The following is a 114,797-nucleotide window of genomic DNA, read 5'->3' on the forward strand; positions in this document are numbered from 1 at the left end:
CGGCCACCGGCCCCCACCGCGCTAGCCTGAGACGTCCTGAGACGTATGGTCTCCAGCCAGCCAGCAGCAAAGTGAGGGGCGACAGCATCCCGTGCGCATCGCCAGATTCTCCATCGACGGCAATGTCGCCTTCGGCGCGGTCGAGGAGGACGGCACCGGCGGTACGGCCGCCGGCCTCGTCCTCGACATCATCAAGGGCATTCCGTACGCCGACTTCGAGCTCTCCGGCACCAAGGTCCCGCTGAGCAAGGTCCGCCTGCTCCCGCCCGTGCTCCCCAACAAGGTCGTGGGCGTCGGCCGCAACTACGCGGCCCACGCGGCGGAGCTCGGCAACGAGGTGCCCGAATCGCCGGTCGTCTTCTTCAAGCCGACCACCTCGGTCATCGGCTCCGGCGACGACGTCGAGTACCCCTCGTTCTCCGAGGACCTTCACTACGAGGCCGAACTGGCCGTGGTCATCGGCCGGATGTGCCGCGAGGTGCCCCGCGAGCGCGTCAAGGACGTCATCCTCGGGTTCACCTGCGCCAACGACGTCACCGCGCGCGACACCCAGAAGCGTGAGAACCAGTGGGCCCGCGCCAAGGGCTTCGACACCTCCTGCCCGCTCGGCCCCTGGGTGGAGACCTCCATCGGCCTGCCGGCCGTCGCCGACGGCCTCGCCGTCCAGTGCACCGTCAACGGCGAACAGCGCCAGCTCGGCAGCACGAGTGACATGGTCCGCTCCGTGGAGGACCTCGTCGTCCACATCACCGAGGCCATGACGCTGCTGCCCGGCGACGTCATCCTCACGGGCACCCCCGCGGGGGTCGGCCCCCTCAGCGTCGGCGACGAGGTCGCCGTCACCATCGAAGGCATCGGCACTCTCACCAACAAGGTGATCAAGCGTGGCTAACGCGACCGTCCGCGTACGTTTCTGTCCCTCGCCGACCGGCAACCCCCACGTGGGCCTGGTCCGCACCGCCCTCTTCAACTGGGCGTTCGCCCGCCACCACGGCGGCACCCTGGTCCTGCGCATCGAGGACACCGACGCCGCGCGCGACTCCGAGGAGTCGTACGAGCAGCTCCTCGACTCGCTGCGCTGGCTCGGCCTCGACTGGGACGAGGGCCCCGAGGTGGGCGGCGCGCACGCGCCGTACCGCCAGTCCCAGCGGATGGACATCTACCGGGACGTCGCCGAGCAGCTGCTCGCCGCCGGCCACGCGTACCACTGCTACTGCACCACCGAGGAGCTGGAGGTCCGCCGCGACGCCGCGCGCGCCGCCGGCCGCCCCTCCGGGTACGACGGCCACTGCCGCGACCTCAGCGCCGCGCAGAAGGCGGCGTACGAGACGGAGGGCCGCACCTCCATCGTCCGCTTCCGGATGCCCGACGGGCCGATCACCTTCACCGACCTGGTCCGCGGCGAGCTGACCTTCACGCCGGAGAACGTGCCCGACTACGGCATCGTCCGCGCCAACGGGGCGCCGCTCTACACGCTCGTCAACCCGGTCGACGACGCGCTGATGGAGATCACCCACGTCCTGCGCGGCGAGGACCTGCTCTCCTCGACCCCCCGTCAGATCGCGCTCTACCAGGCGCTGATGGGCCTCGGCGTGGCCCACTTCGTGCCGCAGTTCGGGCACCTGCCGTATGTGATGGGCGAGGGCAACAAGAAGCTCTCCAAGCGAGACCCGCAGGCCTCGCTGAACCTCTACCGCGAGCGCGGCTTCCTGCCCGACGGTCTGCTCAACTACCTGTCCCTGCTGGGCTGGTCGTTCTCCGCTGACCAGGACGTCTTCTCCCGCGCGGAGATGGTCGGGGCCTTCGAGATCACGGATGTCAACGCCAACCCGGCGCGCTTCGACCTGAAGAAGGCCGAGGCGATCAACGCCGACCACATCCGGCAGCTGGATGTGAAGACCTTCATGGAGGCGTGCGCCCCCTGGCTGCGGGCCCCGTACGCCAGCTGGGCTCCGGAGGACTTCGACCAGGCGGCCTTCGAGGCGATCGCCCCGTACGCGCAGACCCGTGTGACGGTCCTGTCGGACATCACGGCCAACGTGGACTTCCTGTTCCTCGCCGAGCCCGTCGAGGACGAGGCGTCCTGGGCGAAGGCGATGAAGGGCGAACCGGCGGCCCTGCTCACCACGGCCCGCGCGAAGCTCGCGGACGCGGACTGGTCGAGCGCCGAGTCGCTGAAGAACGCGGTCCTCGCGGCCGGCGAGGAGCACGGGCTCAAGCTCGGCAAGGCCCAGGCCCCGGTCCGCGTCGCTGTCACCGGCCGCACCGTGGGCCTGCCGCTCTTCGAGTCCCTGGAGATCCTGGGCAAGGAGCGCACGCTGCGGCGCATCGACGCCGCGCTCGCCAAGCTCGCGGCCTGACGGGTCGACGCGCCGACGCGCGAACTCCGCCCGATCGGTACGACACGTGGGCCCGGCGACCGGACGCCGCCGGGCCCACATCCACGCTTCACAGGAACAACGGGGGACAACGGTGCGGAAGTTGATACGAAGAGGCCTCCCGGCGATGCTGCTGGTCGCCCTGGTGACCGGGTGCTCGTCCGACTCGGACCCCGGCTCGGACTCGGGCCCCGGGTCCGGCTCCGACCGCAAGGGCGCCGACGGCGCGGACGCCGCCGCGTCGCCCGCCCACGACGCCTCGAAGACCGCCGAGAAGGGCGAGACGATCGGCGCCGCCAGATCCCCCTGCGCCCTGCCGGTGAGCTTCGCGCTGGCCGCGAAGTGGACGGCGGAAGCGGTCGAGAGCGACGCCGCAGCCGACGCCGCGCTCGCGGAGCTGGCCCGGCAGGGCCCGGTGGAGATGGCCTGTGAGATCGACGCGAAGCCGGCCGGCAACATCGGCTACCTCCGTGTCTGGACCGCGGACACCACCGACTCCACCCCGCGCGAGGTACTCGAAGCGTTCGTGGCGGCGGACAAGACGGCCGGCGACGCCGAGTACCAGGAGACGAAGGCCGGCTCCCTGCCCGCGGCGGAGGTGGGCTACACCACCACCAGCGAGGTGCTCGACGAGTCGAAGAAGGAACGGGCCCTGGCGGTCACCACCCCCAAGGGCGTGGCACTGATCCACCTCGGCGGCCTGGACAGCGGGGAACACGACGCCATGCTCCCGGCCTTCGAGCTGGCCAGGAAGACCCTGCGCGCGAACTGATCCCCCGAGGCCCTCGGCGGAGCCGATACCGTGACCGACATGCCGATCCGCGCCGTCGTCTGGGACATCGACGACACCCTCTTCGACTACACCACCGCCGACCGCGCCGGTATGCGGCTGCATCTCGCGGCCGAAGGGCTCGCCGGCCGCTTCGGCACCGTCGAGCGGGCCCTGGCGCACTGGCGTGAGATCACCGATGTCCACTGGCTTCGGTTCGCCGACGGGGAGACGACCTTCCAAGGACAGCGACGGGACCGCGTCAGGCAGTTCCTCGGTACGGAGGCGCTCGACGACACCGACGCCGACGCCTGGTTCGACCGCTACGTCGCACACTACGAGTCCGCCTGGAAGCTCTTTCCCGACGCCCTTCCCGTGCTGGACTCGCTGGCCCCCGACTACCGTCAGGCCGCGCTCTCCAATTCGAGCCTCCACAACCAGGACCGCAAGCTCCGTGCCCTCGGCGTACGGGACTACTTCGAGACGGTCCTGTGCGCCGCCGAACTCGGTGTCTCCAAGCCCGCCGCCGCCGCCTTCCACGCGGCCTGCGACGCCCTGGAACTCGACCCGGCCGAGGTCGTCTACGTGGGGAACGAACCGGACATCGACGCCGGCGGCGCCACTGCCGCCGGACTGGCCGGAGTCTGGCTCGACCGGGGGCGGCTCGGCGGGCGCCCCGAGCTCGTGACGATCAACGATCTGAACCGCCTGCCCGCCCTGCTGCGCGGTGATACTCGTTTTGGAGCGCCGTCCCCCATCGGGTAATGTTCTTCCTGCGCCGCCCGAGAGATCGCAAGATCTGGCCGGAGGGCGCAAACCCAAACAAAACCCCCCATGCAGGGGGTTGAGTTTTGGTGGGCTATGGTGTAATTGGCAGCACGACGGTTTCTGGTTCCGTTAGTCTAGGTTCGAGTCCTGGTAGCCCAGCGCAGAGTTCTTCTGCAACGCCCCCGTTGTGTAGCGGCCTAGCACGCCGCCCTCTCAAGGCGGTAGCGCCGGTTCGAATCCGGTCGGGGGTACAGATCCTTCTCTCCGATTTCTTCGGGTCGCACCCGGACACGTCGATGCAGGATCGCTAGGGCCCCCGTTGTGTAGCGGCCTAGCACGCCGCCCTCTCAAGGCGGTAGCGCCGGTTCGAATCCGGTCGGGGGTACGCAGTAAGAAAGTCCGAACCACCCTTGGGCTATGGTGTAATTGGCAACACGACGGTTTCTGGTTCCGTTGTTCTAGGTTCGAGTCCTGGTAGCCCAGCTTCAACGCTCCATCCGCTGGCCCCCGTTGTGTAGCGGCCTAGCACGCCGCCCTCTCAAGGCGGTAGCGCCGGTTCGAATCCGGTCGGGGGTACGTGACGAAGAGGCCCTCCGCGATCGCGGAGGGCCTCTTCGTCTGTCCCGAGCCGCTCGCCCCGCTCGGCGCGCTCAATTCCCCGGACTGTAGCGCCGGTTGGACTCCTCGGCCTCCGCCAGTCGGCGCAGGCTGAGCAGCACCGGTTCGTACAGCACGGTGAGCGCGACCGCTGCCTCCACCTGCTCGTACGGGTCCCCGTACCGCTCCACCATGTCGATGTCGGTGACGCCGAGCCGGTCGGCGAGCCGCCCGTACGGCAGCAGGTCCGCGAGCTCGCACGGATAACCGGTCCTGGACAGCCCGGCGATCGCGCCGACCAGGACGCGGTACGCCGCCTCCGAGGCCCCGACCTCGGCTGCCTGCGTCCAGCCCAGCTCGGCGAACAGCTCCTCGGCCCGGCGCCGCGCGGACTCCGTCTCCTCGTCCAGTTCGCCGGCGTCGAACGCGGCCTCCGGTGCCCCGTCGCCCGGTAGCGCCCTGATCGCGGCGCCCAGGCGCCTGTGGTGGTCGATGGACTCGTCCTCGATGGCGGTCAGCACCTCACGCGCCGTGGCGACCGACATCCGGCCCACCTGGATCAGCGCACGCACGAGGCGTAGCCGGCGCAGATGCCCGTCGTCGTACGTGGACTGCGTCGCGGTGACCCGGTGGCCCGGCCTGAGCAGCCCCTCCCGCAGGTAGTACTTGATCGTGGCGGTGGGTATCCCACTGCGTTCGCTCAGCTCCGCCATGCGCATAGCGCTTGCACCTTCCTTTGGAGAGTGCCACTATCCAATCATGGATAGTGGCACTCTCCAACGAGAGATGCCGCCGTACCGCCGCCGCCGTGCGGCCGGAAGCAGGGGGAACGTCATGGGTGCGAAGGTGATCGAAGGGCGGCTGACCGCGGACGCCGAGGGCGACGTCGTCGTCTTCGTCATCGGGATGCGGATCAACAACTTCCGCGCCCTGCGCAGCTGGTGGCCGGTGTTCACGGCCATGCCGAGAATGCTCAAGGAGCTGTCGCGGGACAAGGAGAGCGGACTCATCGGCTTCCAGCCGCTGCTGGGCTTCCCCCGGGTGCTCTACGTCGTCCAGTACTGGGACTCGAAGGAGAAGCTGCTCGCGTACGCCTCCGCGCCGGACGGCGAGCACCGCCCCGCGTGGGCGGCGTTCAATCGCCGCCTCCGCGCCGGCAAGGGCAAGGTGGGCTTCTGGCACGAGACGTACGTGGTCCCGGCCGGCTCGTACGAGAACGTCTACATCAACATGCCGGCCTTCGGCCTCGCCGCGGCCACGGCGGCGGTCCCGGTCGGCCGCCGCGGCGAGCGCGCGGCCGACCGCCTCGCCTCGTGACTCCGAGAGCTCCGCGCACGTCCGGAACTTGGCGCACGCTCCGTAGGCCCGCGCTCCACGAGACCCCGCGAGAGCGTGAACTCCGCCCCGTACGGGGCGGAGTTCACGCTCTCGCGGGGTACGGCGGCGGCCACGGGCGGCGCCGGGTCACCGTGTGCGACGGTGCGTGACGGCGCGGACTCAGCTGCTGCGGCGCAGTGCCTCCGACAGCCGCCCCGCCGCGTCGATGATCGCCTGGGCGTGCATCCGGCCCGGGTGCCGGCTCAGCCGCTCGATCGGGCCGGAGACCGAGACCGCCGCGACGACCCGGTTGGACGGCCCGCGCACCGGCGCCGAGACCGAGGCCACGCCCGGCTCGCGCTCACCGATCGACTGGGCCCAGCCCCGCCGCCGTACGCCCGAGAGTGCCGTCGCCGTGAACCGCGCCCCCTGGAGGCCGCGGTGCAGCCGCTCCGGCTCCTCCCAGGCCATCAGGATCTGCGCGGACGAGCCCGCCTTCATCGTGAGCGTGGAGCCCACGGGCACCGTGTCCCGCAGACCGGAAAGTCGCTCGGCGGCGGCCACGCAGATCCGCATGTCACCCTGGCGCCGGTAGAGCTGGGCGCTCTCCCCGGTCACGTCGCGCAGATGTGTGAGCACCGGTCCGGCCGTCGCCAGCAGGCGGTCCTCACCGGCCGCCGCCGCCAGCTCGGCGAGCCGCGGGCCGAGGATGAACCGGCCCTGCATGTCCCTCGCCACCATCCGGTGGTGTTCCAGGGCCACGGCCAGCCGGTGTGCCGTGGGCCGTGCGAGCCCGGTCGCAGCGACCAGCCCGGCGAGGGTGGCCGGACCGGACTCCAGGGCGCTCAGTACCAGAGCCGCCTTGTCGAGAACGCCGACGCCGCTAGAGTTGTCCATGCAACGATACTCGCGTCTCACTCTGTGAAACGCAAGTTCAATTTTCCGGGGAACTTGCCAACCTGTAGGGACGGGCCCGTACACGAACCGGGTTCGCAGCCGACGCAGGCGCGTGGGACACCGGCGTGGGCCCCACATATCTCCAGGACTGCCGGCGGCGCTGCCGGCCGAAGGGAAAGCGATGGGTAGGACACTCGCGGAGAAGGTCTGGGAGGACCATGTCGTCCGGCGCGCCGAGGGCGAGCCCGACCTTCTCTTCATCGATCTGCACCTGCTGCACGAGGTGACGAGCCCGCAGGCCTTCGACGGTCTGCGTCAGAACGGCCGACAGGTGCGGCGGCTCGACCTCACCATCGCGACCGAGGACCACAACACCCCGACGCTCGACATCGACAAGCCGATCGCCGACCCCGTCTCGCGCGTCCAGTTGGAGACGCTGCGCAAGAACTGCGCGGACTTCGGCGTACGGCTGCACCCGCTGGGCGACGTCGAGCAGGGCGTCGTCCATGTCGTCGGCCCCCAGCTGGGACTGACTCAGCCCGGCACCACCGTCGTGTGCGGCGACAGCCACACCTCCACCCACGGCGCCTTCGGCGCGCTGGCCTTCGGCATCGGCACCAGCCAGGTCGAGCATGTCCTGGCCACCCAGACGCTGCCGCTGGCCCGCCCCCGCACCATGGCCATCACCGTCGAGGGCGAACTGCCCGCCGACGTCACGGCCAAGGACCTGATCCTCGCCGTCATCGCCCGCATCGGCACCGGGGGCGGCCAGGGTTACATCCTCGAATACCGCGGCTCCGCCATCGAGAAGCTCTCGATGGAGGCCCGCATGACCATTTGCAACATGTCCATCGAGGCCGGCGCCAGGGCGGGCATGATCGCCCCCGACCAGATCACCTTCGACTACCTCGGGGGCCGCGACCACGCCCCCGAGGGCGCCGACTGGAACGCCGCGGTCGAGTACTGGCGGACGCTGCGCACCGACGACGACGCCGTCTTCGACGCCGAGGTCTTCATCGACGCCACGGAACTGGCCCCGTTCGTCACCTGGGGCACCAACCCCGGCCAGGGCGCGCCGCTGTCGACGCACGTCCCCGACCCCGCTTCGTACGAGGACGCTTCGGAGCGCCTCGCCGCCGAAAAGGCCCTGGAGTACATGGGGTTGACCGCCGGGCAGGCGCTGCGCGACATCACGGTGGACACCGTCTTCGTAGGTTCGTGCACCAACGGGCGTATCGAGGACCTGCGCTCGGCCGCCTCGATCCTGGACGGCCGCAAAGTCGCCGACGGCGTACGGATGCTGGTGGTCCCGGGCTCCGTACGGGTCGCGCTCCAGGCCGTCGAGGAGGGCCTGGACAAGGTCTTCACCGGCGCGGGTGCCGAGTGGCGGCACGCGGGCTGTTCGATGTGTCTGGGCATGAACCCCGACCAACTTGCGCCCGGCGAGCGCTCCGCGTCGACCTCGAACCGCAACTTCGAGGGCAGGCAGGGCAAGGGCGGCCGGACCCACCTCGTCTCACCGCAGGTGGCCGCGGCCACCGCCGTGCTGGGCCGTCTGGCCTCGCCCGCCGACCTGTCCGACACCCGCACCCCCGTGGAGGCCTGAGCGCCATGGACGCTTTCACCACACACACCGGCCGGGCCGTCCCGCTGCGCCGCAGCAACGTCGACACCGACCAGATCATTCCGGCCCACTGGCTGAAGAAGGTCACGCGCGACGGCTTCGAGGACGGGCTGTTCGAGGCCTGGCGCAAGGACCCGGACTTCGTTCTCAACCGGCCCGAGCGGCAGGGCGCCTCGGTCCTGGTCGCCGGATCCGACTTCGGCACCGGCTCGTCGCGCGAACACGCCGTGTGGGCGCTGCAGAACTTCGGTTTCCGTGCCGTCATCTCCTCGCGGTTCGCCGACATCTTCCGCGGCAACTCCCTCAAGAACGGTCTGCTGACAGTCGTTCTGGAGCAGCGCGTCGTCGACCACCTCTGGGAGCTGACCGAGGCCCACCCCTCCGCGGCCGTGACGGTGGACCTCGAAGCGCGTCAGGTGCGTGCCGAGGGCCCCGACGGAGCAACGGTGACCGCCGATTTCGAGCTGGACGAGAACGCCCGATGGAGACTCCTCAACGGCCTCGACGACATCGGTCTCACCCTGAAGAACGAAGCGGACATCGCTGCGTACGAAGCCTCCCGGCCGTCCTTCAAACCCCGCACAATTGCCGTCTGATCAGCGCTTTTCTCCACCTGCGCCCTCTGCCTCCGGGTAGGGGGCGCAGTGCCTTGTTGAGACCCCGCCGGGCGACAACTCGCCCCAGATGGCACAATCGGTGCATGGAACGCGACAGCCAACTCGAGCTTTACGGAGTGGTCGCCGACCGACTCAAGGAAGCGCACACAAGGGTGCGCGCACTGCAAGTCCCGGAGGGCGTACGGATGGCGCTGACCCGGAAGCTGCTGGTCGTCACGGCCGCGGCCAAACACGATCTCTTAGGCGCGGCACGTCGCCTGGACCGCTTGATGAAGGACCTCGACGAGGGTCGATTCCCGCAAGGCGACTGAAGCCGCGGAACTCCGCGGGGTCGACTTCGTTGCGGCACTAGGGTGATTAGCCCGTTTCGTGTTTGATTTGCGGTATATATCTGCCTAACGTGCGGAAAAGCTTGAACACTTTCGTTCTGGCAATGTCTCCGAAGGGGAAGACGTGAACAAGGCGCAGCTCGTAGAAGCAATTGCGGACAAGGTCGGCGGTCGCCAGCAGGCGGCCGACGCCGTCGACGCGGTACTGGACGCGGTTGTCCGCGCCGTCGTCGCTGGTGAGCGGGTCTCCGTCACCGGCTTCGGTTCGTTCGAGAAGGTCGACCGTCCGGCCCGTTACGCGCGTAACCCGCAGACGGGTGAGCGGGTCCGGGTCAAGAAGACGTCGGTGCCGCGTTTCCGCGCCGGACAGGGCTTCAAGGACCTGGTGAGCGGCTCGAAGAAGCTTCCCAAGAACGACGTGGCCGTCAAGAAGGCCCCCAAGGGCAGCCTCTCGGGCGGTTCTTCCACCCGTACGACCGCCAAGGCCGCGGCCAAGAAGGCCACCGCCAAGAAGGCGACGGCGAAGAAGACCGCGGCGAGGAAGACGGCGGTCGCGGGCACCGCCAAGAGGGCCGCCAAGAAGACCTCCACCGCCAAGAAGACGGCCACGAAGAAGACGACGGCCGCCAAGAAGGCCACCGCCAAGAAGACGAGCGCGGCGAAGAAGGCCACGGCGAAGAAGACCTCACCGGCCAAGAAGGCGACCGCCAAGAAGGCGCCGGCCCGAAAGGTGGCATCGCGCACGACCACCGCCAAGAAGGCCACCGCGAGGAACAGGTAAGCGGCACAAGGCCGTAGGGCCACTCACGCGCCGGGCCGGGCTCCCTTCGGGGGAGCCCGGCCCGCGGCGTTGTGCGCGCGCCGCCCGTGACGGCCCTCAGAGCGTCTGGAGCGTCACCAGGGTGATGTTCCCGCTGTTCCCGCCCGCGCGTTCGATACGGACGCGCTGACCCGGCCGCAGCAGCCGCAGACCGCCCGCGTCGAACGCCGCGGCGTCGAAGTCCACCGGGGTCCCGTCGTCGAGCAGCACGCTGCCGCTGCGGGTCTCGGAATCAAAGGTGTACGCGGTCGCCTGCATGCCCGCCAGCGTATCGGTCAGCAGCCCGGCCGCGCCCCGCAGACCGGGTCCGGGACCGGAGCGGGCCCAGGGCCCCCGACGGGGCCCGACGCGGGGCCTGGAACGGGGTCCGGGACCGGACGCGGGCCCGCGTGACGCCGCGCCGTGTACGGGCCGAGCCCCAGGGCCGCGGCTGCCAGCAGATCCTCGCCGGTATCGACGTCCCGCCGTACGGAATCCACCTCTGTCAGGACAATTTCCACGGCTCCCGTGGACAAATGCCGATGCCGCGAAGCGCCTCCGAATGCCGGATTCAATTCCGATCCCGCCCGCGCGGCCAGCAATGTCGTTCCGATTTCGGCGGCGTCGGCGAGAAATGCGCGCGGAAAATCCCCGGCGGCGGTGAGCACCCGCGCCAGCTCGGCCGGTCGCAGCGCCGGCAGATCGGCGTTCAGCGCCGCGACCGCGGCCCCTGGCCTGCCCGCCCTGACGGCCCGCGCGCCGTGCGCCAGCGCGGCGTTGAGCCCGGCCGCCGGAGCGTCGGGGACGGCGCGCGCGCCCAGCGCGGTGAGTTCGGCCGCGGCCAGTGGATCGTCGGTGACGACCACCACGTCGCGTACGACGGGGCAGGCCAGCGCGGCGGCGACGGTGTCCTGGGCGAACGCCAGCGCCAGCCGGGGCCGCAGCAGATCGCCCGTCGAACCGGCGAGCCTGCTCTTGGCCACGACGAGCGGCTTGAGCGGAACGACCAGGGACCAGCCGGCGATCGGGTCGGTGTTCGTGGCGAGCTCTCCGTCCTTGCGCGTTCGGCCCTCTATTGTGGCCCGGTCGCGGCGTGCGGCGCGGTACAGGGCCCGCGACGCCCCGGGAATGGCGAACTGTGCCCGCAGGTCCGGTCCGCGGGCCGGGGCGTACGGTGTTCTCGACAGAGCAGAGGCTCGGGGCGACACTTGACCCCCGGCAGCCAGGGCCGGCCCAAGCCAGGCCACAGAGAAAGGTGTCCGAGTGTCCCGCCCCAGAATCGGCTTCTGGTACCGCCTGGCAGCGGTCATCGCGAAACCGCCGTTGATCGTTCTGTTCAAGCGGGAGTGGCGGGGAATGGAACACATTCCGGCCCAGGGCGGATTCCTGACCGCCGTGAACCACAACTCGGCTCTGGACCCTCTCTCCTACGGACACTTCCAGTACAACAGCGGCCGGGTGCCGCGACTGCTCGCCAAGGCCACCCTCTTCGACCTGCCTTTCGTCGGCATGATGCTCCGCGGCACCGGACAGATTCCCGTCTATCGCGAGAGCACCAACGCCCTGGACGCATTCCGGGCCGCCGTGAACGCCATCGAGCGCGGGGAATGCGTCGCGTTCTACCCCGAAGGCACCCTCACCCGCGACCCCGACATGTGGCCGATGACCGGCAAGACCGGTGCGGCACGCGTCGCCCTCCTTACGAAGGCACCGGTCATTCCCGTCGCCCAGTGGGGCGCCAATCTGGTGATACCGCCGTACGCCAAGGCGAACAGGGTCAGACTCTTTCCGCGCCAGACCCTGCGGGTGCAGGCGGGCCCGGCGGTCGACCTCTCCCGTTTCTACGGGCAGGAACCGACGCCCGAACTCCTCCGCGAGGTCACCGAGGTCATCATGGCCGCCATCACCGAATTGCTCGCCGACGTACGCGGCGAACCGGCGCCCGCCGCACCGTACGACCACCGCAAGGTTCTGGAAGAGAAGCGGCGCAAGGCCGCGGAAGAGGGGTTGCTGTGACGCGCGTCGCGGTCTTCGGGACGGGATCGTGGGGAACGGCGTTCGCCATGATTCTCGCCGACGCGGGATGCGAGGTGACTCTCTGGGCACGCCGCCGCGAGGTCGTCGACGCGGTCAACAACACCCGCACCAATCCGGGCTATCTGCCGGGTGCCGAACTGCCCTCCTCGGTACGGGCCACGACCGACCCCGCCGAGGCGGCCAGGGACGCCGAGTTCACCGTTATCACGATCCCCTCGCAGACGCTGCGCGCCAATCTCGCCGAATGGGCCTCGGTGCTGCCTCCGGACACCGTCCTCGTCTCCCTGATGAAGGGCGTCGAACTGGGCACCGCCAAGCGCATGAGCGAGGTGATCGGCGAGGTGGCCAAGGCGCCGGCCGACCGGGTCGCCGTCCTCACCGGTCCCAACCTGGCCCGCGAGATCGCCGCCAGGCAGCCCGCCGCGGCCGTCGTGGCGTGCACCGACGAGGCGGTCGCCACGCGGCTCCAGGCGGCCTGCCACACGCCGTACTTCCGCCCGTACACGAACACCGACGTGGTCGGCTGCGAACTCGGCGGCGCCGTCAAGAACGTCATCGGGCTCGCCGTCGGCATCGCCGACGGCATGGGCCTCGGCGACAACACCAAGGCGTCGCTGATGACACGCGGCCTCGCCGAAACCACCCGGCTGGGGCTGGCGATGGGCGCCGACCCGCACACCTTCTCCGGCCTCGCCGGAATGGGCGATCTGATCGCGACCTGTTCCTCGCCCCTCTCGCGCAACCACACCTTCGGCACCAACCTCGGGCGCGGCATGACGCTGGAGCAGACGATCGCGGCGAGCACGCAGACCGCGGAGGGCGTCAAGTCCTGCCAGTCCGTGCTGGATCTGGCCCGGCGGCACGATGTCGACATGCCGATCACCGAAACGGTCGTGAGCATCGTCCACGAAGGGAAGCCCCCGCTCGTGGCGGTGAAGGAGCTGATGGCGCGCAGCGCCAAGCCCGAACGGCGCTGACTCGGCGGCGGTCGAGCAGGTAACCTCATCGCGATATGAGCAGCGAGAACCTCCCCCAGAGCCCTGAGCAGCAGCTCCGTAAGCCGCGTGTGGCGGTCGTCTTCGGCGGCCGGAGTTCCGAGCACGCCATCTCGGTGGTCACGGCCGGCGCCGTACTGCGGTCCATCGACCGTACGAAGTACGACGTGCTGCCCATCGGCATCACCACGGACGGACGCTGGGCGCTGACCGCCGACGAACCCGACCGCATGGCCATCGCCGACCGCAGGCTGCCGAGCGTCGAGGAACTGGCCGAGTCCACGGAGGGCGACGTCGTCCTCTCCGTCGACCCCGGCAACCGCGAGGTCGTCTACAGCGAGCAGGGCTCCGTGCCCAAGGCGCTCGGCGAGGTCGACGTCGTCTTCCCGGTGCTGCACGGGCCGTACGGCGAGGACGGCACCCTCCAGGGACTGTTGGAGCTCTCCGGCGTCCCGTACGTCGGCGCGGGCGTCCTGGCGTCGGCCGTCGGCCAGGACAAGGAGTACATGAAGCGGGTGTTCCTCTCGTACGGGCTGCCCGTCGGGCCGTACGAGGTGATCCGCCCGCGCGAGTGGCACCTGGACCCCTCCGCCGCCCGCGGGAAGATCGTGGACTTCGCCGCCGAGCACGGCTGGCCGATCTTCGTGAAGCCCGCACGCGCCGGCTCCTCCATGGGCATCACCAAGGTCGACGCCCTCGAAGGGCTGGAGGACGCGATCGAGGAGGCGCAGCGCCACGACCCGAAGATCCTGGTCGAGTCGCTGCTGCGCGGCCGGGAGATCGAGTGCGGGGTGCTGGAGTTCGAGGACGGGCCGCGGGCGAGCGTGCCCGCCGAGATCCCGCCCGTCACGTCGCACGAGTTCTACGACTTCGAGGCGAAGTACATCGACGCCGCCACCGGCCTGGTGCCCGCGCCTCTTACGGAGGAGCAGACGGCCGAGGTCCAGCGGCTCGCCGTGGAGGCGTTCGACGCCGTGTCCTGCGAGGGACTGGTCCGGGCGGACTTCTTCCTTACGGAGGACGGCGGCTTCGTCATCAACGAGATCAACACCATGCCCGGCTTCACGCCGATCTCGATGTATCCGCGGATGTGGCAGGAGAGCGGCGTCGGCTACCCGGAGCTGATCAACCGGCTGATCCAGGCGGCGCTGCGCCGCCCGACCGGCCTGCGCTGAGGGACGGCGCGGGCGGTACGGCGCGGGCGATACGGGGCAGGGTTCGCGGGACTCGCCCTACAGGCTGGGCGGCACCGTGTCGGCGACCGGTGCCGCGAGGTCCGAGAGCGGACCGATGTCGTGCATGAACCGCTCGTCCAGAGTGACCTCTACATAGGTCCTGCGGTACGTCGTGGTGAACCGGGGTCCCGAATCCCGTTCTTCCAGAAGCCAGTTGACCCCGTCCACGTCGACGCCCTTCGCCTGGGGGTCGCTCATCCGCTCGGGCCGGGGGATGCCGCAGCGCAGTACGATCGCGGCGTCCCCCCACCCGGCGGTCAGTTCGGAACCCGGCTCCGGATCACTCCGGTCGTGCCCCGCGACGGTCTTCGGCAACTCCTTGTCCAGTGCGCGGCACAACGCCGCCTCCTCCGCCGGCGGGCTGGGAACCGGAACCTTCGCCGGGGCGTCCGTGGAGGAGCAGCCGACTGCCACGGCGAGCACGAGGACGGCGGGCAGGCGGGCGAGCCGGGGGCCGGATAGCCTGCGCATCGGGAAGGTCACCGGCCAAGCGTAGACGGGGGCTACAGGTGCACGACCGGGCAGGTCAGGGTGCGGGTGATGCCGTCCACTTGCTGGACCTTGGCGACCACCATGCGGCCGAGGTCGTCCACGGTGTCGGACTGGGCACGCACGATCACGTCATAGGGACCGGTGACGTCCTCGGCCTGTATCACTCCAGGGATCTTCGCGATGGTCTCGGCGACGATTGTCGCCTTGCCCACCTCGGTCTGAATAAGGATGTACGCCTGTACCACGGAACCTCCAGGGCGGCCACGAGGATCTTGTGGGGGGAAGGGACGCCACGTTATCGCGTCACCCAGTGCCGCGGGGAGACCCGCGCGTACTGCGGCACCGGCGGCGTGATGTACCGGGCAGTGAAGTTGACGTACAGCTCGGCCGGCTCCGCCGGCCGCACGACGAGAGGTGGGACTCGGTGAAGGGCACCGTGGGCGAGTTGGGGGAGTTCGGACTCATCAGGGAGCTCACTTCCCGGCTCACCACCACTCCGGCGGTCCGGCTCGGGCCGGGCGACGACGCCGCGGTGGTGGCCGCACCCGACCGCAAGGTCGTGGCGAGTACGGACATCCTCCTTGAAGGGCGGCACTTCCGCCGCGACTGGTCGACCGCCTACGACGTGGGGAGGAAGGCCGCCGCGCAGAATCTCGCCGACATCGCGGCGATGGGGGCGGTCCCGACCGCGCTGCTGCTCGGCCTGGTCGTCCCGGCCGAACTCCCGGTCACCTGGCCCACCGAGCTGATGGACGGAATCCGCGACGAGTGCCAGGTCGCGGGCGCCGCGGTGGTCGGCGGCGACGTCGTACGGGGCGAGACGATCACCCTCGCGATCACCGCGCTCGGCGACCTGCGCAACCACGAGCCGGTGACGAGGTCGGGCGCGCAGCCGGGCGATGTCGTCGCGTACACCGGCTGGTTGGGCTGGTCGGCGGCCGGACACGCGGTGCTGTCGCGCGGATTCCGGTCACCCCGTGCCTTCGTCGAGGCGCACCGGCGTCCGGAACCGCCGTACCACGCGGGGCCAGCGGCGGCGGGGCTCGGCGCCACGGCGATGACGGACGTGAGCGACGGCCTCGTGGCCGACCTCGGACACATCGCCGACGCCAGCAAGGTCCGTATCGATCTGCGGTCGGGGCTCATCGACATTCCCTCGCAGATGAACGACATCGGGCAGGCGGTGGGGGTGGACCCGCTCCAGTGGGTGCTGACCGGGGGAGAGGACCACGCGATCGTCGCGACGTTCCCGCCGGACGCCAAGCTGCCCGCGAGGTGGAAGGTGATCGGCGAGGTCCTCAACCCGTCGGCGCTGCCACAGGTGACGGTCGACGGGGCGCCGTGGACGAGCAAGGGCGGCTGGGACCACTTCGGGGACACGGCGTGAGGCCTGGTCCGGCGGGCCAGTAGATTCGGGGGCATGGCCATATCACCCGAGTCCGCCGCGTTCTCCGGGCCCGCCCGCGTGCCCGCCCGTGTTCTCACCGTCGCCGGGTCCGACTCCGGTGGCGGTGCGGGAATCCAGGCGGACCTCAAGACCATGCTGGCGTTCGGCGTGCACGGCATGAGCGTGCTCACGGCCGTCACCGCGCAGAACTCCCGCGGCGTGCAAGGCGTTTGGGAACAGCCCGTGGATGCGGTGCGGGCCCAGTACCGCAGTGTCGTGGACGACATCGGCGTCCAGGCGGTGAAGACCGGCATGCTCTCGTCGGCGGCGCTGGTGGATACCGTCGCCGAACTCCTCGCCGGGACCGATGTTCCGGCGGTGGTCGATCCGGTCGGGGTCTCCAAGCACGGGGACCCGCTGCTGGCGGTATCCGCGCTGGACTCCGTACGGAAGCGGCTGCTGCCGACGGCGACCGTCGCCACGCCCAACCTCGACGAGGTCGCGCAGCTGACCGGTGTGGAGGTGCGGGACGAGGCGGGGATGCCGCGCGCCGCCGCCGCCGTACTGGCCTTCGGGCCCCGCTGGGTGCTGATCAAGGGCGGGCATCTGCCGGGGGACGCCGTGGACCTGCTGACGGACGGCAGCGAGGAGCACTGGCTGCGCGCACCGCGCCACGACAACCGTCACACGCACGGGACCGGCTGCACGCTCGCCGCCGCGATCGCGGCGGGGCTGGGGACGGGGCAGGGGGTCGTGGAGGCCGTCGTCGCCGCGAAGCGGTACGTGACGGGGGCGATCGCCGCGGGCTTTCCGCTGGGCGGCGGTATCGGCCCCGTGGACCACGCCTGGCGCTTCCGCTGAGCCTCGCGGCGTGACACTGATCGGCGTTGCCAAGCGCTCAACTCCGCGAACACGGTGCGGCAGTTGGGCACGGCGCGGTACGGCGCGGTACGGGTACGGGTACGGGTACGGCAAAAAGCCGGTCCACCGAGGTGGACCGGCTTCCAAGGCAACCGCAGGGGCTGCGCTACGACGAGAACGTCAGCGCGAGACCTTGCCGGCCTTGATGCACGATGTGCAGACGTTGAGCCGCTTCGGCGTCCGACCGACCACGGCACGCACGCGCTGGATGTTCGGGTTCCAGCGACGGGACGTACGGCGGTGCGAGTGCGAAATGTTGTTGCCGAAGCCCGGCCCCTTGCCGCAGACGTCGCAGTTGGCAGCCACGGGTCACTCCAAAGACTTCAGATGCACTTACGGTGAATTCCGGCGCGGCAGAATCATTGACTGATGTCGGCTGTGCCGGGGGAGAAGGCCCGACTCTCGACGGGCAACCGGAGGAGCATACAACGCCCGATCCGGTTGAACGAAACTACCATGTCCGGACCCGCCCTCGTCCCGCCCCCTCTCCCACCTGCCACTACGGTGCGGGCGGACTACCCTGCGGTGCAGTTCGCAGCCCCAGGCCGCCAAGGAGGACCCCCAGGTGCCGCAGACCCTCGACGCCGCAGCGGTACGTACCTGGTGCTCGCTGTCGCTGGACGCCCTGGGCCGGGACCGCGAGGAGATCGACGCGATCAACGTCTATCCGGTCGCCGACGGGGACACCGGCACCAATCTCTATCTGACGGTGGAGTCCGCCGTGCAGGCCGTCGAGGCCGTCTTCGACGCGCACGCGACGGGGACCTCCGTACCCGACCTGCCCGATGCCGTACGGGCCATGGCGCACGGGGCACTGATCGGGGCGCGGGGGAACTCCGGCACGATCCTGGCGCAACTGCTGCGGGGCATGGCCGAGGTGCTGGGCGAGGACGCGGCCGGCGCCGGTGCGGGGACCGGGGCCGGGGCGGAGGACGGCGGCGATCATCTGGCCAGGGCGCTGCGCAGGGCGGCCCAGCTGGCGCGCGAGGCCGTCGCGCACCCGGTCGAGGGGACGATTCTCACGGTGGCCGCCGCCGCCGCGGACGCCGCCGCGCGTACGGCGAGCGACGGGGCGGGCGGCGACGGTGCGGCGTACGGCAGCGGCGCGGCCGTCCACGCCGCGTACGCCGGAGCCCGCGTCGCGCTCGACGCGACACCGGGCCAGCTCGCCGTCCTCGGTCGCGCCGGAGTCGTGGACGCCGGCGGAAGGGGCCTGCTCGCCGTCCTCGCCGCACTCGTGGAGGCCGTCACGGGCGACGCCCCGGCCCGTGTCGCACCGGGCGCCCGCCCGCACGCCCTGCCCGCCGTCGTGGAGTCCTGCGACACGGACGACAGCGCCCCGGGCCCGGCCTTCGAGGTCATCTACCTCCTGGAGACGGACGAGGCGGGCATCGGCCGGCTCCGTCGACGGCTCGACGCCCTGGGCGACTCGCTCGTCGTGGTCGGGGGCGACGGCCTGTGGAACGTGCACGTGCACGTCGACGACGCGGGCGCCGCGGTGGAGGCCGGGGTCGAGGCGGGACGCCCCTACCGCATCCGCATCACGCACTTCGGCGCCGCCGCCGGGCACCAGCGGGAGCGGGCGCAGCGCGCCGTCGTCGCCGTGGTCCCGGGCGAAGGTCTCGCCGGACTGTGCGCCGAGGCCGGAGCCACGACGGTGCTGGCGCGCCCCGGGGAGCCACCGGCGAGCGGCGAGCTGGTCGAGGCCATCCGGCGCGCCCACGCGCACGAGGTGGTGCTCCTGCCGAACGACGCGGAGCTGCGCCACACCGCCGCTGCCGCCGCCGAACAGGCCCGCGCCGAGGGAATCCGGGTCGCCCTCATCCCGACCAGGGCGGCCGTACAGGGCATCGCCGCCCTCGCGGTGCACGAGCCGGACCGCCGTTTCGACGAGGACGTGGTCGCCATGACCTCGGCCGCCGGCGCCACCCGCTACGCCGAACTGGCCGTCGCGGAGCGGCAGTCCTGGACCATGGCCGGCATCTGCCAGGCCGGAGACCTGCTGGGGCTGATCGACGGCGACGTCGCGGTGATCGGCACCGAACTCGCGGCCACGGCCGAGAGCGTCCTGGACCGGATGCTGTCGGCGGGCGGCGAACTGGTCACGCTCGTGCTCGGCGAGGACGTGCCGGACACCCTCGCCGAACGGCTGGAGCGCCACGTACGGAGCGGCCACATGGCCGTCGACACGGTGGTCTACCGAGGAGGCCGTCAGTCGGTGCCGTTGCTGATCGGCGTCGAGTAGGCGGGCCGCGACGCCGCCGCGGTACGTCCGCGCGGCCACGCGGTGGCCACGGCTTGCACGGGACGCGGTACCTGTGACGATGGTGGGTAGGCGCTCCATGACAGACGCACGCACCGCCCGAGGTGAGAGGCCCACCGATGGACGACCTGACCGCACTCGCCCGCCATCAGCTCGACGACGCGCGCGCCAGCGCCCACGGCCGGAGCGCTCATCTCTTCCTGCACGACGGTCCACTGCGGCAGACGGTCATCGCGCTGACCTCCGGCTCGGCCCTCGACGAGCACAACGCGCCCCCGGCGGCCAGCCTTCAGGTGCTGCACGGCCGGGTGCGGGTGACGAAGAAGTCCGGCGACCAGGACATGATCGCCGGGCAGGTGGGCCCCGTTCCCCACGAGAGGCACGGCCTGGAGGCCCTGGAGGACTCCGCCGTCCTGCTCACCGCCGTCACCGAGGTCCGCGCGACAAGCCGCTGACCGATTCCGCGCCGGCCCGAGCAAGCGCCGCCGCTGACCCGCCCGCGACCTGGGGTTGTCCACAGGTGCGCGACGGATGTCAGTGATGTGGTGTGCAATGGATCGCGTGTCCGCGCTGGATGAATCACTCAAGAAGACGCTCGGTCCCGCCACCGCGAAGGTGATGGCCGAGCAGCTGGATCTGCACACGGTCGGCGATCTGCTGCACCACTACCCGAGGCGGTACGAGGAGCGGGGCCAGCTCACCCGCCTCGCCGACCTCCCGCTGGACGAGGACGTCACGGTCGTCGCCCAGGTCGCCGACTCACGCATCCTGAAGTTCAACGGCGGCCGGGGCCAGCGGCTGGAGATCACCCTCACCGACGGCAGCGGCCGGCTCCAGCTGGTCTTCTTCGGCCGGGGGATCCACAAGCCCCACAAGGACCTGCTGCCCGGCAGCCGGGGCATGTTCGCGGGCAAGGTCTCCCTGTTCAACCGGAAGCTCCAGCTCGCCCACCCCACGTATGCGCCGCTCGGTACGGACAGCGGCGACGAGGCCGTGGACGCCTTCGCGGGCAAGCTGATCCCGATCTACCCGGCCTGCAAGGGACTGGAGTCCTGGAAGATCACCAAGGCGGTCGACGCCGTGCTGCCGAGGGCCACCGAGGCCGTCGACCCACTGCCGCCCTCCCTGCGCGAGGGCCGCGGCTTCGTACCGCTGCCCGAGGCGCTGATGAAGGTCCACCGGCCCGACACCAAGGCCGATGTCGCGGCGGCCAGGGACCGGCTCAAGTGGGACGAGGCGTTCGTGCTCCAGGTCGCCCTCGCCCGGCGGCGGCACGCGGACGCCCAACTCCCCGCGATGGCGCGGCGACCGGTGGCGGGGGGCATGCTCGACGCCTTCGACGCCAAGCTGCCCTTCACCCTCACCGACGGCCAGTTGAAGGTCACCCGCGAGATCTTCGACGATCTGGCGACCGAGCATCCGATGCACCGCCTCCTCCAGGGCGAGGTCGGCTCCGGCAAGACGATGGTCGCGCTGCGCGCGATGCTCACGGTGGTGGACGCGGGCGGTCAGGCCGCGATGCTCGCGCCGACCGAGGTGCTCGCCCAGCAGCACCACCGCTCGATCACCGAGATGATGGGGCAGCTGGCCGAGGGAGGCATGCTCGGCGGCGCCGAGACCGCCACCAAGGTGGTGCTGCTCACCGGCTCCATGGGCGCGGCGGCGCGGCGGCACGCGCTGCTCGACCTGGTCACCGGCGAGGCCGGGATCGTGATCGGCACGCACGCGCTGATCGAGGACAAGGTGCGGTTCCACGACCTGGGTCTGGTCGTCGTGGACGAACAGCACCGCTTCGGGGTCGAGCAGCGCGACGCCCTGCGCTCCAAGGGCAAGCAGCCGCCGCATCTGCTGGTCATGACGGCGACGCCCATTCCCCGCACGGTCGCCATGACCGTCTTCGGCGACCTGGAGACGTCCGTCCTGGACCAGCTGCCCGCCGGGCGCTCCCCGATCGCCACCCATGTCGTACCGGCGCAGGACAAGCCGCACTTCCTGGCGCGTGCCTGGGAACGGGTTCGCGAGGAGGTCGGCAAGGGACACCAGGCGTACGTCGTCTGCCCCCGGATCGGTGACGGCGAGGACGAGCCGAAGAAGAAGGCCGCGGCGAAGGCGGCCGAGGCCGACGGTGACAAACGTCCGCCGCTGGCCGTGCTGGAGATCGCAGGGCAGCTCGCCGCCGGGCCGCTGGCCGGCCTGTGTGTCGAGGTGCTGCACGGCCGTATGCAGCCCGACGACAAGGACGACGTGATGCGCCGCTTCGCCGCGGGCGACGTGGACGTCCTGGTCGCCACCACCGTCATCGAGGTCGGTGTCAACGTCCCCAACGCCACGGCCATGGTGATCATGGACGCGGACCGGTTCGGCGTCTCTCAGCTGCACCAGTTGCGCGGCCGGGTGGGCCGGGGCTCCGCCCCGGGCCTGTGCCTGCTGGTCTCGGAGATGCCGGAGACGAGCCCCGCGCGGGCCCGTCTCGGCGCGGTCGCCTCGACCCTCGACGGCTTCGAGCTCTCCCGTATCGACCTCGAACAGCGCCGCGAGGGCGACGTCCTCGGCCAGGCCCAGTCCGGGGTCCGCTCCTCGCTGCGGATGCTCGCGGTCATCGAGGACGAGGAAGTCATCGCGGCGGCCAGGGAGGAGGCCGTCGCCGTCGTCGCCGCGGACCCGGAGCTCGAAGCCCTCCCGGCGCTGCGTACGGCACTGGACGCCCTGCTGGACACGGAGCGGGAGCAGTATCTCGACAAGGGCTGAACGGCCCTCACAGCCCCGCTCAGCGGCCCGGCGGGGGCGCTGAGGGTTCCTCCCGGCGGGCCCCGCCGGGAGCGACGCCATATCGTGGGTGACGGCACGCGCGCCGCCACCCACGACATGGCGTCGCTCCACGTGCACCGAGCCGTTCCGCAATCCGCACACCCCACGAACCGAGGACCCGACACCCATGACCCGCGTGATCGCCGGCGCCGCCGGCGGGCGCCGTCTCGCCGTCCCCCCGGGCAACGGAACCCGCCCCACCTCCGACCGAGCGCGCGAAGGTCTCTTCTCCACCTGGGAGGCGCTGCTCGGCACCCTCCAAGGGCTGCGCGTCGCCGATCTGTACGCCGGCTCCGGCGCCGTCGGCCTGGAAGCCCTCTCCCGGGGCGCCGCGCACACCCTCCTTGTGGAGGCGGACGGCAGGGCGGCCCGCACCGTCCGGGACAACGTCCGCGCCCTCGGACTGCCGGGCGCCGAGGTCCGTACGGGCAAAGCCGAACAGATCGTGACAGGACCGGCGCCCGGGGCCCCGTACGACATCGTCTTCCTCGACCCTCCGTACGCCGTCACCGACGACGATCTTCGCGAGATCCTGCTCACACTCCGTTCGGGGGGCTGGCTCAATGACGAAGCCGTCGCCACCGTGGAGCGCAGCACCAGAGGTGGGGAGTTCACCTGGCCGAGGGGCTTCGAACCGTCGCGGGCGCGTCGCTACGGCGAGGGAACCCTTTGGTACGGTCGCGCCGCCGCACCCGAAGACGCCCGATGACCGGACCGGAGAGCGAGGGAATTCAGTTGCGCCGCGCCGTCTGTCCGGGGTCCTTCGACCCCATCACCAATGGTCACCTCGACATCATTGGCCGTGCCTCCAAGCTGTACGACGTCGTCCACGTCGCCGTGATGATCAACCAGTCCAAGAAGGGACTGTTCACGGTCGAGGAGCGGATCGATCTGATCCGCCGAGTCACCGCCGAGTTCGGCAACGTCGAGGTGGAGTCCTTCCACGGCCTCCTCGTCGACTTCTGCAAACAGCGCGACATCCCGGCCATCGTCAAGGGCCTTCGGGCTGTCAGCGACTTCGACTACGAGCTGCAGATGGCCCAGATGAACAACGGCCTCTCCGGCGTCGAGACCCTCTTCGTGCCGACCAACCCCATCTACAGTTTCCTCTCCTCCTCGCTGGTCAAAGAGGTGGCGACCTGGGGCGGAGACGTCTCCCACCTGCTGCCTCCGCTCGTGCACGAGGCACTGACCGAGCGTCTTGGGAACCGTTGACGGACGGGGCGCGGCACGGGGCGGCGGACCGGCCCCGGAACTGACGGGCCGTCACCTGGTGTCGGGCGCGCACCGACTGGCCGTACAGTCGTTGCGTCCGTCTCCAACCCGGCTGTAGAGAGTGGCGAGCACACGGTGGACGTGCAGAAGAAGCTCGACGAGATCGTCGACGCGGTGGGGAACGCCCGTTCCATGCCCATGTCGGCCTCCTGCGTGGTCAACCGCGGCGAACTGCTCTCGCTGCTCGAAGAGGTGCGGGAGGCCCTGCCCGGCTCGCTCGCCCAGGCCCAGGAGCTCCTCGGCGGCCACGAGCAGCTCTCCGAGCAGGCCCGCCAGGAGGCGGAGCGGATCGTGGCTGCGGCCCACACGGAGCGGTCCTCGCTGATCTCCGACACCGTGATCGCCCGCACCGCCCAGGAAGAGGCGGACCGCATCCTCGCCGAGGCCCGCAGGGACGCCGAGGAGATCCGCGCCGAGGCCGACGAGTACGTCGACTCCAAGCTCGCGAACTTCGAGGTCGTGCTCAACAAGACCATCGGCTCCGTGGACCGCGGTCGCGAGAAGCTGCTCGGCCGCGGCCCCGGCCTGGACGAGGAGGGGTACGCCGACGAGGACGCCCCCGAGTACAGCGCCGACCCCGACACCCTGATCCGCCGCGCGGACGACTACGTGGACGCCAAGCTCGGCGCCTTCGAGGCCGTCCTCTCCAAGACCCTCGACGCGGTCGGCCGCGGTCGGCAGAAGCTGCACGGCCGGGTCGCCACCGACGACCTGGGCCTGCACATGGCGGAACAGGACGCGGCGGGGCGGCAGGGGCACATGAGCGACGCGGACTACCTGTCCGGTCTCGCCGAGCTGTCGGGGGAGCAGCCGCGTGAGGGCGCCGGGGCGCCCGCGCACCGGCCGATGGAGCCGCAGTCCCCGCCGCCGGTCCCGGAGCGGCCGGCCCAGATCCCGGCACAGGCACAGGCACAGGCACAGGCACAGGCCCCGCAGCAGTACGCCGACCCCGCCGCCGCGCAGCAGTACACGGATCCCTCCTACGGCGGTTACCAGCAGCAGGCCGCGTACGCCTACCAGCAGCAGGACCCCTACGCGTACCAGCAGTCCCAGCAGCAGGCCTACGACCCCGCCGCCTACGACCCGAACTACAGCCAGGGCTACGGGCAGAACTACGACCAGGCGACGCAGGGCTGGCAGCAGCACCCCGACGCCCAGGGCGGGCAGCCCCAGCAGCAGCCGCATCAGCAGCAGGCGCAGGACCCGCAGGGCGCACTCGACGAGACCAGCCTGTTCGACACCAGCATGATCGACCTCGAACAGCTTCGCCGCTACGAGCAGGGGCGCTGAGCCCCGCGCCGTGTCGCCGCCGGGCGCCCCGTGTACGGCCGGATTGGGCCAACGGCGGCCGGTCAAGTATCCTGGTTCTTCGGTCGCGTGATGTCCGCGATCCGGCCGCCCGCCTCGTACGCGACATGGCGGCCCACTCCACGACTCGAAAGTTGGAACAGCCCTGAACGCCCGCCTCGACCACCGCGACCCCCTCGTGTTCGACACACACGAGCTGGGTCGCCGTCCTGGTGCGCTCAAGCGGCTGACCCGCTCCGCGGCGGCGCCCAAGGACTTCGGCATCGACGGAGTCATCGGGGTGCCGGAAGGCGCACCGGTGGAGCTCAGGATCCGCCTCGAATCGGTCATGGAGGGCGTGCTCGTGACGGGCACCGCCCGTGCGACCGCCGAGGGGGAGTGCGTAAGGTGTCTGGAGCCGGTGCGCCAGGACGTGGCAGCGGACTTCCAGGAGATGTTCTCGTACCCTGACGCCGACGACCGGGGCCGCAGCAAGCAGGCGGAACCGGCCGACGACGCCGAGGACGACGAGGACAGGCTCTACATCGAGGACGGACTGTTCGACCTCGAACCCGTGCTGCGTGATGCGGTGGTGCTCGCACTGCCGATGCAGCCGGTGTGCCGGGAGACCTGCGCCGGCCTGTGTTCCGAATGCGGAATCAGGCTGGACGAGAACCCGGACCATCACCACGACGCCGTCGACATCCGGTGGGCGTCACTGCAAGGACTCGCCGAAACCATCAAGGACGGCGAGAAGGACAACATGGGCGGCGCCGACGACGGCGCCGACGAGAAGCAGGAGAAGTAGCCGTGGCTGTTCCGAAGCGGAAGATGTCGCGCAGCAACACGCGCCACCGCCGGTCGCAGTGGAAGGCTGCGGTCCCCACCCTGGTTTCGTGTGAGCGTTGCCAGGAGCCGAAGCTCCAGCACATCGCGTGCCCGAGCTGCGGCACCTACAACAAGCGCCAGGTCCTCGAGGTCTGAGCGGCTGGTGAGAGGCTCGATGTCTGAACTGTCCAGTGCCAAGAAGGCAGACAACGTCAGCACAGCCTCGTCCCACACGCTTCTGGAAGGGCGGCTCGGCTATCAGCTGGAGTCCGCCCTTCTGGTGCGTGCGCTGACCCATCGCTCGTTCGCGTACGAGAACGGCGGTCTGCCCACCAACGAACGGCTCGAATTCCTCGGGGATTCGGTGCTCGGACTGGTGGTCACCGACACGCTGTATCGCATCCACCCCGACCTGCCCGAAGGCCAACTGGCCAAGTTGCGGGCCGCGGTGGTCAATTCGCGTGCGCTGGCGCAAGTGGGGCGCGGCCTCGAACTCGGCTCCTTCATCCGGCTCGGCCGCGGTGAAGAGGGCACGGGGGGCCGGGACAAGGCGTCCATCCTCGCCGACACCCTTGAAGCGGTGATCGGCGCGGTCTATCTCGATCAGGGCCTCGACGCGGCGTCCGAGCTGGTGCACCGGCTCTTCGACCCGCTCATCGAGAAGTCCTCCAATCTCGGTGCCGGTCTGGACTGGAAGACCAGTCTGCAGGAGCTGACCGCGGCGGAGAGCCTCGGCGTACCCGAGTATCTCGTCACGGAGACCGGCCCGGATCACGAGAAGACCTTCACCGCTGCCGCCCGCGTCGGTGGTGTCTCGTACGGCACCGGCACCGGCCGCAGCAAGAAGGAAGCGGAGCAGCAGGCCGCGGAGACCGCGTGGCGGTCCATCCGCGCGGACGCGGACGAACGGGCCGCCGCGGCGAAGGCGGCCGTCGAAGTCCGGACCACGTCCGGGACCGAGTCCGCGGACGAGGTCGAGGTCGACGTTGAAGAGGCCGCCGACACCTCTTCGGTGGCGACTTCGGAATCCGCCGACGTGGCCAAGTCCTGATCTCTGCTGTTCCGTTCCCTTCCGGTGCGCCCCTTGTGTCGATACGGCACGAGGGGCGCAGCTCGTGCCCGCGCCGCCGGTTGTCCCGCCCCCCTGCTTTCCCCAACTCCCGCCCCGTGTTCGCCCAGTTGGCCTCCGAAGCCGCTGAGCCCGCCGCCCCCGAAGGAGCACCGTGCCCGAGCTGCCCGAGGTCGAAGTCGTACGGCGCGGACTCGAACGCTGGGTCGCGGGACGGACGGTGGCCGAGACCCGGGTGCTGCACCCCCGCGCCGTACGGCGCCACCTCGCCGGCGGCGAGGACTTCGCCGCCCGCATCAAGGGACACCGGTTCGGCGTCGCCCGACGCCGCGGCAAGTACCTCTGGCTGCCGCTCGCCGACACCGACGCCTCGGTCCTCGGGCACCTCGGTATGAGCGGCCAGTTCCTCGTGCAGCCCGAATCCGCCCCGGACGAGAAGCACCTGCGGATCCGGATCCGCTTCGACGACGATCTCGGCACCGAACTCCGCTTCGTCGACCAGCGCACCTTCGGCGGGCTCTCGCTGCACGAGAACACCCCCGACGGGCTGCCCGACGTCATCGCCCACATCGCGCGCGACCCGCTGGACCCGGCGTTCGACGACGCCGCCTTCCACACGGCGCTGCGGCTGCGCCGTACGACGGTCAAGCGCGCGCTGCTCGACCAGTCCCTCATCAGCGGCGTCGGCAACATCTACGCGGACGAGGCGCTGTGGCGCGCCAGGCTCCACTACGACCGGCCGACGGCCTCGCTGCCCCGCCCCCGCTCGGTCGAACTGCTCGGCCACGTACGCGACGTGATGAACGCGGCGCTGGCGGTCGGCGGCACCAGCTTCGACAGTCTCTACGTCAACGTGAACGGCGAGTCCGGCTACTTCGACCGGTCGCTGGACGCGTACGGCCGCGAGGGCGAACCGTGCCGCCGCTGCGGCACCCCCATCCGCCGCCGCCCCTGGATGAACAGGTCGAGCTACTCCTGCCCCCGCTGCCAACGCCCGCCCCGCGTCGCCCCGTAACGCCGCCCCGTACCCGGGGCCGTGACACGGGCGAGGCCCGCGACGCGGAGCTGTCGCGGGCCTCGTTGGGTGGTGCGGGTGGGAGTGCGGCGGGTGCGGTCGTGGACGGGGCGACGGCTCAGAAGCCGAAGAAGTGACGGGCCGGGTCAATGACCTGCGGCCATGCAGTCGATCAACGCTGCGAGCTGCGGCTTAGCTGTTAGTACCTGTCAGCATTGGTCGTCGTTGAGCACCCTCATACGGCCCTGAGACGGCCCGTGGTACGAAGCCCCGCACGCGTGTGTGCCTGACGAGACGACTGGGAAGGGGCTACTGACCGTTTGGGTCTAGGGCGAAGTGACTGAACCTGCTAACTTTGCAACTAGCCCTTAAATCTCGTGGATGCCCGGAGTCGAGCGACGATCTGCTCTTCTGGAACTCGGGCAAGTAGTGACTCTCCGTTAAGGGGAGAAGTGTCCATGATGCCCGGCGTGCTACGCTCCGTCGCTATGCTGATCTTCGATCACGGAGCGTAGCACGCCGGGCATCATGGACAGCTTGTCGTGCGTTTTCTTTGCCTTAGCTTTACTTCAAGCTCGCCTGTTCGAGGAGAGGTGAGCAGCGCTAGAGGGTGCGCTGAGCCGCTTAGTCCCGTACTCTTACCGCATGACGACTCTGATGGATCCGCAGGTACGCGAACGTACCCGTGCACGCCGGGTCGAGCTCTCGAAGGGTATCGGGGAGCCGACGGCCGGCGAGCGTCGTGCGCGCGAAGACATCAGGGCTTCCTTTGACCGCCTGGATGGCAGTGATGGTGCATACCTCGCTCTGCTAACAGGGGCGTCAATCGAGGACCTTCGTCGCGTCGGTGCTGCCTGAGCGGAGTCTGTGAGTACGTGACCAGGCCTCGCCTTCGTCCGACTTTGCGTTGCGTGCAAGAGGACCTTGACCTTGATCTTCCGCCGATAGCGACTCCACTGCACGAGTTGGATCATCCTTTTGTCTCTCGCGCGCAACAGCAGGCTGATGTGGCGCCTACGGAGAAGATCGCCAGCATTGATGATGTAGTGCTGCTGAAGTGCAAGCCCGGTGGCTCGCGCTGGCGCGGGGCGGTCTGGGAAGATCAGGGTCAGGCCTTCGGGTGGCTCGTAGCTGCCGGGCAGCGAACCGCTGGAGCTCGGGATGACTTCTACCGTCAGCTGAGTGACAGGTGCACGCGAAAGCGCACTGCTCTCAACCGCGCTGGCGAGGACTTGGAGCCGGGCAAGCGGACGTACAGCAAGCATCTGCTGCCGCACGACGATGATCAACTTCGCTTGGAGGCTGAGCAGGCCTATCGGCTCCTGCAGGATGCGCGCGAGAGTGTCCCACAGCTGGTCAAGGAAGCGAGAGGGAGTGCTGGGAGGCCCGTTCGTATCGAGGTCTTCGGCACAGCAGTCGAGGCGGTTGTGTACACCGTCGTCGGCAGCTTCGATGAGCTCTACCTTGGCTTGAGGGTCGTTGGCTCCGCGCCGGAGGGCGTTCATCACCTCATCTTGCAGCTAGCAGTACCCGAGGCTCTAGCTGATGACTGGGAGCCGATTGAGGCGCCACACAGGCCTGGCGAGTCTGGTGAGATCTTTTACTACACGCTGCTTGAAGTCCCAAGGCTGCGCGGCTGACTCGTAGCCCGTAGACGCTACTAAGCGCCAGTCGATGCGCCTGAGAGCGCTCCTTGCGCCCATCAACCCACCACTCACCCCGGTTCCCATCCCGTCCGCCTTCGACCCACACACCGTGGAGCGGTCGTGGTTCAGGGCGTCAAGGTGGAGCGCGCCACTGTACGAACGACCTTGACGCCCTGGGCCGCGACTGCTCGGCTCTGCCTGGGTCGAAGGTGGTCGGGATGGGAGCCCCCTCGACGCTCGCCACGCTCCGGCCGGCACTCGCGAACGGCGCCCCGTCCATCCCGGAGTCTGAGCGCCCCCGCCGGAGGCACGTCTTGAAGCCGCGGGCTTGGTTCTCGTCTCATGCCCCACGGGCCTACACAGCGGGCGCGCGTCGGCGGCGGCAGCGCCGAGCGGGCCGAAGGCAGGAGCGCGGGCGCAGCCAGAGCCAGGAAGCGCGCCCGGCGGAGCGGAGCGCAGCCGGGTGCCTTGATGAGGTAGAGAAACCCGTAACAGCGCTTGGCCCATGGCCCGCGTCGGCGTGGGTACGTTGCTCTCATGAAGCTCGACTCCACTGAGGCTCGCAGCCGCTTCGCGGTCGCACCTGTCGCGCGACTTGCAACGGCGGGCGCCGATGGAACCCCCCACGTTGTGCCGGTAACGTTCACGCTCAGTGACGATCGAATCTTCTTCGCGATCGACTACAAGCCAAAGAGCACGTGGAACCTACGGCGACTGCGGAACATCCGTGAGAATCCGAAGGTTGCCCTCCTGGTCGATCACTTCGACTCCGATTGGGCTCGGCTCTGGTGGACCCGCGCCGATGGTCACGCGGAGATCAAAGAAGATGGCGACGAGCGCTCTCAGGGCCTTGAACTGCTGGAACGTAAGTACGAGCAGTATTCGGAGAACCCTCCTGTCGGTCCTGTGGTGATCATCCGCGTGGATCGCTGGAGCGGTTGGGCCTTCTCGGAGTGACGCTGACAGTGGGACCGCGTAACCTTGCTTGCATAGCCAAGCTGAGGTGACCTGAATGTCGATCCCGAGCCTTCCGCCGTATCGGAAGATCGCCGATGATCTGCGGGCTTTGATCCTGTCCGGCGAACTGCCGCCCGGTGAAAAGCTGCGGTCGGAGAACGAACTCAAAGATCAGTACAGCACCACCCGCGTGACGGTGCGCAAGGCGCTCGCACTTCTCAAGGCCGATGGCCTGCTTGTCAGCGAACAGGGCAGGGGCGTCTTCGTGCGGCCACGGCCCAACGTTCAGATGCTGACGACCGGAGCCAACTTCCGGGAGCGCAGGAAAACCGGAGTGAGCAACTTCAATGCGGAAGCGGCTGCCCAAGGTCTACGTCCTGAGCAGCGCATCCTCTCGGTGGAAACGGTCCCGGCGCCGGCCGAAATCGCTTCGCGACTTGGGATCGCCGAGGAAGCTGCGGTGATTGTTCGTCGCCGGGCCTTCTTCGTGAACGAAGAGCCTATGCAGTTGGTTGATGGTTACTACCCCGCCGAGCTGTTCAGCGGGACGGCGCTGGAGGATCCTCGCCGGATCCGTGGTGGTGTGAGTCGATTGATCGAGGACCCTGACGGGCCTGTGAAGCAGCGGATCACCCGGTTCGTGGAAGAGCTGGACATTCGCATGCCCACCCCGGCGGAGACCGAGGCGTTGAAGATCCCGCCCGGCGTTCCCTTGGCTCGGGTCTTCAGGGCTGCGCACGTCACTGCTGGCCAAGTCGTGGAAGTGCTCGACTCTCGCATCCCCTGTGACCGTCACGGCTTCCGGTACGTGATCGACGTTCCCTGACTGATCGTCAGAAACCAGAGGGCCTTTGGGTCCTCTTTTTTTGAGCATCCACTTGCATATCCAAGTTGGCCCACCTACCTTGATGGGGCGGCTTGGATATACAAGCTGCTGCGAGCGGGGGGATCGCAACTCTCTCGCTCTCCACCTGGGGGCGACGCTCTACCGCCAAGCAGTCCGCCGCCCCCTTCGCCCACAAGGGGAGCTTCCATCATGCCTGCAACGCTTGTTGCTCCGCACGTCGCGTCTGCTGAGTCCGTCGCTCCGGTGATCGCGGTTCAGCGTCTGACGAACCTGGAACGCGCGGTTGCGCTGTACGCCTCCGGCATGCCGACCGGGTACCGGTGGTCCAACGCCGACATCGCGACGGTGATCGACTGGATTACGGAGGGCGTCGCCCGGCTCAGCTACATGGACGTCTGCCGCCTTGCTCAGGACGCTCGCCACTACCGGCTCCTGTGGCTGGCCAACCAGGCCACGGCCGAACAGACCATCCGACACAACCTCAGCTTCCCCGACACCACGCGCTTCAAGAGGGCCGAGGAGATCGCGGCCACCCTCACCCATTGGCTGTCCGCCGACATCCCGCAGTCGGGATGGGTCGGAGACGGCTCCCACCAGGTCTACCGCGCCTACGGCGACGACATCGACGAGGTGGGCGTGTGACGTACTTCCCCGACCCTCTACACGCGCACGAAGCGGCCGACGAGGAGCGCTCGGAGCGGATCACCGTATGGCTGGACCGCCACGACATCCGCCCGTACACGGCCTTTTACACCGTGGTGGATGACGCGCTGTTCGCGGAGGACGACGCCAAGCTCCGGGGCCTCTACCCGCCCCTCGGGCACGGCTACCCGAGGGAGGACTACGCGTGAGCCTCCTCCCTGTCGCCCCGGCTGAGGTGGCCCCCGTGGCTGCCTCGGTCGGGCTTGACCCCCTGACCCTCGCCGACCTTCTCCGTGTGGCGAACGAGCCCGGCTTCGACCGGTGGCAGGAGCAAGTGCGCCGGACCGGTGGCTGTGCTGATCCGATCCGGTTGCAGGGCATGACCACCACCCGTGATGCCCGCACCGGCCAGCTCCTCTACTCCTACTCGACCGAGGGCGAGCCCGGCGGATCGTTGCGGGTGGCGTGCGGCAACCGCCGTGCCTCGCGCTGCCCCTCCTGCGCCTGGATGTACGCCGGGGACACCTTCCACCTGATCCGCGCCGGACTCACCGGCGACCCGCGTAAGGGCACCCCCGTCACGGTGCGGGCGCATCCGAAGGTGTTCGCGACGCTCACGGCTCCGTCGTTCGGCCCGGTCCATAACCAACCCGCCAACGGCCGGTGCCGGTGCGGGAGTTCCCATGGGGACGATGCTCCGGAGCTGGGCACTGCGCTGAACCCGGGCACGTACGACTACGCGGGGGCGGTGTTGTGGAACAACCATGCCGGGGACCTGTGGCGCCGCTTCACCATCTACCTCCGACGCGAGATCGCCCACCGCGCGGGCCTCACACAGACCGCGTTGAAGGAACAGGCACGGGTGTCGTTCGGGAAGGTCGCGGAGTTTCAGAAGCGCGGTGCGGTCCACTTCCACGCCATCGTGCGCCTCGACGGTCCCGAAGGCCCGGACGACGTCCCGCCGCCGTGGGCCAGCGTCGAGCTGCTGACCGACGCCATCCGTTCCGCGGCTGCCCGCGTCTCCGTCCCGGTCCCGCCGGCCGATTCGCAGCCCGCCCGCGAACTGCGCTGGGGTGCCCAGGTCGACGTGCGCCCGATCGGCACCGACGACGGACAAGAGCTGACCGAGGAAGCGGTAGCCGCGTACGTCGCCAAGTACGCCACCAAAGCCGCGGAAACAACGGGAACGGTGGACCGCCGGATCGGGGAACTCTCCGAACTCGACAAGCTGACCCAACTCCCCACGCACGCAAGGAAGTTGATCGAAGCCTGCTACCGCCTGGACGAGGCGTACCCGGAGCGGAAGCTCTGGCAGTGGGCTCACATGCTCGGCTTCCGGGGCCACTTCTCCACCAAGTCCCGCCGCTACTCCACCACCCTCGGCGCCCTGCGCCAGGTGCGGGCCGACTACCGCGCCCGCCAGGAACGCCAGACACGCGGCCTGCCCGACCCCGACGACAACCCGGAGGGCTCCATGTTGGTCCTGGCCCACTGGACCTACGCCGGACACGGACACACCCCCGGAGAGTCCTGGCTCGCCGCCAACATCCACCGCGACATCCGACAGGGCCGCGACACCGCCCGCGAAGTGCTGGCCGACCTGCAAGACGACGAGGGGGAGTGGGCATGAAGCGGCCCCTGCCCGACCGCTACCTGACCCCGGTCGACCTGGCTGATCTCCTCGGCGTCCCGCTGGAGACCGTCTACCAGTGGCGCCGAAAGCACACCGGACCGCGTGGCTTCCGCGTCGGCCGACACCTCCGCTACGACCCCGAAGACGTACGCGCCTGGGTCGCCACCCTCATGGAAGAGGCTGCCTGATGGCCGGACACGTCCAAGACCGCTGGTACAAGGTCGAGACGGGACCCAACGGCAAGCCCGTCAAGGTCAAGACCGACCGCTATGGAACGGGCCTGCGCTACCGAGCCCGCTACATCGCACCGGACGGCACCGAGAAGAGCCAGTCCTTCCCCGACAAGCAGAAGCGCAAGGCAGAGACCTGGCTCTCGAACATCGAGGCGGACATGTCGCGGGGCGACTACATCGATCCGGAAGCCGGGAAGGTGACGTTCGGGCAGTACGCCGTGAAGTGGATGGCTACTCAGGTGACGGACCCTGCAACTCGTGAGTCTGTCGAGATGCGGTTGCGACTGCATGCGATCCCGCATCTGGGTAAGCGCCCGTTGGCGTCGTTCAGCCCGACTCATCTTCGGCTGTGGATGCGGACGTTGGAAGATGCTGGGCTCTCGCCTGCGTACCGGCGTGGGATCTTCGCGCACGTCTCGACGGTGTTCTCTGCTGCGGTAGAAGACCGCATCATCCGCATGAATCCATGTAGCGCACGGTCGGTGAAGGCTCCTCGCCTCGACCCTCGCAAGGTTCGACCGTGGCCGGCCGATCGCGTGATGGCCATGCGAACGGCTCTCCCCGACCGGTACCGCGCGTTGGTTGAGCTTGCTGCCGGATGCGGTCTTCGCCAAGGGGAGGTGTTCGGCCTGGCGGTTGAGGATGTGGACTTCCTCGGCGGCGTGGTGCACGTGCAGCGGCAGGTGAAGCTCCTGCACAACCGCCCTGTCTTTGCGCCCCCGAAAGGCGGCAAAGAGCGGGACGTGCCGCTACCGGAGTCCGTTGCCTTTGCGCTTGCTGGCCAGCTCACGCGGTACCCGGCGAAAGAGATCACGCTGCCGTGGAAGACCCTGACCGGTCCGCCTGTGACTGCAACGCTGATCTTCTCCAGTCGTGAGGGACTGTCGCTCAATCGGAACCGCTTCAACCACCGGGTATGGAAGCCCGCTCTGCGTGCCGCTGGCGTGCCCCCGCATCGGGACAACGGCACACACGCGCTTCGGCACTTCTACGCGTCCGTACTGCTCGATGCGGGGGAGAGCATCAAGGCACTGAGCGAGTACCTGGGCCACCATGATCCCGGTTTCACGCTGCGCACGTACACGCACCTGATGCCAGCGAGCGAAACGCGCACCAAAGCCGCTGTAGATCACGTGTTCAAGCAGGAAGGTACTGCGGCTGACGGCCCGGAGACGGCCCAGGAGGGCTCATAAGCCCCTGACCTGCGGCTACCTCAGAAGCCGAAGTCCTGTGTCCACCACGGGCCGCCGCCGGCGAGGTGCGTGCCGATGCCGATGGTCTTGTAGTCGCAGTTCAGGATGTTCTCGCGGTGGCCCTCACTCGCCATCCAGGAGGCCATCACCGCTTGGGCGTCGGCCTGGCCCCGGGCGATGTTCTCGCCGCCCAGATTCGTGATCCCCGCCTGGTCGGCGCGGTCCCAGGGGGTGTCGCCGTCCGGGTCGGTGTGGTCGAAGAAGCCGCGGTCCGCCATGTCCTTGCTGAACGCCTCGGCGAGGCCGCTCAGGGCCTTGTCTGCGCGCAGCGGCTGACAGCCGGCCTTCGCCCGCTCCTCGTTGACCAGCGCGAGGACCTCCGCCTCGGCGGTGGACGGCGCTGAGACGGGGGGACGGGGCGTCTGCGGCGGCGGCGTGGCCCGGTCGGTGGTCTTCGCGGGCGCGGGCGCGCTGGTGGACGGGCTGTCGCTCGTCTCCTGGCTCCGGCTCCGCGTGGGATCGCTCTCCGGCGTCTTCGCCGGTTTCGACGCGCTCGGGGACGCGGAAGGCTTGTCCGGCGTCGACGGCTCGGATTTCGGCGGCGTGCTCGGCCGGTCGTCGTTACGGCTCGGCGACGCCGCCGCCTCGTCGGTGGGCTCGGCCGTCGAGCCGCCCTGCTGCTGGAGCTCGGGCGCGCCCGCGGTGCGGACCTGCTCGCCCGGGAGATTGCCGCCGCCGACGGTGTACTGCTCCCCGCCGGGCAGCAGCCCGGATGCCACGGCTACGGCTCCCATGGCCATCGCGGCGGAGGCGCCGAGCAGCCCGGTGCGTACGGGGCCGCCGATTCCCCTCTTCCGGCCTCGGCCCCGCCCCCGGTGCCGACCTGCCGCACCGGCCGCGTGGTCCTCAGCGGCGGGTGCGCCGGCCGAGCGACTATGGCGTCCCATCTGCTGTGCCTTCCTCGATCGATGTGCCCCAGGTGCTCGCGTGATTGCTCTCGCACCGCTCATGACGTCAATGCGCTTCACCCATTCGAGTGAGGCTCATTTCGACGGGACTGTACGCCAAGCGGGGTGGGGGCGATGTGCTCACGGAGGTATTGGCCCATTAGCTTGCACCTATGAACGAAGACGTGCGGATCACCGCTTGGGTACGCGGTCGCGTACAGGGAGTTGGCTTCCGCTGGTTCACCAGGGCAAACGCTCTGGAGATCGGGAGTCTGAGGGGCTTCGCCCTGAATCTGGACGACGGTCGGGTGCAGATCGTCGCAGAGGGCCCACGTGAGAATTGCCACCGTTTGCTCGAGTGGCTTCGTTCCGACGACACGCCCGGTCGTGTTGACGGAGTCACTGAGATTTGGGGCACACCGCGCGGTGGATACGAGACCTTCGCCATCCGGTGACCGCGACCTACCGCGCGGTGTCCCGAAGCGGCCCGAACGATCCCGATCATTCCTGTTCGATCTTGAACGGGCCGTGGTTTGCCGAGCCGCGCCCGACCAAGGCGGCGCCCGGCCTGCCCGTATGCCTCAGGCAAGTGCTCCCGGCAGGAATTGGCTGATGGTTGCCAAGAAACGGATTCTCATGCCAAGCTGCCGCGTTAACGATGATCTCCACGCCCCCCGGGGCCGCAGGAGAGGCGCCGCCGCACCGCACGCGGACGCACGCCCCTGGGCCGCCCGGCGATGACGGGCTGTGATCGTGTTGACCGTCAAACTTTTTGGTGAGACTCTGGAAGCCCCGCGCACCTTGGCTGTTTGGCAGTAAGAATCACAGTGCGGAACCTCTGCCAGGCAGTGCGGGTGCGGAAATCCCTCACGACCCACACCGCTTCGGTCGGTCACTCAGTGTGGAGGCCCATCCATCATGGCAAAGGCGCTTCTCGGTTACGTCGGCGGTTCTGACCCGCGACTCCTCGCCGAGATGCGACGGCTTCAGCAGCGCGTCCAGGACCTCGAATCCGAGCTTGTACGGATCCAGTCCGAGAATGACGCGTTGAGCGCTGCCGCCGCACAGCACCATGGCGATTCGCCGTTCGACGGCATCGACCTCGATGTACCCCAGGCGGAACCAGCGCTCACCTGACAGCAGCCCTCGCCGGGGCCAGGTGAGAAACACTCTCGCGAGAACATGCAAGGGACGCTTCGGCGTCCCTTCTGTCTTTCCCCCCACCGTCAATCCGGTTCTTCTCACGTCTGATGTGCCCTCCTCATTCAGCGGTGAAACCGCCGTCGGGCGAAGTGGGGAAGGTAGAGTCCGGCGGCGTGCACCTCAAGGCCATGACCCTGCGCGGGTTCAAATCCTTCGCCTCCGCCACGACGCTGAGGTTCGAACCCGGCATCACGTGCGTCGTCGGTCCGAACGGCTCGGGCAAATCCAACGTCGTGGACGCCCTTTCCTGGGTCATGGGCGAGCAGGGGGCCAAGTCACTGCGCGGCGGCAAGATGGAGGACGTGATCTTCGCCGGCACGACGGGCCGGCCACCGCTCGGACGCGCCGAAGTCTCCCTCACTATCGACAATTCCGACGGTGCGCTGCCCATCGACTACGCCGAGGTCACCATTACGCGGATCATGTTCCGCAACGGCGGCAGCGAATACCAGCTCAACGGGGACACCTGCCGGCTGCTGGACATCCAGGAACTGCTTTCCGACTCCGGTATCGGCCGCGAGATGCACGTCATCGTCGGCCAGGGACAACTCGATTCCGTCCTGCACGCCGATCCGATGGGGCGCAGGGCATTCATCGAAGAGGCCGCCGGTGTTCTGAAGCACCGTAAGCGCAAGGAGAAGGCGCTGCGGAAACTCGACGCGATGCAGGCCAACCTCGCGCGAGTCCAGGACCTGACCGACGAACTGCGGCGACAGCTCAAGCCGTTGGGGCGGCAGGCCGCGGTGGCACGCCGCGCGGCCGTCATCCAGGCCGACCTGCGCGACGCTCGGCTGCGGCTGCTCGCCGACGACCTCGTGAAGCTGCGTGACGCCCTCCGTACAGAGGTCGCCGACGAGGCGGCCCTCAAGCAGCGCAAGGAGGATGCCGAGCTCCGGCTGAGGCACGCGCTGGCACGCGAGGCGGAGCTGGAGGACGAGGTACGGCGGCTGGCACCGAGACTCCAGCGCGCGCAGCAGACCTGGTACGAACTCTCCCAGCTGGCCGAGCGGGTACGGGGCACCGTCTCGCTGGCCGACGCCCGGGTGAAGAGCGCCACCACCACGCCCGAGGACGAACGGCGCGGTCGGGACCCCGAGGACATGGAGCGCGAGGCCGCCCGCATCCGTGAGCAGGAGGCGGAGCTGGAGGCCGCGCTCGAAGCGGCCGAGCGCGCACTTGAGGACACCGTCGCGCACCGCTCCGACCTTGAGCGCGAGCTGGCGGCGGAGGAACGCCGCCTGAAGGACGTGGCGCGCGCGATCGCCGACCGCCGGGAGGGACTCGCCCGGCTCAACGGGCAGGTGAATGCCGCCCGCAGTCGCGCGGCGTCGGCGCAGGCCGAGATCGGCCGGCTCGCCGAGGCCCGTGACGGGGCGCGGCAGCGCGCCGTCTCCGCCCAGGAGGAGTACGAACAGCTCAAGGCGGAGGTCGACGGTCTGGACGCCGACGACCACGAGCTGGGCGAGCGGCACGACGAGGCCAAACGGGCGCTGGGCGAGGCTGAGAGCGCGCTGACGGCCGCGCGAGAGGCGGCCACGGCAGCCGAACGTGAACGCGCCGCCCTGTCCGCCCGTCACGACGCGCTCGCCCTCGGGCTGCGCCGCAAGGACGGCACCGGTGCGCTCCTGGGCGCGCGGGACCGGCTCGCCGGCCTGCTCGGACCCGCCGCCGAGCTGCTCACCGTCACGCCGGGCTTCGAGGTCCCGGTGGCGGCGGCGCTCGGCGCGGCGGCCGACGCGATCGCGGTGACCGACGCGACGACCGCGGCCGAGGCGATCCGCCTCCTGCGTAAAGAGGACGCGGGCCGGGCCTCCCTGCTGCTCGGTGCCGAACGGCCCGCGCGGGCGGTCGGCCTACCGGGGCAGGCGACGCCGCGGGACGGATCGGGCGACGGGGCCCCGGCCGGGGCGACCGGATCCGGTACGTCGCCGGGCGTGTCCGGTCAGGGGGCCGCCGGGGCGAGAGGCGTCACAGACACGGCGTCGAGCACCACCGGCGGGCCGGACACGGGGCCGGGGCCGCACGAGGACGGCGACGGCGTCGCCGGTGCTGTGCCAGGGCAGGGGGACGGGGCGCGTGACGTCACCACCGGCACGGACGCCCACGCCCACGGAGCCGCCCACGCCCGCCCCGTGCACGCCGCCGTGACCGATCCGGCCGTTCCCCGTGTCGTCGACCTCGTACGGGGCCCCGACGCGCTCATGGGCGCCGTACGACGCCTCGTCCAGGACATGGTCGTCGTCACGACCCTGGAGGACGCCGAGGAACTGGTCGCCGCGCGCCCCGGGCTGACCGCCGTGACGGCGGAGGGTGACCTCCTCGGCGCGCACTTCGCACACGGCGGCTCCGCCGGGGCGCCCAGCCTGCTCGAAGTGCAGGCTTCGGTCGACGAGGCGGCCGCCGAGCTGGCCGAACTCGCCGTACGGTGCGACGAACTGGCCGAGGCGCAGCGCCGGGCCACCGGGCGGCGTACCGAATGCGCCGCACTCGTCGAGGAGTTGGGGGAGCGGCGGCGGGCCGCCGACCGTGAGAAGTCCGCCGTGTCCGGCCAGTTGGGACGTCTCGCCGGCCAGGCCAGGGGCGCCGCGGGCGAGGCCGAGCGGACCTCGGCGGCCGCCGCCAAGGCCCAGGACGCGCTCGACCGGGCCACCGAGGAGGCCGAGGAACTGGCGGAGCGGCTGCTGGTCGCCGAGGAGGCACCCGTCGAGGAGGAGCCCGACACCTCCGTACGGGACCGGCTCGCCGCCGACGGAGCCAACGCCCGGCAGACCGAGATGGAGGCTCGGCTCCAGGTCCGTACCCACGAGGAGCGCGTCAAGGGGCTGGCGGGCCGTGCGGACTCCCTCGACCGGGGCGCCCGCGCCGAGCGCGAGGCGCGGGCCCGCGCGGAGCAGCGGCGGGCCAGGCTGCGCCACGAGGCCGCCGTCGCCAGGGCCGTCGCCTCCGGCGCCAGGCAACTGCTGGCGCACGTGGAGGTGTCGGTCGTACGCGCCGACGAGGAACGCACGGCGGCCGAGGCGGCGAAGGCGGGACGCGAACAGGAACTGGTCGCGGAGCGGAACCAGGGGCGCGATCTCAAGAACGAACTCGACAAGCTCACCGACTCGGTGCACCGGGGCGAGGTCCTGGGCGCCGAGAAGCGGATGAGGATCGAGCAGTTGGAGGCGAAGGCCCTGGAAGAGCTGGGTGTCGAGCCCGCCGGCCTGATCGCCGAGTACGGCCCGGACCAGCTCGTACCGCCGTCCCTGCCGGCCGAGGGCGAGGAACTGCCGGAGGACCCCGAGGACCCGCGCAACCAGCCCCGTCCCTACGTACGGGGCGAGCAGGAGAAGCGGCTCCGGTCGGCCGAACGGGCGTACCAGCAACTCGGGAAGGTGAATCCGCTCGCCCTGGAGGAGTTCGCGGCGCTGGAGGAGCGGCACAAGTTCCTCTCCGAGCAGCTCGAAGACCTCAAGAAGACGCGTACCGATCTGCTCCAGGTCGTCAAGGAGGTCGACGAACGGGTCGAGCAGGTCTTCACGGAGGCGTACCGGGACACGGCCCTTCAGTTCGAGGGCGTCTTCTCGCGGCTCTTCCCCGGGGGCGAGGGACGCCTCATCCTCACGGATCCCGACAACATGCTCACCAGCGGTGTGGACGTCGAGGCCAGGCCCCCCGGCAAGAAGGTCAAGCGGCTGTCCCTGCTGTCCGGCGGCGAGCGGTCGCTGACCGCCGTGGCGCTGCTCGTCTCGATCTTCAAGGCGAGGCCGAGCCCGTTCTACGTGATGGACGAGGTCGAGGCCGCGCTGGACGACACCAACCTCCAGCGGCTGATCCGGATCATGCAGGAACTCCAGGAGAGCTCCCAGCTGATCGTGATCACGCACCAGAAGCGCACGATGGAGGTCGCCGACGCGCTGTACGGCGTCTCCATGCAGGGCGACGGCGTCTCCAAGGTGATCAGCCAGCGCCTCCACTGAAGGCGCGCCCGGACGAGCGCCGGCATCTCCGCTGAACGGCCACCGTCAGGTGGTGGGCCGTGTGGAGCTGTGCCCCACTGGAGGGGCTTTCCGACCACGCCCGGGGGCAGCTTCCGGCCGGCCCCAGGAGCCCATGTGACGAGCACAGCCAAGTCGCCGCGGTCCGGCGGCCAACAGTCCCACCCGGAGCACCTCGGCCACGTCATCTTCATCACCGCGGCAGCCGCCATGGGCGGCTTCCTCTTCGGCTACGACAGCTCCGTCATCAACGGCGCCGTCGAGGCCATCAGGGACCGTTTCGACATCGGCTCCGGGCCACTGGCCCAGGTGATCGCCGCCGCGCTGATCGGCTGCGCCATCGGGGCAGCGACGGCGGGCCGGATCGCCGACCGGATCGGCCGTATCCGCTGTATGCAGATCTCGTCCGTGCTGTTCACCATCAGTGCCGTCGGCTCCGCGCTGCCCTTCGCGCTCTGGGACCTCGCCATGTGGCGGGTCATCGGCGGGTTCGCCATCGGTATGGCCTCCGTCATCGGCCCCGCGTACATCGCGGAGGTCTCGCCGCCCGCGTACCGCGGCCGGCTCGCCTCGTTCCAGCAGGCGGCGATCGTCCTGGGAATCGCCCTCTCTCAATTGGTGAACTTCGGCATCCTGCAGATCGCCGACGGCGACCAGCGCGGCGAGACCGGCGGCCTGGAGGCCTGGCAGTGGATGCTCGGCGTCATGGTCGTTCCGGCGACCCTCTACGGCCTGCTCTCCTTCGCCATCCCCGAATCGCCCCGCTTCCTGATCTCCGTCGGCAGGAACGAGGCGGCCAGGGGTGTGCTCGCCGAGGTCGAGGACAGGAACACCGACCTCGACGCGCGTGTACGGGAGATCGAGGCCAACCTCCACAAGGAGCACAAGCCGACGTTCAAGGACCTGCTCGGCAGGGTGGGCTTCCTGCCGGTCGTCTGGATCGGCATCGGCCTCTCCGCCCTCCAGCAACTCGTCGGCATCAACGTGATCTTCTACTACAGCGCGTCGCTGTGGCAGTCCGTCGGTATCGATCCCACCAGCTCGTTCTTCTACTCGTTCACCACGTCGATCATCAACATCATCGGCACCGTCATCGCGATGGTCTTCGTCGACCGGATCGGACGCCGGCCGCTCCTTCTGATCGGCTCCGCCGGTATGACGGTGTCGCTGGCCCTGGCGGCGTGGGCGTTCTCCTACAAAAGCGGCAGCGGCACCGACATCTCCATCCCGAACACCCAGGGCACCGTGGCACTCGTCGCCGCCCACTCCTTCGTGCTCTTCTTCGCGCTGTCGTGGGGCGTCGTCGTCTGGGTGCTGCTCGGCGAGATGTTCCCCGGCCGGATCCGGGCCGCGGCGCTCGGCGTGGCCGCGTCGGCGCAGTGGATCGCCAACTGGGCTGTCACGGTCACTTTCCCGACGCTGTCGGACTGGGATCTGTCGGGGGCATACGTGATCTACTCGGGCTTCGCCCTGCTCTCGATCTACTTCATCCTGAAGTGGATTCCCGAGACCAAGGGCAAGGCGCTGGAGGAGATGGGCTGAGGCGCCCCGGGCCCGGCCCCGAGGCCGGGATCGGCCGCCCCGCCGGGGCCCGGAATCTCCCCATCGGCCGAAGCGGGGCATCGCCTGCGAAGATGACGTGGTGGACATCGTCATTCTTGCCGTAGTCATCGCCGTGGTCGCTGTCGGCGCAATCACCGGGCTCCTGGTCAGCAGCCGTAGGAAGAAGCCGCCGCCCCCGGGACCGTCGAGCACGCCGACCATCACGACCCCGCCCGCCGAGCCGCACGTCGGCGACGAGGCGGGGCCGCCGCGGGAGGAATCCCGCCGCACCATCGAGGAGGTGGGTCTCCCCGACGCGACGGCGACGCCGCCCGCCGTCGAGGACCCGGTCGTGGCCGCCCCACCGGTGGCGATCGAGATCCCGGAACCGTCGGCCGGCCGTCTGGTCAGGCTCCGCGCCCGCCTCGCCCGCTCGCAGAACACCCTCGGCAAGGGGCTGCTCACGCTGCTGTCGCGCGAGCACCTGGACGAGGAGACGTGGGAGGAGATCGAGGACACCCTGCTCACCGCCGACGTCGGTGTCGCGCCCACGCAGGAGCTGGTGGAGCGGCTGCGTGAGCGGGTCAGGGTGCTCGGTACGCGTACTCCCGACGAGCTGCGGGTGCTGCTCCGCGAGGAACTGCTCGCCCTGCTCCGTACGGACTTCGACCGCGCCGTGAAGACCGAGAGCGGTCTGGACACCCCGGGCGTCGTCATGGTCGTCGGCGTCAACGGCACCGGCAAGACCACGACGACCGGCAAGCTGGCGCGGGTCCTGGTGGCCGACGGCCGGTCGGTCGTGCTCGGCGCCGCCGACACTTTCCGCGCCGCCGCGGCCGATCAGCTTCAGACGTGGGGCGAGCGGGTGGGCGCGCGTACGGTGCGCGGTCCCGAGGGCGGCGACCCGGCGTCGATCGCGTTCGACGCGGTCAAGGAGGGCATCGCCGAGGGGGCGGACGTCGTCCTCATCGACACGGCTGGTCGACTGCACACCAAGACCGGGCTGATGGACGAGCTCGGCAAGGTCAAGCGCGTGGTGGAGAAGCACGGTCCGCTGGACGAGGTGCTGCTGGTCCTGGACGCGACGACGGGGCAGAACGGTCTCGTGCAGGCGCGGGTGTTCGCGGAGGTCGTGGACATCACCGGCATCGTGCTGACCAAGCTGGACGGCACGGCCAAGGGCGGCATCGTGATCGCGGTCCAGCGCGAACTGGGTGTTCCGGTCAAGCTGATCGGGCTGGGCGAGGGCCCCGACGACCTGGCGCCGTTCGAGCCGGAGGCGTTCGTCGACGCGCTGATCGACGGCTGACGGACGCGGTGCGCGCCGTACGAGCCGCCGTATCCGGCGACGTACGGGGCGGCCCACGAAGCGGCGTACGGAGAAAGGGCCCTTCCGCGTGGCGCGCGGTGGGGCCTTTCGTACGGAGGCGACGCGACGCGGCCGGCGGCGGCACCGGCGTCGGGGCCGGGTTCAGTTGCGGCCGGGTTCAGGTCGCGACCGGGTTCAGTCGCGACCGGGCGAACGGTGGCAGACGTACGCCAGGGTGCCGAGCAGCAGTCGTGCCTGCGGCGGATCGGCCGCCGTCTCCAGGGCCGGCGGCCGGAGCCAGCGGACGGGCCCGAGGCCGCCGAGGTCGGACGGCGGGGCGGTGACATGGTCGCCCGCGCCCAGACAGCGCAGATCGAGACCGGCGTCGTCCCAGCCCATCCGGTAGAGCAGGTTGGGCAGTTCGGCGGCGGCGCCCGGCGCGACGAAGAAGTAGGCCCGCCCCGTCGGCGTGACGGCGACGGGGCCGAGCGGCAGCCCCATCCGCTCCAGCCTGACCAAGGCGCGGCGGCCGACCGGTTCGGCGACGTCGATGATGTCGAAGGCGCGGCCCACAGGCAGCAGTACGGCCGCTCCTGGCGTCTCGGACCATGCCCTGGCGGCATCGTCCAGCGTGGCCCCCGCGGCGACTTCCAGCCCGGGCCCCAGCGGATGCGCGCCCGGTGCCGGGCACTTGGCCGCGCCACAGGAGCAGCGGCCCGCCACGGCGCGTGCGCCGGGGGCGACGTCCCAGCCCCAGAGCCCGGTGTACTCCGCCACCGTCGTGAATTCGGTGCCACGGCCGCGGCGCCGTGAACCGGACCGCATCTCCCGGATTCCGCCGATCGTGAAGCCCATGCCCCCTCCAACGGGTCGAACTCGTCGGTAGTTACGATGCGAAGTTCCGTGGTGACCCTCTGTGGGATTCCTGTCCTCTTCGCGCCCTTCGCACTCGTTCCGACGGCGCGAGGTGACATCCGGGGTGGTGTGTTCGGGGTCGCGCGCCCCCACGTGCAACGCTCCACCTCTTCCTGATCGTCATCTGGCAAGTGAATCGCGCCTGGCCGCAGACGAGTTCATTCGAAGGGGTGGCGAATGGTGGCGTTTGCGGAATCCCCCTCGCTGGAAGGGTGATCGTAGGATTACTTTGAGTACGCGAACGGTGGGAAGTCGCACGTTCGTGGTTATGCCGCAGGCAACTCGGTTTTCTGTTCGACGGAGCGCGATCTCCGGACAGACAGCCGTAAGTGACGGCATTCTGGTAGAAGTTCGCGCGACAGGGCTTCAGCGAATGGGGGCGTTCCAGTGGGCGGCAGTGGCGCAGACGGTACGGCTGCCGGCAAGCGCCCGAACGAGCAGTTGAGCTCGTGGTTCCGGCGCAGCGGCTGGTCCAAGGGTGAGCTCGCCCGCCAAGTGAACCGCCGGGCCCGCCAGATGGGCGCTCACCACATCAGCACGGACACCTCGCGCGTACGTCGCTGGCTCGACGGCGAACAGCCGCGGGAGCCCATCCCGCGCATCCTCTCGGAGTTGTTCTCGGAGCGCTTCGGCACCGTCGTCTCGGTCGAGGACCTCGGGCTGCGCTCCGCGCGTCAGTCGCCGTCGGTGTCCGGCGTCGACCTGCCCTGGGCGGGCCCCCAGACCGTCTCGCTGATCAGCGAGTTCTCACGCAGCGATCTGATGCTGGCCAGGCGCGGCTTCCTCGGGACGTCGCTCGCGCTCGCCGCCGGCCCCGCCCTCGTCGAACCGATGCAGCGCTGGCTGGTGCCCACGTCGCCGGCCGACCAGGACGGCGCCGACGTGGCCGCCGTGCGCCGCCCCTCCCGGCTCTCCGCACCGGAGTTGGACCTCCTGGAGTCCACCACGGCGATGTTCCGCCAGTGGGACGCGCAGTGCGGCGGTGGTCTGCGCCGCAAGGCGGTCGTGGGCCAGCTCCACGAGGTCACGGACCTGCTCCAGGAGTCGCAGTCCGAGGTCACGGCGCGGCGGCTCTTCAGGTGCGCGGCCGAACTGTCCGAGCTGGCCGGCTGGATGAGCTACGACGTGGGACTCCAGCCCAACGCCCAGAAGTACTTCGTCCTGGCCCTGCACGCCGCCAAGGAGGCCGGGGACAAGGCCCTCGGGTCGTACATCCTCTCTTCCATGAGCCGTCAGATGATCCATGTCGGGCGCCCCGACGACGCCCTGGAGCTCATCCACCTCGCCCAGTACGGCAGCAGGGACTGCGCCACGGCCCGTACGCAGTCGATGCTGTACGCGATGGAGGCGAGGGCGTACGCCAACATGGGGCAGCCCGGCAAGTGCAAGCGCGCGGTGCGGATGGCGGAGAACACCTTCGCCGACGCCGGGGACGACGGTGAGCCGGAGCCCGACTGGATCCGGTTCTTCTCCGAGGCCGAGCTCAACGGTGAGAACGCGCACTCCTACCGGGACCTGGCCTACGTCGCCGGGCGCAGCCCGACGTACGCCTCGCTCGCCGAGCCCGTCATGGAGCGCGCCGTCCAGCTCTTCGAGAAGGACGAGGAGCACCAGCGGTCGTACGCGCTGAACCTCGTGGGGATGGCCACCGTCCACCTCCTGAAGAGGGAGCCCGAGCGGTCCACTCCGCTTCTCAAGGAGGCGCTGGGCATCGCCAGGAAGGTGCGCTCCGAGCGCGTCAACACACGGCTCCGCAAGACGGTGACCACGGCCACCCGGGACTTCGGGGACGTCTCCGAGATCGACCAGCTCACCGAGCAGCTCACCGAGGAGCTTCCGGAGCCCGCGGAAGCCGTCTGAGCGCCTTGTGGAGCCCCCGAGTCGGGGAGGGCCCCGCTCCCGTCCCCGCGCGCCACTGAGCCCCGGCCGCGGCCCTCGCCCCGTACAGCCCGACACGGCTTCCCCCGCGCCAGGTCAACAGGGTGGGCGCCGCGGCCGGATTCTGCCATCGCCGCACCTCGCGACACGGCAGTTCATCCAGGCGTAACACTCCGGACCACATCGTCACTGGCGTGAAACATCGGGTGGCATCGACCGAAATCACCCCACGTCAATCTCCTCACCACTAGTCGGCCCACAGAAGTAAGAGCATCCGCACGGGCCGTATTTCCCACCCACGAGGAGACGCCGGCCTTGAATGGCGCAGATACCGCATTCGTATTGATCAGTGCCGCGCTCGTCATGTTGATGACGCCCGGCCTGGCCTTCTTCTACGGCGGCATGGTCCGGGTGAAAAGCGCCCTGAACATGCTCATGATGTCCTTCATCTCGCTCGGCATCGTCAGCGTGCTGTGGGTGCTCTACGGGTACTCGCTCACATTCGGTGACGACATCGGTGGAGGACTGCTCGGCAACTTCGACCACATCGGTCTGAAGGGCATCACGCCCGAGACGCTCACGGGCGGCGACGAGGGAATCCCCGTCTACGCCTTCGCCCTCTTCCAGCTGATGTTCGCCGTACTGACCCCGGCGCTGATGAGCGGCGCACTCGCCGACCGCGTCAAGTTCACCGCCTGGGCCCTGTTCATCGGCCTTTGGGTCACCGTCGTCTACTTCCCGGTCGCGCACTGGGTGTGGCAGGCCGACGGCTGGCTCTTCAAGCTGGAAGTGATCGACTTCGCCGGTGGTACGGCGGTCCACATCAACGCCGGTATCGGAGCACTCGCCGCGGTCCTTGTCGTCGGCAAGCGCATCGGGTTCAAAAAGGACCCGATGAGGCCGCACAGCCTGCCGCTGGTGGTTCTCGGCGCCGCGCTGCTGTGGTTCGGCTGGTTCGGCTTCAACGCCGGCTCCGCCCTCGCCGCCAACGGCACGTCCGCGATCATGGCTTTCAACACGCAGATCGCCACCGGCGCGGCCATGCTCGGCTGGCTCATCTACGAGCGCATCCGGCACGGCGCGTTCACCACGCTCGGTGCGGCCTCAGGAGCCGTCGCCGGTCTGGTGGCGATCACCCCGTCCGGCGCGCACGTCAACCCGTTCGGCGCGCTGCTCATCGGCGTCGTCGCCGGAGCGGCCTGCTCGTGGGCCGTCAGCCTCAAGTACAAGCTCGGCTACGACGACTCGCTCGACGTCGTCGGCGTCCACCTCGTCGGCGGTGTCATCGGCACCCTGCTCGTCGGCGTCCTGGCGGTCGACGGCATCGGCGGTGCCTCGCAGCTCGGCAAGCAGGCGATCGGCGCCTTCTCGGTGATGGCGTACTCCTTCGTGGTCTCCTGGATCCTGGCCAAGATCGTCGATGTCACCATCGGCTTCCGGGCCTCCGAGGACGACGAGACCAGCGGTGTGGACATGGCGTTCCACGCCGAATCCGCGTACGACTTCAGCGCGGTGGGAGGCTCGCCCTCGGGCCGAAGCAGTGTGACCGCTACGGACAAGGACCTCGCCGGCGCGGCGCGGAACAAGAAGGTGGACGTATGAAGCTCATCACCGCAGTCGTCAAGCCACACCGACTGGACGAGATCAAGGAGGCCCTCCAGGCCTTCGGAGTCCAGGGCCTGACGGTCACGGAAGCAAGCGGATACGGCCGGCAGCGCGGCCACACCGAGGTCTACCGGGGCGCGGAGTACACCGTCGACCTGGTGCCGAAGATCCGCATCGAGGTGCTCGTCGAGGACGGCGACGCCGAGCAGCTCATCGAGGTCGTCGTGAAGGCCGCCAGGACGGGCAAGATCGGCGACGGCAAGGTGTGGAGCGTGCCGGTGGACACGGCGGTCCGGGTCCGTACGGGGGAACGGGGCCCTGACGCCCTCTGACACCGGACTCGGTCCGATGCCAGCGCGTGCTCGGTGAGCGGGCACGCTCTGGCGCCGGGCGCACCCTCCCAAGGGGTGCGCCCGGCGCCGCTCGCGTTCCGGGGACGGGGCGGGAGCCGGCGCCCAACTCGTGACGACGTCGCGCGAGTTGAGACACCGAGCGCGCTCGGAGACCGGACGCGCAGCGAAACCGGGTGTCCCTCACGCGGGACGCCCGCCGAAAGACGGGACCTGCCGGGTGACCACCCCTCAACAGACGACCGGACAACCGGACCCGGGACCCAGCGGCTACGCGGCCGCCCGGCTGAGCCTGCTGCACGAGAAGGCGCGGTCCGGCCCGCCACGCAGGGCCGCCCTGTCACGGCTCACGGACGACTGGCTGCACGCGCTGTTCACCGCCGCCGCACGCGAGGCGGGCGTCCAGGGCGCGGCCCTCGTCGCCGTCGGCGGTTACGGACGCGGCGAACTGTCCCCCCGCAGCGACCTCGACCTCCTCCTCCTGCACGACGGCAGCTGCGACGCCGCGGCGATCGCCGCGCTCGCGGACCGCGTCTGGTACCCCGTCTGGGACCTCGGGCTCGCCCTCGACCACTCCGTACGTACGACCTCAGAGGCCCGAAGGACCGCCGGCGAGGACCTGAAGGTGCAACTCGGGCTCCTCGACGCCCGCCACATCGTCGGAGACCCGGCGCCCACCGCCGCGCTGCGCACCGCCGTACTCGCCGACTGGCGCAACCAGGCCCCCAAGCGCCTGCCCGAACTCGACGAACTCTGCCGCGAACGCGCGGAGCGCCAGGGCGAACTGCAGTTCCTCCTCGAACCCGACCTCAAGGAGGCACGGGGCGGGCTCAGGGACGCCACTGCGCTGCGCGCCGTCGCCGCGTCCTGGCTGGCCGACGCCCCCCGCGAGGGACTCGCCGACGCCCGCCGCGCGCTCCTCGACGTACGCGACGCCCTGCACCTGACGACCGGCCGGGCCACCGACCGGCTCGCCCTCCAGGAACAGGACGGCGTCGCCGCCGACCTCGGCATCGGCGACGCCGACGAACTCCTGCGACAGGTCTACGAAGCGGCGCGCACCGTGTCGTACGCCTCCGACGTCACCTGGCGCGAGGTCAACCGCGTCCTGCGCTCCCGCGCCGCCCGCCCGCGCCTGCGCGCCCTCCTGGGCGGCAGCCGCCCCGCCCCGGAGCGGACGCCGCTCGCCGAAGGCGTCGTGGAGCAGGACGGCGAGGCGGTGCTCGCCAGGACGGCCCGCGTCGAACGCGACGCCGCGCTGCCCCTGCGCGCCGCTGCCGCCGCCGCCCAGTCCGGGCTGCCGATCTCGCCCTACGTCGTCAGGCGGCTCGCCGCCGCGCACCCGCTGCCCGTGCCGTGGCCCGCCGCGGCACGTGAGGAGTTCGTCACGCTGCTCGGCGCGGGGGAGCCGACGGTCGCCGTCTGGGAAGCGTTCGAGGCCGAAGGCCTGATCACGCGCCTCATCCCCGAGTGGGAGCGCGTCCGCTGCCGGCCCCAGCGCAACGCCGTGCACACCTGGACCGTGGACCGTCACCTCGTCGAGACGGCGGTCGAGGCGTCCGCGCTGACCCGCCGGGTGAGTCGGCCCGACCTGCTCCTGGTCGCGGCCCTGCTCCACGACATCGGCAAGGGTCTGCCCGGAGACCACTCCGCGGCCGGTGAGCCCGTCGCGCGCTCCGTCGCCCTGCGGATCGGCTTCGACCGGGCCGACGCGGAGGTCGTCGCCACGCTCGTACGCCACCATCTGCTGCTCGTCGAAACGGCCACCCGGCGTGACCTGGACGATCCGGCGACCGTCGGCTCCGTCGCCGAGAAGGTCGACTCGCTGTCCACCCTCGAACTGCTCCACGCGCTCACCGAGGCCGACGCGCTCGCCACCGGGCCCGCCGCGTGGTCCGCGTGGCGTTCGTCGCTCGTCACCGACCTCGTCGGCCGCGTCGCCGCCGTCCTCGCGGGCAGGGCGCCCGCCGCCCCGCGCCCCGTGGTGACCAGCGCGGAACAAGAACGCCTCGCCGTCGAGGCGCTGCGCACCGGCGGCCCCGTCCTGTCCCTCCACGCCCAGCCGGAGCCTCCCCAGGAGGACGACGAACCGGAGCCGGTCGGCGTCGAACTCCTTATCGCCCTCCCCGACCGCCCCGGCGTCCTGCCGGCCGCCGCGGGGGTCCTCGCACTGCACCGGCTCACCGTGCGGGCGGCCGATCTGCGCATCGTCGAACTGCCGACGGCGCTCGGCGAGGTCTCCGACGTCCTGCTGCTGAGCTGGCGGGTCGCGGCGGCGTACGGGTCCCTGCCCCAGGCCACGCGGCTGCGAGCCGACCTCGTACGGGCCCTGGACGGCTCGCTCGACATCCGGTCCCGGCTCGCGGAGCGCGAGGCCGCCTATCCCCGACGGCGCGGCACCCAGGCCCCGCCGCCCCGGGTGGCGGTGGTGCCGGGCAGTTCGGAACTGGCCACCGTGATCGAAGTACGCGCGCAGGACGCCCCCGGCCTGCTGCACCGGATCGGGCGGGCGCTGGAGGAGGCGGCGGTACGGGTCCGCAGCGCGCACGTGTCCACACTGGGCGCGAACGTGGTGGACACCGTTTACATCACCCGCCCCGACGGGGCCCTCCTGACGACGGGGGAGGCGACGGCGGTCGCGAAGATGGTGGAGGAGGCCCTGCGCGGGTGACACGGGGCGGCGGACCGTCGCAGTACGGGGCGGGTAAGTCGCGGCGTCGGAGGACCCCGCAGGGGCAATCCCACCGGGCAGGGCCCCTCGTATTTGCCCGGCCGGATACCCTGGAGAGCAATCCACTCTGACCCCGACCCCTGAGGACCTACGAGCGCCGTGTTCGATACCCTCTCCGATCGCCTCTCAGCGACTTTCAAAACCCTCCGCGGCAAGGGGCGACTGTCCGAGGCGGACATCGACGCCACCGCACGCGAGATCCGCATCGCGCTCCTCGAGGCGGACGTCGCGCTTCCCGTGGTCCGCGACTTCACCGCGAAGGTCAAGGAGCGGTCACGCGGTGAAGAGGTCTCGCGGGCGCTCAACCCCAGCCAGCAGATCATCAAGATCGTCAACGAGGAGCTCGTAGGCATCCTCGGCGGCGAGACGCGGCGCCTGCGCTTCGCCAAGCAGCCGCCCACCGTGATCATGCTCGCCGGCCTCCAGGGCGCGGGCAAGACGACCCTCGCGGGCAAGCTGGGCCTCTGGCTCAAGGGCCAGGGACACTCCCCGCTGCTGGTCGCCTGTGACCTCCAGCGCCCCAACGCCGTCAACCAGCTCTCTGTCGTCGCCGAGCGCGCGGGCGTCTCGGTGTACGCCCCGGAGCCCGGCAACGGTGTGGGCGACCCGGTCAAGGTGGCCGAGGACTCGATCAAGTACGCCAAGGACAGGGTCCACGACGTCGTCATCGTCGACACCGCCGGTCGTCTCGGCATCGACGAGGAACTGATGCGGCAGGCCGCGGACATCCGCGACGCCGTCAACCCCGACGAGGTCCTGTTCGTCGTCGACGCGATGATCGGCCAGGACGCGGTCAACACCGCCGAGGCCTTCCGTGACGGAGTCGGCTTCGACGGCGTCGTGCTGTCCAAGCTCGACGGCGATGCCCGCGGCGGCGCCGCGCTGTCCATCGCGCACGTCACCGGCAAGCAGATCATGTTCGCCTCCAACGGCGAGAAGCTGGACGAGTTCGACGCGTTCCACCCGGACCGCATGGCGTCCCGCATCCTCGACATGGGCGACATGCTCAGCCTCATCGAGAAGGCCGAGCAGACCTTCAGCCAGGCCGAGGCCGAGAAGATGGCCCAGAAGCTGGCGAAGGGCCCCAAGGAGTTCACGCTCGACGACTTCCTGGCGCAGATGGAACAGGTCCGGAAGATGGGCTCCATCTCGAAGCTGCTCGGGATGCTGCCCGGCATGGCCCAGATGAAGGACCAGATCAGCAACATCGACGAGCGGGACGTCGACCGCACCGCCGCGATCATCAAGTCCATGACGCCGGGGGAGCGGCACGAGCCGACCATCATCAACGGTTCACGCCGGGCGCGCATCGCCAAGGGTTCGGGCGTCGAGGTCAGCGCCGTGAAGAGCCTGGTGGAGCGGTTCTTCGAGGCCCGCAAGATGATGTCGAAGATGGCTCAGGGTGGCGGGATGCCGGGAATGCCGGGCGCTCCCGGCTCGGGCGGCGGGCCCGGCAGGCAGAAGAAGCAGCAGAAGCAGGCCAAGGGGAAGCGGCGCTCGGGCAACCCGATGAAGCGCAAGGCCGAGGAGCAGGCCGCCGCGGTTCGGCGCGAGGAAGCGGCGCAGGCGGGCGGCGCGTTCGGCCTGCCAGCGGCCGAGGCGGACAAGAACTTCGAACTGCCCGACGAGTTCAAGAAGTTCATGGGCTGAGGCGGTCGGCCCGCGTGTACGAGGCGCGGCGCCTCGTACACGCGAGACGCCGCGGCACTCAGCGCGGTTGGTCGAGCAGCGTCGTTCCCGTCGTGAGGGCGTGCGCGTCCAGGCCGAGCGAGGCCGCGGCCGTCGCCCCCACGTCCGCCAAGGTGGCGGCGTCCGGGAGGAGTTCGATCCCCGCGGCGTCCGGGCGGTGGATCAGGACGGGAACGTACTCGCGCGTGTGGTAGGCGTGCCCGATCGTCGGATCGTTGCCGTGGTCGGCCGTGACGATCAGACGGTCGCCGGGCGTGGTGAGCAGCCCCGTCAGCTCGGCGAGCCCCGCGTCCACCTGCTCCAGGACGCTCCCGTAGCGCCCCGTGTCCTGCTGATGGCCCGCGAGATCGGTCTCCTGGACGTTCGCGACGACGAGGCCGCCCCGCCCGCCCCGTACCGCCGTCAGCGTGTGCTCCATGACTTCCCCCGTCGCGACGGCGGGGCGCCGTACGGCGGCTTCGCACGCCAGGATGTCCGCCGCCTTGCCGACGAGGGTGACCGGGACGCCGGTGCGGGCTGCGATGTCGGGCAGTTGCCGGGTGTGGTCGAGCTCCACGCCCAGATGCCGCACCTGGAGGCCGCCGTTGCGGTAGAAGCCGGTGGCCGGGGTGTCCAGGCCCACGGTGCCGCCGTCGCCGTCCCGTACGTATGTGGTGAGCGCCCCGTCCGAGTGGCCGCCCACCGCGATCACGCGGGCGACCGGCGCGATGGCCCGCACCGTACGGGCGATGGCGAGGATGCGGTCGAAGGACAGGTCGTCCAGACGTCCGGAGGCGTTCCAGTTGATGCCGGGGTCGGCCTCGAGGTTGTCGTGGACCAGGACGGCGCCGTCGACGAGCAGGAGCGGCCGGCCGGCGAGGGGCTCGACCAGATGGCCCGCGGACTTCAGCGCGCCGCTCACCTCCTCCAGATGCCCGGCGAGCGGGGCCACCGTGACCCGGCTGAAGTCCGCGCCCATCATGGTCTGATGCCCGGCGAAGGTGTCCGCCCCGGGGTAGCCGAGAGCGGCCCGGCCCGCGGCGACGGGGCGGTCGGTCCGCCGGGCGAGATCCGGGTGCGGGTGGACGAGGCCGAGGCCCAGCGCGCCGAGTGCGGGCAGCAGGAGCGGCCGTCCCAGCGACGCGCGGCAGTGGTCGAGTACATGCCCGCAGGTGTCGGCGGTGAGATCGCCGGGCCGTAGCGACCCCGCGTCCGGCATCGCGCCGACACCGAATCCGTCGATCACGACGATCACGGTCGTGCTCATGGCTCTGGCTCCTTACCGGGCCCGGCCCTGAGCGTCGTACAGGCCGGTCAGCCGGGGCTCTCCGGTGGAGAGCCCGGCGACCACCGCGACGGTCGAGCGGGTGACGAAGATCTGGGTGCGGAAGGCGAGTACGGCGGTGTCCCCGACCTGAACGTCCGCGGCGTGGGCGGGGAGTTGGAGCAGTCGGTAGTAGTCGATGTTCTCCGGGGGTGCTTCCTGCACCGGCAGCCGCAGACCGGTGCGCGGCAGCAGGGCGTCCCGGATGTGCGCGCGCGGATAGAAGCCGCCGCCGTGGATCGCGGGCCGTCCGTCGGCGAGGGTGTGGGCGACCTCGCTGACGTACACATAGGCGGGGCGCTCCGGCTGCTGGTGGTCGACCGCGTGCAGCGGGGTCGTTCCGGTGAGGGCGTGGCCGGGTTCGCCATGCGTGGCACCCAGCTCGGCGAGGAGCGGGAGGGAGGCCATGGAAGTGGCACTGGGAGCGCTGAGCTTCAGCCCTTCATGTCCACGTGCGGCGAGCAACTCGCGCGCCTTGATCGCGAGTTGGAAGTTCTGAGTGGGGGCCGGCGCTCCGGTCGACGGATCGCACAGGACACAGGGGAACGCGGTGGCGCCCGCGATCCTGATGCCCGGCAACGCCTCCGCCGCCGCCGCGAAGTCGTCGAGGCCGGCGAACGGCACACCGCCCTCCTGCCCCGGATAGACCCTGTCCGTGCCCTCAAGGCGTACGAGTACGTCCTGGACGGTGCCGAGCCGCCGGGCCGCGTCCGAGACAGCGCGGGCGTTGGCGAGGTCGAAGACGGTCACCGTCTCCGGCCGCCACGCGAGCATCTCGGGCAGCTGACGGGGCGGGATCTGTACGAGGTGGCCGAGGTTGCCGGCCCGTGCCCCCGCGTCGTGCAGCAGCCGCGCCTCGTACGGATCGATCGCCGCGAACCGGGGGATGTGCCGGGAGATCGCCCGGATCAGCGCCGGATTGCGGCCGATCTGCTTGACCACGAACCAGAGCGAGAGACCGAGCCGTTCGGCCTCACCGGCCAGCAGCGCGGCATTGGCCTCCACCGTGTCTGCGTCGATCACGTACGTGTCCGGCGGGACGGCGCCGGAGCGGTGCAGCGAGACCGCCACGTCGACGAGCGCGGGGTTGCGGGCCAGGACGGCGTCCAGGAACACGTTCAGTCCTTCAGGTCGTGCAGCGAACGGCGGAGGATCTCGATCACCAGATCGGCGCCGGCCCGCATGGGGTTGATCCGCACCGTCCGGTCGGCGAGTTCCGGAGCGTCGTCGAGGGCCGAGCTGGACATCCGGTAGAAGAGCGGGGCGATCTCGTAGCGGGAGTTGGAGCCTACGGGGTACGGCGCGGCGCCGTACCGCGCCGCCACGGCGGGCAGTTCACGCGCGACGGGGCGGTCCAGGGCCACGAGCAGACAGCGGTCCTGCGCGTTCGCGATCCGCACCTGCGCCACGCCGGGTACCTCGCCGGCGGCGAGCCGCTCGGCGATCTCCGCGCCGACCCGGGACTGGACGGCCCACATGGCGGGGACGTGGGTGAGGGCGCGCAGCGCGTCGAGAGCCTGGTGGCCCTGCACCTGCCCGCCGCCCGAGTAGTTGTCGGCGCGTACGCGCTCCACGACGTCGGCCGCCCCGACGACGGCGCCGACCCCCTCGGGCCCGTGCAGTTTGAAGAGCGAGAAGCACGAGGCGTCGGCGCCGAGCTCAACTCCCGACAACGGTGCGCGCATTACCGCGTAGTTGTCGTCCACGATCGTGCGCACCCCGGCGGCGTGGCAGGCGGCGAGAACGCCCCCCGCGTCGTACGAGTCGGCGAGCCGCTGCCGGCTGTGCTGGACGTAGGCCCACCCGAACTCACCCGAGTCCAGGGCCCGGTGAAGCGCGACGTCATCGTTGAAGTCCGCCTCGACGGTGCGCACCCCCAGCCCGCGCAGCGTCACGGCGGTCGTCCGGTAGACCGGCGCCCGGTGGATCAGCAGCGGATCACCGGGCCCGACGGCGCCCTGAAGCGCCGCCCGGATGGCGCCCGTGCCCGCGCCCTGTACGAGCGCGGCGTCCTGCGCACCGAAGAAATCGGCCAGCACCGACTCGACCCGCGCCGTGGTACGGGGCCGGCCCAGGTCCGGCACCACACCCGCGTCCGACTCGAAGAGCTGTTGACCCTCGAAACGCGCGGCGGTGCACTCCAGCAGCCGGAACTGCATCCGGACCGCGTCGTCCAGCGGGATCGTCGCCAGCGGGAAGGTCCGCGGCAGTTGGACGGACATCTCAGCTCTCCTTCGGGTCCGTGCCGGTCAGGAACCGGAGCGGATTGCGGCGTGTCATCAGGTCGATCAGGTCCTCGTCCACGCCCGCCGCGCGCACCCGGGGCAGGAAGGACCGGAAGAGATGCCCGTACCCCTGGCCGCCCTCCGACCGCAGATAGGCGTGCCGGGAGATGTCGCAGCTGAGCAGGACGCGGTCGGCGTGACCGCCCTCCACCAGCGCGAGCAGCAGACGCAGTCGTGTCGTGTCGCTCTGGTAGCTCTCCTTGCCGACGGTGTCGAAGGCGACGTAGGCGCCGCTCGCCGCCAGCTCACGGTGCGCAGTCGGGGCGTCGAAAAGGTCCTGATGGCCCAGCGAGATCCGGTGCGGCGGGAGTCCGGCACCGGTGAGCAGTTCAAGCTGGGCGCGACCGCCGCGGCCGAGCTGGGCGTGCGTGGCGACCGACAGGCCGGTGGCGACGGCGGCGTGCGCCGAGGCCAGCAGCACGCGCGTCTCGGCTTCGCTCGGCACGTCACCGTGACTGCCGATCTCGCCGAGTACGCCGGGCCGGATTCCGGTGTCGCCGAATCCGTCGTGGATCTCGCGCACGAGAGTCGCGGTCAGCTCCTCGACGCCGGCCCCGTCCAGCTCCGTGGGGTGGAACGGCTCGTAGTACCAGCCCGTGGCTGCGACCACCGGCACCCCGGACTCCTCCGAGATCCGGGCCAGGGCGTGCGGACTTCGACCCATGCCGCGGCAGGTCAGCTCCACGACCAGGCCGAGGCCGAACTCCTCACGCAGCTGCGCCAGTTCCTCGGTGACGGCGGGCCCGTGCGGGGCCGCGTGGAGAACCGCCGCGCCGTCCCCGGCACGGTCGAGGTCGAGGACCAGGTGCTCATGGGCGAGCGCCGGACCGCGTACGGCGGAGAGGGGCAACGTGCCGGTGACGGTGCGCAGATGGCGTGGATGGTGGGCATCGTCGGAGTGTCGCTGCATGGCGCGGGGCCTTCCTGTGTCGTGCGTGATCGCCGCGGTGGTCCTTGAGCGCGCCACCTATCCCTTGATCGGCGTGAACAGGTCCAGCCAGTAGAGGATGTTCAGCAGCACGCCGCCGACGATCACGGCGGCGGGTGCGGCCGCCATCCGTACGACGGGGCGCCCCATCGACTCGTTGAGCAGATAGAGTCCGCCGACTATGAGGATGCCCAGGCCCCCTCCCATGACATTGGCGGCCATCAGCGAACCGAAGAGGATCGCGAGTCCCAACGCGTCGCCGATGGCGCTCCGCAGGTGCTCGGAGGAGTCACGCACGCTCGGCAGCTTCCCGAGTATCTTGCCGATCGCGGAGAGCGCCAGCACCTCCAGGGCGAAGACCGCCGCGCCGACGACGGCGGCGACGAACGGGTTCGGCATGAGGTAGCCGATGGGGTAGACGAAGGTGAAACCGGCGATGCCGTAGGCGCCGGAGGCGAGCGCGGTCGTCGCGATCAGCGGTACGAAGCCGAACGCCCGGTAGAAGTCCACCTGGGCGGCCTCCGCGTAGTCGCCCTTGGCGATCAGGAAGCTCGTCGCCTCGCCGCCGCCGAACACATGTGACTGGGCCAGTACGCAGACGCCCGCCCCGAGCAGCATGAAGAGCGGCAGGTGGCGCCGCAGCCGCAGTGCGCTCGCGCTGAACAGCGAGGCCATCGGATCTTCCGCGTCGTCCCCCGCCCCGTTCTTCACCTCCGGGGCCGGGCCGCCCGCTGCCGACGCCTTCGCCGCCTCGGCCCTGTCCAGCTTCCGCTGCGCCAGGTCCTTGTTGACGGCGAAGCCGATGAGCGTCAGGACTCCTACGGCCATGGCGATGGAGCCGGGGAAGATGTCCGGCCAGATCTTCATCGTCATCACGACGAGCGCCAGCTCGACGACCGCCGCGATGCCGCCCCGTAGCCGCCCGAACTGCTTGGTGATGGCCAGCACCGGGAAGAGCGTGAACAGGAACAGGATCGGCGTCGACATCTGCTGGAGCGCGGTCAGGAAGTCGACGGGCAGGTCGTGCGCGATGCTGTTGGCCCCGTTGAGGCCGAACACGACCACGGCGCCCCACGCGCCGCCGAGCAGCGGCGCGATCCACTTCTTGGGCGACAGGATGCCCAGGATGTCGGTGGGCAGGAAGACGAGCCACGGGTTGAGTACGCCGGTGGACAGCGCCATCGGTGCGCCGAGGCCGAAGATGAAGCCGGCCGAGAGCCCGAAGGACACGGCGGTGGTGGCGCTGCGCGTGGAGCGTCCCTGGATGAAGTCCAGCATGAAGGGGCGCACACCGTCGTTGAAGACGGCCAGTGCCATATGAGAGATGAACGCGGTCAGCGCACACAGCGCTATCACGGTCAGTTGCTGTGCCAGCGAGAGTTCGAGATCGGTCGAACTCGCTGCGAGGACGCTGTTCACGGGATTCACTCCTCAGTGCCCCGCGGGGGCTTGGCCCGGCGCGGGGTCTTACGAGGTCTGTCGAGCCCTTCCGGCTCGTACGGGGCCGTCAGCCACGCGCGGCGATGGCGCGGGCCATGAGCGGGGCGATCACGTCGATCTGGTCGATGGCGAAGCCGAAGACCTTCTTGCCTTCCGAGAGCAGGGCGTTCACCTCGTCCTCCGTGGGGACGGAGCGTCCGAAGGTGTGGCAGGCGGGCTTGCCGAGCAGCCCGACGAGTACGCCGAGGGAGGCCCCGGCGCCGGTGTGGCAGGTGCCGAGGAAGTAGTCGGCCTGGCCGCCGCGCAGCTTCATCGCGGCGTCCATGTCGTTGGAGACAGTGATCTCGATGCCGTCGAGGCCGAGCTTTTTGACGGTCTCCGTGACCTCGGCCTTGCCTACGCCACCGGTGAGGATCTTCGTCATGGCTGGTTCCTTCTCATGTCTCGTGCCGTGGGGGCGAGCTCTGGTCGAGCAGTGCGAGGTGCAGTCCGAGGAAGTTGATCTCGGAGTCGGGAAGCGGTGCGCCGAGTTCCGAGGCCGCGCGTACGGAGACGGCGCGGGCCCGCGCCACCGCGTCGGGGTGCCCGGCGAGTTCGGCCGTGATCTCGGAGTCGGTGGGGAATTCCGCGATCGGCTCGCCGTTGAGCAACCTGGTGAGAGCCATCATGAGGTGGCTGGTGAGCGTGCCCGCCGTCTCCTCGGTGACGGTACGGCCCTCGGCGCCCAGGGCGTCCAGCTCGGCGGTCACGAACGCGGCGACCTCGGGCCGGACCTGACCGCTCTCGCGGAACAGTTTGATGCGTAGGGCGAGCTGGTCGTCCATGGTCTTCCCTTCACTCTTCGAATCCGACAGTAACCAGGATTTTGGATTTTGAGCAGAGGCTCGGGGTCACGATTCTCGCCAGGAGAGCCGGACCCAGGGGGCCCGCCCCGTCGGGGCGGGTGGGACCGTCAGTAGGACGGTGCGCGCTCACCCCGCAACACCTCGGACTGGCAGGTGGTGATGACCGACAGGTCGAGGGAGTCGCGTACGGCGCCGAGCGCCTTCGCCCCCTCGGTCCGGCCGATGATCGCGGCGCTCGAGTTGCGCAGTGACAGGTCCCGGGTGACCTCGTCGCCCAGCGGCAGTACGTCCACTCCCGCGCCGAGCCGGTCCTGCACCTCGTCGAGATTCCACAGGGTCGCGTCGACGCGGTCGTGCGCGAACAGATCGCGCAGCTGCATGTACGACGCCTCGACCCACTCGATGTCGGTGCGTCCGGCGAAGACCCGCTCCGCGAGTATGCGCTGGTCCTCGGAGGCGTGGTCGACGGCGACGCGCAGCCCCTTCGCCTCCAGGGCGGCGCCGTGCCGCAGCAGCAGCCCGTGCGCCCCCACGTACGTCGCGGGTCCGAGGTCCGCGACGAGCTCCACGGGGCGCTCCTCGATCAGCCGGTCGGCGGCGAAGCGCGAGAGGACCACCAGGTCGACCTTGCCCTCGACCAGCGCGGTGGTGCGTGCCCCGGCGCCGCGCATGAACGTGATCGCGAAAGGCGCCCCGGCCTGTTCGAACGCGGCGCGCAGCCCGGTGGCCAGGCCCTCGTACCGGTGCGAGTACGGCAGCGGCATCGCCGCCAGCAGCGTGCCGAGCCCGGAGAGCCGCCACAGGACCGAGCGGTCGGAGTGGACGAGGAACGTGCCGAGGTGGCCGCGCGCGGTCGTGCGGATCGCGCCCGCCGTCTCCAGGAGCTGGAGGGCCGCCTGCACCGTGCCGTTTCCGACGCCCAGCTCTTCGGCGAAGTCGCGGACGCGGGGCAGGCGGGTGTCCGGCTCGTGGTTGAGCAGCAGGACGGCGAGCTGCCGGGCGGCGAGGCCGTTGCGGGTCAGGAAGCGTTCGTCGAAGCCGGTCACAGATGGGACAGTAACCAGGATTCTGGATACTGACAAGAGTGTCTCGAAGTGTCCTTCGCCGGGTTGCTCGTCACGTCAGCTCTCGGCCGACCGTGACGTCCTCAGTACGAAGGCGGCCCGCGGCGCACCGTGCGGACCGCCCGCGTCCGCCTCGTCAGGGCGTACGTGCGATCAGGTAGCGGAAGACATTGGGCATCCATACGGTGCCGTCGCGCCGGACGTGCGGGTGCAGCGCCTCCGCTATCTCCTTCTCCACCTGCGACCGGTCCGTCGCCCGCACCGCAGCGTCGAACACTCCCGTCGACAGCAGCCCACGCAGCGCGCTCTCCATCCCGGCGTAACCGAACGGGCAGGACACGCGCCCGGAGCCGTCGGGCCTCAGCCCGGCCCGCGCCGCCACGTCCTCCAGGTCGTCCCTGCGCGGCGGACGGTAGCCGCCGCCCTTCCGCAGCCGCTCGGTCAGCCGCCCCGCGACCCGCAGGACGGCGGACGTCGCGCAGCGCTCCGGCGGTCCCCAGCCGGCGAGGACCACGGGCGTACCGCGCTCCGCCATCGGCACCGCCTCCGCCAGCGCCGGTCCGAGCCCGTCCGAATCGTCGTCGGCGACACCGATGGGCTGGAACGCCGTGATCACGTCATAAGCGGGGCGCTCCGCCTCCATGACGGCCGTGGCGCCGCCCGCCAGTACACGCGCCCCCGCCCGGCCGCCGAACGTCCCCGACGCGCCGCTCGCGGCCCACACGGGCGCCGCTGACGGCGCCGTGTGCCCCATCGGGCGCGAGTCGTGGACGAGCCGCTCGCGAGCCAGCGCGACGCGTTCCTGGTCGGCGTCCACGCCGGTCACATGGGCGCCCCTGGCGGTCGCGATCAGCAGCGCGAGCCCCGAGCCGCAGCCGAGGCCGAGCAGCCGCGTACCGGGGCCGACCTCCAGGCGCTCGTACACCGCCTCGTAGAGCGGCACCAGCATCCGTTCCTGGATCTCGGCCCAGTCCCGGGCCCGCTCGCCCGCCTCCGTAGAAGGATCTGTCGAGGCCGCGTCGACCTGCTGCTGGTGGTGCTGGACGAGCGTACGAGTCATTGATAGCGCCCCAATCCGGCCGAGAGTCCTTGTGTCCCGATTGACAGCCCCCGTGTTCATCCGCGCCTTCGTCCCCCGTATGCCAGGGAACTGCGCATCCGTGCCCGCGTCCAGTGGTTCGCGGGCAATCCTTACGCGCTCCGGTCGTGCGCCCCGGCGCACGGAAAATTGCTCTCACCGGACCTTGTCCGCCTACGGTGCGAGCCTCCGTCGGATCGCCGCTGGCCGCGCCCCGAGCGCCGGCCGCTCGGGACCTTCGGGGAGTCCGCGCGGGTCCGCACGGACAAGGCGGAGCGGCGTACGAGCGGCGTGGACGCGCGTCGGTGCGGGATGGGCCGAAAGAGTGAGGCCGCCGGGACGTGATCCCTCAACTCCCCGTCGGCGCGCCGGTATCTGACGATTGCGCGCTCCCCGCCCCCACCGGGGCCGATGCCGGGGATCGGCGGCGCGCCCGATAACGTCGTTCTTGTGGTCCCGCTCTCCTGAAGGGGATCGAGCGGCGACGGCGTCGGCGCAGTCGCCCGAACGGTCTACGGCACGCGTGCCTTCGGTCAGGTGTACGTATTTCTTCTACGCGTCCAGGCGTAGCCGACACTACGTACCGGCTTGTGGTGAGAAGCGAGGCTTCTCCGGAGATCTACGCACCCGCCCTCGTCGGGACGCATCAACCGCAACTGACGGGTACGTGCAAATTATTTGGGATGCCCCGGAATGGAACCCGGGAGGGTCCGGGCTCGTTGTTCACGACGTGAGCACGACACCACCTGTTCTCGCCGCAGAGCTGGCGCAGGCGTGGGCCGAGATTCAGCGGCACCACACCGAGCTGCCCGATCTTGCCGCGCCAGAGTCCCTGATCGGAGAGTCGTCGTCCGCCTGCGGCGCCGAGCTCTCCTTCGAGCGACTGCTTCACGAGGCAGTCCACGGCATCGCCGCTGCCCGGGGTGTCCGAGACACCTCCCGGGCAGGGCGCTACCACAATCGCCGATTCCTCGCGATCGCCGAGGAGTTGGGCCTGGACCATTCGGAGGAGCCGCATCCGAGCAGCGGTTTCTCCCTGGTCTCCCTCAATCCGGAGGCGAGACGGCGCTACCGCCCCACCATCGAGCGGCTCCAGCGCGCCCTCGCGGCGCACACGGTCGCGACGACGTCCGACACCGAGCGCAGTTTCCGCGGCCCGGCCGCGCGGCACGGCTCGTCGGGCGGTGGCGTACGTGTGAAGGCGGTCTGTGACTGCGGCCGTAACGTACGCGTCGTTCCGTCGGTCCTCGCGCAGGCCCCGATCGTCTGCGGTGGCTGTGGCAAGCCGTTCCGCATTCCGGAAGTGGTCGCCGCTGCGAGCTGAGCACCACCGGTGCCCGCCCGGCCCGGAGCAGCCACGGTCGGGCGGGGCGCGGCGCCCCTCGGGCGTGTGGCACAATGACCAGCTGTACTCGACAGTCGCACAGGACCCCTCTCTCCTCCGGCTGACGCGTCCATCGGGCACACGAGTACCGCAACCCCACGCGGCATGTCGATGTGCCCAACCACGTCAAGATCCAGGAGAGACCACTTCCGTGGCAGTCAAGATCAAGCTGAAGCGTCTGGGCAAGATCCGTTCGCCTCACTACCGCATCATCGTCGCCGACTCCCGCACCCGCCGTGACGGCCGTGCGATCGAGGAGATCGGCCTGTACCACCCGGTGCAGAACCCGTCGCGCATCGAGGTCGACTCGGACCGCGCGCGTTACTGGCTGTCCGTCGGCGCCCAGCCGACCGAGCCGGTTCTCGCGATCCTCAAGCTCACGGGCGACTGGCAGGCACACAAGGGCCTGCCCGCGCCGGCGCCGCTGCTCCAGCCGGAGCCGAAGGCCGACAAGCGTGCCCTCTTCGAGGCTCTCACCAAGGACGGCGACGAGCCCAAGGGTGATGCCATCACCCCCAAGGCGAAGAAGGCGGACAAGAAGGCGGACGACGCCGACGCTTCGGCGCCCGCCGCTGAGCCGACCGAGGCCTGAGCATGCTCGAGGAGGCTCTCGAGCACCTCGTGAAGGGCATCGTCGACAACCCGGACGATGTGCAGGTCGCCTCGCGCACCCTGCGCCGTGGCCGTGTGCTCGAGGTACGGGTTCACCCCGACGACCTCGGTAAGGTGATCGGCCGCAACGGCCGCACCGCACGCGCCCTGCGCACCGTCGTGGGCGCGATCGGCGGCCGTGGCATCCGTGTCGACCTCGTCGACGTGGATCAGGTCCGCTGACACAGTTGTGAACCGGCACGGGCCGGGGAGGGCCATCGCCCTCCCCGGTCTTTGTCGTCTTCGCGGCGGCGCGGGAGCGGCACGCCGCGGCGCCTCTCCGCCGCCGCGCCCATGCTGAAGTAGCCGCAGATGTCGCAGAAGTTGGAGAAGCAGGGACGTGTACAAGTGCAGTTGGTAGTCGCGCGGATCGGACGTGCCCACGGCATCAAGGGCGAGGTAACCGTCGAGGTGCGTACGGACGAGCCGGAGCTGCGGCTCGGCCCCGGAGCCGTACTGGCCACCGAACCTGCCTCCACGGGGCCCCTGACGATCGAGACCGGCCGGGTGCACAGCGGCAGGCTGCTGCTGCGCTTCGCCGGGGTGAGCGACCGTACGGCCGCCGAGGCCCTGCGCAACACGCTGCTCATCGCCGAGGTCGACCCGGAGGACATGCCGGAGGACCCGGACGAGTACTACGACCACCAGCTCATGGATCTGGACGTCGTCCTGGCGGACGGCACGGAGATCGGCCGGATCACCGAGATCACCCACCTCCCGTCGCAGGACCTGTTCATCGTGGAGCGCCCCGACGGCACCGAGGTCATGATCCCCTTCGTGGAGGAGATCGTGACCGAGATCGACCTGGTGGAACAGAAGGCCGTGATCGACCCGCCGCCCGGCCTCATCGACGACAACGCGGTGGTCGCCGCACCCAGCGACGACGCCCACAGTGCGGATGACGACAAGCCCGATGACGACGGCCCCGACGGCGCGGCCAAGGGCGAGCCGGCATGACGTACGCCAGCACCCTGCGGGCCGACGTGATCACCATTTTCCCGGAGTACCTCGAACCGCTGAATGTGTCCCTCGTCGGCAAGGCACGCGCGCGTGGCCGTCTCGATGTCCATGTGCGCGACCTCCGCGAGTGGACGTACGACCGGCACAACACGGTCGACGACACCCCGTACGGCGGCGGCCCCGGCATGGTCATGAAGACCGGTCCCTGGGGCGACGCACTGGACGAGACGATCGCGGACGGCTACGAGGCGGGCGCCCGGGGCCCCGTCCTGGTCGTACCCACCCCCAGCGGCCGCCCCTTCACCCAGGAGCTCGCCGTCGAGCTCTCCGAGCGTCCCTGGCTCATCTTCGCGCCGGCCCGGTACGAGGGCATCGACCGCCGCGTCGTCGACGAGTACGCGACACGGATGCCGGTGTACGAGGTGTCCATCGGCGACTACGTGCTCGCCGGCGGCGAGGCGGCCGTACTGGTCATCACGGAGGCCGTCGCACGGCTGTTGCCCGGCGTCCTGGGCAACGCCGAGTCCCACCGTGACGACTCCTTCGCCCCCGGAGCGATGGCCGATCTGCTCGAAGGCCCCGTCTACACGAAGCCTCCGGAGTGGCGCGGGCGTGCCGTCCCGGACATTCTGCTCAGCGGTCATCACAGCAAGATCGCGCGGTGGCGGCGGGACGAGGCTTTCCGTCGTACGGCGCTCAACAGGCCCGACATGATCGAGCGTTGTGACGCAGCGGCTTTCGACAAGAAGGACCGCGAGACGCTCTCCATCATGGGCTGGGCCCCGGAGCCCGGTGGCCGATTTTGGCGCAGGCCCGAGGCCATGGAAGAATGAGCCGCTGCCGTACGTCCGGTGCGCGCCCCTGCCACAGGGGGAACGACGCCCACCCGACGCGAACGGCGCTCCGAACTTTCCTTTCGACATTCCGTTGATGACCTGTGGCATCAGCGAGGAAGCAGACCATCATGGCTCACCTGCTCGACACCGTCGACGCGGCGTCGCTGCGCAGCGACCTCCCCGCGTTCCGTCCCGGCGACACCGTGAACGTCCATGTACGTGTCATCGAGGGCAACCGCTCCCGTATCCAGCAGTTCAAGGGTGTTGTCATCCGCCGGCAGGGCTCGGGCGTCCGCGAGACCTTCACGGTCCGCAAGGTCTCCTTCTCCGTCGGCGTCGAGCGCACCTTCCCGGTGCACAGCCCGATCTTCGAGAAGATCGAGCTCGTCAGCCGTGGTGACGTACGTCGCGCCAAGCTCTACTACCTCCGTGAGCTGCGCGGCAAGGCCGCGAAGATCAAGGAGAAGCGCGACAACTGAGCCCAGGGCTCGAATCGCGCGCATGGTTCCACCGGACGGCCGGATAAGCTCTGAGCCCGATGGACACCGAACCACAGCACTCGGAGCGCGACCCCTCTTCCACACCCGCCACAGGGAAGGAAGAGGGGTCGCGCTCCGTGCGTATGCCGGGACTCCCGGAGTTTCTGAGAGATCTGTCATGGCGCCGGGCCGCGGTGCTGGGCGCGCTCGGCACGGCCTCTCTCCTGCTGTTCAGCGCCTTCGTCGTGCAGCCCTTCCTGATCCCCAGCGGCTCCATGGAGCCGGGTCTCCAGGTCGGGGACCGGGTGCTGGTCAACAAGTTGGCGTACCGTTTCGGTACCGAACCGCGACGCGGTGATGTGGTCGTCTTCGACGGCACCGGATCCTTCGTCCAGGAGCCGGCGCCGGAGAACCCCCTCACCGGGCTCGCGCACGGGGCGGCCGCGGCCCTCGGTCTCGCCGAGCCCGCCGAGACCGATTTCGTGAAGCGCGTGGTGGGCGTGGGGGGCGACCGGGTGGTCTGCTGCGACGAGGGGGGCAAGGTCGAGGTGAACGGCCGGGCGATCGAGGAGCGGTACGTGTACTTCGGCGACGCGCCGTCCAGCGCGCCCTTCGACATCGTCGTACCCTCCGGAACCCTCTGGGTGATGGGCGACCACCGCAGCAACTCCCGCGACTCCCGTGACCACTTGGGCGAGCCCGGTGGCGGCATGGTGCCCGTCGACAAGGTGATAGGGCGGGTGGACTGGATCGGCTGGCCGCTCGGCCGCTGGGCCTCGTTGGAGCCCACCGACGCCTTCAGGGACGTACGGGATCCGGACGGCGCCCATGGGTAACCGAGGACGGCCCGGGGGCCACCGGGCCGACACCCGGCTGCCGACAGGCACCAGACCCACCGCGGGACGCGCCCTGCCGGGGCGCGCGGAGCGGCGCAGGCTCGCCCGCAAGGTGAAACGGCGCCGTCGTCGCTCCGCGATGACGGAGATCCCGCTCCTGATCACGGTGGCGCTCCTGATCGCCCTCGTACTGAAGACCTTCCTCGTCCAGGCCTTCGTGATCCCCTCCGGATCCATGGAGCAGACGATCCGGATCGACGACCGGGTGCTCGTCGACAAGCTGACGCCCTGGTTCGGCTCCCGCCCCGAGCGCGGCGACGTCGTCGTGTTCAAGGACCCCGGCGGCTGGCTCCAGGAGGAGACAGAGATCCCCCAGGACGACCCCGTCGTCGTCAAGCAGGTCAAGCAGGCCCTCACCTTCATCGGCCTGCTTCCCTCCGCCGACGAGCAGGACCTGATCAAGCGCGTCGTCGCCGTGGGCGGCGACACCGTGAAGTGCTGCGACAAGGACGGGCGCATCGTCGTCAACGGCGTACCGCTGACGGAGCCGTATCTGAATCCCGGCAACCCGCCGTCGAAGCTCGACTTCGAGGTGAAGGTGCCGACGGGGCGGATCTTCGTGATGGGCGACCACCGGTCGAATTCGGCCGACTCGCGCTTCCATCTCGACGAGGCGTTCCGCGGTACCGTCTCGGAGGACGAGGTCGTCGGACGGGCCGTCGTCATCGCCTGGCCGCTGGGCCACTGGCGGCGTCTGGAGGAGCCGGAGACGTACGCCTCCGTACCGGACGCGCGCGCCGCACCGACCACGGCGCTCGGCCCGTCGAATAGTGTGTCCCCTCAGGATCCGAACGGAATAATCCTGCTCCCGACCCCTGCGGAACTCCCGCTCGTTATGGGAGTGGTGGGCCTGCTCCGTCTCCGGAGCGGGCAGTTGCACGGAGTGAGGAGTGGATGTGGGGGATTTGGCCGTCGGCGCACGATCCGGACACGGTGAGCCCGAGGACAGGCCCGAGCAGCTTGCCGAGCCTTCCGTCGGTTCTGCCGGTTCCGCCGCGGAGACCCCATCCGCAGGGGCGTACGCAGAGACGCAGGACCACACGGTGGAGCGGCCGGACAGCGAGCCGGACGACGACGGGACTTCGAACGTGCAAAAGCAGCGTTCCTTCTGGAAAGAGCTGCCGCTGCTGATCGGTATCGCGCTGCTGCTCGCGCTGCTGATCAAGACCTTCCTGGTGCAGGCGTTCTCGATCCCCTCGGACTCGATGCAGGACACCCTGCAGCGTGGCGACCGGGTGCTCGTGGACAAGCTCACACCGTGGTTCGGCGCGGAGCCCGAGCGCGGCGAGGTCGTCGTCTTCCACGACCCCGGCGGCTGGCTCGACAACACGGCGGCGCCCGAGCCCAACGTGGCGCAGAAATTCCTCAGCTTCATCGGTCTCATGCCGTCGTCCGAGGAGAAGGACCTCATCAAGAGGGTCATCGCGGTCGGTGGCGACACGGTGGAGTGCGAGAAGGGCGGCAGCGTTCAGGTCAACGGGAAAGCGCTGGACGAGAAGTCGTACATCTTCCCCGGGAACACCGCCTGTGACGACGAGCCCTTCGGACCGATCAAGGTGCCCGAGGGTCGGATCTGGGTGATGGGCGACCACCGGCAGAATTCGCTCGACTCCCGCTACCACCAGGAGCTGCCCGGTCACGGCACCGTCTCCACCGACGAGGTCGTCGGCCGCGCGATCGTCATCGCCTGGCCCCTCGACCGGCTGGCGACGCTTCCGGTGCCGGACACGTTCGACCAGCAGGGTCTCAACGCCGCGGCTGTCGCGACGGCGGCGGCGCCGCCCGTGCTCGGCGTCGCCGGCGCCCTGCCGCTGGTGCTCTGGCGCAGGCGAAGGCTGACCGGCGGCCGTACCGCCGGGTAGGGTGCCGTCCCAGATCGCCGATCCGGCGATGATCATTCTCCGGAACGGGGGACTGCTGGGATGAGCGGGACAGGACGTACAAACAGCGGCCACGGTCGCCTCGGCAGTGTGCTGTCGGGGCTGGCCGTGGCCGTCGGCTGTGTGCTCTTCCTCGGCGGTTTCGTCTGGGGAGCGGTGGAGTACCAGCCGTACACGGTGCCGACGGACTCGATGGACCCGACGGTGAAGGCCGGCGACCGGGTTCTCGCGCAGCGGATATCCGGCGACGAGGTGCGGCGCGGCGATGTCGTGGTCTTCAAGGACGCGCAGTGGGGCGACATGCCGATGGTCAAGCGGGTCGTCGGAATCGGGGGCGACAAGGTCGCCTGCTGCGACGACAAGGGGCGCCTGAGCGTCAACGGGAAGTCGATCGAGGAACCGTATGTGGGGCGGATGCCGGGCGGGCTCGCGTCGACCACCGGTTTCGGGGCGATGGTGCCGAAGGGACAGTTGTTCCTGCTCGGTGACGAGCGCAGCGGGTCGCTGGACTCGCGGGTCCACCTTCAGGACCAGGGGCAGGGATCGGTGCCGCGCTCGGCGGTGACGGCGCGGATCGACGCCGTCGCGTGGCCGCCGGGCGGCCTGATCGAGCGCCCCGACGCGTTCGCGGCGCTGCCCGGCGGGGTGTCGGAGCCGGGGCCCGTGGCGTTGCTGGTGGGCTCCGTGGTCCTTGGGGCGCTGCTGATCCTGGGCGGCGCGGCGTACGGGCCGGTCGTACAGCGGCTGGGCCGGCGGCGTACGGGGCCGACGGGGCGGGCCGACGGGGAGGTGTCGACCGTTGCCGGGTGACGCGCTGCGGAAGGTCTCACGGGTCGTACTGCTCGACCCGGACGACCGCATTCTGCTGATGCACGGGTACGAGCCGGGCGACCCGGCGAAGGACTGGTGGTTCACACCCGGCGGCGGGCTGGAGGGCGACGAGACGCGGCAGGAGGCCGCGCTGCGCGAGCTGGCCGAGGAGACGGGCATCACAGAGGTCGAGCTCGGGCCCGTTCTCTGGCGCCGTACCTGCTCCTTCCCGTTCGACGGGCGGCGCTGGGACCAGGACGAGTGGTACTTCCTGGCACGTACGGCGCAGACCGAGACCACCGTCGAGGGGCTGACGGAGCTGGAGCGGCGCAGTGTCGCGGAGCTGAGGTGGTGGACCTCCGCCGAACTGTCGACGGCGCGTGAGACGGTGTATCCGACCAGGCTCGCCGGGCTGCTGCGCACGCTGCTCGACGAGGGTCCTCCGGGTGCACCGGTGCTTCTCGCCTCTGAAATCGTCTAGGGGCGCACGGGGCCGGAGCACAATAGGGGGACGTACGGCTGAAGGGGAACATGCCATGAGTGCCGAGGACCTCGAGAAGTACGAGACCGAGATGGAGCTGAAGCTCTACCGGGAGTACCGCGATGTCGTCGGTCTTTTCAAATACGTGATCGAGACCGAACGGCGCTTCTATCTCACCAATGACTACGAGATGCAGGTGCACTCGGTGCAGGGCGAGGTCTTCTTCGAGGTCTCGATGGCGGACGCGTGGGTCTGGGACATGTACCGGCCGGCCAGGTTCGTCAAGCAGGTGCGGGTTCTCACGTTCAAGGACGTGAACATCGAGGAGCTGAACAAGAGCGATCTCGAGCTGCCGGGCGGCTGACGCGGGTGACGCGGGCGGCTGAGGGTGATTCGAGCGGCGCGGGCGGTGCGGGGGCTGGGTTGGCTGGGGTCTCGGAGGCGATTGCGGTCCGTGTGACTCCTGGTGCGCTGGTGGGTGACGGAGTTATCCACAACCGGTGAGTTGTCCACCGAGATCCGCCCGCTCCTGGTGCACGCCTCAGAGTCGGTGCCGGAGGTGGTGCCGACATGAACGCGACGGGGGCACTCGGGCGGTACGGCGAAGGGCTGGCCGCGCGTCGGCTGGCGGCGGCGGGAATGACCGTGCTGGACCGCAACTGGCGGTGCGGCAGGACGGGCGAGATCGACATCGTCGCCCGCGACGGCGACGTGCTGGTCGTCTGTGAGGTGAAGACCCGCCGGGAGGGCTCCTTCGAGCATCCGATGGCGGCGGTGACGCCGGTGAAAGTGGACCGGCTAAGGCGCCTCGCGGCCTGCTGGCTGGAGAAGAGCGGCGGAGCGCCCCCGGGCGGCGTGCGTATCGACCTGGTCGGGGTGGTGCTGCCCAGACGCGGCGCTCCCGTGGTCGAGCACGCCCGAGGGGTGGCCTGATGGGATTCGCGCGCGCGTGCTCCGTGGCGCTGGTGGGCGTCGAGGGCGTGGTGGTGGAGGTCCAGGCGGATCTCGAACCGGGCGTGGCGGCCTTCACCCTCGTCGGACTGCCCGACAAGAGCCTGGTGGAGAGCCGGGACAGGGTCCGGGCGGCGGTGGTGAACTCCGGCGCGGAGTGGCCGCAGAAGAAGCTCACGGTGGGCCTCAGCCCCGCCTCCGTACCGAAGAGCGGATCCGGATTCGATCTCGCTGTCGCCGTCGCCGTGCTGGGGGCGGCCGAGCGTATCGAAGCCCGGGCCATCGCCGATCTCGTGCTGATCGGCGAGCTGGGGCTGGACGGCAGGGTCCGTCCGGTGCGCGGCATCCTCCCGGCCGTTCTCGCCGCCGCCGAGGCCGGCTACCACCAGGTGGTCGTGCCGGAGCAGACCGCGGGTGAGGCCTCCCTGGTGCCGGGGGTGTCCGTGCTCGGCGTACGGAGCCTGCGCCAGCTCATCGCCGTACTGACCGGTGAAACGGTGCCGGAGGAGCCCACGGTCACCGAGGAGGGGCGCCCCGATCCCATGCTCGCGGGCCTGATGGTGCCCGGCGCCGGGGTGGGGACGGGGCTGGCCCCCGGTTTCGGTCAGCAGGGCACGCACCGCCCGGACCTCGCCGATGTGGCAGGCCAGCAGGGAGCCCGTACGGCCCTGGAGGTCGCGGCGGCCGGCGGACACCACCTGCTCCTGCAAGGGCCACCGGGCGCGGGCAAGACGATGCTGGCCGAGCGGCTGCCCGCACTGCTGCCGGCGCTGACGCGCCAGGAGTCCGTCGAGGTCACGGCGGTGCACTCGGTCGCCGGGATCCTGCCGCCCGGGGAACCGCTCGTACGTACGGCGCCCTACTGCGCACCACATCACTCGGCGACCATGCAGTCCCTCGTCGGAGGCGGCAACGGTCTGGCCCGACCGGGAGCGGTGTCGTTGGCACACAAAGGTGTGCTTTTTCTGGACGAGGCGCCGGAATTCTCCGGCAAGGCCCTCGACGCGCTGCGCCAGCCCCTGGAATCGGGGCAAGTGGTCATCGCGCGCAGCGCCGGAGTCGTACGGTTGCCTGCCCGCTTTCTGATGGTCCTCGCCGCCAACCCGTGCCCCTGCGGACGGCACACGCTGCACGGCGCCGGGTGCGAATGCCCGCCCTCGGCGATCCGCCGCTACCAGTCGCGTCTGTCCGGCCCCCTGCTGGACCGGGTCGATCTCCGGGTGGAGGTCCAGCCGGTGCACCGCGCCGACCTCATGGACCAGGGCGGCCGGGGCGAGACGACGGAGGTCGTCGCCAAGCGGGTCGCGCGGGCCCGGCTGCGGTCGGCACAGCGGCTGGCGGGGACGCCCTGGACGGTCAACAGCGAGGTGCCCGGTCATGAGCTGCGTACCCGGTGGCTCACCGCGCCCGGGGCCCTCGACGCCGCCGAGCGGGACCTCGAACGGGGACTGCTCACGGCCCGCGGTCTGGACCGGGTCCTGCGGGTCGCCTGGACGGTCGCGGACCTCGCCGGACGCGACAGCCCCGACGGCCGGGACGTGGGACTGGCGCTGGAACTGCGCACCGGCATCGCCCGCGGCGTCGCGGCCACCATCGGAGAAATGTCATGACCGGGGCCGTCGAGGCAGACGAGCGACTCGCGCGGGCGGCCCTGACACGAGTGATCGAGCCCGGCGACGAGAACGGCGGGCGGTGGTTGCGCGAGCACGGCGCCCGAGGGCTGATGGACCTGCTCACCTCCCCCGACAGGAGCGACGACGAGGCTCTGGGGGATACCGGTCCGCGCCGTATCAGCGGCCTCCGGGCACGTGCGTCGGCAGCGGACCCCGAGCGGGACCTGTCGGTCGTCGCCGGGATCGGCGGCCGGTTCGTGTGTCCCGGAGACCAGGAGTGGCCGACACAGCTCGACGACCTCGGCACGGCACGCCCCATCGGGCTGTGGGTGCGCGGCAGGTCCGACCTGAGGCTCTGGTCCCTGCGCTCGGTCGCCGTCGTGGGAGCCAGAGCCTGTACACCGTACGGGGCGCGCATGGCGGCGAGTATCGCTTCCGGCCTCGCCGAGCGGGGCTGGGTGGTGACATCGGGCGCGGCGTACGGCGTCGACGGAGCCGCTCACCGGGGCGCACTGGCCTCCGGGGGCGCGACCGTCGCCGTCCTGGCCTGCGGGGTCGACGTGGTCTATCCACCCGGCCACGCGGAACTGGTGCGCCGCATCGCCGAACAGGGTCTGGTCGTGGGGGAGCTGGCACCCGGCGATCATCCGACCCGCAGCAGGTTCGTCCTCCGCAACCGGGTGATCGCCGCGCTCACCCGGGGGACGGTCGTGGTGGAGGCCGAGTACCGCAGCGGTTCGCTGGTCACCGCGCGCTGCGCCCAGCGGCTCGGGCGGTTCACCATGGGAGTGCCGGGGCCTGCCACGAGCGGACTCTCGTCCGGGGTGCATGAACTGCTGCGCGGTGAAGGCGTGCTGGTCACGGACGCCGCCGAAGTGACCGAACTGGTGGGGGACATGGGTGACCTCGCACCCGCCCGGCGCGGGCCAGTCCTGGCCAGGGACCTGCTCGATCCCCTCGCCGGACGGATCCTCGACGCGCTGCCCGGTCGTGGCGCCCTCGCCACGCGGGACATCGCGCGGGAGACCGCGACGACGGCCGACGAGGCTCTCGGCAAGCTGTACGAACTTCACTCCCTCGGGTTCGTACAACGGCAGGGTGATGGATGGCAGTTGACGCCGCGGACCACAAGCGCGGACGGTACGCGGCGAGCCGTTACTTGACCTGGGGCATTCGGGTGAAAAGGTGAGGCAGATGACCATCGCAGCTCTCCCGACGGTGCGACGGCGGCCGATACGCGCGGTGTCGGCGCCGGGTCGCGACCTGTCGGCTTCGGCCGACCGCGCCTGTCCGGACAGGCGCCCCCCGTCTTCTCGCGCGCCGCGACCGCACTGTCACGCTACGCTCACGAGGAATCCGGCCCAGACGCACTTTCCCCCACTTCACGGCAGAACGGCTCAAGGCAACGCATGCCCCAGCACACCTCCGGGTCCGACCGCGTGGCGGCGCCGCCCCCGGCGCCCCCAGCGGCCCGCGGCGAAGTGCGACCCTCCGCCCCCTCGGCGCTCGACACCTTGTGGCGGTCGTACAAGTCCACGGGTAACGAGCGGCTGCGTGAACAGTTGATCCTGCACTACTCGCCGCTGGTGAAGTACGTGGCCGGTCGGGTGAGCGTGGGACTGCCGTCCAATGTCGAGCAGGCGGATTTCGTCTCCTCCGGGGTGTTCGGGCTCATCGACGCGATCGAGAAGTTCGACATCGAGCGGTCGATCAAGTTCGAGACGTACGCGATCACCCGTATCCGGGGCGCGATGATCGACGAACTGCGCGCGCTGGACTGGATCCCGCGCTCAGTACGCCAGAAGGCGAGGGCTGTCGAGCGCGCCTACGCCACCCTGGAGGCGCAGCTGCGGCGTACCCCCTCGGAGACCGAGGTGGCCGCCGAGATGGGCATCGCAGTCGAGGAACTGCACGCCGTCTTCAGCCAGTTGTCGCTGGCGAACGTCGTGGCGCTGGAGGAACTGCTGCATGTCGGCGGGGAGGGCGGCGACCGGCTCAGCCTGATGGACACGCTGGAGGACACGGCGGCGGACAACCCCGTCGAGGTCGCCGAGGACCGTGAGCTGCGGCGGCTGCTCGCCCGCGCCATCAACACCCTTCCCGAGCGCGAGAAGACCGTGGTCACGCTCTACTACTACGAGGGACTCACGCTGGCCGAGATCGGCAACGTCCTCGGTGTCACCGAGAGCCGCGTCAGCCAGATCCACACCAAGTCCGTCCTCCAGCTCCGCGCCAAACTCGCCGACGCGGGACGCTGAATCGTCACTGCCCCACCTGCGCGAGCGGTCTCCGCCGTAGAGTGGGTGCGTGCCCAGGATTCGAGCGGCCTCCGTGGCCGAGCACCGGACCATGCAGCGCGGCGCCCTGCTTGACGCCGCACGCTCCCTCCTGTCGGAAGGCGGCACGGAGGCGCTGACCTTCCCCGCCCTCGCCGAGCGCACCGGCCTCGCCAGGTCGTCGGTCTATGAGTACTTCCGCTCACGCGGCGCCGTCGTCGAAGAGCTCTGCGCCGTCGACTTCCCTGTCTGGGCCGCCGAGATCGAATTCGCCATGGCGGAGGCGGCGACCTCCGAGAGCAAGATCGAAGCGTATGTACGCAAGCAGTTGAGCCTCGTCGGCGACCGCCGCCACCGCGCGGTGGTCGCCATCTCCGCGAGCGAACTCGACGCGGGCGCCCGGGAGAAGATCCGAGCGGCGCACGGCGGGCTCATCGCGATGATCGTCGAGGCCCTCGGGGAGCTGGGCCACGAGCAGCCGAGGCTGGCCGCGTTACTGCTCCAGGGCGTGGTGGACGCCGCCGTGCGTCGGATCGAGTTGGGCGCGGCCGAGGATCCCGCGGTGATCGCCGAGGCGGCGGTGTCCATGGTGCTCCAGGGCGTACGCGGTACCTGACGCCCGTACGACTCCGCTGCCGCACCCACGCGGCGGCCGCGAGCAGGGCCACGGCGTGCAGGGCGTCGCCCGCCGCGGCGGCGGTCTCCTCGGCCATGACCGCCGCATCCTCGGGAAGATCGTCCGGCAGCGAGGGCGGTAGCGATCCCGTCGGCGCGTGTGCGGTTGTCGGCTCGGGGATCCCGAACACCGGCAGCAGGCGCGCCGGCCCGCCGTCGAGCAGATCGTCGGGCAGCAGGGACAAGGGGTCGAGATAGGTCTCGCCCCGCAGCAGCCCCCAGTGCAGACAGCCGCCCGCGCAGTGGAACGGGCCCGGTCCCAGGACGGCCACGACCTGGCCCGCCACCACCTCGTCGCCCTCGGCGACAAGGGCCGTCACCGGTTCATAGGTGGTGCGCAGCGGCGGCTGTCCGGTGCCGGTGAGCGTGATCGAGAGAACGCCGCGCCCCGCCACCATGCCGGTGAAGGACACGCGCCCGGGAGCGGCGGCGCGGACGGGGGTGCCCGGGGCGGCGGCGAGGTCCACTCCCCGGTGGCCGGGGCCGTACGGCGAGGCGGGCGGCTCCCACCCCCGTACGACGGTCGGCCGCGGCCCCACCGGCCAGGCCCGGTCGCCGCTGACGCCGTCGTCGGCGGCACCGGCTTCGGTATCGATATCGGTATCGCCTCCCGGAGCGGCCCCCGTCGCCTCGGAGCGGCTATCGGTGCCCGTGCCCATCTCCTCGTCGTCCGCCGCCCACGCGTCGGACGCGGGGGCGAACAGGACGGCCGCCACCACCCCCGCCAGCGCGGCGACACCGGCACGGACGCACAGAGAGACGAGCCTCCGCCGGCCCCAGCGGCCGGGTCGGGCGGAGGCGTGGATACGTAGTTCGTCGACAGTGATCATGCCGTTCACGGTGCCGCACTCGGCCGATTCGAGTGGATCATGCTCTAATCCTGTGGATAACCGGGCCATTGTGCATATCTCCGTCACCCCCGCACTCCGTCGCCGGGCGCTGTGCCGGTCCCGTACACTTCCTGTGGCGATCCGGGTCACCGGATCGACTTCGCACGCCCCGCCGCCGGCCTTCTCGCCGGTGTCCGCGCTTCTCGGTCCCTAGTGGCAAAGCGTTCCGGGGCGTCAGGCGCGACCGCCGTCCGGCGGACGCGACAACCGAGTACCTCAAGGAGTACGGCCATGGCCGTCGTCACGATGCGGGAGCTGCTGGAAAGCGGCGTCCACTTCGGTCACCAGACCCGTCGTTGGAACCCGAAGATGAAGCGCTTCATCTTCACGGAGCGCAACGGCATCTACATCATCGACCTGCTCCAGTCGCTGTCGTACATCGACCGCGCCTACGAGTTCGTGAAGGAGACCGTCGCGCACGGCGGTTCCATCATGTTCGTCGGTACGAAGAAGCAGGCCCAGGAGGCCATCGCCGAGCAGGCGACGCGCGTCGGCATGCCCTACGTCAACCAGCGCTGGCTGGGCGGCATGCTCACCAACTTCTCCACCGTCTACAAGCGCCTTCAGCGTCTGAAGGAGCTCGAGCAGATCGACTTCGAGGACGTGGCAGCCTCTGGCCTCACGAAGAAGGAGCTCCTGGTCCTCTCCCGCGAGAAGGCCAAGCTGGAGAAGACCCTCGGTGGTATCCGCGAAATGCAGAAGGTGCCCAGCGCCGTCTGGATCGTCGACACCAAGAAGGAGCACATCGCCGTCGGTGAGGCGCGCAAGCTCCACATCCCGGTCGTCGCGATCCTCGACACCAACTGCGACCCCGACGAGGTCGACTACAAGATCCCGGGCAACGACGACGCGATCCGCTCCGTCACCCTGCTCACCCGCGTGATCGCCGACGCCGTCGCCGAGGGCCTCATCGCCCGCTCCGGTGCCGCCACCGGTGACTCCAAGCCGGGCGAGAAGGCCGCCGGCGAGCCCCTCGCCGAGTGGGAGCGCGACCTCCTCGAAGGCGACAAGAAGGCCGACGCGGAGAAGTCCGCCGACGCCGCCCCGGCCGACGTCCAGACCTCCGCCGAGACGGAGAAGGTCGCCGACGCCGAGCAGGCCGAAGAGGCCGCCGCTCCGGCCGAGGCCCCCGCCGCCGAGGTCACCGAGGCTCCGGCCGCGGACGCCGACAAGGCCTGACCTCAAAGGTTCGGTTGCTGACGGCGGGGGCCACAGCCCCCGCCGTCCACCCGTAGATCTTCGACTTCCGAGAGAGATTCACAGACATGGCGAACTACACCGCCGCTGACGTCAAGAAGCTCCGCGAGCTCACCGGCGCCGGCATGATGGACTGCAAGAAGGCCTTGGTCGAGGCCGACGGCGATGTCGACAAGGCCGTCGAGGTGCTCCGCGTCAAGGGCCAGAAGGGCGTCGCCAAGCGCGAGAGCCGCAGTGCCGAGAACGGCGCCGTCGTCTCCCTCGTCTCCGACGACAACACCTCCGGCGTTCTGCTGGAGCTGAAGTGCGAGACGGACTTCGTCGCCAAGGGTGACAAGTTCCAGGCCGCCGCCAACTCGCTCGCCGCGCACGTGGCCGCGACCAGCCCCGCCGACATCGAGGCGCTGCGCGCCTCCGAGATCGAGCCCGGCAAGACCGTCCAGGCATTCGTCGACGAGGCCAACGCCAATCTCGGCGAGAAGATCGTCCTGGACCGCTTCGCCCAGTTCCAGGGCGACGGCAGCTTCGTCGGCACGTACATGCACCGCACCATGCCCGACCTCCCGCCGCAGGTCGGCGTTCTGGTCGAACTGGACAAGGGCAGTGCCGACGCCGAGACGGCCGCCGCCGTCGCCAAGGACGTCGCGCAGCACATCGCCGCGTTCGCGCCGAAGTACCTCACCCGTGAGGACGTTCCGGCCGACGTCGTCGAGAACGAGCGCCGCGTTGCCGAGGCCACCTCCCGCGAGGAGGGCAAGCCCGAGGCCGCGCTGCCCAAGATCGTCGAGGGTCGCGTCAACGGCTTCTTCAAGGAGGTCACCCTCCTCGACCAGCCGTTCGCCAAGGACAACAAGAAGTCCGTCAGGAAGGTCCTGGACGAGGCCGGTGTCACGCTGAAGCGCTTCGCGCGCATCCGCGTCGGCGCCTGACGTTCCGGACATCGTCCCGGGGCCGAGCACCCGGGACAGCGCAGTCGTACGCGATCGACGATGGACCCCGCTAGGGTCTATTGCAGTCGCCGGCCGAACACGCGCCGGACGGCCGCAGATCTGACGAGGAGGCCATTGCCGCTAGGGACACAGACCCATCGGCAATGGCCTTCTTCGTATGTGCACGAGGAGATCCCCATGAACAAGGGCGCGGACGCCACCAAGTCCACCGACGACAACAGCGACCCCGGCAAGAAAGCCGGGCGCTTCATGCTGAAGCTGTCCGGTGAGGCGTTCGCCGGCGGGGGAGCGCTCGGCGTCGACCCCGACGTCGTACACGCCATCGCCCGTGAGATCGCCGCCGTCGTGCGGGACGGGGCACAGATCGCCATCGTCATCGGCGGAGGCAACTTCTTCCGCGGTGCCGAACTCCAGCAGCGCGGCATGGACCGGGCGCGTTCCGACTACATGGGCATGCTCGGCACGGTCATGAACTGCCTGGCCCTCCAGGACTTCCTGGAGAAGGAAGGCATCGACTCGCGCGTGCAGACCGCCATCACCATGGGGCAGGTCGCGGAGCCGTACATCCCGCTGCGCGCCGTACGGCATCTGGAGAAGGGACGCGTCGTCATCTTCGGCGCGGGCATGGGGATGCCGTACTTCTCCACCGACACCACCGCCGCCCAGCGCGCCCTGGAGATCGACGCCGAAGCCCTGCTGATGGGCAAGAACGGCGTGGACGGGGTCTACGACTCCGACCCCAAGACCAACCCCGACGCGGTGAAGTTCGACGCGCTGGAGTACGGCGAGGTGATCACCCGCAACCTCAAGGTCGCCGACGCCACGGCCGTCACTCTCTGCCGCGACAACGCGCTGCCGATCCTTGTCTTCGAGCTCCTCACGGAGGGCAATATCGCGCGCGCCGTCAAGGGTGAGAAGATCGGCACGCTCGTGAGCGACCAGGGCACCCGGGCCTGAACTCGGGCTGCCCCGCACGGGGATGGACAAAGCCCTGCCGGTCGGACACCGTGCAGGAAAGAAGACGCGACGCAGGTTCCGCCGGCCCTGTAAGCACACCGGGCCCACTCAAGACACGCAGGAGCAAGTGGTGATCGAAGAGACCCTCCTCGAAGCAGAGGAGAAGATGGAGAAGGCCGTCCTGGTCGCCAAGGAGGACTTCGCCGCGATCCGCACCGGTCGTGCGCACCCGGCGATGTTCAACAAGATCGTGGCGGACTACTACGGTGCGCTGACCCCGATCAACCAGCTGGCCTCGTTCTCGGTGCCCGAGCCGCGCATGGCCGTGGTGACGCCGTTCGACAAGAGCGCGCTGCGCAACATCGAGCAGGCCATCCGCGACTCCGACCTCGGGGTGAACCCGAGCAACGACGGAAACATCATCCGGGTGGTGTTCCCCGAGCTCACGCAGGACCGCCGCAAGGAGTACATCAAGGTCGCCAAGACCAAGGCGGAGGACTCGAAGATCTCGATCCGCTCCGTGCGCCGCAAGGCCAAGGAGACGATCGACAAGCTGATCAAGGACGGTGAGGTCGGCGAGGACGAGGGCCGCCGCGCCGAGAAAGAGCTCGACGACACCACGGCGAAGTACGTCGCCCAGGTCGACGAGCTGCTCAAGCACAAGGAAGCCGAGCTGCTCGAGGTCTGATGAACGACTCTTCCTGGGGGGCCCCGCCGACCGCCGGCTACTGGGGACCGCCTGACCAGGGGGCTGCCCCGGCGGGTCCCGCATACGATGAGCTTGACGCACAGCAGACTCGGCCCATGCCCATCGTGCCCGACGTACCCGCGAGCGGCGGGGCCCAGGATGACGACCGGGGGGCTGCTCGGCCGGGCGGCCCCCTGTTCCGTGACGAGACTTCGCAGGAGCCCATGTCCGCCCCTCCGCCACCTCCTCCGAAGAAGCGGGCGGGGCGCGATCTGCGCGCGGCCATAGGGGTCGGTGTGGGTCTCGGCGCGGTGATCGTGGCGTCCCTCTTCATCGTGAAGGCCGTGTTCATTGGCGTCATAGTGGTCGCCGTCGTCGTCGGACTGTGGGAGCTGAGTTCCCGGCTCAACGAGAAGAAGGGCATCAAGGCGCCCCTCGTCCCGCTCGCGCTCGGTGGCGCGGCAATGATCGTCGTCGGCTACGTACGGGGCGCGGAGGGCGCCTGGGTCGCCACCGCTCTCACGGCACTGGCCGTGCTCGCCTGGCGCATGACGGAGCCGCCCGAGGGCTATCTCAAGGACGTGACGGCGGGCGTCTTCGCGGTGTTCTACGTGCCTTTCCTGGCGACGTTCGTCGCGATGATGCTCACGGCGGACGACGGCGCGCAGCGGGTCCTCACCTTCCTGGTGCTCACCATCGTCAGCGACACCGGGGCTTACGCGATCGGCTGGCGCTTCGGCAGCCACAAGCTGGCACCGCGCATCAGCCCCGGCAAGACCCGCGAGGGTCTCTTCGGCGCCATCGGATTCGCCATGGCGGCGGGGGCGCTGTGCATGCAGTTCCTCATCGACGACGGCACCTGGTGGCAGGGGCTGCTGCTCGGTCTCGCCGTGGCGGCCAGTGCCACGCTCGGTGACCTGGGAGAGTCGATGATCAAGCGGGACCTCGGGATCAAGGACATGGGCACGCTGCTGCCCGGTCACGGCGGCATCATGGACCGCCTCGACTCGCTTCTGCCGACGGCCCCGGTCGTGTGGCTGCTGCTGGTGGTGTTCGTCGGCTCGGGCTGACCCGTATCCGTACCGGTTACCCTGGTAAGGCCCGCCGTCCCGGACGGCGGGCCTTACTGCGCTCCGCGGTCGCGGGGCCCGTCACATGAGGTCTCCTGGCACCCGCAGCGTGCCCGTGTCCCTCCCGCGGTGGGCGGGGACACCGGCCTCGTCGTACCGAGGAGAAAACAGCTCATGGCACCGCCCAATCCCGGAGAACTCACCTTCGTCGCGCCCCGCGGCGCCAAGAAGCCGCCGAGGCACCTGGCCGACCTCACACCGGAGGAACGCAGCGAGGCCGTGGCGGCGCTCGGTGAGAAGGCGTTCCGTGCCAAGCAGCTGTCGCAGCACTACTTCGCACGGTTCGCGCACGACCCCGCCGAGTGGACGGACATCCCCGCCGCCGCGCGCGAGAAGCTCGCCACGGAACTGCTGCCCGACCTGATGTCCGTGGTGCGGCACATCTCCTGCGACGACGACACCACCCGTAAGACGCTGTGGCGGCTGCACGACGGCACGCTCGTCGAGTCCGTCCTGATGCGCTACCCGGACCGCGTCACCATGTGCATCTCCTCGCAGGCCGGCTGCGGTATGAACTGCCCGTTCTGCGCCACGGGACAGGCGGGCCTGGACCGCAACCTGTCAACGGCGGAGATCGTGCACCAGATCGTGGACGGAATGCGCGCGCTGCGCGACGGTGAAGTCCCCGGCGGCCCCGCGCGGCTGTCCAACATCGTTTTCATGGGCATGGGTGAACCGCTCGCCAACTACCGCCGCGTCGTCGGGGCGATCCGCCGGCTGACCGACCCCGAGCCGGACGGCATCGGACTCTCGCAGCGCGGCATCACCGTCTCGACGGTGGGCCTGGTGCCCGCGATGCTGCGATTCGCCGGCGAGGGCTTCAAATGCCGCCTCGCCGTATCGCTGCACGCGCCCGACGACGAGCTCCGCGACACCCTCGTGCCGGTCAACACCCGTTGGAAGGTGCGGGAGGTGCTGGACGCAGCCTGGGAGTACGCGGAGAAGTCCGGCCGTCGGATCTCCATCGAGTACGCCATGATCCGCGACATCAACGACCAGGCGTGGCGGGGCGATCTGCTGGGCCGGCTGCTCAAGGGGAAGCGGGTGCACGTCAATCTGATCCCGCTCAACCCGACACCCGGGTCCAAGTGGACGGCCTCCCGCCCCGAGGACGAGAAGGCGTTCGTCGAGGCGATCGCGTCCCACGGCGTGCCGGTGACGGTGCGCGACACCCGCGGTCAGGAGATCGATGGGGCGTGCGGTCAGCTGGCGGCCACGGAGCGCTGAGCGCGGCGACGGGACCCCGACGGGGCCCATGTACGCTGGTTCGAACGAATTACATATTCCGACAGGGGAGCGCCACAGCGCTGAGAGTGCGGCAGAGACTCGGACGAGCCTCACGGCCGCAGACCCTCTGAACCTTGCCCAGGTCATTCTGGGTAGGAAGTTCGGACATCACTCAAGCTGTTGCGCCCTGCCCTGCTCCGGTCCGCCGGTGCGGGGCAGGGCCGCGTCTTCTCCTGGACATCCCAGGAGGAATTCAGTGCGTACCACGAAGAGAATGACGGCCGGCGCCCTCGCTGCCGCACTTGGCGTCTCCGTGCTCGCCGCGTGCGGCGAGTCCGACGACTCCACGTCGTCGGACGTCGCGAAGTCCAAGGGTGTGACGCTCGTCGCCCATGACTCGTTCGCCGCCTCGGACTCCGTACTCAAGGAGTTCACCGAACAGACCGGCTACACCGTCAAGGTGCTGAAGAGCGGCGAGGCGGGCGAGGCGCTCAACAAGGAAATTCTCACCAAGGGCTCGCCGCAGGGCGACGTCTTCTTCGGCGTCGACAACACCCTGCTCTCCCGCGCCCTCGACAACGGCCTGTTCACGCCGTACGAGGCGAAGAGCCTCGACCAGGTCCGCGCCGACGTACGGCTCGACGACGCCGAGCACCGTGTCACGCCCGTCGACACCGGCGACATCTGCGTGAACTACGACAAGAAGTACTTCACCGACAAGAAGCTGGCGCCGCCGCAGTCCTTCGCCGACCTGACGAAGCCCGCCTACAAGGACCTGCTCGTCGTCGAGAACGCCGCGCAGTCCTCACCTGGTCTCGGCTTTCTCCTCGGCACCGTCGCGGCGTACGGGGACGACGGCTGGCAGGACTACTGGAAGCAGCTCAAGGCCAACGGTGTCCAGGTGGTGGACAGTTGGGAACAGGCCTACAACGAGGAGTTCTCCGGCTCGGCGGGCGGCAAGAAGGCCAAGGCGGAGCGCCCGCTCGTTGTCTCGTACGCGTCGAGCCCGCCTGTCGAGGTCCTGTACGCCGATCCGCAGCCGAAGGAGGCGCCGACCGGCGTCGCCACGAGCACCTGCTTCCGGCAGATCGAGTTCGCCGGTCTGCTCCAGGGCGCGAAGAACGAGGCGGGCGGCAAGGCTCTGCTGGACTTCCTGGTGAGCAAGACCTTCCAGGAGGACATGCCGCTCAACATGTTCGTGAACCCGGTCGTCGACGGTGCGAAGCTGCCCGCGCTCTTCACGGACCACGGCGCCGTGGTCGACAAGCCGGAGACCGTGGCCCCGGAGAAGATCGCCGAGAACCGTGACGAGTGGATCCAGTCGTGGTCCTCACTCGTCGTCAAGTAGCCGCGAAGGGCGACCGGGAGGGTGACACGGCCACGCGTACGGAGGCGGGGCCGGTCGTCCGGGGGACGGGGCGAGGACGGGGCCGGGAGCCGGGCCCCGTGGTGCGGGCCGCACGGCGCCGGGGGAGCGTCGTACGGCTCTGCCTCATGGCCGTGCCCGTCGCGTTCTTCGCGGTCTTCTTCGCCTACCCCGTCACGGCGATTGTCGGCCGCGGGCTGAAGACGGACGGCTCGTGGCACTGGGGCCGGTTCGGGGACGTGCTGAGCCGGCCCGACATCGGGCAGGTGCTCTGGTTCACGACGTGGCAGGCCGCGCTCTCCACGGCCCTCACGCTGCTGATCGCGCTCCCCGGCGCCTACGTCTTCGCGCGCTTCGAGTTCCCCGGCAAGCAGCTCCTGCGCGCCGTCGTGACGGTGCCGTTCGTCCTGCCGACCGTTGTCGTCGGCACGGCGTTCCTCGCGCTGCTGGGGCGTGGTGGCCTGCTCGACGAGCTGTGGGGCGTGCGGGCGGACACCACGGTGTGGGCGATTCTCCTCGCGCACGTCTTCTTCAACTATGCGGTGGTCGTCCGCACCGTGGGCGGCCTCTGGGCGCAGCTCGACCCGCGTCAGGAGGAGGCCGCGCGGGTACTCGGCGCCGGCCGGCTCGCGGCGTGGTGGCGAGTGACGCTGCCCGCGCTCGTCCCCGCCGTCGCCGCCGCGGCGCTGATGGTCTTTCTCTTCACCTTCACCTCCTTCGGCATCGTCCAGATCCTGGGCGGCCCGGCGTACTCCACCCTGGAGGTGGAGATCTACCGGCAGACCGCGCAACTTCTCGACCTGCCCACCGCCGCCGTTCTGACGATGGTGCAGTTCGCCGCTGTCGGCGCGATTCTGGCGCTGCACGCCTGGACCGTACGCAGGCGGGAGGCCGCCCTGAAACTGGTCGACCCCGCCCGGACGGTGCGCAGGCCGCGCGGAGCCGGCCAGTGGGCGCTGCTCGCCGGCGTACTCGGCACCGTCCTCCTGCTGATCCTGCTGCCCCTCGGCGTGCTGATCGAGCGATCGCTCGACGGCCCCACCGGATACGGCTTCGACTACTACCGGGCGCTCCGTTCGGTGGAGGCGAGCGGCGGCACCTTCCTCGTGCCGCCTCTGGAAGCGGTCTGGAACTCCCTGCGCTACGCCTTGACGGCGACGGTCATCGCCCTGGTGGTGGGAGGGCTCGCCGCTGCCGCTCTCACCCGGCGGGCGGGGCGCCTCGTACGGGGCTTCGACGCGTTGCTGATGCTCCCGCTCGGCGTCTCCGCCGTGACCGTCGGCTTCGGGTTCCTGATCACTCTCGACAAGCCGCCGCTGGACCTGCGGGCGTCATGGATCCTGGTGCCCCTCGCCCAGGCGTTGGTGGGGGTCCCCTTCGTCGTCCGCGTCATGCTGCCCGTACTGCGCGCGGTGGACCGGCGGTTGCGGGAGGTCGCGGCCGTTCTCGGTGCCTCGCCCTTGCGTGTGTGGCGGGAGGTCGATCTGCCGATGGTGCGGCGGGCGGTACTGGTGGCCGCCGGGTTCGCCTTCGCCGTCTCGCTCGGTGAGTTCGGTGCCACGGTCTTCATCGCGCGCCCCGACCGGCCGACGCTGCCGGTGGCAGTCGCCCGGCTGCTGGGGCGGCCCGGCGATCTCAACTACGGGCAGGCGATGGCACTGAGCACGGTGCTGATGGTGGTGTGCGCCGTGTCGCTGCTGGTGCTCGAACGTATCCGTACCGACCGTTCCGGAGAGTTCTGATGGCCCTGCTCACACTTGAGGACGTGACCGTGCGATTCGGGCGACGTAAGGCGCTCGACGCGGTGGATCTGGAGATCGCCGCGGACGAGATCGTCTGTGTGCTGGGTCCGAGTGGCAGCGGCAAATCAACCTTGTTGCGCGTCGTCGCCGGGCTTCAGACACCGGACACCGGGCGGGTGTTGCTGGAGGGGGCCGACCAGGCGGGGGTGCCGGTACACCGGCGCGGCGTGGGACTGATGTTCCAGGACCACCAGCTCTTCCCGCAGCGCGACGTCGGCGGCAACGTCGCGTTCGGACTGCGCGTGCGCGGCGAATCGCGCGGCGAACAGCGGCGACGTGTCGACGAGTTGCTTGATCTCGTCGGCCTGCCGGGTGCCCAGCGCCGCGCCGTCTCCGCGCTTTCCGGCGGTGAGCAGCAGCGTGTGGCACTCGCACGGGCGCTTGCCCCTCGCCCCCGCCTGCTCATGCTCGACGAACCGCTGGGCCAGCTCGACCGGAGTCTGCGCGAGCGTCTGGTCGTGGAACTGCGCGGCGTGTTCGGCCAGTTGGGGACGACGGTGCTCGCCGTCACGCACGACCAGGGTGAGGCCTTCGCGCTCGCCGACCGGGTCGTGGTGATGCGCGACGGACGCGTCGCCCAGACCGGCACGCCGGTGGAGGTCTGGCAGCGGCCGGCGTCCGCGTTCGTGGCGCGCTTCCTGGGCTTCGACAACGTCGTGGCGGCCACCGTGGAGGGTGACGTCGCCGACACTCCCTGGGGCAGGATTCCGGTACCCCGCGCTTCGCCGCAGGGTTCACGCGCGCTGTTGGTGCGTCCCACGGGGGTACGGCTCGGCGCCCCCGAGGACGGAATGCGCTGCACCGTCGGGGCGCGCACGTTCCGCGGCAGCCACGTCGCCGTTCTGCTGCGCCCCACGGACGGGCCGGAGGTCGAGGCGGAGTGCGGCCTCCGCGACGTCCCCGACGAGGGAGCGACCGTCGGGGTCTCCTTCATCGCCGAGGACGTGGTGGTCCTCGACGACCGGGGGCCGGATTCGATCCACGTCGCGAAGGGCGAGGCATCAACAGAGGCCCCAACAGACGCCAACGGGGCGGACTGACGCGGCCTCGCCCGGCGCGTCGAGGTCGGTCAGCGGGAGAGCCGGGCCAGGGCCTCGGGCGCCTCGGCCACCGAGTCGACGAGCGCGATGCGTGATTCCATCGAGCGCTCCCGCGCCGGCGACATGAGCAGCGGCCAGGCGGGCAGCCGCTCCGTCCAGTGGGCGCGGTCGACGAGCACCATGGGCGTCGGCTCGCCGCGTGACTCGTAGTAGTCCGGCGTCGCGTTGTCGAAGACCTCCTGGACGGTGCCCGCAGCGCCGGGAAGGAAGATGACGCCCGCGTTGCAACGGGCGAGCAGACCGTCCTCACGGGTCGCGTTGGCGAAGTACTTCGCGATGTGGCCCGCGAAGGCGTTCGGCGGTTCGTGGCCGTAGAACCACGTGGGGATGCCCACGGAGCCGTCGCCCCTGGGCCAGCGGCCCCGTACCTCGAAGGCGGCGCGCGCCCAGTCGGAAATCGACGGGCTGAACGACGGTGTCTTGGCGAGGATTTCGAGTGCTCGTCCAGCATGTCGTCGGGATGCGGGGCGGCGTACGCGCCCAGGTTGGCGGCCTCCATGGCGCCGGGGCCACCGCCGGTCGCCACGGTCAGCCCCGCACGGGCCAAATCGCGGCCGAGGCGAGCCGCTCCCGCGTACGCGTCAGTGCCCCACGCCATGGCGTGGCCGCCCATCACGCCCACGACCCGTGCGCCGACGAGGAGTTCGTCCAGGGCGTCCGAGACCGCGTCGTCGTGGACCGACCGCAGCATCGAGGAGAGTATGTCGCCGTCGGCCTTGGTGCGCTGGAACCACTCGTAGGCGAGGGCGTCCGGTGTCGCCTCGTACCCGCCCTCGTCCAGCCCCTCGAAGAGTTGCTCGGGGGAGTAGAGCGGGCCCCGGTACGGGTCGAACGGGAGATGGGGGACGGGAGGGAAGACCAGTGCCCCGTCGGCCCGTATCTTCGCCGCGGCGTCCGGTGCCATCGGGCAGCCGAGGAAGACGGTCTCGGAGGTGTCGGTGGACAGCAGCGCGAGCGTACGGCCCGTCAGGTCGACCGACTGGACCCGGAAGCCGCTGAGCGTCCCGCCCAGGATCACCTGGTCGAACTCGTCGAGAGATTCGATCTCGCGGTCCAGGCCGTCCGCCCGGTGCTCCCAGAGCCCCTCGGCGCTCCGGGCCGCTGCCTGTTGTGCTTCATGCCCGTCGTGTCCCGCGCCGTTCACCACGCGGACACGATAGGCCCAACGTTCGAACGGGGCGCCGGAGTTCGGGAAGGCGGCCGGTTCAGCCGGCGAGCGGCACGGCGGCCAGTGCGGCGATGATCCACGTCAGCGGTCCGAAGACGGCGAGCAGCGCGCCCGCCCGCAGGGCCGCCGCGGTACGCAGGAGCCCCGTGGGCGCGCCCACCCGCACCAGCGCCGCCGTCGGATCGGTGCGGGTGTGCTTGGCCTCCAGGACCGCCATCAACAGCGTCGCGACGGTGCAGCCTACGACAAGCGTGGCGCCGAGGCCGGTGAGCGGCCCGAACTGGCGCTCGTCGCCGGGGCCGTACAGGGCCGCGGCGGCGAATCCCCCGGAGATCACCGCACAGACAACGCCGAGCGGTCGGCCGATCCGTACCGCCTCGTCCATCAGGATTCGCCCCGCGAGCAGACGGGTCGCGCCGGGGCGCAGCATCTGCAGGAGTTGGCCGCAGAGGTACGCGATGCCGGGTCCGGCGAGGGCCAGGCCGAGCGCCGTCAGTGACCAGCCGGCCAGGACGCCGGCCGGGCTGCCTTCGAAGCGTCCCGGCATCGGCAGGGGCGCCCCGGAGCCGCTCCTGCTCGCGTAGGTCTCGACTGCGAGTCCCGCCGCGGTGAGCGCGACGCCCCAAGGGAGCCCCGACGGGGCGGGCTTGGGCGTCGAGGGCGGCTCGGTGTCGGTGTTTTCGGCCGACCCCGTGCTGCGCGGACGCAGGGCGAGTCCGGTGGCCACACCGGCGAGCACGGGTACGACGGCGAGCAGAGTGAGGGCGGCGGCCAGCGGCAGCGGCTGTCCCGCGCCGAGCAGATCGGCCGCGGCACCGTCGAACGGAAGCCCTGTGATGTCGCCGCGCAGATGCAGGAAGAACAGCAGCGCCACCATGCTGCCGACGGCGCAGGACAGTGTGGTCGACGCGGCGGCCAGCGCGGTGAGTTGAGCCGGACCGAGCCCGACAGCGGAGAGACCGGAACGCGGCCGGGTGCTCGGGTCCGTACGGGCCACGGCGACCGCGAACTGCAGCGTCGCGGCGAGTGGGAGCACGCACCACAGCAGGCGCAGCAGCGATCCGGAGGGGTGGTTCACGGCCCAGCCCAGGGTGCACAGGAGGAGGAAGCCGACCCCCGCCGACGCCGCGGCGACCAGCAGCCTGCGCAGCAGGACGAGGGGGTGGCTGCCCCGGGCTAGACGGAGAGCGAGCACGCTGCCTGGCCCTCCGCCTCGGTCGGCCGCAGGGCGCCCACGCGGTGGCCGTCGACCAGGGTGACGGTGCGGTCGGCGAGTGTCGAGACCTCGTCGTCGAGGGTGGCGAGGATGACGGTGATGCGGTGGGAGCGCGCCGCGGTCGTCAGCGTGCGCAGGACCTGGGCGCGCTCGGCGGCGTACAGCGGCGCCGTCGGTTCGTCGGCGAACAGTACTGAGGGCGTGCTGACCAGGGAGCGGGCGACGGCGACGCGCTGGCGCTGCGACTGCAGCAGGGCGTGCGGACGCTTGCGCGCGCACATACCGACATCGAGCCGCTCCAGCCACTCCGTGGCAGCCGCCTTCGCCGCGCGGCGGGAGGAGCCGCGCAACAGCAGCGGCAGAGCAGCGTTCTCCCAAGCGGTGAGCTCCGGGACCAGGACCGGATCCGAGTCGATCCAGCCGAAACGGTCGCGCCGGAGCCGTTCACGCAGGGACGGGGGCATCGTGTGGACGGCGGTGCTGTTGAACCAGACCTCGCCCTCCTCCGGGACGAGCTGGCCCGAGAGGCAGCGCAGCAGAGTCGTCTTGCCGCTTCCGCGCGCGCCGTTGACGGCGAGGATCTCCCCTTCACGCACGCCGAGCGAGACGCCATTGAGCGCGGGTGAGCCGTTGTGCGAGTGATGCAGGGAACGCGCCCAGAGCACGTCGTTGTCCGGCGGGGCAACCATGGCGTACACCTCGGTTCGGATCAGGCTCGGTTCAGAGATGACGTACCGCGCCCCGTCCGGGGGAACGAAGGCGAAGCCGATCGGTCAATGCACCGTAAGGATCGGGAACGAGGTGCGCGGACAGCACGCGGCCCGGGTGCCCCCCTTTGCACTCGAACGGGGGCACCCGGGCCGTCATGCGGATCAGGCGCGGGCAAGGCACCTGCGGGGCGGCGTACGCCACCAGGAAGGTGGCGTACGCCGCGGGCGTCAGAGCTTCGTCCAGGCCTCCGTCAGCACCGTGCGCAGGATCTGCTCGATCTCGTCGAACGTCGACTGGTCGGAGATCAGCGGCGGCGCCAGCTGTACGACCGGGTCGCCGCGGTCGTCGGCGCGGCAGTACAGCCCGTTCTCGTACAGAGCCTTGGAGAGGAAGCCGTACAGGACGCGCTCGGTCTCCTCGTCCGTGAACGACTCCTTGGTGACCTTGTCCTTGACGAGCTCGATGCCGTAGAAGAAGCCGTTGCCCCGTACGTCGCCGACTATCGGCAGGTCGTGGAGCTTGCGCAGCGTCGAGAAGAAGGCGTCCTCGTTGTCCAGCACATGCTGGTTGAGACCCTCACGCTCGAAGATGTCGAGGTTGGCCAGGCCGACGGCCGCCGAGACCGGGTGACCGCCGAAGGTGTAGCCGTGCAGGAAGGTGTTGTCACCTTCGTAGAAGGGCTCGGCGAGACGGTCGGAGATGATGCAGGCGCCGATCGGTGAGTAGCCCGAGGTCATGCCCTTGGCGCAGGTGATCATGTCCGGTACGTAGCCGAACTTGTCGCAGGCGAACATCTTGCCGAGCCGGCCGAACGCACAGATGACCTCGTCCGAGACGAGCAGCACGTCGTACTGGTCGCAGATCTCGCGGACCCGCTGGAAGTAACCCGGCGGGGGCGGGAAGCAGCCACCGGCGTTCTGCACCGGCTCCAGGAAGACGGCGGCGACCGTGTCCGCGCCCTCGAAGAGGATCTGCTGTTCGATCTGGTCCGCGGCCCAGCGGCCGAAGGCCTCCGGGTCGTCGCCGTGGAGCGGGGCGCGGTAGATGTTGGTGTTCGGCACCTTGTGGGCGCCGGGGACCAGCGGCTCGAACGGTGCCTTCAGGGCCGGCAGCCCGGTGATGGACAGCGCTCCCTGCGGCGTGCCGTGGTAGGCGACGGCGCGCGAGATGACCTTGTACTTGGTCGGCTTGCCCTTCAGCTTGAAGTACTGCTTGGCGAGCTTCCAGGCGGTCTCGACCGCCTCGCCGCCGCCGGTGGTGAAGAAGACCTTGTTGAGGTCCCCGGGCGCGTAGTGGGCCAGCCGCTCGGCGAGCTCGACCGCCTTGGGGTGGGCGTAGGACCACACGGGGAAGAAGGCGAGCTCCTGAGCCTGCTTGTAGGCGGTCTCGGCCAACTCGTGGCGCCCGTGGCCCGCGTTGACCACGAACAGGCCGGAGAGGCCGTCCAGGTAGCGCTTGCCCTTGTCGTCGTAGATGTAGGTGCCCTCACCACGCACGATGGTGGGCACGGGTGCGTTCTCGTACGACGACATGCGGGTGAAATGCATCCACAGGTGGTCGTAAGCGGTTTTGGAGAGGTCCTTGCTCACGGCTATCGGGTTCCCCACATGTAGGTCTGCTTCTTCAACTTGAGGTAGACGAAGCTCTCGGTGGAGCGCACGCCGGGGAGCGCGCGGATCCGTTTGTTGATGACGTTCAGGAGGTGGTCGTCGTCCTCGCAGACGACCTCCACCATCAGGTCGAAGGAGCCCGCGGTCATCACCACGTACTCGCACTCGGCCATCTCCGTGAGCGCGTCGGCCACGGAGTCGAGGTCGCCCTCGACGTTGATGCCGACCATCGCCTGGCGCAGGAAACCGACGGTCAGTGGGTCCGTCACGGCAACAATCTGCATGACCCCTTGGTCGAGCAGCTTCTGGACGCGCTGGCGTACGGCCGCCTCGGAGAGGCCGACGGCCTTGCCGATCGCGGCGTAGGGGCGCCGTCCGTCCTCCTGAAGCTGTTCGATGATCGCGAGGGACACGGAGTCGATCGCCGGCGACGATCCGTTTCCGTGCCCGTTCCTGGGGTCTGCGCTACGACTGGCCACGCGCTCACTGTGCACCGCGACTCGTCTGTCTCGCAACCCTCGATCGATGAAATTCGTTGTGACAGGGTCGGAATATGACTGAATCCGAAGTTGGGAGGGGTCGGGTCTGTCGAAAGCGTCAGCAGAACGCTTAAGGTGGGGTGTCTCACCCATCGGACATCCGGCATGACTTCTGTAAGGAGGGGTGGCAGTGACCACCGAGCTGCGCCGTCTGCGTAACTACATCAACGGGGAGTTCCGGGACGCGGCCGACGGACGGGCCATCGAGGTGGTCAACCCGTCCACGGGCGAGGCCTACGCCACGTCCCCGCTTTCCGGCCAGGCCGACGTCGACGCCGCCATGGAGGCCGCCGCCGCGGCGTTCCCCGCCTGGCGCGACACCACCCCGGCCGAGCGCCAGAAGGTGATGCTCAAGATCGCGGACGCGATCGAGGAGCGCGCCGAGGACCTGATCGCCGCCGAGTCGGAGAACACCGGCAAGCCGCTGGAGCTGACCCGCACCGAAGAGATCCCGCCGATGGTGGACCAGATCCGCTTCTTCGCGGGTGCGGCGCGGATGCTCGAAGGCCGCTCGGCCGGCGAGTACATGGACGGTTTCACCTCCATCGTGCGGCGTGAGCCTGTCGGCGTCTGTGCGCAGGTCGCGCCGTGGAACTACCCGATGATGATGGCCGTCTGGAAGTTCGCCCCGGCGCTCGCAGCGGGCAACACCGTCGTACTGAAGCCGTCGGACACCACCCCCGCCTCCACACTGCTGATGGCGGAGATCATCGGCGCGATCGCGCCCAAGGGCGTCTTCAACGTCATCTGCGGCGACCGCGACAGCGGGCGCACGATGGTCGAGCACGCGACCCCGGCGATGGTCTCGATCACCGGCTCCGTACGGGCGGGGATGCAGGTCGCCGAGTCCGCTTCCAGGGATCTCAAGCGGGTGCATCTGGAGCTGGGCGGCAAGGCGCCCGTCGTGGTCTTCGAGGACCTCGACAGCGAGGCGATCGCCAAGGCCGTCGAGGAGATCTCGGTGGCCGGCTACTTCAACGCCGGGCAGGACTGTACGGCGGCGTGCCGGGTCCTGGTGCACGAGTCGATCCACGACGAGTTCGTGACCGAGCTGGCCAAGGCCGCCGCCGGCACCAGGACCGGTGCTCCCGACGACGAGGACGCGCTGTACGGGCCGCTGAACAACGCCAACCAGCTGAAGCACGTCTCGGGCTTCATCGAGCGGCTGCCGGCCCATGCCAAGGTCGAGGCGGGCGGTCACCGGGTCGGCGACAAGGGGTACTTCTACGCGCCGACCGTCGTCTCGGGGCTGAAGCAGGACGACGAGATCATCCAGAACGAGGTGTTCGGGCCGGTCATCACGGTCCAGTCGTTCTCGGACGAGGCGCAGGCGCTGGAGTACGCGAACGGGGTCGAGTTCGCCCTCGCGTCCTCGGTGTGGACGAAGGATCACGGGCGCGCGATGCGCATGTCCAAGAACCTGGACTTCGGCTGTGTGTGGATCAACACGCACATCATGCTGGTCGCGGAGATGCCGCACGGCGGCTTCAAGCAGTCGGGCTACGGCAAGGACCTGTCGGCGTACGGCTTCGACGACTACACGCGTATCAAGCATGTGATGACATCGCTCGACGCGTGAGGTTCGAGGGCTGACACGTCGGATCGACGGGCCGTCGCCGCGACGGGACGGGCCTGTTGACACCTCGGCTCCTCGACTCGTCAACTCGTGGCAACGTCGCCCGAGTTACTTTCTCCGGGGCGGGGCACGGACACACTGGTGGTCCGTGCCCCGTCCCGTCCTTTGTGGACCGTTTCTGAGAAGGTCGCGAACATGACCCACATACACGTGCACGGCGAACGGGTGGGCCCCGCCGTGACTCTGGGGCTGCTGGCGGCCTGGGCTCTGCACGATGCCGAGGAACTGGCCACCGGGCCCCGCTGGATCAGCGAGAACCTGCCCGTACTGCGGGAGCGGTTCCCCGGCGCGCCGGAGCCGGTGTGGAGTGCCATGGCCGCTGTGGGGCCGCGTGAGTTCGCCGTGGCCGTGGGGGCGATGGCCGGCTTCGTGGGCTCCGCGGCCGTCGCGGGGCACCGTACGGGAGGCCGGTCCGGCTTCTACCAGGGGGCGCTGGACGGATTCGGACTGCACGTTCTGGTGCACCTGGCCCAGGCCGCCGCCGTACGGGGATACACGCCCGGATCCGTCACGTCGCCGCTGAGCGTGGTGCCGTTCACGCTGTGGGCGCGGGGGCGGCTGCGGCGGGCCGGGGTGCTGAAGCCGGCGCGGGCGCGCGACGTCGCGTTGGGGCTGGCCGTGGCCGCGGGCGCCACCGCGGCCTCGCACGCCGTCGCCCGCAGGGTGGTCGGGGGTCGCTGAACTCGGGCCCCGTTCGTGGCAGTTGCGGCGAGCAGGGGGCCCGGGAAGCCGAGCCCTCGGCGGCGGGGCCCGCCCCGTCCGGCCCCCGCCACCCGGGCCCCCGCCCCGTCGTCCCTATGCCTCCGGCCGGTCCGGTCGACCGGCGCGCAGCAGCTTCGCGAGCGTGTCGATGCGGTTGGTGGTGATCGAGTCGACTCCCGCCCCCACCAGGCGCCGCATGCTCCGCCCCGTGTCCGCCGTCCAGGCGGAGACCAGCAGCCCGTCGCGGTGGACCCGCTCGGTCAGTTCCCGGCTCACCAGGCCGAAGCGGTAGTTGAGCCAGCGAGGCCGTACCGCTTCGAGCAGTACGGGGCGTGGCGGGGACAACGACTGCCACGTCATCGCGATCTCGGCGGCCGGGTCGGCGTCGCGCACGGCGAGCATCGCGTCGGCGCCCGCGCAGTAGTACACCCGATCCGCCGCGCCGCATTCGCGCACCGTCCCGACCACCGCGCGCACCGTCGCCGCCGTGGCGCTGGGCAGATCGATCATCAGGCGCGCGGTCGCCACCGGCTCCGGCGCCAGCAACACCTCCTGAAGCGCCGGCACACCGCCGCGTGTCAGGGTGCGCAGCTCGGCGTGAGTGACGTCCGCGAGCGCCCCGTCATGCCCCCAGAGCCGTTTCAGCGAGGAGTCGTGCAGCAGGACGGGCACCCCGTCGCGCGTGACGCGTACGTCGATCTCGACGGCGTCCGCGCCCCGTTCCAGGGCGGATCGGACCGAGGGAAGGGTGTTCTCGCGGACGCGGTACGGATCTCCTCGGTGCCCGACGGCCACGACGGAGCGCAGCAGCGCGTCGCCGACACCGCCCGCGGCGCCCCGTGCGGCCGTCACCTGGCGAGCCACTGCGCGGTGTACGTGTCGATCTCGGCGGTCAGCCGGTTCTTGCCGGCCTGGTCGAGGAACGACGCCTCGACGGCGCTCTTCGAGAGCCCCGCCACCCCCCGCTCGTCCAGCTCCAGCAGCCGCGCCGCGACGGCGTACTCCTTGTTGAGGTCGGTGCCGAACATGGGCGGGTCGTCGCTGTTGACCGTCACGAGTACGCCCGCGGAGACCAGCGTCCTGATCGGGTGCAGTTCGAGGTCGGTGACCGCCCGCGTGGCGATGTTGGAGGTGGGGCAGACCTCCAGAGGGATGCGGTTCTCGGCGAGGTACGCCATCAACTCCGCGTCCTGGGCGGAGCTGATGCCGTGACCGATCCGTTCGGCGCGCAGTTCCTTGAGCGCGTCCCACACCGTTCCGGGCCCCGTCGTCTCACCGGCGTGCGGTACGGAGTGCAGTCCCTCGGCGATCGCCCGGTCGAAGTGGGGCTTGAACTGGGGCCGCGGTACGCCCACTTCCGGCCCACCGAGACCGAAGGACACCAGACCCTCGGGGCGGAGATCGACGGCGAGCCGCAGAGTCTCGTCCGCGGCCTCCAGACCGGCCTCGCCGGGGATGTCGAAGCACCATCGCAGTACGACGCCGAACTCGGCCTCGGCCGACTTGCGGGCGTCCTCGATCGCCTCCATGAACGCCTCGGCGGGGATGCCGCGCCGGGTCGAGCTGAAGGGCGTGATCGTCAGCTCGGCGTAGCGGATGTTCTGCCGGGCCATGTCGCGGGCGATCTCGAACGTCAGCAGCCGGACGTCCTCCGGGGTACGGAGCAGATCCACGACGGAGAGGTAGACGTCGATGAAGTGCGCGAAATCGGTGAAGACGAAGTGGTCGGCCAGCGCCTCGGGGTCGGTCGGTACCTTGGATTCGGGGTGCCTGGCCGCCAGTTCGGACACGATACGGGGCGAGGCCGAGCCGACGTGATGGACATGCAGTTCGGCCTTGGGCAGCCCTGCGATGAAGGGATGAAGGTCGGTCATCGGGTCCTCCGCGTACTGAGCGGCGGCGGAAAGGGTGTCGCCGTCCGCCGGGCAGGACGTCCCCCTGCCCAGGGCTTTACCGGTCGGTGGCCATCGTAGGCGGGGCGGACGGCGCGCTCGGCAGAGGCCTTAGCATGACGGAATCACGATGGGGGAGGACCATGTCAGACAGCAGCCCGCAGCCACCGGGCGCCAACGAGCCGAGCGATCCGTGGGCGCCGCCGGAGCGCCGGGTGCCGTTGGACAAGCTCGCGCAGGCGTCGAACCCCGTCCAGGACCAGCCGCCGGTCACGCCTCTTCATGACCAGTCGACCGTCACGTCGATGCCCATTGCGGGGCCCCAGCCGGGCGCCGTCGGCGCCACGGGCGCCGGGCCCGTCTCGGGAGCCGTACCGCCGCCACCGATAGCCCCCGGGGGGCCGGCCCCGACGACTTCCGGTCCGTACGGCTACCCGAGCGCGCCCGTGGCGGCCACCCCGTACCCGGGCTCCTCCTATCCCGGATACCCGGGACACCCCGGCTATCCGGGGTACGGCCAGGGCGGCTGGCAGGCCGGCCCGGCGAACGGCATGGGCGTCGCGGCGATGACGCTCGGGATCCTCTCCATCTGTCTGTTCTGCCTGTACGGCATCGTGGGCATCGTCCTGGGCGTCCTCGCCGTGATCTTCGGCGTCGTCGGCAGGAAGCGCGCCGAGCGGGGTGAGGCCACCAACGGTGGTCAGGCGCTCTCCGGAATCATCATGGGCACCATCGGCATCGTCATCGGCGCGGTCGTCATCGGACTGATCGTCTGGGGCATCACCGACGCGATCAACGATGACAACAACGACTACGACTACGACAGCGGCACCGACGGCTACTCCGCCATGCTTCTCGTGGACTCCGACCGCTGATCCCATCAGAACCTGACACGCCCCGCTCCGGCGGTCGATGAGGCAGTCGGCGGGCGACGGCGCGACGTCAGGCGCCCGCCGCCTCCGCGCGGAGCCGTTCACGCGCCTCCATCAGGGCGAAGCCCAGCAGATTGATCCCGCGCCAGCGCGCCGGATCCAGCGCCCTCTCGTCATCCGCGGCCAGTCCGATGCCCCAGATCCGGTCCATCGGGCTGGCCTCGACGAGGACCCGGTCGCCGGTGCCCAGCAGGTACTCGCGCAGTCGGGCGTCCTGCCGGAACTTGTGGACGCTGCCTTCCACGACGATGCCGGACCGCTCGCGCTCCCACACGGCCTCGTCGAACCCCCGCACCAGCCGCCCGGCCTTCTTCGCCGACGCCGGAGCGGAAGCGGTCAGAGCCTTTCGCTCGGCCTCCTTGTCGTCGAAGAGCCGGGCCTTGGCCGCCATCATCCAGTGCTCCGCCGTCGCGTACTCCACCCCCTCGACCGTGAACGGTGACGGCCACCACTGGCTGAGACAGCTGGCGCCGATGACGCCGTCCCGCCGCGGGGCGTGCCCCCAGAAGTGCAGATAGTTGAGCCTCTCGCCGCGACCCGTACGGTCGATCAGCTCGGCAACCGTGATCATCCCCATGCACGCGAGTCTGGCAGTCACCACTGACAGTCCGTGTGCCGATCGAGCCGTTGCAGCGACACATGGTCAACCGATTCCGTCGCGTAACCAAAAGGCAACAACGGAATCACTTGTTGGACGCCCCGCGCTCTGTCAGTATCGGCACTCAATTCGAGCCAGAACAACAACCACGGCGTCGGAACGACTGGAGCGACGACAGCCGGAACACGGAGGGCGCCATGGGCAACCGCTTCCCCGCACGGGAGCGTTTCGCGGACGGTGCGCAGTTCATCGACGGGCGGCTGCGTCACGGCACCTCGGGCCGCACGCACGCTGTGGTCGACCCTGCGACGGGCGAGGAACTGCTCACGTACGAACTGGCGGGCGCGGCCGACGTCGACGCGGCCGTCGCCGCGGCGCTCGCGGCGTATCCGGGCTGGGCCGGCGCCACTGTGGGGGAGCGTTCCGACGCACTGCACCGTTTCGCCGCCGTACTCGCCGATCGGGCCACGGAATTCGCGGAGGCCGAGTCGGCGCAGTGCGGCAAGCCCATCAAGCTCTCCACGGAGTTCGACGTTCCGGGAACCGTCGACAACGCCGCCTTCTTCGCGGGCGCGGCCCGTCATCTGGAAGGCGCGTCCGCGGGGGAGTACAGCGGCGACCACACCTCCTACGTACGACGTGAGCCGATAGGCGTGATCGGCTCCATCGCTCCCTGGAACTATCCGCTGCAGATGGCCGCCTGGAAGATTCTTCCGGCGGTCGCCGCGGGCAACACGATCGTGCTCAAGCCCTCCGAACTGACGCCCTTCACCTCACTGATGTTCGCCCAGGCCGCACAGGAGGCGGGCATCCCCGACGGTGTGATCAACATCGTCAACGGGGCGGGCGCCGACGCGGGGGAGCGCCTCGTGGGCCACCCCGACGTCGCCATGACCTCCTTCACGGGCTCCACCGCCGTCGGCAAGCGCGTCGCCGAGATCGCCACGTCCACCGTCAAGCGGCTCCATCTGGAACTCGGCGGCAAGGCCCCGTTCCTGGTCTTCGACGACGCCGACCTGGAGGCAGCCGTCCAGGGCGCCGTCGCGGGCTCGCTCATCAACACGGGGCAGGACTGTACGGCCGCCACCCGCGCCTACGTCCAGCGTCCGCTCTACGACGCCTTCGTGAGCGCCGTCGCGGCGCTGATGGAGACGGTGCGCCTCGGCGACCCGTTCGCCCCGTCGACCGATATGGGGCCGCTGATCTCGCACGCGCACCGCGACCGGGTCGCCGGCATCGTCGACCGGGCGCGCGCATACGCCCGCGTCGTCACCGGCGGCGGCGCGCCGGACAGCGACGGTCCGCACGGCCACGCCCTGGAGGGCGGCCACACGGTGCGCGCCGCCCTCGCCGACGGCGCGTACTACCGGCCCACCCTCGTCGTGGACGCCCCCCAGGACAGCGAGATCGTCCAGTCGGAGATCTTCGGCCCCGTCCTGGTCGTCCTGCCCTTCGACTCCGACGACGAGGGCATCCGTCTCGCCAACGACACCCCTTACGGCCTCGCGGCATCCGTCTGGAGCCGCGACGTGTACCGCACGGGGCGTGCCACCCGCGAGATCAAGGCCGGCTGTGTCTGGGTGAACGACCACATCCCGATCATCAGCGAGATGCCGCACGGCGGCTACAAGTCGAGTGGTTACGGAAAAGACATGTCGGCGTACTCGTTCGAGGAGTACACACAGGTCAAGCATGTGATGTACGACAACACCGCGGCCGTCAGGAAGGACTGGCACCGCACGATCTTCGGGGACCGTCTCTAACTCTCCTCACCCTCTCCTCACCCGAAAGGGCACCGCCCATGGAGCAGTACGAGCCCGACCGTCTCTCGGCGGCCCAGATAGCCGCGACGCGTCGCAGCCTCAGCAACGGCAGAGGTGCGCTCAGCCGCCGTTCGCTGCTGCGTGCCACCGGCGCCGGGGCGCTGACCATCGGCGGCGTGGCAGGTCTCGCCGCCTGCGGGATCCCGCCCGCGAAGAGGGAGGGTGACGGCCTCGCGTCCACCGATCACTCGGCGAAGGAGAAGCGCGTCGTCTTCTCCAACTGGACCGAGTACATGGACGTCGGCGAGAACGAGAAGGGCTATCCCACCCTGGAGGCGTTCACGAAGCGCACCGGGATCCAGGTGAAGTACACGGCGGACATCAACGACAACGTCGAGTTCTTCGGCAAGATCCAGCCGCAGCTCGCGGCCGGCCAGGACACGGGGCGCGATCTGATCTGCGTCACCGACTGGCTCGCCGCCCGCATCATCCGGCTCGGCTGGGCGCAGAAGCTCGATCCCGCCAACCTGCCCCACGCGTACGCGAATCTCTCCCAGCAGTTCCGCTTGCCCGACTGGGATCCGGGGCGCGCCTACACCTATCCGTGGACCGGTATCCCCTCCGTGATCGCCTACAACACCAAGGCGACGGGGGGCCGCAAGATCGAGTCCGTGTCGCAGTTGCTCGACGACCCGGACCTCAAGGGGCGGGTGTCGTTCCTCTCCGAGATGCGCGACTCCATCGGACTGACGCTGCTCGACATGGGCAAGGACCCGGCGTCGTTCTCCGACGACGACTTCGACGGCGCCGTCGCCCGTATTCAGAAGGCCGTCGACAAGAAGCAGATCCGCCGCTTCACCGGCAACGACTACACGGCGGACCTCAGCAAGGGCGACATCGCGGCGTGCGTCGCCTGGGCCGGTGACATCGTGCAGCTCCAGGCGGACAATCCGGACGTCCAGTTCGCCATCCCGGAGACCGGTTACATGATCTCCAGCGACAATCTGCTGGTACCGGCGAAGGCACGGCACAAGACCAACGCCGAGAAGCTCATCGACCACTACTACGAGCTCCCCGTCGCCGCGCAGCTCGCGGCGTACATCAACTACGTCTGCCCCGTCGAGGGCGTCCGTCCGGAGCTCGCGAAGATCGACGAGTCGATGGCGTCCAATCCGCTGATCCTCCCGGACGCGGCGATGGCCTCGAAGTCCCACGCCTTCCGCTCACTGAGCAGTGAGGAAGAGACGGCGTACGAAGAGAAGTTCGCCAAGCTCATCGGCGCCTAGGCCACCGGCTCACCGGCTCACCGGACCACCTGGTCGTACGCGGCAGGGGTCCCAGAGGCCCCGTCCGCTCCGTTCCTCTCCTCCCAAGCCCCCGGGATCGTTACCCATGACTGAGACCGCATCCACCGACCGGGGCGGCGACGACGTCCGCCTCACCGGGATAAGCAAGTCGTACGGCTCCTTCCACGCCGTGAAGCCCCTCGACCTCACCGTCCCCGAAGGCTCCTTCTTCGCCCTCCTCGGCGCCTCGGGCTGCGGCAAGACCACCACGCTGCGGATGATCGCCGGCCTGGAGGACCCGACCACCGGATCGGTCTTCCTCGGCGACCGGGACGTCACCGGTCTGCCGCCGCACAAGCGCCCCGTCAACACCGTCTTCCAGAGCTACGCGCTCTTCCCGCACCTCGACATCTACGAGAACGTCGCCTTCGGCCTGCGCCGTCGGGGCGTCAAGTCGGTGAAGAAGCAGGTCGGCGACATGCTCGACCTCGTACAGCTCGGTGACTACGCGAAGCGCAAGCCGCACCAGCTCTCCGGCGGGCAACAGCAGCGCGTCGCCGTGGCCCGCGCGCTCATCAACCATCCGAAGGTGCTGCTGCTCGACGAGCCCCTCGGCGCGCTCGACCTCAAGCTGCGCCGCCAGATGCAGCTTGAGCTCAAGCGCATCCAGACGGAGGTCGGCATCACCTTCGTGCATGTCACGCACGACCAGGAGGAGGCCATGACGATGGCCGACACGGTCGCCGTGATGAACGCGGGGCGGGTCGAGCAACTCGGCGCACCGGCGGAGCTGTACGAGAATCCGCAGACCACCTTCGTCGCCAACTTCCTCGGCACCTCCAACCTCATCGAGGCCGATGTCGCGGAGCGGACCGGCGACGAGCTGGTGGTGACGTCGGCGGGCGTGAAACTGAGGCTGCCCGCCGACCGCTGTACGGCGCGGGTGACGGACGGCGGGCGGCTGCTCGTCGGGGTGCGCCCCGAGAAGATCTCCCTCGCGCACGCGGACGACGAGGGCTCCATCCCCGCGGGCCGCAACCGGATCACCGGGCGCATCGTCGACTCCAGCTTCATCGGGGTCTCGACCCAGTACGTCATCGACAGCCCCGTATGCGCGGAGTTGGAGGTGTACGCGCAGAACATCGAGCGCGACGGCCGGCTCGCTCCGGGGGCCGAGGTGGTCCTGCACTGGAACCCCGCGCACACCTTCGGGCTCGACGCGGACCAGGACATCGACGCGGGCGTCAAGACGGTGGACGAGGAGGGGGCGTGACCGCCACGGCAGCACCACCGGCGCCACCCACACCACCGGTCACCGACGCGGCAGTACGCAAGGTTCCGCGCCGTAAACGCCTCGTCCCGTACTGGCTGCTGCTGCCCGGCATCCTGTGGCTGCTGGTCTTCTTCGCGCTGCCGATGGTCTACCAGGCGTCGACCTCCGTACAGACGGGCTCCCTGGAGAAGGGCTTCGAGGTCACCTGGCACTTCCAGACCTACTGGGACGCGCTCCAGGAGTACTACCCGCAGTTCGTGCGCTCCCTGCTGTACGCGGGCACCGCCACCGTCCTGTGCCTGCTGCTCGGCTACCCGCTGGCGTACCTCATCGCGTTCAAGGCCGGCCGCTGGCGCAACCTCCTGCTGGTCCTCGTCATCGCCCCGTTCTTCACGAGCTTCCTGATCCGTACGCTCGCCTGGAAGACGATCCTGGCGGACGACGGCGCCGTGGTCGGGGCGTTGGACACCCTCCGGGTGCTGGATGTCACCAGTTGGCTCGGCTGGACGGCCGACGACCGCGTCCTGGCCACGCCCATGGCCGTCGTCTGCGGCCTCACGTACAACTTCCTGCCGTTCATGATCCTGCCGCTCTACACGTCGCTGGAGCGGATCGACGGACGGCTGCACGAGGCGGCCGGAGACCTCTACGCGAGGCCGCTGACGACCCTCCGGAAGGTTACCGTCCCGCTGTCCATGCCGGGCATCGTCTCCGGCACGCTGCTCACCTTCATCCCGGCGAGCGGCGACTACGTCAACGCGGAGCTGCTCGGTTCCACCGACACCAAGATGGTCGGCAGCGTGATCCAGAGCCAGTTCCTACGCGTGCTCGACTACCCGACGGCGGCGGCTCTCTCGTTCATCCTCATGGCGGTCGTGCTGGTCGTGGTCACCGTCTACATCCGCCGTTCAGGGACGGAGGACCTGGTCTGATGCGCTGGATCCGACGCAATGTGGTCGTCGTCGCGGGCCTGCTCACGCTCGCGTACATGATCCTTCCGAACCTCGTCGTGATGGTGTTCTCCTTCAACAAGCCGAAGGGGCGGTTCAACTACGCCTGGCAGACGTTCTCGCTGGACGCCTGGAAGGACCCGTGCGGCGTCGCGGACCTCTGCGGGTCGCTGACGCTCTCGTTCCAGATCGCCGTCTGGGCGACGATCGGGGCCACCGTCCTCGGCACCATGATCGCCTTCGCGCTGGTGCGCTACCGCTTCCGGGCGCGCGGGGCGATCAACTCGCTGATCTTCCTGCCGATGGCGATGCCCGAGGTCGTGATGGCCGCCTCGCTGCTGACCCTGTTCCTGAACATGGGGGCGGAGTTGGGCTTCTGGACCGTCCTCATCGCCCACATCATGTTCTGCCTCAGCTTCGTGGTGACGGCCGTCAAGGCCAGGGTCATGTCCATGGATCCGAAGCTCGAGGAAGCGGCGCGTGACCTGTACGCGGGGCCGGTGCAGACCTTTGTACGGGTCACCCTGCCGATCGCGGCACCGGGCATCGCGGCGGGCGCGCTGCTCGCCTTCGCCCTGTCGTTCGACGACTTCATCATCACCAACTTCAACGCCGGTTCGTCCGTCACCTTCCCCATGTTCGTCTGGGGATCGGCACAGCGCGGCACGCCGGTGCAGATCAACGTCATCGGGACCGCGATGTTCGCCGTCGCGGTACTGATGGTGATCGGCGGCCAACTGGTCGGTAACCGGCGCAAGAAGGCCGCGACACCCTGAGCAGGACCCGAAGGAGATGGAAGACATGGCCCCTGGAGCCATGCGTACAGCCGCCGCCTCACTCACCGACGCGCAGCCCGTCGCCTACTGGCTCGACGATCCCGGCAGGCCGGGCACGGTGCCCGCGCTCGCGGGCGACGAACGCTGCGACCTGCTCGTCGTCGGCGGCGGCTACAGCGGTCTGTGGACCGCGCTCCTCGCCAAGGAGCGCGACCCACGCCGCGACATCGTCCTGATCGAGGGCCGTGAGGTGGGCTGGGCCGCCTCCGGCCGTAACGGCGGCTTCTGCTCCGCCTCCCTCACCCACGGCCTCGCCAACGGGCTCGGGCGCTGGCCCGGCGAGCTGCGGAGGCTGGAGGCGCTCGGCGAGCGCAATCTCGACGGCATCGAGTCGGCGGTCGAGCGCTACGCCATCGACTGCGACTTCGAGCGCACCGGTGACATCGCCGTCGCCACGGAGCCGCACCAGCTCGGGGATCTGCGAGAGCTGTACCACAAGGCGACCGCGGCCGGCCTCACCGGTCTGGACCTCCTGGACGCCGAGGCGGTCCGCGCGGAGGTCGACTCGCCGACGTTCCTGGGCGGCCTGTGGGACCGGCGCGGCGTCGCCATGCTGAACCCGGCCAGGCTCGCGTGGGGGCTGAAGCGGACCTGTCTGGACCTCGGTGTACGGATCTACGAGAACACGCCCGGTCTCGAACTGGCCCGCTCCGGTGCCGGTACGGCCGTCCGCACGCCGTACGGGCGCGTCATGGCCCGCCACGTCGCGCTCGGCACGAACGTCTTCCCGTCCCTGGTGCGGCGCGTGCGGCCGTACACGGTGCCCGTCTACGACTACGCGCTGACGACCGAGCCTCTTACGGAGGACCAGCTCGGCGCCCTCGGCTGGAAGAAGCGGCAGGGGCTCAGCGACGGCGCCAACCGGTTCCACTACTTCCGGATCACCGCGGACAACCGCATCCTGTGGGGCGGCTACGACGCGATCTATCCGTACGGAGGGCGCATCGACCCCGCCCTCGACCACCGGCCGGAGACCTACCTCAAGCTCGCCGCGCACTTCTTCGAGTGCTTCCCTCAGTTGGAGGGCCTGCGGTTCAGCCACGCGTGGGGCGGGGCCATCGACACCTGCTCACGGTTCTCCGCCTTCTTCGGTACGGCGCACGGAGGGCGGGTCGCGTACGCCGCCGGGTACACCGGCCTCGGCGTGGGCGCGACGCGCTTCGGCGCCGATGTGATGCTCGATCTGCTCGCGGGGGAGCGGACGGAGCGGACGGGGCTGGAGATGGTCAGGACGAAGCCGGTGCCGTTCCCGCCTGAGCCGGCCGCGTGGGCCGGTATCGGGCTCACCAAGTGGTCGCTCGCCCGCGCGGACGCCAGGGGCGGACGGCGCAATCTGTGGTTGAAGGCGATGGACCGGGTGGGGCTGGGCTTCGACAGCTGACGCTCAACCTGGCGTGGCCCCGTGGTGACCGTGGTGATGTGATCCACATCACCACCAACTGTCGCCCCGAACTCGCGTAATGATCCGGCGCGGCCTTCCTCTCCCTCTGTGGACGCACTGTCCGACAACGTGGAGCGGAGGCCGCATGATGACTGACTCGGGGGCCCACCCGGGGGCGAGGACCGCGCTGGAGTGGCTGGCGTCGGTGGCGCCGGATCCCGACGCCTGCCGCTCGGAATGGGAGCTGGACCCGCACGGGGTCACTCTCCTGCCCGCCGGGAAGCGCTGGGACGTCCTGATCCTCCCCGGTGGGCTGGGGTACCCGACGCTCGACGTGATGACCCGGCTCGTGGACCGGCCCGGCCCCGTCCTGGCCGATTTCGGCGACGCGCGCCTCGGGTTCTTCGTGCCGCCGGGCACCGTCGCCCGCTGGATCGGTACGGGGGTACGGGGGGCGGGAGACGGGACCTGGATCGTCGTCCCTTATCCGGGGCGAACCGGCGGCGGTGTCCGCTGGCTGGTGCCGCCCGACGGCTCCGGCACGCTCGCCGATCCGCTGCTGCTCGAACTCGCGATGCACGAGGCGGCGGCCGGGATCGCGGGGGATGCCGGTGGCGGCGGTGCGGGCGGCGTGGGCGGCCGAGGCGGGGGCGGCGGTCGCGAGGGCTGAGCGCTGAGGGCTCTGGACTGGGGTGGCGAGCCCGGCCCCGTCGGAGCACCGGGCACCAGGGGGATCGGAGCACCTGGGCGCCAGAGGTCTTGACAAGCTGATTGGTCTGGACCATGTTGTGCCCGGCTCGGTCACTCAAATCCGCCCCGCCCGGAGGCAGTTGTGAAACGCAACAGACGACCTTCTCGGTACCTCAGATTCGTGGCCGCGCTCGCGGCGGCCGTACTCACCGCAGGTGGTCTCGTCGTGTCCGCCGAGACGGCGCGCGCGGCCGACGTGGACGTCGCCACCAACGGCGGCTTCGAATCCGGCCTCACCGGCTGGAGCTGTACGGGCGGCAGCGGCGTGATCGTCAGCACCCCCGTTCACGGCGGCACCTCCGCGCTGAAGGCCACTCCGGCGGGCAGCGACAACGCGAAATGCACCCAGACCGTCACGGTCCGGCCAGACTCCGCGTACACGCTGAGCGCCTGGGTCCAGGGAAGCTACGTCTACCTCGGAGCCGCGGGCACCGGCACCACGGACGTATCGACCTGGACCCCGTCCGCGCCGAGTTGGCAGAAACTGACCACCTCGTTCCGCACCGGCCCGGCCACCACGTCCGTGACCCTCTACACGAACGGCTGGTACGGCACCCCCGCCTACCACGTCGACGATCTCGGTCTCGTCGGGCCCGGAGGGGAGACGGGGCAGCCGCCCGCCGTCCCCGCGGGGCTCAGAGCCTCCGCGGTCACCGCGTCGTCGGTCGGCCTCGCCTGGTCCCCCGTCGCGGGCGCGACCGGCTACACGGTGCACCGTGACGGCGCCCCGGACGTGAATGTCACCGGCACGGCGACCACCGTCACCGGACTCGGCCCGGCGACCGCCTACAGCTTCCAGGTATCGGCCACCAACGCCGCGGGCCGCTCCGCGCGCTCCTTGGCCATCACCGCCACCACCCAGGCCGGCGGCGGAGGCGGAACCGGGGCGGACCTGCCCGCCCACGCCCTGGTCGGCTACCTCCACTCCAGCTTCGCCAACGGCTCCGGCTACACCCGCATGTCCGACGTGCCCGCCTCGTGGGACGTCATCAACCTCGCCTTCGGCGAACCGACATCGGTCACCTCGGGCGACATCCGCTTCAGCCTCTGCCCCGTCGCCGAGTGCCCGAACGTCGAATCCCCCGCCGAGTTCGAGGCCGCCATCAAGGCCAAGCAGGCCGCGGGCAAGAAGGTCCTGATCTCCATAGGCGGCCAGAACGGTCAGGTGCAGCTCGCCTCGACCGCCGCGCGTGACGCCTTCGTCAGCTCCGTATCCAAGATCATCGACGAGTACGGTCTCGACGGTCTCGACATCGACTTCGAGGGCCACTCGCTCTCCCTCAACAACGGCGACACCGACTTCCGCAACCCCACCAGCCCCGTCATCGTCAACCTGATCTCCGCCGTGAAGAGCCTCAAGGCCAAGTACGGGGCGGACTTCGTCCTCACCATGGCGCCCGAGACGTTCTTCGTGCAGCTCGGCTACCAGTTCTACGGATCCGGCCCCTGGGGCGGCCAGGACCCGCGCGCCGGGGCGTACCTCCCCGTCATCCACGCCCTGCGCGACGACCTCACCCTGCTGCACGTCCAGGACTACAACTCCGGGCCGATCATGGGGCTGGACAACCAGTACCACTCGATGGGCGGCGCCGACTTCCACATCGCGATGACCGACATGCTGCTCACCGGTTTCCCGGTCGCCGGTGACACCACCAAGGTCTTCCCGGCGCTGGACCCGGGCCAGGTGGCGATCGGGCTCCCGGCGTCGACGCAGGCGGGCAACGGCCACACCACACCGTCAGAGGTGAACAAGGCCCTGGACTGCCTGACGAAGAAGACCAACTGCGGGTCGTACCAGACACACGGAACGTGGCCCGCGCTGCGTGGGCTGATGACGTGGTCGATCAACTGGGACCGCTTCAACCAGTGGGAGTTCTCGCGGAACTTCGACGCCTACTTCGGAGGCTGAACCGGACGAGCCGATCTGCCCCCGCGTCCTACTTGTCGCCCGCCCCCGTGCCGGCGGCCCCGCGGTTGTCGATCCACCGCAGGGCCGCCACCAACAGGACCAGCAGCATGCCGCAGAGCAGCCAGCTGCCGAGGACGTCCAACGGCCAGTGGTAGCCACGTAGAACGAGTCCGATGCCCGTCGCCGCACTGAGCACCACGGCGACGGGCATCGCCCACGCGCGCCCCGTACGGTGCCCCGTCAGGGGCCTCAGCAGCAGCGCGGCCCCGCAGTAGACGACCATCGCCGTCGCCGTGTGACCCGACGGGTAGTAACCGGAGTCGACCGTGAGCGGCCCCGTGCGGTCGGTCCACAGCTTGAGCGGCATGACGAGTACCGGAACGGCGACCATGGCCAGCGCGACCGCCGCCGCTCGCGCACTGTGCCCCCGCCAGGCCGCGTAGCCGACCGCGACGGCCAGAACGGGCACGGCGACCGGCAGCCCGCCGAGATCGGCGAGGGACTCCGTCAGCCAGGCGGGGCCGTGCCTGAAGGCCGTACGGCCCAGGTGCTCGTCGGCGTCACGGAGCGGGCCACCGGCGACGACCTGCCAGGTGACGAGTGCGAAGAGAACGGCACAGAGGGCGAACGCCCCGAAAGGAAGGAGTGATCCGAAGGGACCGACGGAGCCGAAGCGCCCGGAAAGGAATGTCGGCCGCCCCGGAACAGGGGGGGTAGTTCCGAGACGGCCGCCGGGACCGGGTCGCCGCGCGCCCCGGGGGGTTTGGGGCGGGCGGCCGTCCGATCGGTGAGGAATTCCGGAGCTGGATGCTCCAGCGCGCCCGAAGACGCGGCCAAGACGGGGCTGGGGACGCGCCGCCGTGGGATCGCCCGCAGTCTCCTGCGAGCGGGGTGTTTCTTTCATCTGCCGAAACCGTACGTCAGGGCCGTGAGGTCCGACAGCGGGAAGGTGAACCCGCCATCGGCCCCGCACAGCTTCTTCACAGGCCCCTCCCCGTGACCCGCACCGTATGGGGCGGTGGAGCCTTCCGTACGGAGGCGGCCCCGACAGGCGGTCAGAGTCCGGCGAGCGCCTGCTCCAGAATGTCCAGGCCTTCCGTAAGGAGGTCCTCACCGATCACCAGCGGCGGCAGGAAGCGGAGCACGTTGCTGTACGTGCCGGTGGTGAGCACCAACAGCCCTTCCATGTGGCACGCCTTGGCCAGCGCTGCCGTCGCCTCCGGGTTCGGTTCCTTGGTGTCCCGGTCCTTGACCAGTTCGAGCGCGAGCATCGCGCCGCGGCCCCGTACGTCGCCGATGACGTCGAACTTCTCGGCCATCTCCTTGAGACGAGGCTTCATGATCTCCTCGATGCGCCTGGCCTTCGAGACGAGGTCGAGCTCGCGCATTGTCTCGATCGCACCGAGCGCGGCGGCGCAGGCCACCGGGTTTCCGCCGTACGTACCGCCGAGGCCGCCCGAGTGCGGGGCGTCCATGATCTCCGCACGGCCCGTGACGGCGGCGAGCGGCAGGCCGCCCGCGATGCCCTTCGCCGTGGTGATCAGGTCCGGTACGACGCCCTCGTCCTCGCACGCGAACCACTGCCCCGTCCGGCAGAAACCGGACTGGATCTCGTCGGCCACGAAGACGATGCCGTTGTCCTTGGCGAACTTCGCGATCGCGGGGAGGAAGCCCTTCGCCGGCTCGATGAAGCCACCCTCGCCGAGCAGCGGCTCGATGACGATCGCCGCGACGTTCTCCGCGCCGACCTGCTTGCTGATCTCGTCGATGGCCTGGGCGGAGGCCTCGGCGCCGGCATTCTCCGGGCCGGTCGGCCAGCGGTAGCCGTACGCCACGGGGACGCGGTAGATCTCCGGGGCGAACGGACCGAAGCCGTTCTTGTACGGCATGTTCTTCGACGTCAGCGCCATCGTGAGGTTCGTACGGCCGTGATAACCGTGGTCGAAGACCACGACCGCCTGCCGCTTGGTGTAGGAGCGGGCGATCTTCACGGCGTTCTCGACGGCCTCGGCGCCCGAGTTGAACAACGCGGACTTCTTGGCGTGGTCGCCCGGGGTCAGCTCGGCGAGCTGCTCACAGACCTCCACGTAGCCCTCGTACGGCGTGACCATGAAACAGGTGTGGGTGAAGTCGGCGAGCTGGGCGGTGGCGCGGCGTACGACGGCCTCCGCCGAGGAACCGACGGACGTCACGGCGATGCCGGATCCGAAGTCGATGAAACTGTTGCCGTCCACGTCCTCGACGACGCCGCCACTCGCGCGGGCGGCGAAGACGGGCATCACGGACCCCACGCCGGCGGCGACCGTGGCGGTACGGCGGTTCTGCAGCTCCAGTGACTTGGGGCCGGGGATCGCGGTGACGACGCGCCGCTCCTGCGGGATTGCGGTCATGAGGGGCTCCTGGGGGTGGTTCCGGACGCTACGTGTCTCGCGTTCTCGCATCTGCCTTCACTTCGCAGGCTAGGGGCGGAGGAGGGCGGCGGGCATGCGCCGTTCGGGAGTAGCGAGGGCGTGTCGTTGTCCGTCACGGACATACGGGGCGGTGGGCCGCTTCAGCACGCCGAAGGGCCGGCGATCAACACTCCGTACGGCCGGAACGGTGAACTCCCCCTGCGCGGGCACTAGATTGAGGCGTGTACTGAGCGGACCTGGCTGGTCAGGGGACAGGGGTTCATGAACACCGACGGCACGCACGACTCACGCGGCACACGAGCCAATCCCGTGCCCCGTCCGGCAGGGCCACCGCCCCAGCCGTCCACCCCGCCGCCGTCGGCCCCGCCACCCGCCGCCGCCCCGTGGGCTTCGCCCGTCGTCCCGCCCGCCTCCTCCGCCCCGTCGGAGCACGCCGCCCCGCCCGCGTCCCCGGCGCTGCCCCCCTCGCCGGCCCACGCGCCCGCGCCGGGCATCGGCGCCTCCGTGGCCGACTGGCTGCGGATCCCCCGGCCCCAGGCGGAGCCCGGCATCTGGCGTCTCGGCCACCGTCCGCGCCCGCCGGAGGAGCCCGACCAGGTACCGGCCCGCCAGCTGTTCAGCGGCGCACTCGTCGCCTACCTCTGCGGCTGGCTCGTCTGGTCACTCCTCTGGAACGGCTATCTGGGCGGGTGGTGGATCTTCGGCGACAGGTGGTGGCTGCTGCCGATCCAGTGGTTGACCCCCGAGAGCTGGCGGTCGAGAGACAGCGCCAACGTCGAGCTGTACGTCGTGACCAGCTATCTGTACTACGCCCTCGTCATCGGTCTGCTCGCGGTCGGCTTCGGCAGGATCGGCAACTGGAACGAGGTCTGGCGGCGCTACGGGATCCCACTGTGGCCGCTCTTCGTACTACTGCCGGGCTTCTGGCGCGAGATGCCGCGCACCGTCGACTGGCTCACCACGGTGTCGAACATCTACTACGTGCTGCTCGTCGCCGCCGTCATCTCGGTCGTCGGGCGCGTCGGTACGTGGCCACCCGTACGGCGACGCCTCGGCATGGCCACCCCGGACGAAACTCCCCCGCCGCCGTCCGCCGAGGCCGACCCCGCCGACTGGCCCGAACTGCGCGCCGCCGGACTCACCGAGGCCGCCGCCAGGCTCGCCGAAGCCGTGCACCGGGGCACGCTCAGCGACGTCGACTACGCGCGCATCCGCCGCGCCTGGCAGGGCGTCCGTACCCGGCCGGAACGGCTGCCCGCCTTCACCGACACGGTCCGCGCCCACGGGGCGGGCGCCTGCGCCCACCCTTCGGGTGTACGTGACCTGCCGCTGCGTACCGCGAGCCACGACCTCGCCACCGGACAGGTCAGGATCGGCACTGCCGCAGACCACCCGCGCAACCCGTACGCGCGGCGCACCACCGGCGTCGCGCTGGAACCCGTACTGCTCGGTACGTCGCTGCTGGCCGTCGGTCCCGCGGGCTCCGGCAAGACGGTCAGGCTGGTCCGCCCTGTCGTCGAGTCGCTCTGCCTCCAGGCCCTCGCCAACCGCGCCGCCGTCGTCGCGGTCACCGCCTACGGGGCGGCGCTCGCCCCCGACGACTCCTTCGACCTCGTGATCGCCGTCGGCCGCCCGGCCGCCACGCACGACCTCGACCTCTACGGAAGCGCCGACGATCCCGACGAGGCCGCCAGGACGCTGTCGGAAGCCCTCGTGGGGGACCTGGCGGCCGGTCTGCCCGGCGGCGACAGCCGAAGGGCCGCCACCGCGCTCGCGCAGCTCATCGGCCCGTACCGCAGTGTCCACGGGCGCTTCCCCGCCGTCCCGGAACTGCGGGAACTGATCGGCGGTTCCCCTGCGGCCGTTCAGGCCCTGCGGACCGAGCTTGAGACGTCCGCCGCCCCCGGCGCCGCCGCCCAGTTGCGGGAGCTCGACGCACGCGAGCGGCAGTCGGCGCGCGGCGACGACATCGGCGTGCTCCTCGCCGAACGGCTCGCCTTCCTCGACCGGCCCGCCTTCGCCGACTTCTTCCGTACGGACGGCAGCGGCCGGTCCTTCTCGCTGCGGGCCATCGAGCATCCACTGAGGGTCAGGGTCGACCTCCCCGAACGGGGCCACGCCGAGGCGTCACGGATCATCGCCCGCCTCCTCCTCGCCCAGTTCACAGACGCCGCGCTCGCCCGCGCGGACCGCTCCCTCTTCGCCTGCCTCGTCCTGGACGACGCGACGTACACCGTGACGGGGGACTCCGTACGAGCCATCCAGCGACTCCGCTCGGCGAACGCCGGAGTGGTCCTGGCGCTGCGTACCTTGGAGGACGTTCCCGACCCGCTGCGCGGTCCGCTCCTCGGCGCCGTGGGCTGCCGCATGGCCTTCTCCGGGCTCGGCCCGTGGGACGGCGGACGGTTCGCGGAGAGCTGGGGCACCGAGTGGGTGCAGACCCGCGACGTCACCAACCGGCAGATCATCTCCGACGAGCCGCTCACGAAGGCGGTGCACTTCATGCGGCGCCTGGTGACCGGCAAGGCGGCCACAGCCGAGGCGGTTACGGTGCGGGAGGTGGAGCGGGAACGCTGGTCGGCCTCCGAACTGGCCCATTCCGTGCCGGCGGGCCACGCCGTGCTGTCGCTGACCACGGTCGGCGGGGAGCACGTGCCGCCCATGCTGGTGGATCTCCGTACCTGAGAGCACGGCGCTCAGGTGGGTCCTTGGTGCGTAGGTGATGTCGGCGACGCGGCCAGGTGTGCCGTGCCGCGTACCGGCCGCCGCGACCTGGCTCGCACCCCTGTTCCCGTACACCCTGGCAGAATTGATGTAAGCCGTTCTACGAGACGGCGAAAACGTCCCTCGTCCTCCTCATGAAGGTCCTACGGTCCGCCATGCCGCCCACCCTCGCCTCGCTCCTCCAGCATTCGGCGCTCAAGCTCACCGTGCGCGCGGGGGCGGACCGGCTCGATACGCCGGTGCGATGGGCCCACGTCAGTGAACTGGAAGACCCGGTGCCGTACATGGACGGCGGCGAACTGCTGCTCGTCACCGCCGTCACGCTGCACGCCGAGGACCCGGACGCCATGCGCCGCTACGTACGGCGCCTCGTCGGCGCGGGCGTCGTGGGACTCGGCTTCGCCGTCGGCGTCAACTACGAGGACATCCCGGACGCCCTCGTCGACGCCGCACGCGCCGAGGACCTGCCACTGCTCGCCGTGCCACGCCGTACCCCCTTCCTGGCCATCAGCAAGGCCGTCTCGGCGGCCATCGCGGCGGACCAGTACCGGGCGGTCACGGCGGGCTTCGAAGTGCAGCGGGAACTGACCCGCGCGGCGCTCTCCGAAGGCCCCGCCGCGCTGCTGGCCCGGCTCTCCGCGCACGTCGACGGCTGGGCCGCCCTCTACGACGCCACCGGCGCCGTGATCGCCGCCGCGCCCGACTGGGCCGCCCGCCGCGCCGCCCGCCTCACACCCGAGGTGGAACGGCTACGGAAACGCCCCGCGCCCGCCAGCGCCGTGGTCGGCGATACGGACGACCGGGTCGAACTCCAGTCGCTGGGCAGCGGCAGACGCGTACGGGGCGCGCTCGCCGTCGGTACCGGGGCGGCGCTTGGCACGGCGGAGCGGTACGCCGTGCACTCGGCCGTCGCCCTGCTGACGCTCACCACCGAGCGGTCGCGCGCGCTCCAGGAGGCCGAGCAGCGGCTCGGCTCCGCCGTGCTGCGGATGCTCCTGTCAGGACAGCCCGACCACGCGCGGGCGGTAGCGGGAGATCTGTACGGAGGGTTGCTTGACGCCCCCTTCCGGCTGCTCATCGCGGAGCCGGCCGAGTCGGCGACCGAGCCCCGGGATCCGGCCACCGCCCATCCACTCCAGTCGCTGACCGACTCGCTGGAGGCGTCGGCGGCGCACGGAGGGGAGGCGGTGCTCGCCGTGCCCGACGGAGAGAAACGGCTCGTCGTGCTCGCGGCGGACGCGGGCGCGGTCGCCGTCGCCTGCGAGACGTACAAGGAGCAGGAGGCCGAGGAGGCCGGGGTGGTCATCGGTCTCTCGGCCCCGACGGGGCCGATCGCGGCCGCCGGTGCGTACAAACAGGCCGAG

At 70.1% G+C, this 114,797-nt stretch carries 110 protein-coding genes, 5 tRNA genes, 2 pseudogenes and 1 riboswitch (1 of these 118 only partly in view); of the genes and pseudogenes, 88 read left to right on the forward strand and 29 right to left on the reverse strand.

Annotated features, from left to right (window positions below; translation table 11 throughout):
• The first annotated feature begins 91 nt into the window (after positions 1-91).
• From SSPS47_RS24740 to SSPS47_RS24780, 9 genes are all read left to right on the forward strand, one after another.
• Positions 92-892: a fumarylacetoacetate hydrolase family protein gene (locus SSPS47_RS24740; RefSeq protein WP_147878308.1), complete on the forward strand. Its 801-nt coding sequence runs from the start codon at positions 92-94 to the stop codon at positions 890-892.
• The gene (gene gltX / locus SSPS47_RS24745; protein ID WP_164252928.1) at positions 885-2,360 is read left to right on the forward strand and encodes a glutamate--tRNA ligase; all 1,476 of its coding nucleotides are present in this window, start codon (positions 885-887) and stop codon (positions 2,358-2,360) included. The genes SSPS47_RS24740 and gltX overlap by 8 nt, the downstream gene beginning before the upstream one ends.
• Positions 2,361-2,505: 145 nt before the next feature.
• Positions 2,506-3,150, forward strand: a complete 645-nt coding sequence (locus tag SSPS47_RS24750; RefSeq protein WP_164252929.1) for a lipoprotein — start codon at positions 2,506-2,508, stop codon at positions 3,148-3,150.
• Between the two features lie 39 nt (positions 3,151-3,189).
• Positions 3,190-3,912, forward strand: coding sequence for an HAD family hydrolase (locus SSPS47_RS24755; protein ID WP_164254951.1), 723 nt, complete (start codon positions 3,190-3,192; stop codon positions 3,910-3,912).
• 90 nt (positions 3,913-4,002) lie between these two features.
• Positions 4,003-4,074: transfer RNA gene (locus SSPS47_RS24760), tRNA-Gln, on the forward strand.
• 19 nt (positions 4,075-4,093) lie between these two features.
• A tRNA-Glu gene (locus tag SSPS47_RS24765) sits at positions 4,094-4,166 on the forward strand.
• A gap of 61 nt (positions 4,167-4,227) precedes the next feature.
• Positions 4,228-4,300 (forward strand) — tRNA-Glu (locus SSPS47_RS24770).
• A 26-nt stretch (positions 4,301-4,326) separates the two neighbouring features.
• Positions 4,327-4,398: transfer RNA gene (locus SSPS47_RS24775), tRNA-Gln, on the forward strand.
• A gap of 20 nt (positions 4,399-4,418) precedes the next feature.
• A tRNA-Glu gene (locus SSPS47_RS24780) sits at positions 4,419-4,491 on the forward strand.
• Positions 4,492-4,565: 74 nt separating this feature from the next.
• Here SSPS47_RS24780 and SSPS47_RS24785 read toward each other — a convergent pair.
• Positions 4,566-5,231 (reverse strand): MerR family transcriptional regulator, encoded by a 666-nt coding sequence (locus SSPS47_RS24785; RefSeq protein WP_164252930.1) that lies wholly within the window; start codon positions 5,229-5,231, stop codon positions 4,566-4,568.
• Positions 5,232-5,346: 115 nt separating this feature from the next.
• On the opposite strand from SSPS47_RS24785, the gene SSPS47_RS24790 reads away from it, so the two are divergent.
• Positions 5,347-5,829: a DUF4188 domain-containing protein gene (locus tag SSPS47_RS24790; protein ID WP_203558103.1), complete on the forward strand. Its 483-nt coding sequence runs from the start codon at positions 5,347-5,349 to the stop codon at positions 5,827-5,829.
• 180 nt (positions 5,830-6,009) lie between these two features.
• Here SSPS47_RS24790 and ndgR read toward each other — a convergent pair whose 3' ends face one another.
• Positions 6,010-6,726, reverse strand: coding sequence for an IclR family transcriptional regulator NdgR (gene ndgR / locus SSPS47_RS24795; protein WP_023538406.1), 717 nt, complete (start codon positions 6,724-6,726; stop codon positions 6,010-6,012).
• Between the two features lie 181 nt (positions 6,727-6,907).
• Between ndgR and leuC the strand changes: the two genes are divergently transcribed.
• The 4 genes from leuC to SSPS47_RS24815 all read left to right on the forward strand — a co-directional run bounded on the left by leuC (position 6,908) and on the right by SSPS47_RS24815 (position 10,077).
• Positions 6,908-8,332 (forward strand): 3-isopropylmalate dehydratase large subunit, encoded by a 1,425-nt coding sequence (gene leuC / locus SSPS47_RS24800; RefSeq protein WP_164252931.1) that lies wholly within the window; start codon positions 6,908-6,910, stop codon positions 8,330-8,332.
• Between the two features lie 5 nt (positions 8,333-8,337).
• Complete coding sequence (gene leuD, locus SSPS47_RS24805; RefSeq protein ID WP_164252932.1) at positions 8,338-8,946, forward strand: 3-isopropylmalate dehydratase small subunit; 609 nt, start codon at positions 8,338-8,340, stop codon at positions 8,944-8,946.
• Positions 8,947-9,050: 104 nt separating this feature from the next.
• Complete coding sequence (locus tag SSPS47_RS24810; protein ID WP_164252933.1) at positions 9,051-9,278, forward strand: hypothetical protein; 228 nt, start codon at positions 9,051-9,053, stop codon at positions 9,276-9,278.
• Between the two features lie 142 nt (positions 9,279-9,420).
• The gene (locus SSPS47_RS24815) at positions 9,421-10,077 is read left to right on the forward strand and encodes an HU family DNA-binding protein (RefSeq protein ID WP_164252934.1); all 657 of its coding nucleotides are present in this window, start codon (positions 9,421-9,423) and stop codon (positions 10,075-10,077) included.
• Positions 10,078-10,173: 96 nt separating this feature from the next.
• Here SSPS47_RS24815 and SSPS47_RS24820 read toward each other — a convergent pair whose 3' ends face one another.
• Complete coding sequence (locus tag SSPS47_RS24820) at positions 10,174-10,374, reverse strand: hypothetical protein (protein WP_147878301.1); 201 nt, start codon at positions 10,372-10,374, stop codon at positions 10,174-10,176.
• Between the two features lie 17 nt (positions 10,375-10,391).
• Positions 10,392-11,171 carry a 2-phospho-L-lactate guanylyltransferase gene (gene cofC / locus SSPS47_RS24825; protein WP_239065333.1) on the reverse strand — a complete coding sequence of 260 codons (780 nt, stop codon included), beginning with the start codon at positions 11,169-11,171 and terminating at the stop codon, positions 10,392-10,394.
• A gap of 187 nt (positions 11,172-11,358) precedes the next feature.
• On the opposite strand from cofC, the gene SSPS47_RS24830 reads away from it, so the two are divergent.
• The 3 genes from SSPS47_RS24830 to SSPS47_RS24840 are packed head-to-tail and all read left to right on the forward strand — an operon-like array spanning position 11,359 to position 14,302.
• On the forward strand, positions 11,359-12,111 hold the full coding sequence (locus SSPS47_RS24830) for a lysophospholipid acyltransferase family protein (protein ID WP_147878299.1): 753 nt from the start codon (positions 11,359-11,361) through the stop codon (positions 12,109-12,111).
• On the forward strand, positions 12,108-13,109 hold the full coding sequence (locus tag SSPS47_RS24835) for an NAD(P)H-dependent glycerol-3-phosphate dehydrogenase (RefSeq protein ID WP_164252936.1): 1,002 nt from the start codon (positions 12,108-12,110) through the stop codon (positions 13,107-13,109). Before SSPS47_RS24830 ends, SSPS47_RS24835 begins: the two co-directional genes overlap by 4 nt.
• Before the next feature lie 35 nt (positions 13,110-13,144).
• Positions 13,145-14,302 carry a D-alanine--D-alanine ligase family protein gene (locus SSPS47_RS24840; protein ID WP_164252937.1) on the forward strand — a complete coding sequence of 386 codons (1,158 nt, stop codon included), beginning with the start codon at positions 13,145-13,147 and terminating at the stop codon, positions 14,300-14,302.
• 57 nt (positions 14,303-14,359) lie between these two features.
• On the opposite strand, the gene SSPS47_RS24845 is transcribed toward SSPS47_RS24840, so the two are convergent.
• Entirely contained in the window at positions 14,360-14,833 is a 474-nt protein-coding gene (locus tag SSPS47_RS24845) for a DUF3515 domain-containing protein (protein WP_164254955.1), read from the reverse strand.
• Between the two features lie 32 nt (positions 14,834-14,865).
• Positions 14,866-15,099 (reverse strand): Lrp/AsnC ligand binding domain-containing protein, encoded by a 234-nt coding sequence (locus SSPS47_RS24850; protein WP_078074875.1) that lies wholly within the window; start codon positions 15,097-15,099, stop codon positions 14,866-14,868.
• Positions 15,100-15,278: 179 nt separating this feature from the next.
• On the opposite strand from SSPS47_RS24850, the gene SSPS47_RS24855 reads away from it, so the two are divergent.
• On the forward strand, positions 15,279-16,241 hold the full coding sequence (locus SSPS47_RS24855) for a thiamine-phosphate kinase (RefSeq protein WP_147878296.1): 963 nt from the start codon (positions 15,279-15,281) through the stop codon (positions 16,239-16,241).
• A gap of 33 nt (positions 16,242-16,274) precedes the next feature.
• Positions 16,275-17,102: a bifunctional hydroxymethylpyrimidine kinase/phosphomethylpyrimidine kinase gene (gene thiD, locus SSPS47_RS24860; protein ID WP_164252938.1), complete on the forward strand. Its 828-nt coding sequence runs from the start codon at positions 16,275-16,277 to the stop codon at positions 17,100-17,102.
• A 180-nt stretch (positions 17,103-17,282) separates the two neighbouring features.
• Here thiD and rpmB read toward each other — a convergent pair whose 3' ends face one another.
• Positions 17,283-17,468, reverse strand: a complete 186-nt coding sequence (gene rpmB, locus SSPS47_RS24865; protein ID WP_003957616.1) for a 50S ribosomal protein L28 — start codon at positions 17,466-17,468, stop codon at positions 17,283-17,285.
• A 259-nt stretch (positions 17,469-17,727) separates the two neighbouring features.
• Between rpmB and SSPS47_RS24870 the strand changes: the two genes are divergently transcribed.
• From SSPS47_RS24870 to SSPS47_RS24960, 19 genes are all read left to right on the forward strand, one after another.
• Entirely contained in the window at positions 17,728-19,407 is a 1,680-nt protein-coding gene (locus tag SSPS47_RS24870; RefSeq protein WP_164252939.1) for a DAK2 domain-containing protein, read from the forward strand.
• A gap of 137 nt (positions 19,408-19,544) precedes the next feature.
• Positions 19,545-19,880: a cupin gene (locus SSPS47_RS24875; RefSeq protein ID WP_147878293.1), complete on the forward strand. Its 336-nt coding sequence runs from the start codon at positions 19,545-19,547 to the stop codon at positions 19,878-19,880.
• Positions 19,881-19,977: 97 nt separating this feature from the next.
• Positions 19,978-22,173 (forward strand): ATP-dependent DNA helicase RecG, encoded by a 2,196-nt coding sequence (gene recG / locus SSPS47_RS24880; RefSeq protein ID WP_164252940.1) that lies wholly within the window; start codon positions 19,978-19,980, stop codon positions 22,171-22,173.
• Between the two features lie 187 nt (positions 22,174-22,360).
• The gene (gene rsmD, locus SSPS47_RS24885; RefSeq protein WP_164252941.1) at positions 22,361-22,942 is read left to right on the forward strand and encodes a 16S rRNA (guanine(966)-N(2))-methyltransferase RsmD; all 582 of its coding nucleotides are present in this window, start codon (positions 22,361-22,363) and stop codon (positions 22,940-22,942) included.
• A 26-nt stretch (positions 22,943-22,968) separates the two neighbouring features.
• Entirely contained in the window at positions 22,969-23,448 is a 480-nt protein-coding gene (gene coaD / locus SSPS47_RS24890; protein WP_187280368.1) for a pantetheine-phosphate adenylyltransferase, read from the forward strand.
• Positions 23,449-23,583: 135 nt separating this feature from the next.
• A complete protein-coding gene (locus tag SSPS47_RS24895; RefSeq protein WP_164252942.1) occupies positions 23,584-24,798 on the forward strand; it encodes a cell division initiation protein in 1,215 nt (404 codons plus the stop codon).
• A gap of 196 nt (positions 24,799-24,994) precedes the next feature.
• Positions 24,995-25,603, forward strand: a complete 609-nt coding sequence (locus SSPS47_RS24900; protein ID WP_147878288.1) for a DUF177 domain-containing protein — start codon at positions 24,995-24,997, stop codon at positions 25,601-25,603.
• Positions 25,604-25,605: 2 nt separating this feature from the next.
• A complete protein-coding gene (gene rpmF / locus SSPS47_RS24905) occupies positions 25,606-25,779 on the forward strand; it encodes a 50S ribosomal protein L32 (RefSeq protein ID WP_003965982.1) in 174 nt (57 codons plus the stop codon).
• Positions 25,780-25,798: 19 nt separating this feature from the next.
• A complete protein-coding gene (rnc, locus tag SSPS47_RS24910; RefSeq protein WP_147878287.1) occupies positions 25,799-26,674 on the forward strand; it encodes a ribonuclease III in 876 nt (291 codons plus the stop codon).
• Between the two features lie 172 nt (positions 26,675-26,846).
• Positions 26,847-27,707, forward strand: coding sequence for a bifunctional DNA-formamidopyrimidine glycosylase/DNA-(apurinic or apyrimidinic site) lyase (mutM, locus tag SSPS47_RS24915; protein WP_164252943.1), 861 nt, complete (start codon positions 26,847-26,849; stop codon positions 27,705-27,707).
• A 645-nt stretch (positions 27,708-28,352) separates the two neighbouring features.
• Positions 28,353-28,565, forward strand: a complete 213-nt coding sequence (locus SSPS47_RS24920) for a hypothetical protein (RefSeq protein ID WP_164252944.1) — start codon at positions 28,353-28,355, stop codon at positions 28,563-28,565.
• A 53-nt stretch (positions 28,566-28,618) separates the two neighbouring features.
• Positions 28,619-29,347, forward strand: a complete 729-nt coding sequence (locus SSPS47_RS24925) for a hypothetical protein (protein ID WP_164252945.1) — start codon at positions 28,619-28,621, stop codon at positions 29,345-29,347.
• Positions 29,348-29,890: 543 nt separating this feature from the next.
• Positions 29,891-30,310, forward strand: a complete 420-nt coding sequence (locus tag SSPS47_RS24930) for a TIGR03668 family PPOX class F420-dependent oxidoreductase (RefSeq protein ID WP_164252946.1) — start codon at positions 29,891-29,893, stop codon at positions 30,308-30,310.
• 55 nt (positions 30,311-30,365) lie between these two features.
• Entirely contained in the window at positions 30,366-31,136 is a 771-nt protein-coding gene (locus SSPS47_RS24935) for a GntR family transcriptional regulator (RefSeq protein ID WP_164252947.1), read from the forward strand.
• Positions 31,137-31,346: 210 nt separating this feature from the next.
• Positions 31,347-31,799 (forward strand): hypothetical protein, encoded by a 453-nt coding sequence (locus tag SSPS47_RS24940; protein WP_239065043.1) that lies wholly within the window; start codon positions 31,347-31,349, stop codon positions 31,797-31,799.
• Entirely contained in the window at positions 31,796-32,008 is a 213-nt protein-coding gene (locus SSPS47_RS24945; RefSeq protein ID WP_164252948.1) for a hypothetical protein, read from the forward strand. Before SSPS47_RS24940 ends, SSPS47_RS24945 begins: the two co-directional genes overlap by 4 nt.
• A 26-nt stretch (positions 32,009-32,034) precedes the next feature.
• Positions 32,035-33,429, forward strand: coding sequence for a replication initiator protein RepSA (gene repSA, locus SSPS47_RS24950; protein WP_164254958.1), 1,395 nt, complete (start codon positions 32,035-32,037; stop codon positions 33,427-33,429).
• Positions 33,426-33,620 carry a helix-turn-helix domain-containing protein gene (locus SSPS47_RS24955; RefSeq protein WP_164252949.1) on the forward strand — a complete coding sequence of 65 codons (195 nt, stop codon included), beginning with the start codon at positions 33,426-33,428 and terminating at the stop codon, positions 33,618-33,620. Before repSA ends, SSPS47_RS24955 begins: the two co-directional genes overlap by 4 nt.
• Positions 33,620-34,858, forward strand: coding sequence for a site-specific integrase (locus SSPS47_RS24960; protein ID WP_164252950.1), 1,239 nt, complete (start codon positions 33,620-33,622; stop codon positions 34,856-34,858). The genes SSPS47_RS24955 and SSPS47_RS24960 overlap by 1 nt, the downstream gene beginning before the upstream one ends.
• Before the next feature lie 20 nt (positions 34,859-34,878).
• On the opposite strand, the gene SSPS47_RS24965 is transcribed toward SSPS47_RS24960, so the two are convergent.
• Complete coding sequence (locus SSPS47_RS24965) at positions 34,879-35,805, reverse strand: CAP domain-containing protein (RefSeq protein ID WP_164252951.1); 927 nt, start codon at positions 35,803-35,805, stop codon at positions 34,879-34,881.
• 173 nt (positions 35,806-35,978) lie between these two features.
• Between SSPS47_RS24965 and SSPS47_RS24970 the strand changes: the two genes are divergently transcribed.
• From SSPS47_RS24970 to ftsY, 5 genes are all read left to right on the forward strand, one after another.
• On the forward strand, positions 35,979-36,260 hold the full coding sequence (locus SSPS47_RS24970; protein WP_164252952.1) for an acylphosphatase: 282 nt from the start codon (positions 35,979-35,981) through the stop codon (positions 36,258-36,260).
• A 463-nt stretch (positions 36,261-36,723) separates the two neighbouring features.
• Positions 36,724-36,942, forward strand: coding sequence for a hypothetical protein (locus SSPS47_RS24975; protein ID WP_023538382.1), 219 nt, complete (start codon positions 36,724-36,726; stop codon positions 36,940-36,942).
• A gap of 179 nt (positions 36,943-37,121) precedes the next feature.
• Entirely contained in the window at positions 37,122-40,967 is a 3,846-nt protein-coding gene (locus SSPS47_RS24980; RefSeq protein WP_164252953.1) for an AAA family ATPase, read from the forward strand.
• Positions 40,968-41,102: 135 nt separating this feature from the next.
• Positions 41,103-42,527: a sugar porter family MFS transporter gene (locus SSPS47_RS24985; protein ID WP_164252954.1), complete on the forward strand. Its 1,425-nt coding sequence runs from the start codon at positions 41,103-41,105 to the stop codon at positions 42,525-42,527.
• A 100-nt stretch (positions 42,528-42,627) separates the two neighbouring features.
• A complete protein-coding gene (gene ftsY / locus SSPS47_RS24990; RefSeq protein WP_147878281.1) occupies positions 42,628-43,836 on the forward strand; it encodes a signal recognition particle-docking protein FtsY in 1,209 nt (402 codons plus the stop codon).
• A gap of 195 nt (positions 43,837-44,031) precedes the next feature.
• Here ftsY and SSPS47_RS24995 read toward each other — a convergent pair whose 3' ends face one another.
• The gene (locus SSPS47_RS24995; protein WP_164252955.1) at positions 44,032-44,691 is read right to left on the reverse strand and encodes a bifunctional DNA primase/polymerase; all 660 of its coding nucleotides are present in this window, start codon (positions 44,689-44,691) and stop codon (positions 44,032-44,034) included.
• A 447-nt stretch (positions 44,692-45,138) separates the two neighbouring features.
• Between SSPS47_RS24995 and SSPS47_RS25000 the strand changes: the two genes are divergently transcribed.
• The 5 genes from SSPS47_RS25000 (at position 45,139) to ffh (ending at position 52,965) form a co-directional block, all read left to right on the forward strand.
• Positions 45,139-46,611: a hypothetical protein gene (locus SSPS47_RS25000; protein ID WP_164252956.1), complete on the forward strand. Its 1,473-nt coding sequence runs from the start codon at positions 45,139-45,141 to the stop codon at positions 46,609-46,611.
• A gap of 333 nt (positions 46,612-46,944) precedes the next feature.
• Positions 46,945-48,231, forward strand: a complete 1,287-nt coding sequence (locus SSPS47_RS25005) for an ammonium transporter (protein WP_078074857.1) — start codon at positions 46,945-46,947, stop codon at positions 48,229-48,231.
• Positions 48,228-48,566: a P-II family nitrogen regulator gene (locus SSPS47_RS25010; protein ID WP_078074856.1), complete on the forward strand. Its 339-nt coding sequence runs from the start codon at positions 48,228-48,230 to the stop codon at positions 48,564-48,566. The genes SSPS47_RS25005 and SSPS47_RS25010 overlap by 4 nt, the downstream gene beginning before the upstream one ends.
• A gap of 238 nt (positions 48,567-48,804) precedes the next feature.
• Complete coding sequence (locus SSPS47_RS25015; protein WP_164252957.1) at positions 48,805-51,255, forward strand: [protein-PII] uridylyltransferase; 2,451 nt, start codon at positions 48,805-48,807, stop codon at positions 51,253-51,255.
• 159 nt (positions 51,256-51,414) lie between these two features.
• On the forward strand, positions 51,415-52,965 hold the full coding sequence (gene ffh / locus SSPS47_RS25020) for a signal recognition particle protein (protein WP_147878276.1): 1,551 nt from the start codon (positions 51,415-51,417) through the stop codon (positions 52,963-52,965).
• Positions 52,966-53,023: 58 nt separating this feature from the next.
• On the opposite strand, the gene SSPS47_RS25025 is transcribed toward ffh, so the two are convergent.
• The 9 genes from SSPS47_RS25025 to SSPS47_RS25065 all read right to left on the reverse strand — a co-directional run bounded on the left by SSPS47_RS25025 (position 53,024) and on the right by SSPS47_RS25065 (position 61,929).
• Complete coding sequence (locus tag SSPS47_RS25025; RefSeq protein ID WP_164252958.1) at positions 53,024-54,250, reverse strand: phosphopentomutase; 1,227 nt, start codon at positions 54,248-54,250, stop codon at positions 53,024-53,026.
• A gap of 12 nt (positions 54,251-54,262) precedes the next feature.
• On the reverse strand, positions 54,263-55,423 hold the full coding sequence (locus SSPS47_RS25030) for a YhfX family PLP-dependent enzyme (RefSeq protein WP_164252959.1): 1,161 nt from the start codon (positions 55,421-55,423) through the stop codon (positions 54,263-54,265).
• Positions 55,424-55,425: 2 nt separating this feature from the next.
• The gene (locus SSPS47_RS25035; RefSeq protein ID WP_164252960.1) at positions 55,426-56,529 is read right to left on the reverse strand and encodes an aminotransferase class V-fold PLP-dependent enzyme; all 1,104 of its coding nucleotides are present in this window, start codon (positions 56,527-56,529) and stop codon (positions 55,426-55,428) included.
• A 1-nt stretch (position 56,530) separates the two neighbouring features.
• A complete protein-coding gene (locus SSPS47_RS25040; RefSeq protein WP_164252961.1) occupies positions 56,531-57,502 on the reverse strand; it encodes a phosphotriesterase in 972 nt (323 codons plus the stop codon).
• A 57-nt stretch (positions 57,503-57,559) separates the two neighbouring features.
• Entirely contained in the window at positions 57,560-58,939 is a 1,380-nt protein-coding gene (locus tag SSPS47_RS25045) for a YhfT family protein (RefSeq protein WP_164252962.1), read from the reverse strand.
• Positions 58,940-59,027: 88 nt separating this feature from the next.
• The gene (locus SSPS47_RS25050) at positions 59,028-59,384 is read right to left on the reverse strand and encodes a DUF2620 domain-containing protein (RefSeq protein ID WP_147878270.1); all 357 of its coding nucleotides are present in this window, start codon (positions 59,382-59,384) and stop codon (positions 59,028-59,030) included.
• A gap of 13 nt (positions 59,385-59,397) precedes the next feature.
• A complete protein-coding gene (locus tag SSPS47_RS25055; RefSeq protein ID WP_164252963.1) occupies positions 59,398-59,784 on the reverse strand; it encodes a PRD domain-containing protein in 387 nt (128 codons plus the stop codon).
• 128 nt (positions 59,785-59,912) lie between these two features.
• Positions 59,913-60,851: a GntR family transcriptional regulator YhfZ gene (gene yhfZ, locus SSPS47_RS25060; RefSeq protein ID WP_164252964.1), complete on the reverse strand. Its 939-nt coding sequence runs from the start codon at positions 60,849-60,851 to the stop codon at positions 59,913-59,915.
• Positions 60,852-61,005: 154 nt separating this feature from the next.
• Positions 61,006-61,929, reverse strand: a complete 924-nt coding sequence (locus SSPS47_RS25065) for a methyltransferase domain-containing protein (protein WP_203557922.1) — start codon at positions 61,927-61,929, stop codon at positions 61,006-61,008.
• Positions 61,930-62,677: 748 nt separating this feature from the next.
• On the opposite strand from SSPS47_RS25065, the gene SSPS47_RS25070 reads away from it, so the two are divergent.
• The 17 genes from SSPS47_RS25070 to SSPS47_RS25150 all read left to right on the forward strand — a co-directional run bounded on the left by SSPS47_RS25070 (position 62,678) and on the right by SSPS47_RS25150 (position 75,780).
• On the forward strand, positions 62,678-63,271 hold the full coding sequence (locus SSPS47_RS25070; protein WP_147878267.1) for a hypothetical protein: 594 nt from the start codon (positions 62,678-62,680) through the stop codon (positions 63,269-63,271).
• A 211-nt stretch (positions 63,272-63,482) separates the two neighbouring features.
• Entirely contained in the window at positions 63,483-63,923 is a 441-nt protein-coding gene (gene rpsP / locus SSPS47_RS25075; protein ID WP_164252965.1) for a 30S ribosomal protein S16, read from the forward strand.
• A 2-nt stretch (positions 63,924-63,925) separates the two neighbouring features.
• Positions 63,926-64,165 (forward strand): RNA-binding protein, encoded by a 240-nt coding sequence (locus SSPS47_RS25080; protein WP_003980229.1) that lies wholly within the window; start codon positions 63,926-63,928, stop codon positions 64,163-64,165.
• 165 nt (positions 64,166-64,330) lie between these two features.
• Positions 64,331-64,939: a ribosome maturation factor RimM gene (gene rimM, locus SSPS47_RS25085; protein ID WP_164254962.1), complete on the forward strand. Its 609-nt coding sequence runs from the start codon at positions 64,331-64,333 to the stop codon at positions 64,937-64,939.
• A 14-nt stretch (positions 64,940-64,953) separates the two neighbouring features.
• Positions 64,954-65,775, forward strand: coding sequence for a tRNA (guanosine(37)-N1)-methyltransferase TrmD (gene trmD / locus SSPS47_RS25090; protein WP_164254964.1), 822 nt, complete (start codon positions 64,954-64,956; stop codon positions 65,773-65,775).
• 131 nt (positions 65,776-65,906) lie between these two features.
• Positions 65,907-66,257 (forward strand): 50S ribosomal protein L19, encoded by a 351-nt coding sequence (gene rplS / locus SSPS47_RS25095; RefSeq protein ID WP_023538359.1) that lies wholly within the window; start codon positions 65,907-65,909, stop codon positions 66,255-66,257.
• A gap of 59 nt (positions 66,258-66,316) precedes the next feature.
• Entirely contained in the window at positions 66,317-67,093 is a 777-nt protein-coding gene (gene lepB, locus SSPS47_RS25100) for a signal peptidase I (RefSeq protein WP_164252966.1), read from the forward strand.
• Positions 67,086-68,090, forward strand: coding sequence for a signal peptidase I (gene lepB / locus SSPS47_RS25105; protein WP_164252967.1), 1,005 nt, complete (start codon positions 67,086-67,088; stop codon positions 68,088-68,090). Before lepB (SSPS47_RS25100) ends, lepB (SSPS47_RS25105) begins: the two co-directional genes overlap by 8 nt.
• The gene (lepB, locus tag SSPS47_RS25110) at positions 68,059-69,015 is read left to right on the forward strand and encodes a signal peptidase I (RefSeq protein WP_164254966.1); all 957 of its coding nucleotides are present in this window, start codon (positions 68,059-68,061) and stop codon (positions 69,013-69,015) included. Before lepB (SSPS47_RS25105) ends, lepB (SSPS47_RS25110) begins: the two co-directional genes overlap by 32 nt.
• A 60-nt stretch (positions 69,016-69,075) precedes the next feature.
• A complete protein-coding gene (gene lepB / locus SSPS47_RS25115; protein ID WP_164252968.1) occupies positions 69,076-69,843 on the forward strand; it encodes a signal peptidase I in 768 nt (255 codons plus the stop codon).
• Positions 69,833-70,324, forward strand: coding sequence for an NUDIX hydrolase (locus SSPS47_RS25120; RefSeq protein ID WP_164252969.1), 492 nt, complete (start codon positions 69,833-69,835; stop codon positions 70,322-70,324). The genes lepB (SSPS47_RS25115) and SSPS47_RS25120 overlap by 11 nt, the downstream gene beginning before the upstream one ends.
• Before the next feature lie 55 nt (positions 70,325-70,379).
• Positions 70,380-70,688 (forward strand): DUF2469 domain-containing protein, encoded by a 309-nt coding sequence (locus SSPS47_RS25125; RefSeq protein ID WP_003965949.1) that lies wholly within the window; start codon positions 70,380-70,382, stop codon positions 70,686-70,688.
• A gap of 206 nt (positions 70,689-70,894) precedes the next feature.
• Positions 70,895-71,257 (forward strand): YraN family protein, encoded by a 363-nt coding sequence (locus SSPS47_RS25130; RefSeq protein WP_164252970.1) that lies wholly within the window; start codon positions 70,895-70,897, stop codon positions 71,255-71,257.
• Complete coding sequence (locus tag SSPS47_RS25135) at positions 71,257-72,885, forward strand: YifB family Mg chelatase-like AAA ATPase (RefSeq protein ID WP_164252971.1); 1,629 nt, start codon at positions 71,257-71,259, stop codon at positions 72,883-72,885. Before SSPS47_RS25130 ends, SSPS47_RS25135 begins: the two co-directional genes overlap by 1 nt.
• Complete coding sequence (gene dprA / locus SSPS47_RS25140) at positions 72,882-74,051, forward strand: DNA-processing protein DprA (protein WP_164252972.1); 1,170 nt, start codon at positions 72,882-72,884, stop codon at positions 74,049-74,051. The genes SSPS47_RS25135 and dprA overlap by 4 nt, the downstream gene beginning before the upstream one ends.
• Positions 74,052-74,297: 246 nt before the next feature.
• Positions 74,298-75,146: an RNA polymerase sigma factor WhiG gene (whiG, locus tag SSPS47_RS25145; RefSeq protein WP_147878256.1), complete on the forward strand. Its 849-nt coding sequence runs from the start codon at positions 74,298-74,300 to the stop codon at positions 75,144-75,146.
• Between the two features lie 73 nt (positions 75,147-75,219).
• The gene (locus SSPS47_RS25150) at positions 75,220-75,780 is read left to right on the forward strand and encodes a TetR/AcrR family transcriptional regulator (RefSeq protein ID WP_164254968.1); all 561 of its coding nucleotides are present in this window, start codon (positions 75,220-75,222) and stop codon (positions 75,778-75,780) included.
• A gap of 169 nt (positions 75,781-75,949) precedes the next feature.
• On the opposite strand, the pseudogene SSPS47_RS25155 reads toward SSPS47_RS25150, so the two are convergent.
• Positions 75,950-76,594, reverse strand: a pseudogene (locus SSPS47_RS25155) (M23 family metallopeptidase); the annotation flags it as partial.
• 366 nt (positions 76,595-76,960) lie between these two features.
• Here SSPS47_RS25155 and rpsB point away from each other — a divergent pair.
• The 9 genes from rpsB (at position 76,961) to SSPS47_RS25200 (ending at position 87,086) form a co-directional block, all read left to right on the forward strand.
• On the forward strand, positions 76,961-77,908 hold the full coding sequence (rpsB, locus tag SSPS47_RS25160) for a 30S ribosomal protein S2 (protein WP_147878255.1): 948 nt from the start codon (positions 76,961-76,963) through the stop codon (positions 77,906-77,908).
• Positions 77,909-77,994: 86 nt separating this feature from the next.
• On the forward strand, positions 77,995-78,855 hold the full coding sequence (gene tsf, locus SSPS47_RS25165) for a translation elongation factor Ts (RefSeq protein ID WP_164252973.1): 861 nt from the start codon (positions 77,995-77,997) through the stop codon (positions 78,853-78,855).
• A 198-nt stretch (positions 78,856-79,053) separates the two neighbouring features.
• On the forward strand, positions 79,054-79,833 hold the full coding sequence (pyrH, locus tag SSPS47_RS25170; protein ID WP_164252974.1) for a UMP kinase: 780 nt from the start codon (positions 79,054-79,056) through the stop codon (positions 79,831-79,833).
• Positions 79,834-79,963: 130 nt separating this feature from the next.
• Positions 79,964-80,521, forward strand: a complete 558-nt coding sequence (gene frr, locus SSPS47_RS25175) for a ribosome recycling factor (protein ID WP_078074826.1) — start codon at positions 79,964-79,966, stop codon at positions 80,519-80,521.
• Positions 80,521-81,591 (forward strand): phosphatidate cytidylyltransferase, encoded by a 1,071-nt coding sequence (locus SSPS47_RS25180; RefSeq protein WP_164252975.1) that lies wholly within the window; start codon positions 80,521-80,523, stop codon positions 81,589-81,591. Before frr ends, SSPS47_RS25180 begins: the two co-directional genes overlap by 1 nt.
• Before the next feature lie 174 nt (positions 81,592-81,765).
• A complete protein-coding gene (rlmN, locus tag SSPS47_RS25185; RefSeq protein WP_164252976.1) occupies positions 81,766-82,878 on the forward strand; it encodes a 23S rRNA (adenine(2503)-C(2))-methyltransferase RlmN in 1,113 nt (370 codons plus the stop codon).
• Between the two features lie 53 nt (positions 82,879-82,931).
• Positions 82,932-83,055, forward strand: a riboswitch (TPP riboswitch).
• A gap of 79 nt (positions 83,056-83,134) precedes the next feature.
• A complete protein-coding gene (locus SSPS47_RS25190) occupies positions 83,135-84,226 on the forward strand; it encodes a thiamine ABC transporter substrate-binding protein (protein WP_164252977.1) in 1,092 nt (363 codons plus the stop codon).
• 146 nt (positions 84,227-84,372) lie between these two features.
• On the forward strand, positions 84,373-85,986 hold the full coding sequence (locus SSPS47_RS25195; protein ID WP_164254970.1) for an iron ABC transporter permease: 1,614 nt from the start codon (positions 84,373-84,375) through the stop codon (positions 85,984-85,986).
• Between the two features lie 5 nt (positions 85,987-85,991).
• Positions 85,992-87,086 (forward strand): ABC transporter ATP-binding protein, encoded by a 1,095-nt coding sequence (locus tag SSPS47_RS25200; RefSeq protein WP_164254972.1) that lies wholly within the window; start codon positions 85,992-85,994, stop codon positions 87,084-87,086.
• Between the two features lie 29 nt (positions 87,087-87,115).
• Here SSPS47_RS25200 and SSPS47_RS25205 read toward each other — a convergent pair.
• From SSPS47_RS25205 to SSPS47_RS25225, 5 genes and pseudogenes are all read right to left on the reverse strand, one after another.
• Positions 87,116-88,203 (reverse strand): annotated as a pseudogene (locus SSPS47_RS25205) (Rossmann fold nucleotide-binding protein).
• A gap of 148 nt (positions 88,204-88,351) precedes the next feature.
• Positions 88,352-89,509 (reverse strand): hypothetical protein, encoded by a 1,158-nt coding sequence (locus tag SSPS47_RS25210; RefSeq protein ID WP_164252978.1) that lies wholly within the window; start codon positions 89,507-89,509, stop codon positions 88,352-88,354.
• Positions 89,491-90,219, reverse strand: a complete 729-nt coding sequence (locus tag SSPS47_RS25215; RefSeq protein ID WP_164252979.1) for an ATP-binding cassette domain-containing protein — start codon at positions 90,217-90,219, stop codon at positions 89,491-89,493. Before SSPS47_RS25215 ends, SSPS47_RS25210 begins: the two co-directional genes overlap by 19 nt.
• 249 nt (positions 90,220-90,468) lie before the next feature.
• Entirely contained in the window at positions 90,469-91,848 is a 1,380-nt protein-coding gene (locus tag SSPS47_RS25220; RefSeq protein ID WP_147878246.1) for an aspartate aminotransferase family protein, read from the reverse strand.
• Entirely contained in the window at positions 91,833-92,345 is a 513-nt protein-coding gene (locus SSPS47_RS25225; protein ID WP_147878245.1) for an Lrp/AsnC family transcriptional regulator, read from the reverse strand. The genes SSPS47_RS25220 and SSPS47_RS25225 overlap by 16 nt, the downstream gene beginning before the upstream one ends.
• Positions 92,346-92,520: 175 nt before the next feature.
• Here SSPS47_RS25225 and SSPS47_RS25230 point away from each other — a divergent pair, with 175 nt between their 5' ends.
• Together SSPS47_RS25230 and SSPS47_RS25235 are read left to right on the forward strand one after the other, a co-directional pair.
• Complete coding sequence (locus tag SSPS47_RS25230; protein ID WP_164252980.1) at positions 92,521-93,969, forward strand: gamma-aminobutyraldehyde dehydrogenase; 1,449 nt, start codon at positions 92,521-92,523, stop codon at positions 93,967-93,969.
• Positions 93,970-94,161: 192 nt separating this feature from the next.
• On the forward strand, positions 94,162-94,707 hold the full coding sequence (locus tag SSPS47_RS25235) for an HXXEE domain-containing protein (protein ID WP_164252981.1): 546 nt from the start codon (positions 94,162-94,164) through the stop codon (positions 94,705-94,707).
• Positions 94,708-94,821: 114 nt separating this feature from the next.
• Here SSPS47_RS25235 and SSPS47_RS25240 read toward each other — a convergent pair whose 3' ends face one another.
• Both SSPS47_RS25240 and SSPS47_RS25245 read right to left on the reverse strand, forming a co-directional pair.
• Entirely contained in the window at positions 94,822-95,535 is a 714-nt protein-coding gene (locus SSPS47_RS25240; protein ID WP_164254973.1) for a glycerophosphodiester phosphodiesterase, read from the reverse strand.
• 41 nt (positions 95,536-95,576) lie between these two features.
• The gene (locus SSPS47_RS25245; RefSeq protein WP_164252982.1) at positions 95,577-96,602 is read right to left on the reverse strand and encodes an adenosine deaminase; all 1,026 of its coding nucleotides are present in this window, start codon (positions 96,600-96,602) and stop codon (positions 95,577-95,579) included.
• A 161-nt stretch (positions 96,603-96,763) separates the two neighbouring features.
• Between SSPS47_RS25245 and SSPS47_RS25250 the strand changes: the two genes are divergently transcribed.
• A complete protein-coding gene (locus tag SSPS47_RS25250; protein WP_164252983.1) occupies positions 96,764-97,495 on the forward strand; it encodes a DUF4190 domain-containing protein in 732 nt (243 codons plus the stop codon).
• Positions 97,496-97,562: 67 nt separating this feature from the next.
• Here SSPS47_RS25250 and SSPS47_RS25255 read toward each other — a convergent pair whose 3' ends face one another.
• The gene (locus SSPS47_RS25255) at positions 97,563-98,123 is read right to left on the reverse strand and encodes an NADAR family protein (RefSeq protein WP_164254975.1); all 561 of its coding nucleotides are present in this window, start codon (positions 98,121-98,123) and stop codon (positions 97,563-97,565) included.
• A 224-nt stretch (positions 98,124-98,347) separates the two neighbouring features.
• On the opposite strand from SSPS47_RS25255, the gene SSPS47_RS25260 reads away from it, so the two are divergent.
• The 8 genes from SSPS47_RS25260 to SSPS47_RS25295 all read left to right on the forward strand — a co-directional run bounded on the left by SSPS47_RS25260 (position 98,348) and on the right by SSPS47_RS25295 (position 108,298).
• Entirely contained in the window at positions 98,348-99,913 is a 1,566-nt protein-coding gene (locus tag SSPS47_RS25260; RefSeq protein WP_164252984.1) for a gamma-aminobutyraldehyde dehydrogenase, read from the forward strand.
• A gap of 38 nt (positions 99,914-99,951) precedes the next feature.
• A complete protein-coding gene (locus SSPS47_RS25265) occupies positions 99,952-101,199 on the forward strand; it encodes a spermidine/putrescine ABC transporter substrate-binding protein (RefSeq protein ID WP_164252985.1) in 1,248 nt (415 codons plus the stop codon).
• 106 nt (positions 101,200-101,305) lie between these two features.
• Entirely contained in the window at positions 101,306-102,472 is a 1,167-nt protein-coding gene (locus SSPS47_RS25270) for an ABC transporter ATP-binding protein (RefSeq protein ID WP_164252986.1), read from the forward strand.
• A complete protein-coding gene (locus SSPS47_RS25275) occupies positions 102,469-103,404 on the forward strand; it encodes an ABC transporter permease (RefSeq protein ID WP_164252987.1) in 936 nt (311 codons plus the stop codon). Before SSPS47_RS25270 ends, SSPS47_RS25275 begins: the two co-directional genes overlap by 4 nt.
• Positions 103,404-104,198: an ABC transporter permease gene (locus tag SSPS47_RS25280; protein WP_147878236.1), complete on the forward strand. Its 795-nt coding sequence runs from the start codon at positions 103,404-103,406 to the stop codon at positions 104,196-104,198. Before SSPS47_RS25275 ends, SSPS47_RS25280 begins: the two co-directional genes overlap by 1 nt.
• Before the next feature lie 25 nt (positions 104,199-104,223).
• The gene (locus tag SSPS47_RS25285) at positions 104,224-105,639 is read left to right on the forward strand and encodes an FAD-dependent oxidoreductase (protein ID WP_164252988.1); all 1,416 of its coding nucleotides are present in this window, start codon (positions 104,224-104,226) and stop codon (positions 105,637-105,639) included.
• A 148-nt stretch (positions 105,640-105,787) separates the two neighbouring features.
• Positions 105,788-106,309: a hypothetical protein gene (locus SSPS47_RS25290; RefSeq protein ID WP_164254977.1), complete on the forward strand. Its 522-nt coding sequence runs from the start codon at positions 105,788-105,790 to the stop codon at positions 106,307-106,309.
• Between the two features lie 162 nt (positions 106,310-106,471).
• The gene (locus SSPS47_RS25295; protein WP_164252989.1) at positions 106,472-108,298 is read left to right on the forward strand and encodes a glycoside hydrolase family 18 protein; all 1,827 of its coding nucleotides are present in this window, start codon (positions 106,472-106,474) and stop codon (positions 108,296-108,298) included.
• Between the two features lie 28 nt (positions 108,299-108,326).
• Here SSPS47_RS25295 and SSPS47_RS36280 read toward each other — a convergent pair whose 3' ends face one another.
• Entirely contained in the window at positions 108,327-108,767 is a 441-nt protein-coding gene (locus SSPS47_RS36280; protein WP_343234902.1) for a phosphatase PAP2 family protein, read from the reverse strand.
• 54 nt (positions 108,768-108,821) lie between these two features.
• Here SSPS47_RS36280 and SSPS47_RS36285 point away from each other — a divergent pair, with 54 nt between their 5' ends.
• Positions 108,822-108,947, forward strand: coding sequence for a hypothetical protein (locus tag SSPS47_RS36285; RefSeq protein WP_343234903.1), 126 nt, complete (start codon positions 108,822-108,824; stop codon positions 108,945-108,947).
• A 406-nt stretch (positions 108,948-109,353) separates the two neighbouring features.
• On the opposite strand, the gene gabT is transcribed toward SSPS47_RS36285, so the two are convergent.
• Positions 109,354-110,688 carry a 4-aminobutyrate--2-oxoglutarate transaminase gene (gene gabT, locus SSPS47_RS25305; RefSeq protein WP_164252991.1) on the reverse strand — a complete coding sequence of 445 codons (1,335 nt, stop codon included), beginning with the start codon at positions 110,686-110,688 and terminating at the stop codon, positions 109,354-109,356.
• Between the two features lie 282 nt (positions 110,689-110,970).
• Between gabT and SSPS47_RS25310 the strand changes: the two genes are divergently transcribed.
• Positions 110,971-113,394 carry an ATP/GTP-binding protein gene (locus tag SSPS47_RS25310; protein WP_164252992.1) on the forward strand — a complete coding sequence of 808 codons (2,424 nt, stop codon included), beginning with the start codon at positions 110,971-110,973 and terminating at the stop codon, positions 113,392-113,394.
• 194 nt (positions 113,395-113,588) lie between these two features.
• Positions 113,589-114,797 carry the 5' portion of a PucR family transcriptional regulator gene (locus tag SSPS47_RS25315; RefSeq protein ID WP_164254980.1) on the forward strand. It continues 369 nt past the right edge of the window, so the window shows 1,209 of its 1,578 coding nt (coding positions 1-1,209); its start codon is at positions 113,589-113,591; the stop codon falls past the right edge of the window.

Source organism: Streptomyces sp. S4.7 (assembly GCF_010384365.1).
In the GTDB taxonomy this organism is placed as follows: Bacteria; Actinomycetota; Actinomycetes; order Streptomycetales; family Streptomycetaceae; genus Streptomyces.

Coding starts and splice junctions, on each gene's coding strand:
- SSPS47_RS24750 (WP_164252929.1), top strand. CDS start 2,506: ATGCTGCTGGTCGCCCTGGTGACCGGGTGCTCGTCCGACTCGGACCCC.
- SSPS47_RS24755 (WP_164254951.1), top strand. CDS start 3,190: ATGCCGATCCGCGCCGTCGTCTGGGACATCGACGACACCCTCTTCGAC.
- SSPS47_RS24785 (WP_164252930.1), bottom strand. CDS start 5,231: ATGCGCATGGCGGAGCTGAGCGAACGCAGTGGGATACCCACCGCCACG.
- SSPS47_RS24790 (WP_203558103.1), top strand. CDS start 5,347: ATGGGTGCGAAGGTGATCGAAGGGCGGCTGACCGCGGACGCCGAGGGC.
- ndgR (WP_023538406.1), bottom strand. CDS start 6,726: ATGGACAACTCTAGCGGCGTCGGCGTTCTCGACAAGGCGGCTCTGGTA.
- leuC (WP_164252931.1), top strand. CDS start 6,908: ATGGGTAGGACACTCGCGGAGAAGGTCTGGGAGGACCATGTCGTCCGG.
- leuD (WP_164252932.1), top strand. CDS start 8,338: ATGGACGCTTTCACCACACACACCGGCCGGGCCGTCCCGCTGCGCCGC.
- SSPS47_RS24810 (WP_164252933.1), top strand. CDS start 9,051: ATGGAACGCGACAGCCAACTCGAGCTTTACGGAGTGGTCGCCGACCGA.
- SSPS47_RS24820 (WP_147878301.1), bottom strand. CDS start 10,374: ATGCAGGCGACCGCGTACACCTTTGATTCCGAGACCCGCAGCGGCAGC.
- SSPS47_RS24840 (WP_164252937.1), top strand. CDS start 13,145: ATGAGCAGCGAGAACCTCCCCCAGAGCCCTGAGCAGCAGCTCCGTAAG.
- SSPS47_RS24845 (WP_164254955.1), bottom strand. CDS start 14,833: ATGCGCAGGCTATCCGGCCCCCGGCTCGCCCGCCTGCCCGCCGTCCTC.
- thiD (WP_164252938.1), top strand. CDS start 16,275: ATGGCCATATCACCCGAGTCCGCCGCGTTCTCCGGGCCCGCCCGCGTG.
- SSPS47_RS24875 (WP_147878293.1), top strand. CDS start 19,545: ATGGACGACCTGACCGCACTCGCCCGCCATCAGCTCGACGACGCGCGC.
- recG (WP_164252940.1), top strand. CDS start 19,978: ATGGATCGCGTGTCCGCGCTGGATGAATCACTCAAGAAGACGCTCGGT.
- rsmD (WP_164252941.1), top strand. CDS start 22,361: ATGACCCGCGTGATCGCCGGCGCCGCCGGCGGGCGCCGTCTCGCCGTC.
- rnc (WP_147878287.1), top strand. CDS start 25,799: ATGTCTGAACTGTCCAGTGCCAAGAAGGCAGACAACGTCAGCACAGCC.
- SSPS47_RS24920 (WP_164252944.1), top strand. CDS start 28,353: ATGACGACTCTGATGGATCCGCAGGTACGCGAACGTACCCGTGCACGC.
- SSPS47_RS24930 (WP_164252946.1), top strand. CDS start 29,891: ATGAAGCTCGACTCCACTGAGGCTCGCAGCCGCTTCGCGGTCGCACCT.
- SSPS47_RS24935 (WP_164252947.1), top strand. CDS start 30,366: ATGTCGATCCCGAGCCTTCCGCCGTATCGGAAGATCGCCGATGATCTG.
- SSPS47_RS24940 (WP_239065043.1), top strand. CDS start 31,347: ATGCCTGCAACGCTTGTTGCTCCGCACGTCGCGTCTGCTGAGTCCGTC.
- SSPS47_RS24955 (WP_164252949.1), top strand. CDS start 33,426: ATGAAGCGGCCCCTGCCCGACCGCTACCTGACCCCGGTCGACCTGGCT.
- SSPS47_RS24960 (WP_164252950.1), top strand. CDS start 33,620: ATGGCCGGACACGTCCAAGACCGCTGGTACAAGGTCGAGACGGGACCC.
- SSPS47_RS24965 (WP_164252951.1), bottom strand. CDS start 35,805: ATGGGACGCCATAGTCGCTCGGCCGGCGCACCCGCCGCTGAGGACCAC.
- SSPS47_RS24970 (WP_164252952.1), top strand. CDS start 35,979: ATGAACGAAGACGTGCGGATCACCGCTTGGGTACGCGGTCGCGTACAG.
- SSPS47_RS24975 (WP_023538382.1), top strand. CDS start 36,724: ATGGCAAAGGCGCTTCTCGGTTACGTCGGCGGTTCTGACCCGCGACTC.
- SSPS47_RS24995 (WP_164252955.1), bottom strand. CDS start 44,691: ATGGGCTTCACGATCGGCGGAATCCGGGAGATGCGGTCCGGTTCACGG.
- SSPS47_RS25010 (WP_078074856.1), top strand. CDS start 48,228: ATGAAGCTCATCACCGCAGTCGTCAAGCCACACCGACTGGACGAGATC.
- SSPS47_RS25025 (WP_164252958.1), bottom strand. CDS start 54,250: ATGAGCACGACCGTGATCGTCGTGATCGACGGATTCGGTGTCGGCGCG.
- SSPS47_RS25035 (WP_164252960.1), bottom strand. CDS start 56,529: ATGTCCGTCCAACTGCCGCGGACCTTCCCGCTGGCGACGATCCCGCTG.
- SSPS47_RS25040 (WP_164252961.1), bottom strand. CDS start 57,502: ATGCAGCGACACTCCGACGATGCCCACCATCCACGCCATCTGCGCACC.
- SSPS47_RS25050 (WP_147878270.1), bottom strand. CDS start 59,384: ATGACGAAGATCCTCACCGGTGGCGTAGGCAAGGCCGAGGTCACGGAG.
- SSPS47_RS25055 (WP_164252963.1), bottom strand. CDS start 59,784: ATGGACGACCAGCTCGCCCTACGCATCAAACTGTTCCGCGAGAGCGGT.
- SSPS47_RS25065 (WP_203557922.1), bottom strand. CDS start 61,929: ATGACTCGTACGCTCGTCCAGCACCACCAGCAGCAGGTCGACGCGGCC.
- SSPS47_RS25080 (WP_003980229.1), top strand. CDS start 63,926: ATGCTCGAGGAGGCTCTCGAGCACCTCGTGAAGGGCATCGTCGACAAC.
- rplS (WP_023538359.1), top strand. CDS start 65,907: ATGGCTCACCTGCTCGACACCGTCGACGCGGCGTCGCTGCGCAGCGAC.
- lepB (WP_164252966.1), top strand. CDS start 66,317: ATGGACACCGAACCACAGCACTCGGAGCGCGACCCCTCTTCCACACCC.
- lepB (WP_164252967.1), top strand. CDS start 67,086: ATGGGTAACCGAGGACGGCCCGGGGGCCACCGGGCCGACACCCGGCTG.
- lepB (WP_164252968.1), top strand. CDS start 69,076: ATGAGCGGGACAGGACGTACAAACAGCGGCCACGGTCGCCTCGGCAGT.
- SSPS47_RS25125 (WP_003965949.1), top strand. CDS start 70,380: ATGAGTGCCGAGGACCTCGAGAAGTACGAGACCGAGATGGAGCTGAAG.
- SSPS47_RS25130 (WP_164252970.1), top strand. CDS start 70,895: ATGAACGCGACGGGGGCACTCGGGCGGTACGGCGAAGGGCTGGCCGCG.
- SSPS47_RS25135 (WP_164252971.1), top strand. CDS start 71,257: ATGGGATTCGCGCGCGCGTGCTCCGTGGCGCTGGTGGGCGTCGAGGGC.
- dprA (WP_164252972.1), top strand. CDS start 72,882: ATGACCGGGGCCGTCGAGGCAGACGAGCGACTCGCGCGGGCGGCCCTG.
- whiG (WP_147878256.1), top strand. CDS start 74,298: ATGCCCCAGCACACCTCCGGGTCCGACCGCGTGGCGGCGCCGCCCCCG.
- rpsB (WP_147878255.1), top strand. CDS start 76,961: ATGGCCGTCGTCACGATGCGGGAGCTGCTGGAAAGCGGCGTCCACTTC.
- tsf (WP_164252973.1), top strand. CDS start 77,995: ATGGCGAACTACACCGCCGCTGACGTCAAGAAGCTCCGCGAGCTCACC.
- pyrH (WP_164252974.1), top strand. CDS start 79,054: ATGAACAAGGGCGCGGACGCCACCAAGTCCACCGACGACAACAGCGAC.
- SSPS47_RS25180 (WP_164252975.1), top strand. CDS start 80,521: ATGAACGACTCTTCCTGGGGGGCCCCGCCGACCGCCGGCTACTGGGGA.
- rlmN (WP_164252976.1), top strand. CDS start 81,766: ATGGCACCGCCCAATCCCGGAGAACTCACCTTCGTCGCGCCCCGCGGC.
- SSPS47_RS25195 (WP_164254970.1), top strand. CDS start 84,373: ATGGCCGTGCCCGTCGCGTTCTTCGCGGTCTTCTTCGCCTACCCCGTC.
- SSPS47_RS25215 (WP_164252979.1), bottom strand. CDS start 90,219: ATGGTTGCCCCGCCGGACAACGACGTGCTCTGGGCGCGTTCCCTGCAT.
- SSPS47_RS25235 (WP_164252981.1), top strand. CDS start 94,162: ATGACCCACATACACGTGCACGGCGAACGGGTGGGCCCCGCCGTGACT.
- SSPS47_RS25245 (WP_164252982.1), bottom strand. CDS start 96,602: ATGACCGACCTTCATCCCTTCATCGCAGGGCTGCCCAAGGCCGAACTG.
- SSPS47_RS25250 (WP_164252983.1), top strand. CDS start 96,764: ATGTCAGACAGCAGCCCGCAGCCACCGGGCGCCAACGAGCCGAGCGAT.
- SSPS47_RS25255 (WP_164254975.1), bottom strand. CDS start 98,123: ATGATCACGGTTGCCGAGCTGATCGACCGTACGGGTCGCGGCGAGAGG.
- SSPS47_RS25260 (WP_164252984.1), top strand. CDS start 98,348: ATGGGCAACCGCTTCCCCGCACGGGAGCGTTTCGCGGACGGTGCGCAG.
- SSPS47_RS25265 (WP_164252985.1), top strand. CDS start 99,952: ATGGAGCAGTACGAGCCCGACCGTCTCTCGGCGGCCCAGATAGCCGCG.
- SSPS47_RS25270 (WP_164252986.1), top strand. CDS start 101,306: ATGACTGAGACCGCATCCACCGACCGGGGCGGCGACGACGTCCGCCTC.
- SSPS47_RS25280 (WP_147878236.1), top strand. CDS start 103,404: ATGCGCTGGATCCGACGCAATGTGGTCGTCGTCGCGGGCCTGCTCACG.
- SSPS47_RS25285 (WP_164252988.1), top strand. CDS start 104,224: ATGGCCCCTGGAGCCATGCGTACAGCCGCCGCCTCACTCACCGACGCG.
- SSPS47_RS25290 (WP_164254977.1), top strand. CDS start 105,788: ATGACTGACTCGGGGGCCCACCCGGGGGCGAGGACCGCGCTGGAGTGG.
- gabT (WP_164252991.1), bottom strand. CDS start 110,688: ATGACCGCAATCCCGCAGGAGCGGCGCGTCGTCACCGCGATCCCCGGC.
- SSPS47_RS25310 (WP_164252992.1), top strand. CDS start 110,971: ATGAACACCGACGGCACGCACGACTCACGCGGCACACGAGCCAATCCC.